The organism is Streptomyces sp. NPDC111802 (assembly GCF_055634335.1).
In genome coordinates, this window is sequence record NZ_JBVKCZ010000009.1 from 1 (window position 1) to 115,343 (window position 115,343).

Annotated in this window: 92 protein-coding genes, 1 pseudogene and 1 riboswitch (1 of these 94 running past the window's edge); of the genes and pseudogenes, 61 read left to right on the plus strand and 32 right to left on the minus strand. The window is 71.4% G+C overall.

The window, feature by feature from the left end:
• The 5 genes and pseudogenes from ACZ7NC_RS11785 to ACZ7NC_RS11805 form a co-directional block, all read left to right on the plus strand.
• A pseudogene (locus ACZ7NC_RS11785) lies at window positions 1-213 on the plus strand (IS701 family transposase); the annotation flags it as partial.
• A gap of 231 nt (window positions 214-444) precedes the next feature.
• Complete coding sequence (gene alr, locus ACZ7NC_RS11790) at window positions 445-1,617, plus strand: alanine racemase (protein WP_471487184.1); 1,173 nt, start codon at window positions 445-447, stop codon at window positions 1,615-1,617.
• 273 nt (window positions 1,618-1,890) lie between these two features.
• Window positions 1,891-3,132 carry an alpha/beta fold hydrolase gene (locus ACZ7NC_RS11795; protein ID WP_471487186.1) on the plus strand — a complete coding sequence of 414 codons (1,242 nt, stop codon included), beginning with the start codon at window positions 1,891-1,893 and terminating at the stop codon, window positions 3,130-3,132.
• Window positions 3,098-3,610: a tRNA (adenosine(37)-N6)-threonylcarbamoyltransferase complex ATPase subunit type 1 TsaE gene (gene tsaE / locus ACZ7NC_RS11800; protein ID WP_471487188.1), complete on the plus strand. Its 513-nt coding sequence runs from the start codon at window positions 3,098-3,100 to the stop codon at window positions 3,608-3,610. The genes ACZ7NC_RS11795 and tsaE overlap by 35 nt, the downstream gene beginning before the upstream one ends.
• A gap of 158 nt (window positions 3,611-3,768) precedes the next feature.
• Window positions 3,769-3,942, plus strand: coding sequence for a hypothetical protein (locus ACZ7NC_RS11805; protein WP_471487190.1), 174 nt, complete (start codon window positions 3,769-3,771; stop codon window positions 3,940-3,942).
• Between the two features lie 71 nt (window positions 3,943-4,013).
• On the opposite strand, the gene ACZ7NC_RS11810 is transcribed toward ACZ7NC_RS11805, so the two are convergent.
• On the minus strand, window positions 4,014-4,574 hold the full coding sequence (locus ACZ7NC_RS11810) for a hypothetical protein (RefSeq protein ID WP_471487192.1): 561 nt from the start codon (window positions 4,572-4,574) through the stop codon (window positions 4,014-4,016).
• A 114-nt stretch (window positions 4,575-4,688) separates the two neighbouring features.
• Between ACZ7NC_RS11810 and tsaB the strand changes: the two genes are divergently transcribed.
• From tsaB to ACZ7NC_RS11830, 4 genes are read left to right on the plus strand one after another with little or no spacing between them, the layout of a single operon-like run.
• A complete protein-coding gene (gene tsaB, locus ACZ7NC_RS11815) occupies window positions 4,689-5,345 on the plus strand; it encodes a tRNA (adenosine(37)-N6)-threonylcarbamoyltransferase complex dimerization subunit type 1 TsaB (RefSeq protein WP_471487194.1) in 657 nt (218 codons plus the stop codon).
• Between the two features lie 50 nt (window positions 5,346-5,395).
• On the plus strand, window positions 5,396-5,869 hold the full coding sequence (gene rimI / locus ACZ7NC_RS11820; protein ID WP_471487521.1) for a ribosomal protein S18-alanine N-acetyltransferase: 474 nt from the start codon (window positions 5,396-5,398) through the stop codon (window positions 5,867-5,869).
• Window positions 5,862-6,968: a tRNA (adenosine(37)-N6)-threonylcarbamoyltransferase complex transferase subunit TsaD gene (gene tsaD / locus ACZ7NC_RS11825; protein WP_471487196.1), complete on the plus strand. Its 1,107-nt coding sequence runs from the start codon at window positions 5,862-5,864 to the stop codon at window positions 6,966-6,968. The genes rimI and tsaD overlap by 8 nt, the downstream gene beginning before the upstream one ends.
• Window positions 6,965-7,225, plus strand: coding sequence for a hypothetical protein (locus ACZ7NC_RS11830; RefSeq protein ID WP_471487198.1), 261 nt, complete (start codon window positions 6,965-6,967; stop codon window positions 7,223-7,225). Before tsaD ends, ACZ7NC_RS11830 begins: the two co-directional genes overlap by 4 nt.
• A gap of 45 nt (window positions 7,226-7,270) precedes the next feature.
• Here the strand turns inward: ACZ7NC_RS11830 and ACZ7NC_RS11835 are convergent, their stop codons facing one another.
• Window positions 7,271-9,592: a beta-xylosidase/alpha-l-arabinosidase gene (locus ACZ7NC_RS11835; protein WP_471487200.1), complete on the minus strand. Its 2,322-nt coding sequence runs from the start codon at window positions 9,590-9,592 to the stop codon at window positions 7,271-7,273.
• A 122-nt stretch (window positions 9,593-9,714) separates the two neighbouring features.
• Here ACZ7NC_RS11835 and ACZ7NC_RS11840 point away from each other — a divergent pair, with 122 nt between their 5' ends.
• From ACZ7NC_RS11840 to ACZ7NC_RS11855, 4 genes are all read left to right on the plus strand, one after another.
• Window positions 9,715-10,830, plus strand: coding sequence for a LacI family DNA-binding transcriptional regulator (locus tag ACZ7NC_RS11840; RefSeq protein ID WP_471487202.1), 1,116 nt, complete (start codon window positions 9,715-9,717; stop codon window positions 10,828-10,830).
• 189 nt (window positions 10,831-11,019) lie between these two features.
• The gene (locus tag ACZ7NC_RS11845) at window positions 11,020-12,078 is read left to right on the plus strand and encodes an LCP family protein (protein ID WP_471487204.1); all 1,059 of its coding nucleotides are present in this window, start codon (window positions 11,020-11,022) and stop codon (window positions 12,076-12,078) included.
• Window positions 12,079-12,226: 148 nt separating this feature from the next.
• Window positions 12,227-12,583 (plus strand): YciI family protein, encoded by a 357-nt coding sequence (locus tag ACZ7NC_RS11850; protein ID WP_471487206.1) that lies wholly within the window; start codon window positions 12,227-12,229, stop codon window positions 12,581-12,583.
• Between the two features lie 46 nt (window positions 12,584-12,629).
• The gene (locus ACZ7NC_RS11855) at window positions 12,630-13,934 is read left to right on the plus strand and encodes an RNA polymerase sigma factor (protein ID WP_471487208.1); all 1,305 of its coding nucleotides are present in this window, start codon (window positions 12,630-12,632) and stop codon (window positions 13,932-13,934) included.
• Here the strand turns inward: ACZ7NC_RS11855 and ACZ7NC_RS11860 are convergent, their stop codons facing one another.
• Window positions 13,935-15,107, minus strand: coding sequence for a THUMP-like domain-containing protein (locus ACZ7NC_RS11860; RefSeq protein ID WP_471487210.1), 1,173 nt, complete (start codon window positions 15,105-15,107; stop codon window positions 13,935-13,937).
• Between the two features lie 188 nt (window positions 15,108-15,295).
• On the opposite strand from ACZ7NC_RS11860, the gene ACZ7NC_RS11865 reads away from it, so the two are divergent.
• The 4 genes from ACZ7NC_RS11865 (at window position 15,296) to groL (ending at window position 19,429) form a co-directional block, all read left to right on the plus strand.
• Window positions 15,296-16,312, plus strand: a complete 1,017-nt coding sequence (locus tag ACZ7NC_RS11865) for a polysaccharide deacetylase family protein (RefSeq protein WP_471487212.1) — start codon at window positions 15,296-15,298, stop codon at window positions 16,310-16,312.
• A gap of 32 nt (window positions 16,313-16,344) precedes the next feature.
• Window positions 16,345-17,136, plus strand: a complete 792-nt coding sequence (locus ACZ7NC_RS11870) for a polysaccharide deacetylase family protein (protein WP_471487522.1) — start codon at window positions 16,345-16,347, stop codon at window positions 17,134-17,136.
• Between the two features lie 242 nt (window positions 17,137-17,378).
• Window positions 17,379-17,687, plus strand: coding sequence for a co-chaperone GroES (gene groES / locus ACZ7NC_RS11875; protein ID WP_003998759.1), 309 nt, complete (start codon window positions 17,379-17,381; stop codon window positions 17,685-17,687).
• 116 nt (window positions 17,688-17,803) lie between these two features.
• Window positions 17,804-19,429, plus strand: a complete 1,626-nt coding sequence (gene groL, locus ACZ7NC_RS11880; protein ID WP_471487214.1) for a chaperonin GroEL — start codon at window positions 17,804-17,806, stop codon at window positions 19,427-19,429.
• A 72-nt stretch (window positions 19,430-19,501) separates the two neighbouring features.
• On the opposite strand, the gene ACZ7NC_RS11885 is transcribed toward groL, so the two are convergent.
• From ACZ7NC_RS11885 to ACZ7NC_RS11895, 3 genes are all read right to left on the minus strand, one after another.
• Window positions 19,502-20,194 (minus strand): ester cyclase, encoded by a 693-nt coding sequence (locus ACZ7NC_RS11885; protein ID WP_471487216.1) that lies wholly within the window; start codon window positions 20,192-20,194, stop codon window positions 19,502-19,504.
• A 217-nt stretch (window positions 20,195-20,411) separates the two neighbouring features.
• The gene (locus ACZ7NC_RS11890) at window positions 20,412-21,185 is read right to left on the minus strand and encodes an SDR family NAD(P)-dependent oxidoreductase (RefSeq protein ID WP_471487218.1); all 774 of its coding nucleotides are present in this window, start codon (window positions 21,183-21,185) and stop codon (window positions 20,412-20,414) included.
• Between the two features lie 122 nt (window positions 21,186-21,307).
• Window positions 21,308-21,976 (minus strand): MOSC domain-containing protein, encoded by a 669-nt coding sequence (locus tag ACZ7NC_RS11895; RefSeq protein WP_471487220.1) that lies wholly within the window; start codon window positions 21,974-21,976, stop codon window positions 21,308-21,310.
• Window positions 21,977-22,056: 80 nt separating this feature from the next.
• Between ACZ7NC_RS11895 and ACZ7NC_RS11900 the strand changes: the two genes are divergently transcribed.
• Entirely contained in the window at window positions 22,057-22,953 is an 897-nt protein-coding gene (locus tag ACZ7NC_RS11900; RefSeq protein ID WP_471487222.1) for a LysR family transcriptional regulator, read from the plus strand.
• A gap of 57 nt (window positions 22,954-23,010) precedes the next feature.
• On the opposite strand, the gene ACZ7NC_RS11905 is transcribed toward ACZ7NC_RS11900, so the two are convergent.
• Window positions 23,011-23,340 carry a WhiB family transcriptional regulator gene (locus ACZ7NC_RS11905; protein WP_471487224.1) on the minus strand — a complete coding sequence of 110 codons (330 nt, stop codon included), beginning with the start codon at window positions 23,338-23,340 and terminating at the stop codon, window positions 23,011-23,013.
• Between the two features lie 381 nt (window positions 23,341-23,721).
• Between ACZ7NC_RS11905 and ACZ7NC_RS11910 the strand changes: the two genes are divergently transcribed.
• The 4 genes from ACZ7NC_RS11910 to ACZ7NC_RS11925 all read left to right on the plus strand — a co-directional run bounded on the left by ACZ7NC_RS11910 (window position 23,722) and on the right by ACZ7NC_RS11925 (window position 28,124).
• Complete coding sequence (locus tag ACZ7NC_RS11910; protein ID WP_003948568.1) at window positions 23,722-24,333, plus strand: response regulator transcription factor; 612 nt, start codon at window positions 23,722-23,724, stop codon at window positions 24,331-24,333.
• A gap of 305 nt (window positions 24,334-24,638) precedes the next feature.
• On the plus strand, window positions 24,639-25,226 hold the full coding sequence (locus ACZ7NC_RS11915) for a sigma-70 family RNA polymerase sigma factor (RefSeq protein ID WP_471487226.1): 588 nt from the start codon (window positions 24,639-24,641) through the stop codon (window positions 25,224-25,226).
• 154 nt (window positions 25,227-25,380) lie between these two features.
• Window positions 25,381-26,883 (plus strand): IMP dehydrogenase, encoded by a 1,503-nt coding sequence (gene guaB, locus ACZ7NC_RS11920; protein WP_471487228.1) that lies wholly within the window; start codon window positions 25,381-25,383, stop codon window positions 26,881-26,883.
• Between the two features lie 116 nt (window positions 26,884-26,999).
• Window positions 27,000-28,124, plus strand: coding sequence for a GuaB3 family IMP dehydrogenase-related protein (locus ACZ7NC_RS11925; RefSeq protein ID WP_471487230.1), 1,125 nt, complete (start codon window positions 27,000-27,002; stop codon window positions 28,122-28,124).
• Between the two features lie 148 nt (window positions 28,125-28,272).
• Here ACZ7NC_RS11925 and ACZ7NC_RS11930 read toward each other — a convergent pair whose 3' ends face one another.
• A complete protein-coding gene (locus tag ACZ7NC_RS11930; protein WP_471487232.1) occupies window positions 28,273-29,481 on the minus strand; it encodes a nucleotide sugar dehydrogenase in 1,209 nt (402 codons plus the stop codon).
• A 263-nt stretch (window positions 29,482-29,744) separates the two neighbouring features.
• Here ACZ7NC_RS11930 and ACZ7NC_RS11935 point away from each other — a divergent pair, with 263 nt between their 5' ends.
• Window positions 29,745-31,451, plus strand: a complete 1,707-nt coding sequence (locus ACZ7NC_RS11935) for a glycerol-3-phosphate dehydrogenase/oxidase (RefSeq protein ID WP_471487234.1) — start codon at window positions 29,745-29,747, stop codon at window positions 31,449-31,451.
• 157 nt (window positions 31,452-31,608) lie between these two features.
• Here ACZ7NC_RS11935 and ACZ7NC_RS11940 read toward each other — a convergent pair whose 3' ends face one another.
• Entirely contained in the window at window positions 31,609-32,718 is a 1,110-nt protein-coding gene (locus ACZ7NC_RS11940; RefSeq protein WP_471487236.1) for a serine hydrolase domain-containing protein, read from the minus strand.
• A 195-nt stretch (window positions 32,719-32,913) separates the two neighbouring features.
• Here ACZ7NC_RS11940 and ACZ7NC_RS11945 point away from each other — a divergent pair, with 195 nt between their 5' ends.
• From ACZ7NC_RS11945 to ACZ7NC_RS11980, 8 genes are all read left to right on the plus strand, one after another.
• Window positions 32,914-35,031 carry a serine/threonine-protein kinase gene (locus ACZ7NC_RS11945; RefSeq protein ID WP_471487238.1) on the plus strand — a complete coding sequence of 706 codons (2,118 nt, stop codon included), beginning with the start codon at window positions 32,914-32,916 and terminating at the stop codon, window positions 35,029-35,031.
• Between the two features lie 185 nt (window positions 35,032-35,216).
• Window positions 35,217-37,973: a protein kinase gene (locus tag ACZ7NC_RS11950; RefSeq protein WP_471487240.1), complete on the plus strand. Its 2,757-nt coding sequence runs from the start codon at window positions 35,217-35,219 to the stop codon at window positions 37,971-37,973.
• Between the two features lie 152 nt (window positions 37,974-38,125).
• Window positions 38,126-39,811 (plus strand): serine/threonine-protein kinase, encoded by a 1,686-nt coding sequence (locus ACZ7NC_RS11955; RefSeq protein WP_471487242.1) that lies wholly within the window; start codon window positions 38,126-38,128, stop codon window positions 39,809-39,811.
• A gap of 130 nt (window positions 39,812-39,941) precedes the next feature.
• Window positions 39,942-41,117, plus strand: coding sequence for a serine/threonine-protein kinase (locus ACZ7NC_RS11960; RefSeq protein ID WP_471487244.1), 1,176 nt, complete (start codon window positions 39,942-39,944; stop codon window positions 41,115-41,117).
• Between the two features lie 91 nt (window positions 41,118-41,208).
• Complete coding sequence (locus ACZ7NC_RS11965) at window positions 41,209-42,876, plus strand: serine/threonine-protein kinase (RefSeq protein WP_471487246.1); 1,668 nt, start codon at window positions 41,209-41,211, stop codon at window positions 42,874-42,876.
• A gap of 38 nt (window positions 42,877-42,914) precedes the next feature.
• Entirely contained in the window at window positions 42,915-44,693 is a 1,779-nt protein-coding gene (locus ACZ7NC_RS11970) for a serine/threonine-protein kinase (RefSeq protein WP_471487248.1), read from the plus strand.
• Window positions 44,694-44,829: 136 nt separating this feature from the next.
• Entirely contained in the window at window positions 44,830-46,443 is a 1,614-nt protein-coding gene (locus ACZ7NC_RS11975) for a succinic semialdehyde dehydrogenase (RefSeq protein ID WP_471487250.1), read from the plus strand.
• A 43-nt stretch (window positions 46,444-46,486) separates the two neighbouring features.
• A complete protein-coding gene (locus ACZ7NC_RS11980) occupies window positions 46,487-48,262 on the plus strand; it encodes a GMC family oxidoreductase N-terminal domain-containing protein (protein ID WP_471487252.1) in 1,776 nt (591 codons plus the stop codon).
• Between the two features lie 88 nt (window positions 48,263-48,350).
• Here the strand turns inward: ACZ7NC_RS11980 and ACZ7NC_RS11985 are convergent, their stop codons facing one another.
• Window positions 48,351-49,385, minus strand: a complete 1,035-nt coding sequence (locus ACZ7NC_RS11985; RefSeq protein WP_471487254.1) for an LAETG motif-containing sortase-dependent surface protein — start codon at window positions 49,383-49,385, stop codon at window positions 48,351-48,353.
• A gap of 244 nt (window positions 49,386-49,629) precedes the next feature.
• Between ACZ7NC_RS11985 and ACZ7NC_RS11990 the strand changes: the two genes are divergently transcribed.
• Complete coding sequence (locus ACZ7NC_RS11990; protein ID WP_471487256.1) at window positions 49,630-50,772, plus strand: hypothetical protein; 1,143 nt, start codon at window positions 49,630-49,632, stop codon at window positions 50,770-50,772.
• Window positions 50,773-51,245: 473 nt separating this feature from the next.
• On the opposite strand, the gene ACZ7NC_RS11995 is transcribed toward ACZ7NC_RS11990, so the two are convergent.
• On the minus strand, window positions 51,246-51,761 hold the full coding sequence (locus ACZ7NC_RS11995; RefSeq protein ID WP_471487258.1) for a chorismate mutase: 516 nt from the start codon (window positions 51,759-51,761) through the stop codon (window positions 51,246-51,248).
• Between the two features lie 89 nt (window positions 51,762-51,850).
• Here ACZ7NC_RS11995 and guaA point away from each other — a divergent pair, with 89 nt between their 5' ends.
• Window positions 51,851-53,428: a glutamine-hydrolyzing GMP synthase gene (guaA, locus tag ACZ7NC_RS12000; protein WP_471487260.1), complete on the plus strand. Its 1,578-nt coding sequence runs from the start codon at window positions 51,851-51,853 to the stop codon at window positions 53,426-53,428.
• 21 nt (window positions 53,429-53,449) lie between these two features.
• Here guaA and ACZ7NC_RS12005 read toward each other — a convergent pair whose 3' ends face one another.
• Window positions 53,450-53,923 carry a pyridoxamine 5'-phosphate oxidase family protein gene (locus ACZ7NC_RS12005; RefSeq protein ID WP_471487262.1) on the minus strand — a complete coding sequence of 158 codons (474 nt, stop codon included), beginning with the start codon at window positions 53,921-53,923 and terminating at the stop codon, window positions 53,450-53,452.
• Between the two features lie 153 nt (window positions 53,924-54,076).
• On the opposite strand from ACZ7NC_RS12005, the gene ACZ7NC_RS12010 reads away from it, so the two are divergent.
• Entirely contained in the window at window positions 54,077-54,883 is an 807-nt protein-coding gene (locus ACZ7NC_RS12010) for a class II aldolase/adducin family protein (protein WP_471487264.1), read from the plus strand.
• Between the two features lie 73 nt (window positions 54,884-54,956).
• Here the strand turns inward: ACZ7NC_RS12010 and ACZ7NC_RS12015 are convergent, their stop codons facing one another.
• The gene (locus ACZ7NC_RS12015; protein WP_471487266.1) at window positions 54,957-55,841 is read right to left on the minus strand and encodes a DUF4429 domain-containing protein; all 885 of its coding nucleotides are present in this window, start codon (window positions 55,839-55,841) and stop codon (window positions 54,957-54,959) included.
• A 252-nt stretch (window positions 55,842-56,093) separates the two neighbouring features.
• Here ACZ7NC_RS12015 and ACZ7NC_RS12020 point away from each other — a divergent pair, with 252 nt between their 5' ends.
• Both ACZ7NC_RS12020 and ACZ7NC_RS12025 read left to right on the plus strand, forming a co-directional pair.
• Window positions 56,094-57,374, plus strand: coding sequence for a hypothetical protein (locus tag ACZ7NC_RS12020; protein ID WP_471487268.1), 1,281 nt, complete (start codon window positions 56,094-56,096; stop codon window positions 57,372-57,374).
• Window positions 57,375-57,809: 435 nt separating this feature from the next.
• Window positions 57,810-58,340, plus strand: coding sequence for a DoxX family protein (locus ACZ7NC_RS12025; protein WP_471487270.1), 531 nt, complete (start codon window positions 57,810-57,812; stop codon window positions 58,338-58,340).
• A 12-nt stretch (window positions 58,341-58,352) separates the two neighbouring features.
• Here ACZ7NC_RS12025 and ACZ7NC_RS12030 read toward each other — a convergent pair whose 3' ends face one another.
• Window positions 58,353-58,595, minus strand: coding sequence for a hypothetical protein (locus tag ACZ7NC_RS12030; RefSeq protein ID WP_471487272.1), 243 nt, complete (start codon window positions 58,593-58,595; stop codon window positions 58,353-58,355).
• Window positions 58,582-60,015, minus strand: coding sequence for a PspC domain-containing protein (locus tag ACZ7NC_RS12035; RefSeq protein ID WP_471487274.1), 1,434 nt, complete (start codon window positions 60,013-60,015; stop codon window positions 58,582-58,584). The genes ACZ7NC_RS12030 and ACZ7NC_RS12035 overlap by 14 nt, the downstream gene beginning before the upstream one ends.
• Window positions 60,016-60,194: 179 nt before the next feature.
• Here ACZ7NC_RS12035 and ACZ7NC_RS12040 point away from each other — a divergent pair, with 179 nt between their 5' ends.
• Both ACZ7NC_RS12040 and ACZ7NC_RS12045 read left to right on the plus strand, forming a co-directional pair.
• Entirely contained in the window at window positions 60,195-61,484 is a 1,290-nt protein-coding gene (locus ACZ7NC_RS12040; RefSeq protein WP_471487276.1) for an ATP-binding protein, read from the plus strand.
• Window positions 61,481-62,200, plus strand: a complete 720-nt coding sequence (locus ACZ7NC_RS12045; RefSeq protein WP_383237463.1) for a LuxR C-terminal-related transcriptional regulator — start codon at window positions 61,481-61,483, stop codon at window positions 62,198-62,200. Before ACZ7NC_RS12040 ends, ACZ7NC_RS12045 begins: the two co-directional genes overlap by 4 nt.
• A 3-nt stretch (window positions 62,201-62,203) precedes the next feature.
• Here the strand turns inward: ACZ7NC_RS12045 and ACZ7NC_RS12050 are convergent, their stop codons facing one another.
• Window positions 62,204-63,277 carry a C40 family peptidase gene (locus tag ACZ7NC_RS12050; RefSeq protein ID WP_471487278.1) on the minus strand — a complete coding sequence of 358 codons (1,074 nt, stop codon included), beginning with the start codon at window positions 63,275-63,277 and terminating at the stop codon, window positions 62,204-62,206.
• A 503-nt stretch (window positions 63,278-63,780) separates the two neighbouring features.
• Between ACZ7NC_RS12050 and ACZ7NC_RS12055 the strand changes: the two genes are divergently transcribed.
• Window positions 63,781-64,134 (plus strand): hypothetical protein, encoded by a 354-nt coding sequence (locus ACZ7NC_RS12055; RefSeq protein WP_471487280.1) that lies wholly within the window; start codon window positions 63,781-63,783, stop codon window positions 64,132-64,134.
• On the opposite strand, the gene ACZ7NC_RS12060 is transcribed toward ACZ7NC_RS12055, so the two are convergent.
• Window positions 64,112-65,134 carry a tellurite resistance/C4-dicarboxylate transporter family protein gene (locus ACZ7NC_RS12060; protein ID WP_471487282.1) on the minus strand — a complete coding sequence of 341 codons (1,023 nt, stop codon included), beginning with the start codon at window positions 65,132-65,134 and terminating at the stop codon, window positions 64,112-64,114. The genes ACZ7NC_RS12055 and ACZ7NC_RS12060 overlap by 23 nt on opposite strands.
• A 216-nt stretch (window positions 65,135-65,350) precedes the next feature.
• Window positions 65,351-66,550: a C40 family peptidase gene (locus ACZ7NC_RS12065; protein WP_471487284.1), complete on the minus strand. Its 1,200-nt coding sequence runs from the start codon at window positions 66,548-66,550 to the stop codon at window positions 65,351-65,353.
• Between the two features lie 8 nt (window positions 66,551-66,558).
• A riboswitch (cyclic di-AMP (ydaO/yuaA leader) is annotated at window positions 66,559-66,729 on the minus strand.
• Between the two features lie 371 nt (window positions 66,730-67,100).
• Between ACZ7NC_RS12065 and pcrA the strand changes: the two genes are divergently transcribed.
• The gene (gene pcrA / locus ACZ7NC_RS12070; protein WP_471487286.1) at window positions 67,101-69,587 is read left to right on the plus strand and encodes a DNA helicase PcrA; all 2,487 of its coding nucleotides are present in this window, start codon (window positions 67,101-67,103) and stop codon (window positions 69,585-69,587) included.
• An 86-nt stretch (window positions 69,588-69,673) separates the two neighbouring features.
• Here pcrA and ACZ7NC_RS12075 read toward each other — a convergent pair whose 3' ends face one another.
• The 3 genes from ACZ7NC_RS12075 to ACZ7NC_RS12085 form a co-directional block, all read right to left on the minus strand.
• Complete coding sequence (locus ACZ7NC_RS12075) at window positions 69,674-71,245, minus strand: M23 family metallopeptidase (RefSeq protein WP_471487288.1); 1,572 nt, start codon at window positions 71,243-71,245, stop codon at window positions 69,674-69,676.
• A gap of 217 nt (window positions 71,246-71,462) precedes the next feature.
• Window positions 71,463-72,323 (minus strand): lipase family alpha/beta hydrolase, encoded by an 861-nt coding sequence (locus ACZ7NC_RS12080; protein ID WP_471487290.1) that lies wholly within the window; start codon window positions 72,321-72,323, stop codon window positions 71,463-71,465.
• A 220-nt stretch (window positions 72,324-72,543) separates the two neighbouring features.
• Window positions 72,544-72,798, minus strand: coding sequence for a hypothetical protein (locus tag ACZ7NC_RS12085; RefSeq protein ID WP_471487292.1), 255 nt, complete (start codon window positions 72,796-72,798; stop codon window positions 72,544-72,546).
• A gap of 175 nt (window positions 72,799-72,973) precedes the next feature.
• Here ACZ7NC_RS12085 and ACZ7NC_RS12090 point away from each other — a divergent pair, with 175 nt between their 5' ends.
• Entirely contained in the window at window positions 72,974-73,390 is a 417-nt protein-coding gene (locus tag ACZ7NC_RS12090) for a cobalamin B12-binding domain-containing protein (protein WP_471487294.1), read from the plus strand.
• Between the two features lie 148 nt (window positions 73,391-73,538).
• On the opposite strand, the gene ACZ7NC_RS12095 is transcribed toward ACZ7NC_RS12090, so the two are convergent.
• Together ACZ7NC_RS12095 and ACZ7NC_RS12100 are read right to left on the minus strand one after the other, a co-directional pair.
• Window positions 73,539-75,173, minus strand: coding sequence for a DUF5691 domain-containing protein (locus ACZ7NC_RS12095; protein ID WP_471487296.1), 1,635 nt, complete (start codon window positions 75,171-75,173; stop codon window positions 73,539-73,541).
• 86 nt (window positions 75,174-75,259) lie between these two features.
• Window positions 75,260-76,615 carry an SWIM zinc finger family protein gene (locus ACZ7NC_RS12100; protein WP_471487298.1) on the minus strand — a complete coding sequence of 452 codons (1,356 nt, stop codon included), beginning with the start codon at window positions 76,613-76,615 and terminating at the stop codon, window positions 75,260-75,262.
• A gap of 154 nt (window positions 76,616-76,769) precedes the next feature.
• On the opposite strand from ACZ7NC_RS12100, the gene ACZ7NC_RS12105 reads away from it, so the two are divergent.
• The 7 genes from ACZ7NC_RS12105 to sucD all read left to right on the plus strand — a co-directional run bounded on the left by ACZ7NC_RS12105 (window position 76,770) and on the right by sucD (window position 88,745).
• Entirely contained in the window at window positions 76,770-77,900 is a 1,131-nt protein-coding gene (locus ACZ7NC_RS12105) for an ATP-binding protein (protein ID WP_471487300.1), read from the plus strand.
• Window positions 77,901-78,241: 341 nt separating this feature from the next.
• Window positions 78,242-81,103, plus strand: a complete 2,862-nt coding sequence (locus tag ACZ7NC_RS12110) for a DUF5682 family protein (protein ID WP_471487523.1) — start codon at window positions 78,242-78,244, stop codon at window positions 81,101-81,103.
• Between the two features lie 148 nt (window positions 81,104-81,251).
• Window positions 81,252-82,415 carry a VWA domain-containing protein gene (locus ACZ7NC_RS12115; RefSeq protein ID WP_471487302.1) on the plus strand — a complete coding sequence of 388 codons (1,164 nt, stop codon included), beginning with the start codon at window positions 81,252-81,254 and terminating at the stop codon, window positions 82,413-82,415.
• Between the two features lie 234 nt (window positions 82,416-82,649).
• Window positions 82,650-83,708, plus strand: a complete 1,059-nt coding sequence (locus ACZ7NC_RS12120; protein ID WP_471487304.1) for a hypothetical protein — start codon at window positions 82,650-82,652, stop codon at window positions 83,706-83,708.
• A gap of 240 nt (window positions 83,709-83,948) precedes the next feature.
• A complete protein-coding gene (locus ACZ7NC_RS12125) occupies window positions 83,949-86,138 on the plus strand; it encodes a hypothetical protein (protein ID WP_471487306.1) in 2,190 nt (729 codons plus the stop codon).
• 513 nt (window positions 86,139-86,651) lie between these two features.
• Window positions 86,652-87,833, plus strand: coding sequence for an ADP-forming succinate--CoA ligase subunit beta (gene sucC / locus ACZ7NC_RS12130; protein WP_471487308.1), 1,182 nt, complete (start codon window positions 86,652-86,654; stop codon window positions 87,831-87,833).
• A 27-nt stretch (window positions 87,834-87,860) separates the two neighbouring features.
• Window positions 87,861-88,745, plus strand: coding sequence for a succinate--CoA ligase subunit alpha (gene sucD / locus ACZ7NC_RS12135; protein WP_471487310.1), 885 nt, complete (start codon window positions 87,861-87,863; stop codon window positions 88,743-88,745).
• A gap of 88 nt (window positions 88,746-88,833) precedes the next feature.
• On the opposite strand, the gene ACZ7NC_RS12140 is transcribed toward sucD, so the two are convergent.
• A complete protein-coding gene (locus ACZ7NC_RS12140; RefSeq protein WP_471487312.1) occupies window positions 88,834-89,967 on the minus strand; it encodes a sigma factor-like helix-turn-helix DNA-binding protein in 1,134 nt (377 codons plus the stop codon).
• A 96-nt stretch (window positions 89,968-90,063) separates the two neighbouring features.
• Here ACZ7NC_RS12140 and ACZ7NC_RS12145 point away from each other — a divergent pair, with 96 nt between their 5' ends.
• Complete coding sequence (locus ACZ7NC_RS12145) at window positions 90,064-92,181, plus strand: cell division protein PerM (protein WP_471487314.1); 2,118 nt, start codon at window positions 90,064-90,066, stop codon at window positions 92,179-92,181.
• Window positions 92,182-92,206: 25 nt separating this feature from the next.
• Here the strand turns inward: ACZ7NC_RS12145 and ACZ7NC_RS12150 are convergent, their stop codons facing one another.
• Window positions 92,207-92,995 (minus strand): hypothetical protein, encoded by a 789-nt coding sequence (locus tag ACZ7NC_RS12150; protein ID WP_471487316.1) that lies wholly within the window; start codon window positions 92,993-92,995, stop codon window positions 92,207-92,209.
• A gap of 328 nt (window positions 92,996-93,323) precedes the next feature.
• Between ACZ7NC_RS12150 and purN the strand changes: the two genes are divergently transcribed.
• Together purN and purH are read left to right on the plus strand one after the other, a co-directional pair.
• Window positions 93,324-93,953, plus strand: coding sequence for a phosphoribosylglycinamide formyltransferase (gene purN, locus ACZ7NC_RS12155; protein WP_471487318.1), 630 nt, complete (start codon window positions 93,324-93,326; stop codon window positions 93,951-93,953).
• Window positions 93,950-95,515 carry a bifunctional phosphoribosylaminoimidazolecarboxamide formyltransferase/IMP cyclohydrolase gene (purH, locus tag ACZ7NC_RS12160; RefSeq protein WP_471487320.1) on the plus strand — a complete coding sequence of 522 codons (1,566 nt, stop codon included), beginning with the start codon at window positions 93,950-93,952 and terminating at the stop codon, window positions 95,513-95,515. Before purN ends, purH begins: the two co-directional genes overlap by 4 nt.
• Window positions 95,516-95,563: 48 nt before the next feature.
• Here the strand turns inward: purH and ACZ7NC_RS12165 are convergent, their stop codons facing one another.
• Window positions 95,564-97,402: a protein kinase domain-containing protein gene (locus tag ACZ7NC_RS12165; RefSeq protein ID WP_471487322.1), complete on the minus strand. Its 1,839-nt coding sequence runs from the start codon at window positions 97,400-97,402 to the stop codon at window positions 95,564-95,566.
• A 133-nt stretch (window positions 97,403-97,535) separates the two neighbouring features.
• Entirely contained in the window at window positions 97,536-97,754 is a 219-nt protein-coding gene (locus tag ACZ7NC_RS12170; RefSeq protein WP_471487324.1) for a hypothetical protein, read from the minus strand.
• A 182-nt stretch (window positions 97,755-97,936) separates the two neighbouring features.
• Between ACZ7NC_RS12170 and ACZ7NC_RS12175 the strand changes: the two genes are divergently transcribed.
• Entirely contained in the window at window positions 97,937-100,357 is a 2,421-nt protein-coding gene (locus ACZ7NC_RS12175; RefSeq protein WP_471487326.1) for a WD40 repeat domain-containing protein, read from the plus strand.
• On the opposite strand, the gene ACZ7NC_RS12180 is transcribed toward ACZ7NC_RS12175, so the two are convergent.
• The 5 genes from ACZ7NC_RS12180 to ACZ7NC_RS12200 all read right to left on the minus strand — a co-directional run bounded on the left by ACZ7NC_RS12180 (window position 100,354) and on the right by ACZ7NC_RS12200 (window position 104,061).
• Window positions 100,354-100,521 (minus strand): ATP-binding protein, encoded by a 168-nt coding sequence (locus ACZ7NC_RS12180; RefSeq protein WP_471487328.1) that lies wholly within the window; start codon window positions 100,519-100,521, stop codon window positions 100,354-100,356. The genes ACZ7NC_RS12175 and ACZ7NC_RS12180 overlap by 4 nt on opposite strands.
• Before the next feature lie 114 nt (window positions 100,522-100,635).
• Window positions 100,636-100,881 carry a hypothetical protein gene (locus ACZ7NC_RS12185; protein WP_471487330.1) on the minus strand — a complete coding sequence of 82 codons (246 nt, stop codon included), beginning with the start codon at window positions 100,879-100,881 and terminating at the stop codon, window positions 100,636-100,638.
• Window positions 100,882-100,972: 91 nt separating this feature from the next.
• Window positions 100,973-102,544, minus strand: coding sequence for a protein kinase domain-containing protein (locus ACZ7NC_RS12190; RefSeq protein ID WP_471487332.1), 1,572 nt, complete (start codon window positions 102,542-102,544; stop codon window positions 100,973-100,975).
• Complete coding sequence (locus ACZ7NC_RS12195) at window positions 102,541-103,290, minus strand: FHA domain-containing protein (protein ID WP_471487334.1); 750 nt, start codon at window positions 103,288-103,290, stop codon at window positions 102,541-102,543. Before ACZ7NC_RS12195 ends, ACZ7NC_RS12190 begins: the two co-directional genes overlap by 4 nt.
• A 153-nt stretch (window positions 103,291-103,443) precedes the next feature.
• Window positions 103,444-104,061 carry a hypothetical protein gene (locus ACZ7NC_RS12200; RefSeq protein WP_471487336.1) on the minus strand — a complete coding sequence of 206 codons (618 nt, stop codon included), beginning with the start codon at window positions 104,059-104,061 and terminating at the stop codon, window positions 103,444-103,446.
• A 267-nt stretch (window positions 104,062-104,328) separates the two neighbouring features.
• On the opposite strand from ACZ7NC_RS12200, the gene ACZ7NC_RS12205 reads away from it, so the two are divergent.
• The 9 genes from ACZ7NC_RS12205 to ACZ7NC_RS12245 all read left to right on the plus strand — a co-directional run.
• Window positions 104,329-105,183, plus strand: a complete 855-nt coding sequence (locus tag ACZ7NC_RS12205) for a bifunctional methylenetetrahydrofolate dehydrogenase/methenyltetrahydrofolate cyclohydrolase (protein WP_471487338.1) — start codon at window positions 104,329-104,331, stop codon at window positions 105,181-105,183.
• A complete protein-coding gene (locus ACZ7NC_RS12210) occupies window positions 105,173-105,649 on the plus strand; it encodes a DUF3017 domain-containing protein (RefSeq protein WP_471487340.1) in 477 nt (158 codons plus the stop codon). Before ACZ7NC_RS12205 ends, ACZ7NC_RS12210 begins: the two co-directional genes overlap by 11 nt.
• A 413-nt stretch (window positions 105,650-106,062) precedes the next feature.
• On the plus strand, window positions 106,063-106,593 hold the full coding sequence (locus tag ACZ7NC_RS12215; RefSeq protein WP_471487342.1) for a helix-turn-helix domain-containing protein: 531 nt from the start codon (window positions 106,063-106,065) through the stop codon (window positions 106,591-106,593).
• 438 nt (window positions 106,594-107,031) lie between these two features.
• Window positions 107,032-108,309 (plus strand): helix-turn-helix domain-containing protein, encoded by a 1,278-nt coding sequence (locus tag ACZ7NC_RS12220; RefSeq protein WP_471487344.1) that lies wholly within the window; start codon window positions 107,032-107,034, stop codon window positions 108,307-108,309.
• A gap of 373 nt (window positions 108,310-108,682) precedes the next feature.
• The gene (locus ACZ7NC_RS12225) at window positions 108,683-109,672 is read left to right on the plus strand and encodes a malate dehydrogenase (protein ID WP_471487346.1); all 990 of its coding nucleotides are present in this window, start codon (window positions 108,683-108,685) and stop codon (window positions 109,670-109,672) included.
• 499 nt (window positions 109,673-110,171) lie between these two features.
• Window positions 110,172-110,894, plus strand: a complete 723-nt coding sequence (locus tag ACZ7NC_RS12230; RefSeq protein ID WP_471487348.1) for a Crp/Fnr family transcriptional regulator — start codon at window positions 110,172-110,174, stop codon at window positions 110,892-110,894.
• A 237-nt stretch (window positions 110,895-111,131) separates the two neighbouring features.
• Window positions 111,132-111,980 (plus strand): nucleotidyl cyclase domain-containing protein, encoded by an 849-nt coding sequence (locus tag ACZ7NC_RS12235; RefSeq protein ID WP_471487350.1) that lies wholly within the window; start codon window positions 111,132-111,134, stop codon window positions 111,978-111,980.
• A gap of 5 nt (window positions 111,981-111,985) precedes the next feature.
• Window positions 111,986-114,610, plus strand: coding sequence for a hypothetical protein (locus ACZ7NC_RS12240; RefSeq protein ID WP_471487352.1), 2,625 nt, complete (start codon window positions 111,986-111,988; stop codon window positions 114,608-114,610).
• A protein-coding gene (locus ACZ7NC_RS12245) for a hypothetical protein (protein ID WP_471487354.1) crosses the window boundary here: on the plus strand, window positions 114,603-115,343 show its 5' end (the start). 969 nt of this gene lie beyond the right edge of the window; 741 of the gene's 1,710 nt are visible here — the first part of the coding sequence; its start codon is at window positions 114,603-114,605; its stop codon lies beyond the right edge, outside the window. The genes ACZ7NC_RS12240 and ACZ7NC_RS12245 overlap by 8 nt, the downstream gene beginning before the upstream one ends.

A 115,343-nucleotide genomic window follows, 5' to 3' on the forward strand; every position in this document is an offset into this window, starting at 1 on the left:
GCTGTCGAGGAATGCTTCCAGACCGCGAAGCAGGAATGCGGCCTGGACGACTACCAGGTCCGCCGCTATCCCGGCTGGCACCGCCACATGACCCTCGCCATGGCCGCTCATGCCTGCCTGACCGTCCTGCGGGCACGGGAGCTGGACACGGACAAAGCAGAAACGGATCCTCCCAGCTCATTCACCTCAGCCTCGCCGAGATTCGACGCCTGATCACCCGCCTCACCGACCGCCGCCTCACACCCATCGACCACATCCTGCACTGGTCGCACTGGCGACGACGACGCCAGCACCAAGCCCGCATCAGCCACTACAAACGACGCGGACACAGTCCCTGAAACTGCCCAGCAATCAGAACAAGCACCGTTGCAGTACTAGCCCCGTCGGCCGAGGGGGGCCCGGCTCGGCCGCGTTGTCGGAGCGCTCTGAGACACTGGGGGCGCGATGACAGAGACAACAGCCCTGCGGACCGCGCCCCTGCGAGCCCGCGCCGAGATCGATCTGGCCGCCCTGCGGGCCAATGTGCGGACCCTGCGCGCCCTCGCGCCGGGCGCGGCCCTGATGGCCGTCGTGAAGTCGGACGCGTACGGCCATGGGGCGGTGCCCTGTGCCCGCGCGGCCGTCGAGGCGGGTGCCGAGTGGCTGGGTACGGCCACGCCGGAGGAGGCCCTCGTGCTGCGGGCCGCCGGGCTGCGCGGCATGCGGATCATGTGCTGGCTGTGGACGCCGGGCGGGCCCTGGCGGGAGGCCATCGAGGCCGACGTCGACGTCTCCGTGAGCGGGATGTGGGCCCTGCGGGAGGTCACCGAGGCCGCCCGGCAGGCCGGCGCCCCCGCGCGCGTGCAGCTCAAGGCCGACACCGGGCTCGGGCGCAACGGCTGCCAGCCGGGTGAGGACTGGGCCGAGCTGGTCCGGGAAGCCCTGCGGGCGGAGGCCGACGGGCTGATCCGTGTCACCGGGCTCTGGTCGCACTTCGCCTGCGCCGACGAGCCCGGCCATCCCTCCATCGCCGCCCAGCTCGACGTCTTCCGCGAGATGGTGTCGTACGCCGAGGGGCAGGGCGTGCGGCCCGAGGTGCGGCACATCGCCAACTCGCCCGCCACGCTCACCCTCCCGGAGAGCCACTTCGACCTGGTGCGCACGGGCATCGCGACCTACGGCATCTCGCCCAGCCCCGAGCTCGGCAGCGCGGCCGACTTCGGGCTGCGGCCGGTGATGACGCTCTCGGCGTCCCTCGCGCTGGTCAAGCACGTGCCGGCGGGCCACGGCGTCAGCTACGGCCACACCTACCTCACCCCGGGCAAGACAACCCTCGGCCTGGTCCCCCTCGGCTACGCGGACGGCATCCCGCGGCACGCCTCCGGCTCGGGGCCCGTGCTGGTCGGCGGTAAATGGCGGACGGTCGCGGGACGGATCGCGATGGACCAGTTCGTCGTCGACCTGGGCGGGGACGAGCCCGAGCCGGGTGCCGAGGCCGTGCTGTTCGGGCCCGGCGACCGCGGTGAGCCCACCGCCGAGGACTGGGCGCAGGCGGCCGGGACCATCGCGTACGAAATCGTCACGCGGATCGGAACGCGCGTTCCACGCGTCTACGTCTCTAGGAATGCGTCCGAGTGATGTGGCCGTGTGCCCGTACGTGTGATGGGTCGGTTTGGTGCGTCCGCGTGGTGCGTTCGTGTGGTGCGTACGTGTGACGCGCCCATGTGATGCGTCTTCGTGATGCGGCTATGTGACGCGGGCAATGTGATGCGTCCGTCCGAATGCGGTTATGTGAATGAGGAACGAGACGGGTAACCCGTTCTGGGCATCAGAACGAGACCCCGGGCATCAAACCAACGGACCCGGCATCACACCGACAGACCGGCACAACCCAGCGAAGAGGAGCGGTACGTGAGCGAGAGCAGCGCGGAGGCCGTCGCGGCCGTCGCCTCCGCCACGGGGGCGGCCGCGAACTGGCGCAGGGCGACCGGCATCGCCGGCGCGGCGATAGGCGTGATCGCGGCGGGCGCGGCGGCCGGCGTCGCCATAGAGCGGATGACGGTGGGCCGCGGCATGCGGCAGAAGGCCCGGCTCGCCCTCGACTCGGCGGGACCGTACGGCTCGCTGCGCGGCACGCCCGGCAAGGCGCAGGCCGACGACGGCACCGAGCTGTACTACGAGGTCGACGACGTCGACCCCGAGGCCGCCCCCACCCTCACCCCGCGCCGGCGACGGCTCTTCGGGCGCAAGGCGCCCGCCCCGGTCACCGTCGTCTTCAGCCACGGCTACTGCCTCAGCCAGGACTCCTGGCACTTCCAGCGGGCCGCGCTCCGCGGCGTCGTGCGCACCGTGCACTGGGACCAGCGCAGCCACGGCCGCTCCGGGCGCGGGGTCGCCCAGACGCAGGAGGGCAAGCACGTCGACATCGAGCAGCTCGGGCGCGACCTGAAGGCCGTCATCGACGCGGCCGCGCCGGAGGGGCCGCTCGTGCTGGTCGGGCACTCCATGGGCGGGATGACGATCATGGCACTGGCCGACCAGTACCCCGAGCTGATCCGTGAGCGGGTGGTCGCCACCGCCTTCGTCGGTACGTCGTCCGGGAAGCTCGGCGAGGTCAACTTCGGGCTGCCCGTCGCCGGGGTGAACGCGGTACGGCGCGTGCTGCCGGGCGTGCTCAGGGCGCTGGGCCAGCGGGCCGAGCTGGTGGAGAAGGGGCGCCGGGCCACCGCCGACCTGTTCGCCGGGATCATCAAGCGGTACTCCTTCTCGTCCCGGGACGTCGACCCGGCCGTCGCCCGGTTCGCCGAGCGGATGATCGAGGGGACGCCGATCGACGTGGTCGCGGAGTTCTACCCGGCCTTCACCGACCACGACAAGACCGAGGCGCTCGCCCTGTTCACGGACATGCCGGTGCTCGTGCTGGCCGGCGTGGGCGACCTCGTCACCCCCAGTGAGCACAGCGAGGCCATCGCCGATCTGCTCCCGGAGGCCGAGCTGGTCCTCGTGCCGGACGCCGGCCACCTGGTGATGCTGGAGCACCCAGAGGTGGTCACGGACCGTATGGCCGACCTGCTCACCCGGGCGGGCGCCGTGCCCGCAGGGGCTACGGTTAGTGGCTATGGAAGCACCAGCAGCCCCGCACAACGCGGGTGACCTCGAGCTGACCGTCACCTCTCCCGAACAGATGCGGGAGCTGGGCCGCCGACTCGCCAAGCTGCTGCGCGCCGGCGACCTTCTGATGCTGAGCGGGGAGCTCGGCGCGGGCAAGACGACGCTGACGCGTGGGCTCGGCGAGGGGATGGGGGTCAGAGGAGCGGTCACCTCCCCGACCTTTGTGATCGCCCGGGTGCACCCGTCCCTCGGCGACGGTCCGCCGCTCGTCCACGTCGACGCCTACCGGCTGTCCGGCGGCCTGGACGAGATGGAGGACCTCGACCTGGATGTCTCGCTGCCCGAGTCGGTGATCGTCGTGGAGTGGGGCGAGGGCAAGGTCGAGGACCTGACCGAGGAACGGCTCCAGGTCGTCATCCACCGGACCGTCGGTGACACGACGGACGAGGTACGGCATGTGACGGTGACCGGCCTCGGAGAGCGCTGGGCCGCGGTGGATCTGAGCGTGCTGTCGGCGTGATGAGCGGGGTGGGCCGGTGAGCCTCCCCGCCCCTCATGAACATTCCGACAAGACGTCGGCAAGATATTGCGTTCCTGGTCTTGTGCGTGGTCACATGGTACCCAGCTCGTAGTTAGGTGTACCTAACTACGTCCGCCCCCGGCCCCCAGGAGGCGTCCATGCCGGCATCGGAGAACAAGGTCCAGCAGCGGCCCCAGGTGGTTGCCGGGGTGTCCATGCGCGACCTGCTGGCCGCCGGCGCCGCCGCGAACGTGATCTCCACTCCGCCCCGCGTCCCCGACACGGAGACGCCCCGGTCGTCCGCCGATCAAGGGCAGCGCGAAGCCGCGTAGCGCTCCGCCGGCGGTGCGGTGATGGGCGGTTGCTGTCCCCGCGCCCCTTGGGGCGTTGCCGAACCGTCTGTTCAGTGGATCACGACCACTGGCCGTCCGATCGTCGCGAAGTCCCACATCGCGTCGCCGTCCGCCCGCGATTCCCGGATGCCGCCCGTCCGCAAGGTCGGGTTGGGGTTGGGAAGGGGTGACGCGCTCTGGACGGCCGTGCTGAAGCCGATGGTCACCCCGTCCACGGTCGCGAAGCGGACGACGTGCTCGACGGGGGTGCCCTCGGTGCCGGTGGCCATGTTGGAGCGGGAGGTCACCGTGTAGACGCCCGTGAGCGGGTCGACCGATCCGGGGGTGACGCGGAACGTCCGCTTGACCTTGCCGGCCCCGTCGACCAGCCACACCCGGTCGTCGTCCACCGAGTACACGACCCGCTGTCCCGTACCGGACCCGGTCGGCAGCGAGTCCGGCTCCTTCTTGTCGCGGGGCACTTTGGAGGTACTCACCTCGAGTGAGCCGGCGGCGCGCGGCCTGCTCAGGTCGGCCGGGACGGTCGCCGAGGCCTGGAAGGCGAGGAAGCCGACGGTCCCGAGGGCGACAGCGGTGAGCCCCGCGACAAGTCCGGAGCTGCTTGTTGCCACCGTCGCCCACCTCAGCATTCGCGTCGTATGTCGTGATCCAGCCCGACCGTAGCAGCCAGTGACCGACGCACCGGGGCGGCGCTTCCCGAGCCGTGAGCGCCGTAGGCTGTTTGCGTGCTCTTGCTCGCTCTGGATACCGCCACCCCCGCCGTCACCGTCGCGCTGCACGACGGTACGGACGTCATCGCCTCGTCGAGCCAGGTGGACGCGCGCCGGCACGGCGAGCTGCTGCTGCCGGCCGTCGACCGCGTCCTCGCCGAGGCCGGTGTGAAGCTCGACGCCGTCACCGGCATCGTCGTAGGCATCGGACCCGGCCCGTACACCGGACTGCGCGTCGGACTGATGACCGCCGACACCTTCGGGCTCGTCCTCGGCGTCCCCGTGCACGGCCTGTGCACACTGGACGCCCTCGCCTACGCCGCCGACATCGAGAAGGGCCCCTTCGTCGTCGCGACCGACGCCCGGCGCAAGGAGGTCTACTGGGCGCGGTACGCCGACTCCCGCACCCGCCTGACCGACCCGGCCGTCGACCGGCCCGCCGACATCGCCGACCAGGTCGCCGGACTGCCCGCCGTCGGCGCGGGCGCGCTGCTGTACCCCGACACCTTCCCCAGCGCCCACGAACCCGAGCATGTGTCGGCGGCGGCGCTCGCGGGTCTGGCCGCCGAGAAGCTGGCGGCGGGCGAGGAACTCCCCGCGCCCCGGCCGCTGTATCTGCGCCGGCCCGACGCCCAGGTCCCCAAGAACTACAAGGTGGTCACCCCCAAGTGACCGGACCCGTAACCTCTTCCGCCGCTCCCTCCGGCCCCGTGCTGCGCGAGATGCGCTGGTGGGACATCGACCGCGTGCTGGAGCTGGAGAAGGACCTGTTTCCCGAGGACGCCTGGTCCCGGGGCATGTTCTGGTCCGAGCTGGCCCATGCGCGCGGCCCCGAGGCGACCCGGCGCTATGTCGTCGCCGAGGGGCCCGACCGGGTCGTGGGCTACGCCGGCCTCACCTCCGCCGGGGACCTCGCCGACATCCAGACCATCGCCGTCGCCCGCGACCACTGGGGCACGGGTCTCGGCGGCCGTCTCCTCACCGAACTCCTCCGCGCCGCCACCGACTTCGAGTGCGCCGAAGTGATGCTGGAGTGCCGCGTGGACAACGTCCGCGCGCAGAAGCTCTACGAGCGCTTCGGCTTCGAGGCCATCGGCTTTAGACGCGGCTACTACCAGCCGGGGAACGTGGACGCCCTGGTGATGCGACTGACCGCCCCCGAAAACTCCGTACAAGGAACCGAGATCAATGGCTGACTCGCGGGACGTTCCCCTCGTCCTCGGCATCGAGACCTCCTGTGACGAGACCGGTGTCGGCATCGTCCGCGGTACCACCCTGCTCGCCGACGCCATCGCCTCCAGCGTCGACGACCACGCCCGCTTCGGCGGTGTCGTGCCCGAGGTCGCCTCACGGGCGCACCTGGAGGCGATGGTCCCGACCATCGACCGCGCGCTGAAGGAGGCCGGGGTGAGCGCCCGCGACCTGGACGGCATCGCGGTGACCGCCGGTCCGGGCCTCGCGGGCGCGCTGCTGGTCGGCGTGTCGGCGGCGAAGGCGTACGCCTACGCGCTGGGCAAGCCGCTCTACGGCGTCAACCACCTGGCCTCCCACATCTGCGTGGACCAGCTGGAGCACGGCGCGCTGCCGGAGCCGACGATGGCGCTGCTGGTGAGCGGCGGCCACTCGTCGCTGCTGCTGTCGACCGACATCACCTCGGACGTACGGCCGCTCGGCGCGACCATCGACGACGCCGCGGGCGAGGCCTTCGACAAGATCGCCCGGGTGCTGAACCTGGGCTTCCCCGGCGGTCCGGTCATCGACCGGTACGCCCGCGAGGGCGACCCGGACGCGATCGCCTTCCCGCGCGGACTGACCGGGCCGCGCGACCCGGCGTACGACTTCTCCTTCTCGGGGTTGAAGACGGCTGTCGCCCGCTGGATCGAGGCGAAGCGGGCGGCGGGGGAGGAGGTGCCGGTGCGTGATGTGGCGGCCTCCTTCCAGGAGGCGGTCGTCGATGTGCTCACCCGCAAGGCCGTACGGGCCTGCAGGGACGAGGGCGTCGACCATCTGATGATCGGCGGCGGTGTGGCCGCCAACTCCCGGCTGCGGGCGATGGCGCAGGAGCGGTGCGAGGCGGCCGGTATCCGGCTCCGGGTGCCGCGGCCGAAGCTGTGCACGGACAACGGCGCGATGGTGGCGGCGCTCGGGGCGGAGATGGTGGCGCGCAATCGGGCCGCGTCGAGCTGGGACCTGTCGGCGGACTCGTCGCTGCCGGTGACGGATCCTCACGTGCCGGGCACCGACCACTCTCACGACCATGTGCACGAGGTCAGCAAGGAGAACCTGTACTCGTGACGGTCGCGTTGATGTGGGAGGCGCGGGCGGCTGTGGGGCGGGGTGAGGAGCTGCTCGCGTGGGCCGGGGCGCGGGCGCGGGAGTTGGGCGTACGGCCGCTGCGGTGGGAGACGTTTCGGGCGCCGGAGGACCGGGTTCTCGTCATCACCTGGTGGGACGCGGAGTACGACGCGGAGTTGCCTGAACTTCCTGAGCCCAAGGGGGAGTTGGTGACTCGGGCGGTGCATCGGTGGCGGTTCGAGTCGGTGGATGCCTGACCCGGCCGGTCCGCCGTCGGCCACAGGGGACGAGGCTCGGCCGGGTCAGGAAAGAGCCCGTGTCTCCGACTCGCATCGGAGCCACCGATCCGGTCCCGGCCTCCGGATCGGCCCGGTGAGGTTCAGCCGTTCCGTATGCCGCACATCCCCGCTGGACGCCCCCACCCGCAGCTCCAGCACCCCCGGTTCGACCACCCTCCGCCCCGACCGGTCGCTGAACGACGACAGATCCGCATGGAAGCGGAACGTCACCCGCCGCGCCTCGCCCACCCCCAACTCCACCCGCTGATACCCGATCAGCCGCACATCCGGCCGAGTGACCGACGCCACCGGGTCGTGCAGATACAGCTGGACGACCTCGGCCCCCGCGCGCTCCCCCGCGTTGCGGACGGTGAGCGAGAGGTCGTACGTGCCGTCCGTGGTGATCTCCGACGCCGTCCCCTGGAAGTCCTCCCACGCGAACGACGTGTACGACCTGCCGTGCCCGAACGCGTACAACGGCGTCGGATCCAGATTGCTCACCTCCCCCGCCAGCCCCAACGGCGGCTGAAGATACGTCCAGGGCTGCCCCCCGGGCTCCCGAGGCACACTCACCGGCAGCCGCCCCGAGGGATTCACCCGCCCCGACAGCACTCCCGCCACCGCCGGCCCGCCCTCCTCCCCGGGGAAGAACGCCTGGACGACCGCCGCCAGCCGCCCCTGCCAGCGCCCCAGCGCATACGGTCGGCCGGTCAGCAGCACCAGCACCACCGGGACGCCCGTCGCCACCAACGCGTCCAGCAGCTCGCCCTGCGCCCCCGGCAGCCGCAGGTCCGTCACATCGCAGCCCTCGCCCGACGTGCCCCGCCCGAACAACCCCGCCCGGTCGCCCAGCACCGCCAGGCACACATCTGCCTCCGACGCCCGCGCAACCGCCTCCTCGAAGCCCGCCGTGTCCGGGTCCGAGACCCCGCACCCTTCCGCGAACGTCACCTTGGCGTCGGGGAGTTCGGCGCGCAGGGCCTCCAGGACCGTCGGGATCTCGATGCCCATCGGCACCTCGGGGTGGTGCGTGAGGACGTGGGAGGGGAAGGAGTAGCAGCCCAGCATCGCCAGGGCGTCGGCCGCGCGCGGGCCCACCACCGCGATACGAGCGTCGGGGGGCAGCGGCAGGACGCCGTCCGGGTTGTCCAGCAACACCACCGACTCCTCCGCCACCCGCCGCGCCAGCGCCCGGTTCGCGGGGGAGTCCAGGTCGATCCGCGAGCCCGTCGGCTCGGGGGCCCAGTCCTCGTCCAGGAGGCCGAGCTCGCACTTCTGGAGCAGCACCCGGCGCGCGGCCCGGTCCACCAGTTCCTCCGGGATCCCGCCCGCCCGGACCGCCTCCAGCAGCGGCTTCCCGTAGCACTTCAGGGTCGGGAGTTCCACATCGATACCCGCCGCCAGCGCCACCTGCGCCGCTTCCGCCGGGCTGCCCGCCACCCGGTGCAGCGTCTCCAGGAAGCCGATGCCGAAGTAGTCGGCGACCACCGTGCCCGTGAAGCCCCAGCCCTCCCGGAGGAGTTCCGTCAGCAGTCCCGGGTCCGCCGACGCCGGCACCCCGTCCGTCTCGTTGTACGCCGCCATCACCGACCGCGCCCCGCCCTCGCGCAGCGCCATCTCGAAGGGAGGGAACGTCACGTCCGCGAGCTCCCGCACACCCGCCCGCACCGGCGCCAGATTGCGCGCGCCCGCCGAGGACGCGTACCCGGCGAAGTGCTTGAGCGTCGCGATGACGCCGGCCGACTCCAGGCCCCGGACGTACGCCGCGCCGATGGTGCCGGTCAGATACGGGTCCTCGCCGATCGTCTCCTCGACCCTGCCCCAGCGGGGATCGCGTACGACGTCCAGGACCGGCGCGAGACCCTGGTGGACGCCGACCGAGCGCAGGTCCTGGCCGATGCGCCGGGCCATCTCCTCGATGAGCGGGGGGTCGAAGGACGCTCCCCAGGCCAGCGGTATGGGGTACGCGGTGGCCTGCCAGGCCGTGAAGCCGGCGAGGCACTCCTCGTGGGCCACCGCCGGGATGCCGAACCGACCCGCCTCGGCGATACGGCGCTGGGCGCGGGCCAATGCCTGCGCGCCCAGCGCCGGGTCCACGGGGGCGGTGCCGAAGGAGCGGGTGAGCTGGCCCAGGCCGTGGGTGATCAGCTCGGTCCAGTCGTAGTCGGCGGTCATGTCGTGCTGGTGCGGGGCGACTCCCTCGGCCCGTGCCTCGCCGTCCGTGGCGGCGCCCACCCACACGCCGTACAACTGGGCGGTCTTCTCCTCCAGGGTCATCCGGGAGAGGAGGTCGTCTACGCGGGCGGCGGCGGGCAGGGCGGGGTCGCGCCAGGGGTCGGTGGTCATGAAACTCCTGTCGGGGCGAGGGCCCACTCACGAATGTTTCGTTATTCACCTCGAATGTTCCGGGAACCTAGGGCCGGTAAGAAGGGTTCGTCAAGAGGTCGCGCAGGGATACGATCGCCGCCATGACTGCCCGTGAGCCCGCAGCAAGCCGGACGACAGTGTCGAAAAGCCGGTCGACAACGTCGGAAACCCGGACGACCGCGACGACGGCGGCGACCACCGGCCGGTCGACGCAGACCGCGACCCTCGCCGAGATCGCCCGCGAGGCCGGAGTGTCCGCGCCGACTGTTTCGAAGGTCCTCAACGGACGTGCCGACGTCGCCCCGGCCACCCGCACCCGCGTCGAGGAACTCCTGCGCGCCCACGGCTACCGCCGACGGCGGGCCGAGGCGAGCCGTTCCCCCCTCATCGACCTGGTCTTCCACGAGTTGGAGAGCGCGTGGGCGATGGAGGTCATCCGGGGCGTGGAGAACGTGGCCCGCGACGCGGGGTTGAGTGTGGTGCTGAGCGAGAGCGCGGGGCGGCTGACCCCCGGGCGCACCTGGGCCGACCAGGTCGCCGCCCGTCGCCCGCACGGTGTGATCCTCGTGCTGTCCGGCCTCGACGAGTCCCAGCGCGCGCTGCTGACCAGCCGTTCGATCCCGTTCGTGGTGATGGACCCGGCGGGCGACCCGGGCGCCGACGTGCCGTCGATCGGGGCGACCAACTGGCAGGGCGGGCTGGCCGCCACCCGGCATCTGGTCGAGCTGGGGCACCGCAGGATCGGCGCGATCACCGGGCCGTCCCGCATGATGTGCAGCCGCGCCCGCGTCGACGGCTACCGCGCCGCCCTGGAGACGGCCGGACTCCCGGTCGACCCCGACCTGGTCAGGCCCGGCGACTTCCATCACGAGACCGGCTACCGGCAGGGCCTGGAACTGCTGCGCCGCCCGGACCGGCCGACCGCCGTCTTCGCCGGCAACGACCTCCAGGCGCTCGGGCTGTACGAGGCCGCGCGCGAGCTGGGGCTGCGGATCCCGGAGGACCTGAGCGTCGTCGGCTTCGACGATCTGCCCATCGCCCGCTGGGTGGGGCCGCCGCTGACGACCGTACGGCAGCCGCTGACGGAGATGGCCGAGGCCGCGGCGAAGCTGGTGCTCGACCTCGCGCGGGAGGAGGGGGCGCCGGTGGCGACGCGGGTGGAGCTGGCGACCAGCCTGGTGGTGCGCAGCAGTACGGGGGAGCCGTCGGCGGTTTAGCGGGAGAGGCCTGTTGCCGTATTGGCGGGTTGTTGCGGGGCACTCCACGCCGCACCGAAGTCAGTCGGTTACATCGCCGAAACTTTCGCTGTCCCTAGTGAGGGCGGTTTCGTCGGGAAGTCTGAGAATTTCCGAAGAAAGGCGGTCTGGCGGCGCTGCCCGTAATAAATCGGACGTACGTTCCTGCGTATGACGGGACTCGGCGCGAACGGGCGGGAAACGGACGGGGACGACGCCAGACACCTCGGCCGGCGGTCCACAGCGCTCAGGACCGTCGGCCTCCTCCTCGCGGGCACGCTGGTCCTGGCCGTCGCCGCGGCGGGCTGGGTCTACTGGCACCTCAACGACAACATCAAGAGCGTCGACATCGACAGCGCCCTCGGCGACAACCGTCCGCCGAGGCCGATGACGGCCCCGTCCCCCTCGGCGTCCCCGCTGCCCACCGGGGCCCTGAACATCCTGGTCCTGGGCTCGGATTCGCGCAGCGGCGCGGAGAACCGGGAACTGGGCGGCGGCAGCAGCACCGGCGCCCGCTCCGACACGGCGATGGTGGTCCACCTCTACGCCGGCCGTACACGGGCCACGGTCGTCAGCGTCCCGCGCGACACCCTGGTCACCCGCCCGTCCTGCCCGCTGCCGTCGGGGGGTTCGACCGAGGTGTCGTACAACTCCATGTTCAACAGCGCGTACGCGATCGGCGGCCCGGTATGCGCGGTCAAGACCGTCGAGTCGATCACGAACATACGCATGGACCACTACATCGAGATCGACTTCTCGGGCTTCGCGAATCTGGTCGACGCGCTGGGCGGCGTCACGGTCACCACGGACGAGGACATCGACGACGAGGACAGCCACCTGACCCTGAACGCCGGCACCCATCACCTCGACGGCAAGACGGCCCTCGCCCTGGCCCGCACCCGGCACGGCATCGGCGACGGCAGCGATCTCGGTCGTATCGGCCTCCAGCAGCAACTGGTGAAGGCCCTCCTGGACCAGATATCCGCCACGTCCCTCCTCACCGACCCCGCCAAGCTGTACCGGGCCGCCGACGCGGTGACGGCCGGCCTGACGACCGACACCGGCCTGGACTCGCTGGGCGAGCTGGTCAGCCTGGGTCAGAGCCTTCGGGGTCTGTCGTCGGACGCGGTACGGACGGTGACCATGCCGGTGGTGCCGGCGGCGTCGGACCGCAACCGGGTGGTGGCACGGGAGCCGGCGGCGGGGGAGCTGTGGGAGTCGCTGCGGTGAGAGAGACCGGCGCGAAAGATTGGTGAGAGAGGCCGCTGGAAAAGATCTTCGGAGAAATCCGGGGGAGCGTGTCGATCCGGTGGTCCGCCGATCGACGCAGGGGTGAGAGGCCGGGAAGGACCCGGCCCCGCACCACCGAGGAGCCACCATGCCCCGCTACCTGTCGCTCGTGAAGATCGACGAGTCCACCGCCCCCGCCGAGGGCCCGAGCCCCGAGCTGATGCAGCGGATGGGCGAGCTGCTGGAGGAGATCACCAAGGCCGGCGTCATGCTCGACACGGCCGGACTGACGCCGCCCGCGCAGGGCAGCCGCGTGCACTGGGAGGGCGGAAAGATCTCCGTCACCGACGGTCCCTTCACCGAGTCCAAGGAGGTCATCGGCGGCTACGCGCTCATGCAGTGCAAGGACATGGCCGAGGCCCTGGAGTGGACCAAGCGGTTCGTCAAGGTGCACGGCGAGGAGTGGACGGTGACCTGCGAGGTGCGGGAGATCGCCGAGGGCTGAGCCGGTTCCTTGGCTCTGTAGCCGTACGGGTGTCTGATGGTGGGTTGTGGAACCGCAGCCCCAGCCCACCGCAGACACCCGCGGCACCACGGGTGCCCTCGACACGGCCGCGACCGTCGAGACCGTCTTCCGTATCGAGTCCCCGCGTGTCATCGCCACCGTCACCCGCATAGTCCGCGATGTCGGCATCGCCGAGGAGCTGGCGCAGGACGCGCTGGTCGCCGCGCTGGAGCAGTGGCCCCGGGACGGCGTCCCGGACAACCCCGGCGCCTGGCTCATGGCCGCCGCCAAGCACCGCGCCGTGGACCTGATCCGGCGCCGCGAGAACTACGCCCGCAAGCTCGCGGAGATCGGCCGCGACCTGGAGACGACCGCACCGCCGGAAGAGCCCTCTGCCCTGCATGACCCCGACGACATCGACGACGACCTGCTCCGCCTGGTCTTCACCGCCTGTCACCCGGTGCTGTCGCCGCAGGCCCGTATCGCCCTCACCCTGCGTCTGCTCGGCGGCCTGACGACACCGGAGATCGCCCGCGCGTTCCTGGTGCCGGAGGCGACGGTCGCCCAGCGCATCGTCCGCGCCAAGCGCACGCTCGCGACGAAGAACATCGCCTTCGAGGTCCCGTACGGCCCCGACCGCGAGGCCCGCGTCGGCTCGGTGCTCGACGTCATCTACCTGATCTTCAACGAGGGGTACGCGGCCACGGCCGGCGACGACTGGCTGCGCCCGGCGCTGTGCGAGGACGCGCTGCGGCTGGCCCGGCTGCTGTCCGGGCTGATGCCGAAGGAGCCGGAGGTGCACGCCCTGACCGCCCTCCTGGAGTTCCAGGCGTCCCGCGCGGCGGCCCGCACCGGCCCGTCCGGCGAACCGATCCTCCTCAAGGACCAGAACCGCAGCCGCTGGAACCGCATGCTCATCGCCCGCGGCATCACGGCCCTGTCCCGCGCGGAGGCCGCAGCCACGGGCGCCCCCGGCCCGTACGTCCTCCAGGCCGCCATCGCCGCCTGCCACGCGCACGCGTACACGTACGAGGAGACCGACTGGCGGACCATCGCGACGCTGTACGCCCTCCTGGCCGCCCGCTCCCCCTCCCCGGTGGTGGAGTTGAACCGTGCCGTCGCCGTCTCGATGGCCGAGGGTCCGGGGCCCGCCCTGGAGATCGTCGACACCATCGCCACCGAACCGGCCCTGCGGGACTACCACTTGCTGCCCAGCGTCCGCGGCGACCTGCTGCTGCGTCTCGGCCGTACGGCGGAGGCACGGGCGGAACTCGAGCGCGCGGCGACGCTGACGCGGAACGAGCCGGAGCGGGAGATGCTGCTGAGGCGGGCGGCGGACGCCGGGGCGTGACTACGCCGGGCGCCCGACCAGCATCGTCGGCGCCCCCGCCACCCGGGTCAGGAACACGGTCGCCGAGTTGGGTCCCTGCGGCTTGACCTTCTTCCGCAGTTCCTCCGGCTCGACCGCCGACCCCCGCTTCTTCACGGTCAGGATCCCGACCTCACGCTCCCGCAGCAGCGCCTTCAGCTTCTTGACGTTGAAGGGGAGCTGATCGGTGATCTCGTACGCCGTCGCATACGGCGTCGGCCGCGGTTCGTCCGCCGTGACGTACGCGATGGTCGCGTCGATCAGCCCGCCGTCCAGCGCGTCGGCGACCTCGGCGACCAGGTGGGCGCGGATGACGGCGCCGTCGGGCTCGTACAAGTACCGTCCGACGGGGCGGACTTCGGGGTCGGGGAGGCCGCGGGAGAGCAGTGAGCGCGGGCCCGGCAGCAGGGTGGCCCGCACCGCCCCGGGGTCGGTGCCGAACCACAGCACCGCCTCCTTCACGTCCCCGCCGTCCGAGATCCACTCGGCCTCGGCGTCGTCGGGAATCGCCTCGTGGGGGATGCCGGGCGCGATCTTCAGCGCGGCGCGAGGGGCCTTGCGCGCCGCTTCCACGGCCCACGACAGCGGCGGTGAGTACGCCTCGGGATCGAAGACCCGCCCGCGGCCGCCGCGCCGGGCGGGGTCGACGAACACGGCGTCGTAGCCGCTCGTGTCCACCTCGGTGACGTCCGCCTCCCGCACCTCGACCAGTTCCCCGAGCCCCAGCGCCGCCATGTTCGCCCGGGCCACCGCCGCCGTCACCGGATCCCGGTCCACCGCCAGCACCCGGATCCCGGCCCGCGCCAGCGCGATCGCGTCGCCTCCGATGCCGCAGCACAGGTCGGCGACGGACCGTACCCCGGTCGCCTGGAAGCGCTCGGTCCGATACGTCGCCACGCTCGCCCGCGTCGACTGCTCCACCCCGTTCGGCGTGAAGAACATCCGCCCCGCGTCCGCCGCGCCGAACTTCGCCACCGCCCGCTGCCGCAGCCGCGCCTGTCCGAGGGCCGCCGACACCAGTTCGGCGGGATGCTCGCGGCGCAGCCTGGTGGCGACGGCGAGTTCGTCGGCGGGGTCGGTGTCGCGGACGGCGTCGAGGAGGGCGCGGCCCTCGGGGGTGAGGAGGGAGGCGAAGGCGGCGAGGTGGTCATTCACCGGGTCATTGTCGGCCAGACGGCCTGCTGCCCGCTCAAGGGGCCAGGCGGCCAATGGGCCGATGGGTCGATCAATGGGAATGGGCCACGCGGTGCGCCGCCCGCTCTGTGGGCCAGTCGGTGGATGGTCCGGCGACTGCCGCGGTGTCGGCCCGGGTTCGGGGCGGGAGCCTGCCAAGATCCGGCTCCATGCAACTAGTAGTACAAAATGACAAAAGTCCCCGAAATGGGGCAGCGGTGGTGCGGCGCGGTCAGTGGACGACCCGGCGTTCACGCGTCCACGGTGTCATCGCCGGGCTCGCCGCGGCCGCCGTGGCCTCCGGCTGTGCGCAGCCCGGCGGAGTGGGGGTCCCAGGGGAATCGGGGGCCGGCGGCGGATCCGAGGCCGCGGGTCCCACCGCGAGCCGGCGGCCCCTCAAGGCGCCTCCCCCGGTGGTCACTGAGGACCCGCAGGCCAAGGAGGTCCAGTCCGCCCGGGAGGCACACGCCGCCCGGGTCGCCGCCGCCCGGCGCTGGCGCCTGGAAAGGGTCCCGCTCGCGCCCCCGCCGCCCCCTGCCAAGAAGGCGAGGATCACCACGCGTGACGGCTTCGAGGTCGACGGGCACGAGGAACTCGGCCTCCCGCCCGTCTTCACGACCGTCCCGACCCGACAGCGGGTCGTCTTCCTCACCATCGACGACGGCGCCGAGAAGGACCCGACGTTCCTGCGGATGATGAGCGATCTGCGGGTGCCGTACACCGCCTTCCTCAGCAACTACCTGATCAAGGACGACTACGGCTACTTCAAGCGGATGCAGCGCCGTGGCGTGGTCCTGAACAACCACACCCTCCATCACCCCTACCTCCCGGCCCTCTCCTACCGCGGTCAACAGTTTGAGATCTGCGGCATGCAGGAGGTCATCGCGGAGCGCTACGGCAAGCGCCCGTTGCTCTTCCGCCCGCCCTACGGCAACTACGACCGGGACACCCTGCGCGCCGCGAAGTCCTGCGGTGTCGAGTACGTCCCGCTGTGGAACGCGGAGGTGTTCGTCGACCACTGGGAGTACCGCGAGCCGGACCGGAAGGTCCGACCGGGTGACATCGTGCTCAGTCACTTCCGGGGCAGGGAGGACTGGAAGGGCACAATGCCCGACATGATCCGCCGGTTCCTGAACAAGGTGACGGCCGAGGGGTACGCGGTGGCCCGGCTGGAGGACTACCTGTGAGGTCGGCGCCGGGGGCGCGGGCGCTCGCCGCCATGGTCCTGGCGTCCGCTCTGCTCGCCGGTTGCGGCGGCGCCGGGGATACGGCCGACCCCCGTGGAGGGCGATCCGAGCGCGCGGCACGGTCGGCGAAGAACTCGACGCACACGGCAGCGCAGCCGTACCGCCACTGGGGTCTGAGCGCCCCGCTGCCCGCGCCCCCGTCGCCGCCCGCGCGGAGACCGCCGTGGCCGTCCGGCGACCCGCTGCCCGTGGTCCACCGCGTCCGCACGCCCCACAAGGTCGTCTTCCTCACCTACGACGACGGCGCCGAGAAGGACCCGCGCTTCGTCGACATGGTCCGTGAACTACGGCTGCCGGTCAGCATGTTCCTCACGGACAGCGTGGTCGGACCGGGCTACGGCCACTTCGCGCGACTGCGCGCGGTCGGCGCGTCGATCCAGAACCACACCCTCGACCACGCAGCCCTGCGCGGTCTTCCGTACGCCGGACAGCGCGTCGAGATCTGCGGCCAGCAGAACAAACTCCGCGCCCGCTTCGGCATCCGCCCCCGCTTCTTTCGCCCGCCCTACGGCGCGTACGACACCACCACGCTCCGCGCGGCGGCCGACTGCGGTGTGACGGCGGTCGTGCTGTGGCGGGCGGCGATGGAGGGCGACGGCGAACTGACGTACGCGAAGGGACCCGTCCGGCTGAGCGCCGGCGACATCGTGTCCGTCCCTTCGGGGGAGCCGGCCGGACTGAGTCTGAGGGAGCGGACGACGAGGCTGCTGCGGGAGATCCAGGAGCGTGGGCTGACGGTGGGGCGCCTGGAGGACTACCTGTAGTGCGGGCTGCCGGTCTGCGCCAGTGGGGGCTGCCGGTTGGCGCCAACCCGGTGCGCCGCGCCGCAGGGAATTAGCAGTCCGCTTGACCGAGTGCTAATCGCGGTCATAGTCTCGGCTCTGGCACTCCCCACTGGAGAGTGCCAATACGCGACGGGCAGGTCCGGCACCCGCGACGACGGATCCACCTGGTCGCCACCTCAGACAGTTAACCCCGTGAGATCTCCGAAGGGGGAGGTCGGATCGTGACGACCACCAGCTCCAAGGTTGCCATCAAGCCGCTTGAGGACCGCATTGTGGTCCAGCCGCTCGACGCCGAGCAGACCACCGCCTCTGGCCTGGTCATCCCGGACACTGCCAAGGAGAAGCCCCAGGAGGGCGTCGTCCTGGCCGTGGGCCCGGGCCGCTTCGAGAACGGCGAGCGTCTTCCGCTCGACGTCAAGACCGGCGACATCGTGCTGTACAGCAAGTACGGCGGCACCGAGGTGAAGTACAACGGCGAGGAGTACCTCGTCCTCTCGGCTCGCGACGTGCTCGCGATCATCGAGAAGTAGAACCACCTCAGTTTTTCCAGCTGCGCCCCTGGCCCCCCGCGACCACTTAAAGAAGCCGGGCGCCCGGGGCGCAGTGTCTTTTTGAACCCACAGAATTCGAGAGGGCTCACGCTGTCATGGCGAAGATCCTGAAGTTCGACGAGGACGCCCGTCGCGCCCTCGAGCGCGGCGTCAACAAGCTGGCCGACACGGTCAAGGTGACGATCGGCCCCAAGGGCCGCAACGTCGTCATCGACAAGAAGTTCGGCGCGCCCACCATCACCAACGACGGCGTCACCATCGCCCGTGAGGTCGAGGTCGAGGACCCGTACGAGAACCTCGGCGCCCAGCTGGTGAAGGAGGTGGCGACCAAGACCAACGACATCGCGGGTGACGGCACCACCACCGCCACCGTGCTCGCCCAGGCGCTGGTGCGCGAGGGCCTGAAGAACGTCGCCGCGGGTGCCTCCCCGGCCGCCCTGAAGAAGGGCATCGACGCCGCCGTCGCCGCGGTCTCCGAGGAGCTGCTGGCCTCGGCCCGCCCCATCGACGAGAAGTCGGACATCGCCGCCGTCGCCGGGCTCTCCGCCCAGGACAGCCAGGTCGGCGAGCTCATCGCCGAGGCGATGGACAAGGTCGGCAAGGACGGTGTCATCACCGTCGAGGAGTCCAACACCTTCGGCCTGGAGCTGGACTTCACCGAGGGTATGGCCTTCGACAAGGGCTACCTGTCGCCGTACTTCGTGACGGACCAGGAGCGCATGGAGGCCGTCCTCGAGGACCCCTACATCCTCATCAACCAGGGCAAGATCGCCTCCATCGCCGATCTGCTGCCGCTGCTGGAGAAGGTCATCCAGGCCGGTGCCTCCAAGCCGCTGCTGATCATCGCCGAGGACGTCGAGGGCGAGGCCCTGTCGACCCTGGTCGTGAACAAGATCCGCGGCACCTTCAACGCGGTCGCGGTCAAGGCCCCCGGCTTCGGTGACCGCCGCAAGGCGATGCTGCAGGACATGGCGACCCTCACCGGCGCCACGGTCATCTCCGAGGAGGTCGGCCTCAAGCTCGACCAGGTCGGCCTGGAGGTGCTCGGTTCCGCTCGCCGGATCACCGTCACCAAGGACGACACCACGATCGTCGACGGTGCCGGCAAGTCCGAGGACGTGCAGGGCCGCGTCGCCCAGATCAAGGCCGAGATCGAGAACACCGACTCCGACTGGGACCGCGAGAAGCTCCAGGAGCGCCTCGCGAAGCTGGCCGGCGGCGTGTGCGTGATCAAGGTCGGCGCCGCCACCGAGGTGGAGCTGAAGGAGAAGAAGCACCGCCTGGAGGACGCCATCTCCGCGACCCGCGCCGCGGTCGAGGAGGGCATCGTCTCCGGTGGTGGCTCCGCTCTGGTCCACGCCGTGAAGGTCCTCGAGGGCAACCTCGGCAAGACCGGCGACGAGGCAACCGGTGTCGCGGTCGTCCGCAAGGCCGCCGTCGAGCCGCTGCGCTGGATCGCCGAGAACGCCGGCCTGGAGGGCTACGTCATCACCTCCAAGGTCGCCGAGCTCGACAAGGGCCAAGGCTTCAACGCCGCGACCGGTGAGTACGGCGACCTGGTCAAGGCCGGCGTCATCGACCCGGTCAAGGTCACCCGTTCCGCCCTGGAGAACGCCGCCTCCATCGCCTCCCTGCTCCTCACGACCGAGACCCTGGTCGTCGAGAAGAAGGAAGAGGAGGAGTCGGCCGCCGGTGGCCACGGGCACGGCCACGCCCACTGAGCCAAGCCGCTCGTAGAAGGCCCCGGCCCCCGCACATATGCGCGGAGGCCGGGGCCTTCCCCTTCGCGGGCTTCACTGAGCGAGTACCCCCAGCTGCTCCAGCAGACCCGCCCGGTCGTAGAGCCAGTGGCTCTCGCAGATCCTGCCGTTCCGGAACCGTTGCCAGGTCATGCCCTGCATGGTCACGTCCTGCCCGGTCGCGGGAATCCCGAGAAACTCGCCCTTGTGCCGCGCGGCCCATGTCCAGCGCGTGCACACCTGGTCGCCCTGGGCCAGCTGATCGTCGATCCGGAACATGAAGTCGAAGGCGGCCCGCCAGCCCGCGTACTGCTCCTGCAGCCCTGCGACGCCCTGCAGCGGCTCCGGATACGACGGATCGTGATCCACGTAGTCGTCGGTGAGATGGTCCCCGATCTGCTCCGGCGCCATCCGCCCCATGTTCCCGAAGAAGGACCGCGCGGCCAGCACGTTCAACTGCTCGTCCCGCACGACGTCGAGATCGGTGAAGGTGGGCGCCTCGTCGCAGAGCGCGACCATCTCCTGGAAGATCCGATCGGTCTCGGGCAGATTCGAATTCTGCATCGCGTCTTCGTAGGACGGGAACTCCACGATCTCGACGAAGTGCGCCGAGTCGGACCGATCCTTCCCGATCATGTCGTGCGTCGCCGTCCGCTTCCCCTTGGTCTGGTCGACCCACCTGTCCATCAGCCGGTTCATCTCGTCGAACCGACTGGTCCTGCAATCGATGAGCTGCACGAAGGTCATGACGCCGGTGCCTCCCGGTGGGGCTGGGTGGGACTGGACAGAACCATTGTCCCCACCGAGGCATCCCGGCGCCTCTTGGCCGCTCGGCATGATGACGGCATGCGGGTGTGGGGGGAGACGGTCCGTCTCGGCGGGTGGTGACATCGGCGTGGCCGTGAGCCGACCGCGAGGGAGCAGGCGACAGCGGCCCGCACGGACCCATTGCGCCCCAACGCCCCTACTGCGGCCCGTACTTCCGTCCGGTCCGCGAACTGATCCCGCCCAGCATCCCGCGAGGCACCAACTTCGCCGCCCCCAACAGCACCTTGTACCGAGGATCCGGAATCGACAGCGACTTCCCCCGCGCCAGATCCCCGAGCGCCGCCGCCACCAGCTTGTCCGCGTCCAGCCACATCCACCCCGGAATGTTGTCCGTGCCCATCCCGGCCCGTTCATGGAACTCGGTCCGCACGAACCCGGGGCACAGCGCCATCAACCGTACCCCGCTCCCGGCCAGATCCCGCGCCGCCCCCTGCGTGAACTGCACGACCCACGCCTTGGAGGCGCCGTACGTCCCGCGCGGTACGAAGGCCGCCACGGACGCGACGTTCACTACGCCGCCGCGGCCCCGCTCCCGCATCGCCTCGGTCGCCGCGGACGTCAGGCGCAGTACGGCCTCGCAGTGCACCTTGAGCATCTTGAGCTCGTCGGCCATGGGGACGTCGAGGTAGCGGCCCTTGTTGCCGAAGCCGGCGTTGTTGACCAGCAGGTCGACGGGGTTCCTGCGGTCGGCGAGGCGGGTGGCGACCGTCTCGATGCCGGTGTCCTCGGCGAGGTCGGCGGTGAGCACCTCGGCCTCGATGCCGTGCCGGTCGTGCAGTTCGGTCGCCTGTTCGCGCAGCCGCTTGGTGTCCCGGGCCACCAGGACGAGGTCATGCCCGTCGGCGGCCAGCCGCCGCGCGAAGGCGGCGCCGATGCCCGCGGTCGATCCCGTAATCAATGCCGTTGTCATGGAGCAAGGTTAGTGACCTGGACTGTGTGCATCCGTTTACTGCACAGCCCCTCCCGATCGGTGAAGCTCGGGCGAAGACCGGGGCGGTGAGCGCTCGTCGGACGCCGTGAAGTGAGGCTTCGTCAGGCCCCGTGCTGGGCCACGTACTTGTGCGCCGCCTCCAGCGACTCCGGGTGCAGGGCCGCACCCGCCGCCAACAGCCGCGGCAGCAGCGCCCGGTCCGTCGTGACCGCCCGGAACTGAAGCGCCACCGTCACGTCGTGGTCCGGCCGGTGAATGATCTCCAGCGGGTCGCCCGCCCGGATCTCGCCCGGCTCGATCACCCGCAGATACGCACCCGGCGCGGCCTTGGCCGTGAACCGCTTCACCCACTGCTTCTCACCCACATGGCCCTGGAAGGTGCGACAGGGAATCCGGCCGCACGTCACCTCCAGCACCACCCCGGACCCGATCCGCCAGCGCTCGCCTATCAGCGCCCCGGACACGTCGAGGCCGGAAGTCGTGAGGTTCTCGCCGAAGCCGCCGTTCGCCAGCGGCCGCCCCAGCTCGCGCTCCCAGTCGTCGAGGTCCTCACGCGCCACCGCGTACACGGCCTGGTCGTCGCCGCCGTGATGGCGCAGGCTGCACACCTCGTCCCCGGCCACGCCGCTGCCCGCGGTCCCCTTGGGCCCGGGCGCCGCCACCCGCACCGGCCCGTCGACCGGCTGCTTGTCTATCCCGGTCACGCCTTCGGGATGGTCGGTGTACGGCACGGACTGCCGACGGCCCAGGTTCACGGACAGAAGCTTCATGACGGCACGGTAGGCGACCAGCAGTCAAAGCGTCCATGCATTATCCGGCGCCATATCCAAGGTTCGCTTATGCTCGACATGTGATCGAGGCTCGTCATCTCCGTGTGCTGCGCGCCGTCGCCGCCAGCGGCTCCTTCTCCGCGGCGGGGCGCGAACTGGGCTGCACCCAGCCTGCCGTCAGCCAGCAGATGAAGGCCCTGGAGGCATCGGTCGGCACCCCCCTGCTGGTCCGCAGCGGGCGCGAGATGCGGCTGACCCAGGCCGGTGAGGCGCTGGTGCGGCACGCGGCCGGGATCCTGTCCGGGCTCACCGCCGCCGAGGAGGAGGTCGCCGCCATCGCGGGGCTGCGGGCCGGCCGCGTACGGCTCGTCTCCTTCCCCAGCGGCAGCTCCACCCTCGTCCCGACCGCCCTCGCCGCCCTGCGCGCCGCGCACCCGGGCACCCGTGTCTCCCTGGAGGAGGCCGAGCCGCCGAAATCCGTCGAGCTGCTGCGCGAGGGCGACTGCGATGTTGCGCTCGCCTTCCGTTACGAGGGTGCGGCGCAGGAGGGGGAGTGGGACGACCTTGTCGCACGCCCCCTGCTGACGGACCGTCTCGTCGGCCTCGTACCGGAACGGCACCGGCTCGCCCGCGCCGGTTCCGTCGCCATCGGGGAACTCGCGGCCGAGCCCTGGATCGCCGGATGCCCGCGCTGCCGGGGACAGCTGGTCGAGGTGTGCGAGAGCGCCGGCTTCACGCCCCGCATCGACTTCGCCACCGACGACTACCCGGCGGTCGTCGGCCTGGTGGGCGCCGGCCTCGGCGTGGCCGTCCTGCCGCAGCTGGCCGTCGAGTCCGTACGGCCACGAGGGGCGCGCATGCTGACGCTGGAACCGGCCGTCCGCCGGGAGATCGTCGCGCTCACCCTGCCCGACCTGGCGCAGGTGCCGGCCGTCGCGGCGACGCTGGAGCAACTGGCGCGGGCCGCCGCCCGCTAGCCGACAGCGCAGAAGGAAGGGCACGCGCGTGCGTGCCCTGATTGCAGAAACGTTCCTTCAGGAGTTTGGGGCAGCCTCGCCGCTGGTTGTCGACGCCGACACCAGCCGGTTGCGCGCCCGCCCCATGAGTTCCTCGCGCTCGTCCTCGGTCAAGCCGCCCCAGACGCCGTACGGTTCGCGTACCGCCAGCGCGTGCGCCGCGCACTGCGCGCGCACCGGGCACCTCATGCAGACCTCCTTGGCCGAGTTCTCTCGAGCGCTCCGAGCCGCCCCGCGCTCGCCCTCCGGATGAAAGAAGAGCGAGCTGTCCACCCCGCGGCATGCAGCCAGCAGCTGCCAGTCCCACAGGTCCGCGTTCGGTCCGGGAAGGCGGGAGAAATCTGCCATTGCGTGACCCCTTGTAGCCGTTCTAGGCGGATACGGTGTCTACGACCGTACATCTACGATCTAAGGAGATGAAAATATGACTCATTGCGAATCTAGCCCCAAACGCCATGAAACGGGAAGAAAAAGGGCTGAATGGGGCATGGGTTGTGATGAAACATTGTGGGTCCGTCGTGCATGTCTGCCCCGTGTCCGTCCCCTCACGTAGAGTGCCGAAGACGGCACATGGCCCCGTAACTCTTTCGAGTGACCGTCGTTGAGAGGGCGGAGGCGGTTGAAGGAACAAGCGCTCGGGCAGGCGTCCGAGACGGTCGACCGCACAGGTGACGATTTCGTACCAGCCTGGAGGCTCAAGGTGACGTGCATCAGCTGCGGAGGGCGGCCATGACATCCGTCCTCGTCTGCGACGACTCCCCGCTTGCCCGAGAGGCGCTCCGCCGCGCGGTCGCGACCGTGCCCGGCGTCGAGCGTGTGACGACGGCGGCCAACGGCGAGGAAGTCCTCCGCCGCTGGGGCGCCGACCGCTCGGACCTGATTCTGATGGACGTACGCATGCCCGGCCTGGGCGGCGTCGAGACCGTGCGGCGGCTGCTGTCCGCCGACCCCGGTGCGCGCATCATCATGCTCACCGTCGCCGAGGACCTGGACGGGGTGGCCCTCGCGGTCGCCGCCGGTGCCCGCGGCTATCTGCACAAGGACGCCTCGCGCGCGGAGCTGCGCGCCACCGTCACCCAGGCCCTCGCCGACCCCACCTGGCGGCTCGCCCCGCGGCGGCTGCGCTCCGCCGAGATGGGTGCGGCGCCGACGCTCACCGCGCGTGAGATCCAGGTCCTGGAGGGCATGAGCCACGGCCGCTCGAACGCCGAGATCGGCCGCGAGCTGTTCCTCTCCGAGGACACGGTCAAGACGCACGCCCGGCGGCTGTTCAAGAAGCTCGGCGCCTCGGACCGCGCGCACGCGGTGGCGCTCGGCTTCCGGTGGGGCCTGGTTCGTTAAGCGCCCCACCGAGGATGCCGCGTGGTGTCGTCCGCCGGCCGCGGGTTCGTCGTGGCTGGTCGCGTAGTTCCCCGCGCCCCTTCGGGGGCGCGGCTGCGGGGTCGGTCGATCGGTCCTGTCGGTGCCCGATGCTCGTTTCGCCGCGGATGCCGCATCCTTGAGATGTGGAGTCTCTCGGGGACGAGTCGGTCGAGCGGAAGAGGAGGGCGCAAGGGATGAGTTCCGGCGCACCTGCTCATAACGCTTCGGTGCACAACATCGGGCGCGATGCCACGGACCCTACGGCCGCAAGGCACCATGGACCGATGCGCGACGACGAGGCGGCCAACGCCGCAGGGGCGATCGGTGCGCTCGTCCGTCGCGCGGTGGACGGGGACGAGCAGGCCACGCACGATCTGCTCGCGCATGTCCACCCCCTGGCCCTGCGCTACTGCCGCACCAGGCTGTCCCGCCTCCCGGGCGACGCCCGGCACTTCGTCGAGGACCTCGCCCAGGAGGTCTGCGTCGCCGTCCTGCTCGCGCTGCCGCGCTACAAGGACACCGGCCGCCCCTTCGAGGCGTTCGTCTTCGCCATCGCCGCGCACAAGGTCGCCGACCTGCAGCGGGCGGCGATGCGGCACCCGGGTTCCACGGCGGTCCCGTCCGACGAGATGCCCGAGCGGCCGGATGACTCGCTCGGCCCGGAGGAGCGGGCGCTGCTCAGCAGCGACGCCGAATGGGCCAAGAAACTGCTGGCCAACCTGCCGGAGAACCAGCGGGAGCTGTTGCTGCTGAGGATCGCGGTGGGCCTCACGGCCGAGGAGACCGGCCAGATGTTGGGAATGTCACCCGGTGCGGTTCGGGTGGCCCAGCACCGGGCGCTGAGCAGGCTCAGGGCGCTCGCAGAGCAGTAACCCCTTTGGCGTAAGCGCCTTCCTTGAACAGGCCTCTCGACAATTCCGTACGAACATACGAAGCCCGGGGTGACGCGGAACCGTGGAATTCGAGAGCCATGCTTCCCGTTAGCATGGACATCCGCACCGATCAAGGCCATTTGGGGAAGGTGTCATGACTGCCAACGTCGACGGAGTGCCCGAGAAATTCGCGACACTCGGGCTGACCTACGACGACGTGCTGCTGCTGCCGGGCGCATCCGAGGTGCTCCCCAACGCGGTCGACACCTCGTCCCGCATCTCCCGTAACGTCCGGGTCAACATTCCCCTTCTGTCCGCCGCCATGGACAAGGTCACCGAGTCGCGCATGGCGATTGCGATGGCCCGTCTGGGCGGCGTCGGCGTACTGCACCGCAACCTCTCCGTCGAGGACCAGGTCAACCAGGTCGACCTGGTGAAGCGGTCCGAGTCCGGCATGGTCACCGACCCGATCACGGTGCACCCCGAGGCGACCCTCGGCGAGGCCGACGCCCTGTGCGCCAAGTTCCGCATCAGCGGCGTCCCGGTCACGGACCCGGCCGGCAAGCTGCTCGGCATCGTCACCAACCGGGACATGGCCTTCGAGTCGGACCGCAGCCGTCAGGTGCGCGAGGTCATGACGCCGATGCCGCTGGTCACCGGCCAGGTCGGCATCTCCGGCAGCGATGCGATGGAGCTGCTGCGCCGCCACAAGATCGAGAAGCTTCCCCTGGTCGACGAGGCGGGCGTCCTCAAGGGCCTCATCACGGTCAAGGACTTCGTCAAGGCGGAGAAGTACCCCAACGCCGCCAAGGACGCCGAGGGCCGTCTTCTCGTCGGTGCCGCGGTCGGCGCCAGCCCCGAGGCCCTGGAGCGCGCCCAGGCGCTCGCCGAGGCCGGCGTGGACTTCCTGGTCGTCGACACCTCGCACGGCCACAACAGCAACGCCCTCAGCTGGATGTCGAAGATCAAGTCGAGCGTCGGCGTCGACGTGATCGGCGGCAACGTCGCCACCCGCGACGGCGCCCAGGCGCTGATCGACGCCGGTGTCGACGGCATCAAGGTCGGTGTCGGACCGGGCTCCATCTGCACCACCCGCGTGGTCGCCGGCATCGGCGTCCCGCAGGTCACCGCCATCTACGAGGCCTCCCTCGCCGCCCGCCCCGCGGGCATCCCGCTGATCGGCGACGGCGGCCTGCAGTACTCCGGCGACATCGGCAAGGCGCTCGCCGCCGGCGCCGACACCGTGATGCTGGGCTCGCTGCTCGCGGGCTGCGAGGAGTCGCCCGGCGAGCTGCAGTTCATCAACGGCAAGCAGTTCAAGTCGTACCGCGGCATGGGCTCGCTCGGTGCCATGCAGTCCCGGGGCCAGGGCAAGTCGTACTCGAAGGACCGCTACTTCCAGGCCGAGGTCGCCGCCGACGACAAGCTCGTGCCCGAGGGCATCGAGGGCCAGGTGCCCTACCGCGGCCCGCTGTCCAGCGTCCTGCACCAGCTCGTCGGCGGGCTGCGCCAGACCATGGGCTACGTGGGCGCGGCCACCATCGACGAGATGGAGTCCAAGGGCCGCTTCGTGCGGATCACCTCGGCAGGCCTCAAGGAGAGCCACCCGCACGACATCCAGATGACGGTCGAGGCGCCGAACTACAGCCGCAAGTGACGCGCACGCGCGCGTGAGGCTCGAGCGAGGGCGGCCCCGGACGAACCGGGGCCGCCCTTGTCGTACCCGTCGGCGATACTGGAAGACGCTGAAACGCATCACGAAAGGCCACAGACGTGACTGAGATCGAGATCGGGCGCGGCAAGCGCGGCCGCCGGGCGTACGCCTTCGACGACATCGCCGTCGTCCCCAGCCGCCGTACGCGGGACCCGAAGGAGGTCTCGATCGCCTGGCAGATCGACGCCTACCGCTTCGAGCTGCCCTTCCTGGCCGCCCCCATGGACTCGGTCGTCTCCCCGGCCACCGCGATCCGCATCGGCGAGCTCGGCGGCCTCGGCGTGCTGAACCTCGAGGGCCTGTGGACGCGGTACGAGGACCCGCAGCCGCTGCTCGACGAGATCGCCGAGCTGCCCACGGAGGCCGCCACGCGACGCCTCCAGGAGATCTACGCCGCCCCGATCAAGGAGGAGCTGATCGGGCAGCGCATCAAGGAGGTGCGCGACTCGGGCGTGGTCACGGCCGCCGCGCTCTCCCCGCAGCGCACGGCCCAGTTCTCCAAGGCGGTCGTCGACGCGGGCGTGGATATCTTCGTCATCCGCGGCACGACGGTCTCGGCGGAGCACGTCTCGTCCTCGCACGAACCGCTGAACCTGAAGCAGTTCATCTACGAGCTCGACGTCCCGGTGATCGTCGGCGGCTGCGCCACCTACACCGCGGCTCTGCACCTGATGCGTACCGGCGCGGCGGGCGTCCTGGTCGGCTTCGGCGGCGGCGCGGCGCACACCACGCGCAACGTCCTGGGCATCCGGGTGCCGATGGCGACGGCGGTCGCGGACGTGGCGGCGGCCCGCCGTGACTACATGGACGAGTCCGGCGGCCGGTATGTGCATGTGATCGCGGACGGTGGTGTGGGCTGGTCCGGCGACCTGCCGAAGGCGATCGCCTGCGGCGCGGACGCGGTGATGATGGGTTCGCCGCTCGCGCGCGCGTCTGACGCGCCGGGCAAGGGCCACCACTGGGGCATGGAGGCCGTGAACGAGGAACTGCCCCGCGGCAAGAAGGTCGATCTGGGCACGGTCGGCACGATCGAGGAGGTGCTGACGGGGCCGTCGCACACTCCCGACGGCTCGATGAACTTCTTCGGTGCGCTGCGGCGGGCGATGGCCACGACCGGGTACAGCGAGCTGAAGGAGTTCCAGCGGGTCGAGGTCGCGGTGGCGGACTCGCAGCACCAGCGGTAGCCGGTTACGCCGTAACGCCGTATGCGGTTACGTCTACGTCAGGGAAGGGCCGATCACTCCGGGTGGGGTGACCGGCCCTTTTGTGTGCCCAAGTGGGCTTATCGCGCGCCACCAGCCTCACAAGCGCAACCACTCCCACGTGCCCCCGTCACAACCGATGCGCCGCCCCCGTGGGCGCCGCGCCCCGCGTGTCCAGCAACAGCTGCGCCTTCACCGACAGCCCCTGAAGGTCATACGTCCGATGCTGCTGAAGCAGAATCGTCAGGTCGGCGTCCGCGACGGCCTCGTACAGGGCGTCCGCGCGCGGCACCGGGCGGTCCAGGACGCTCCAGGAGGCGACGTAGGGGTCGTGGTAGCTGATGGACCCGCCCAGCTCCAGCAGGCGGATCGCGACCTCCTGGGCGGGCGTGGACTGCTGGTCGGCGAGGTCGGGCTTGTAGGTGACGCCCAGCAGGAGGATGCGGGCGCCGCGCGCTGACTTGCCGTGCTCGTTGAGAAGGGTGGCGGCGCGCTGGACGACGTAGCGGGGCATTTGGCTGTTGACCTGCTGGGCCAGTTCGACCATGCGCAGGGTGCGGCCGGCGGGGCCGGTGAGGTCCTGGGGGACGGCGTGGCCGCCGACGCCGGGGCCGGGGCGGAAGGCCTGGAAGCCGAACGGCTTGGTCTCCGCGCAGCGGATGACGTCCCACAGGTCGACACCCATGTCGTGGCAGAGGACGGCCATTTCGTTGACCAGGGCGATGTTGACGTGCCGGAAGTTGGTCTCGAGGACCTGCACGGTCTCGGCCTCGCGCGGGCCACGCGCGCGTACCACCTTGTCGGTGAGACGGCTGTAGAAGGCGGCCGCCGACTCGGTGCACGCGGGTGTGAGGCCGCCGATCACCTTGGGGGTGTTGGCGGGCGTGAAGTGGCGGTTGCCGGGGTCGGCGCGGCTGGGGGAGTAGGCGAGGTGGAAGTCGCGGCCGGCGCGCATTCCGGAGCCCTCTTCGAGGAGCGGGCGCAGGATGTTCTCGGTGGTGCCCGGGGGTACGGGCGACTCCAGGATGACGGTGGTGTGCTGGCGCAGCTGTCCGGCCAGGATGCGGGCGGCTGCCTCCAGCTGGCTCAGGTCGAGCCCGCCGTCCGCGCCGCGCGGCGTGGGCGGGCAGATGACTGCGGTGCGTACACGGCCGAGGTCGGCGGGGTTGGTGGCGTGCCGGAAACCCCCCGAGAGCATCCGGCGCAGTTCGGCGGGACTGAGGGAACCGGCCTCCGGCCCGGTCCGGTAGCCGAGCGTGGGGATGCCGGCGGCGACGGCGGCCTTGGCCAGGGGCAGGCCGTACGGGCCTAGTCCGATGACGGCGAGATCTGCGGGCATGGCGTGGGCCGTCCTTCCCAGTAACCGAAGCGGGGCTGGTGCGCAACCCCTGTGGACAGGACGAGGGAGCGCAATGTCAGACTAGGAGTAAATATGACCGATTTGCTGCATTGAATGATCGCGTTTCCGCGAGTGTTGTCCACAGGCTGGGGGCGCGTGGTGGCTGAAGTCGGGCAACCCGGTCAGAATCTTGGGCATGGGGGGTACGAAGCGGGCTTCGCCCGACGGGTGCGGCCGACGCGACCGATGAGCGGGAGGCAGCGGTGAGGACAGCGACACTGGGGCCGGCGGAGCGCGCCGAGTCACTGGCGGCAATGGCCGAGCGCGAGCTGGACCTACTGGTCGTGGGCGGTGGCGTCGTGGGTGCGGGCACCGCACTCGACGCGGTGACCCGCGGACTGTCCACCGGCCTGGTCGAGGCCCGCGACTGGGCGTCGGGTACCTCCAGCAGGTCCAGCAAGCTGGTCCATGGCGGTCTGCGCTATCTGGAGATGCTCGACTTCGTGCTGGTGAGGGAGGCCCTCAAAGAGCGCGGGCTGCTGCTGGAGCGGCTCGCACCGCATCTGGTGAAGCCGGTGCCGTTCCTGTACCCGCTTCAGCACAAGGGCTGGGAGCGTCTGTACGCCGGTGCGGGCGTCGCGCTCTACGACGCGATGTCGATGGCCCGCGGCCATGGGCGGGGCCTGCCCCTGCACCGCCATCTGACCCGCCGTCACGCCCTGCGCGTCGCGCCCGCCCTGAGGAAGGACGCGCTGGTCGGCGCGCTCCAGTACTACGACGCCCAGATGGACGACGCCCGCTATGTGGCCACCCTCGTGCGCACCGCGGCGGCCTACGGCGCGAAGGTCGCCAACCGTGCGCGCGTGATCTCGTTCCTGCGCGAGGGCGAGCGTGTCGTCGGGGCCCGGGTGCAGGACGTCGAGGCGGGCGGGGAGTACGAGGTCCGCGCCAAGCAGATCGTCAACGCGACCGGTGTGTGGACCGACGACACCCAGTCGATGGTGGGGGAGCGCGGGCAGTTCCACGTGCGCGCCTCCAAGGGCATCCACCTGGTCGTACCCAAGGACCGCATCCACTCCACGACGGGGCTGATCCTGCGCACCGAGAAGTCGGTGCTGTTCGTCATCCCCTGGGGCCGGCACTGGATCGTCGGCACCACCGACACCGACTGGGACCTCGACAAGGCCCACCCGGCCGCCTCCAGTGCGGACATCGACTACCTGCTGGAACATGTGAACTCGGTGCTCGCGGTGCCGCTCACCAGGGACGATGTGGAGGGCGTGTACGCGGGACTGCGGCCCCTGCTCGCCGGTGAGTCGGACGCCACCAGCAAGCTCTCCCGCGAGCACACCGTGGCGCACCCCGTGCCCGGACTCGTCGTCGTGGCGGGCGGCAAGTACACGACGTACCGGGTGATGGCCAAGGACGCCGTGGACGCGGCGGTGCACGGGCTCGACATGCGGGTCGCCGAGTGCGTGACGGAGGACATCCCGCTGCTGGGCGCGGAGGGGTACCGGGCGCTGTGGAACGCGCGGGCGCGGATCGCGGCGCGGACGGGCATTCATGTGGTGCGCGTGGAACACCTGCTGAACCGGTACGGGTCACTCGCGGAGGAACTGCTCGAACTCATCGCCGCGAACCCCTCGCTGGGCCGGCCCCTGCAGTCCGCCGACGACTATCTGCGCGCCGAGATCGTGTACGCCGCCTCGCACGAGGGGGCACGCCATCTGGACGACGTGCTGACGCGGCGCACACGCATCTCCATCGAGACCTTCGACCGTGGCCAGCGGTGCGCGCGCGAGGCGGCCGAGCTGATGGCGCCGGTGCTGGGCTGGGACAAGGACCACATCGAGCGCGAGATCGAGCACTACCAGAAGCGGGTGGAGGCCGAGCGGGAGTCGCAGCGGCAGCCGGACGACCTGACGGCGGACGCGGCACGGTTGGGGGCGCCGGACATCGTGCCGCTGTAGTCCCGCCGCGACTCGACTGCGACTTGACTGCGACTCGACTGTGTGGCGACTGCGTGGCGCCTTGGCCCGGGGTGGTGGTCGCCGATCGCGCCGACCTGGGAGAACGTCACCCGAACGGGTGAGCGGAGTCGGGATATCTGCTCGAACCTCGGGCGTTCTACCTGGTGCGAGGGCAGAACTCGGCGGCGAGCAGCCGGGGTTCGAGGCCGGGATCTGCGATCGCCGTCGTGTTCACCCGGAAGGTCAGGACGCGACGACCGCCGACGGTGGCCGCGGAGCGCACGTAGCTGCCGGAAATGCGCCCGTTGTGCCCCCACACGACGGTGCCGCAGCGCAGTTTCACGGGGAAGAGTCCCATGCCGTACGAGCCATGTGCGGCACGGGTGTCGAGCATCTCGCGCAGCCCGCGCGGGGGCAGCAGACGACCGCCCAGCAGCGCGGCGTAGAAGCGGTCGAGGTCGGCGAGCGTGGTCACCAGCTCGCCGGCCGCGCCGGCCACCCGCGGATCGAGTTCGGTGACATCGCTCCCGTCGGCGGCGTAGGCGCGACCGTGCGGGTCGGGAAGAGAGGTGCGGGATCCAGGGAAGGAGGTGTTCGTCAGACGCAGCGGAGCGATGATGCGCCGCTCGGACTCGGCGGCGTACGAGCGGCCGGTGACCCGCTCGATCACCAGGCCGAGCAGCACGTAGTTGGTGTTGGAGTAGGAGAAGTTGCCGGGGTCGGCAGAAGGGTGGGTGAACGCGATACGGACGGCCCGAAGCGGAGTGACAGGGACGGTGCCCTCTGTCGCGGCGGTGAAGTCGTACAGGCCGCTGGTGTGGGTCAGCAGGGAACGAAGGGTCAGCGCGCGCCCGTCGTTGCCCGCCCCGCGCACCAGGCCGGGCAGGTGCTGCTCCACCGTGTCGGACAGCGACAGCCGTCGCTCGGCGGCCAGTTGCAGTACGACCGTCGCGATGAACGACTTCGTCATGCTGCCGGCGCGGAAGTGGTCGGTGCGGCCGATGCCCTGGCCGGCCCGGACGTAACGCAGGCCGCTGTTCTCGCGGGCGAGCAGGGCCGCGGCGGGGGCCCTGCCCCGGGTGACGAGCCGTGCGAGGAGGGCGTCCGTCGCCGGGGGTCCGGACGTCGGCGAGGCCGTGAGCACCGACGATGCGGTCGGGGGCAGGCCGAGGAGCGCCGGTGACAGCAGGCCGAGGAGGGTGAGGAGGATCAGGAGCACAGGGACGGCCGACAGTGTCCGCAGTGCTGGTTTCGCCGGTCGCGCCATGCGGGTGCCTCCCCTCGTCCGGGCTCATCATGCCGGGCGGCGGCACACGCGGTTCATCGGCCCCCGGACGGATCGGGACCCGGGCGTTCGGGCCGTGCGGCCGGGTGGCGGCGCGAGGGGCCACCCTGGGCGCTGGGCACTTGTCGGGTGAGAGACAATGGAGGCTCTGTCAGGGCGGGTTGTATGAGGGGACGCATGTCGGAGGCGGAGCGGGCGGGGACATCTCGTCAGGAGACTCGTCAGGACGACCGTGAGCGTCTCCTCGCGGGGCGGTACCGGCTGGGCGGAGTCCTCGGCCGAGGCGGAATGGGCACGGTGTGGCGTGCCGTCGACGAGACGCTGGGGCGGACCGTCGCCGTCAAGGAGCTGAGGTTCCCGTCGAACATCGACGAGGAGGAGAAGCGGCGGCTGATCACGCGAACCCTGCGTGAGGCCAAGGCGATCGCGCGGATCCGCAACAACAGCGCGGTGACGGTGTTCGACGTGGTCGACGAGGACGACCGGCCGTGGATCGTGATGGAGCTCGTCGAGGGCAAGTCGCTCGCCGAGGTCATCCGGGAGGACGGCCTGCTCGAGCCCAAGCGGGCGGCCGAGGTGGGCCTGGCCGTGCTCGACGTGCTGCGGTCCGCGCACCGCGAGGGCATCCTGCACCGCGATGTGAAGCCGTCGAACGTCCTGCTGGAGTCCGACACCGAGCGGGTCGTGCTCACCGACTTCGGCATCGCCCAGGTCGAGGGCGACCCGTCCATCACCTCGACCGGCATGCTCGTCGGCGCGCCCTCCTACATCTCCCCGGAGCGGGCCCGCGGGCACAAGCCGGGTCCCGCGGCCGACCTGTGGTCGCTGGGCGGGCTGTTGTACGCGTCGGTGGAGGGCGTGCCGCCGTACGACAAGGGTTCCGCCATCGCCACGCTCACGGCGGTGATGACCGAGCCGCTGGAGGAGCCGAAGAACGCGGGGCCGCTGAAGGACGTCATCTACGGCCTGCTCACCAAGGACCCCGAGAAGCGGCTCGACGACGCCGGTGCCCGGGCGATGCTCAACGCCGTCATCCACGCGCCCGAGCCGAGGTCCGAGCCGGAGCCGTTGGACGCGACGAAGGTCGTGCCGCTGCCGCCGCAGCCCGGGGAGAAGAGACGTTCGGGTGCCGGGTCCGGGGCCAAGCGGGGTGAGGAGGCCGGGGAGCGGTTGCGCGGGGCGTTGCGTTCCGTGCGGAAGGCCGCTGTCGGCGCGGGGGCGGCCGGGGCGGTCGCCGGTCGTACCAAGTCCGGGAGTGAGAAGGACGATTCCAGGTCCGGCGGTGCCGCGGCCCAGTCGTCCACGGCAGTGGGCGGGGCCGGGGCCGCGTCGGGGTCCGGGAGTTCGGGGCAGGGCTCCGGTGCCGAAGGCGGCGCTGTGACCACCGGTTCCGCGGCGGGTGCCGGCGACAAGGCCGGTGCCGGTGAGCGGGACACGACGAGTGGGAACGGGCAGAGCGCGGGGCGGAGTTCGGGCTGGCCCGTGGTGCCGCCGCCGGATCTGCCGCCCCGGCCGGTGCCGAGGGCGCCGCTGACCGATGTGGTGCCGAAGCGAACGCTGGTGATCATCGCGGTGGTCGTGGCGCTCGCCGTGATCGGCGTCGTGCTGGCCATCGCGCTGCGCGACGGCGGCGACTCGACGGCTGCGGCCGGCGGAGGCGGGGCCAAGGCCTCGGCCAAGGCCAGCGCGAGTGCTGACACCAAGAAGGGCGGGAGCGGCGGTACCCGTACCGAGGGTGAGACGTCCGCGACGGGCGGCTCCGGGGCGGGGGCCGGTTCCGGCGCGGAGGGCGGGAAGACGCCGAGCGCCGAGGCGAGCGCGACCGGAGGCAGCGGCGCGGAGGTGGGGTCCGGCGGCGACAGCGGGGCCGCCTCGACCCACAAGGGCAGCCAGGGGTACTCGATCGGGTTGCCCGACGGGTGGAAGTTCCAGTCCACGGGGTCGGCGGGGGACCGGTTCACCGGGCCCGACGGGCAGAAGCTGCTCGTCGCCTGGACGTCCACGCCGCAGGACGACCCGGTCGCGGACTGGAAGAACCAGGAGCAGTACATGCAGCGCTCGCAGTACGAGCGGATCCGCATAGAGCAGGTGGACTACCGGGACTGGAACGCGGCCGACTGGGAGTTCACCTATGTCGAAGGCGGCACGAAGTACCGGACGATCGACCGTGGGTTCGTCGTGGACGACAGCCGCGGGTACGCGCTGATGTACACCGCGAAGGCGTCCGGTTGGGACAGCGATCTCCGCAAGGACACCTGGAAGACACTGACCGGTTCGTTCAAGCCGAAGTCGTGAACTGAGCGGCTGCGGGTTTGGGCCCGTGAAGGCGGGGTTTGAGCCGTGAGATACGGCAACCCCTCTTTGCGGGTTGCCTCCGGCACGTATCGTGAAAGCTCGCGGACCGTGCGCATCCAGTCGTGCGTCCGGAACGCGACGCAAGGCGAACGGAATTGACCAACCGGGCGGCCGGGGGAGGCAACGTGGACGACTATGCGGGTCGGGTGCTCGCCGACCGCTACCGCCTGCCGCTGCCGCCCTCCGACGAGTACGAACTCACCGAGACCCGCGCCTTCGACACCTACAGCGGCCAGGAAGTCCTGGTCCGGCAGGTGCCGTTGCCGGAGGTCGTCGAGGCGGAGGTGCTCGACGCCGAGGGGCTGCCCGACGGCTTCACCGCGCGGGACGCCAGGGAGCGCGGGCCGGGACGCGGGCCTTCGGTGCGGACGAGTACGCGCCGGCCCAGTGACCCCGCCGTACGGCGGGCGGTCGAGGCGGCGCAGGCCGCTGCTCGGATCCCCGACCATCCACGGCTGGACCAGGTCTTCGACGTGTTCGCCGAGGGCGGCTCGTTGTGGATAGTGAGCGAGTTGGTGGCGGCGCGCCCGCTGGCCGCGCTGCTCGCCGAGCAGCCGTTGACGCCGTATCGGGCGGCCGAGGTCGCCTCCGACGTCCTCATGGCGCTGCGGGTGCTGCACGCGCATGGCTGGGTCCACCGGAACATCACCGCCCGCACGGTCCTCGTCTGCGACGACGGCCGGGTCATGCTGACCGGGCTCGCGGTCGGGGCCGCGGAGGAGGCGCTGTGCGGGTATGACCCGGTGCCGGTCGAGGACGGTGACGGGGGCGACGCGGCGGCGACCTTCAGCGCCGGGCCTCCGGTTCCGGGTGGTGGCCTCGGCGGCGGTCCGGCTCCGGATGGTGGCTTCGGGGGCGTGGGCGGGGCTGGGGCTTCCGGCCGGGCCGTGGGGGCGCCCGGGGTCGGTGGGCCCGGTGTCGGTGATCCGGATCCCGAGGCTGCCCGACGTGCGGCGATCGAGGCACGCGCGGCCGGTGGGCTGCCGGTGCCGGCAGCAGACGCGGGCAACGGCGCGGGGGCCTCGGGGGCGGCATCGCCCGGTGCCGTGGAGACCGGCGGGGACATCAGGGCGGCGCGGGCGGGAGCCATCGCCGCGTACCGGGCAGGTGCGCGTGCCGCGGCGCGGGTGCAGGAGGGCCGGCAGAACGGACCCGTCGCGCTGCCGGGTTCCCGTCCGGCGCCCGAAGGCGGCCCCGTGCCCCAGGCCAACGGTGCCGCGCAACAGCCGTACGCCTCCGGTGACGGCCCTATGACGTCCCCCGGGCAGATCGCCGACCCGTACGGCGTGCAGCCCGCGCCCTGGCACGGCGCCGCGCCTCGTAGCGGGGTCGGTGGCATGCCGGTGGAGGAGGGGCGCGATCGCGCGGCTCTGCCCCCCGCTGACCCGGGCGGGCCCGCTGCCGGCACTGTCGGCGGCATCCCGGCGCTCGGACGCGGGGCGCCCCCGGCGGCCGGTGCCCCCGCTCCAGGCCTCGCCGGTTTCTCCGGGCGTGGCGTCCCTGCTCCCGGCGCCGGGGGCTTCCCCACGTCCGACGCCACAGGCTCCCCGGCCACCGGCACCTCGTCGAACCCGACCCGTTGGAACGACCTCGTCACCAGCGCCCCGGCCCGCCGAGGCCCCACCACCGCGCTCGCCGCCGAGCGGGCCCGGCAGGCGCGGATGGCCGTCGTCGGGCCCGTCACCGAGCGGTGGGCGCCGGAGCAGGCCGGGCCCATGCATGAGAACTGGCAGTTGGCCGCGCCCATCGGACCGGCCACCGACCTGTGGGCGTTGGGGGCGCTGCTCTTCCGGGCCGTGCAGGGGCACGCGCCGTATCCCGAGGAGTCGACCGCCGAGCTGGTGCAGATGGTGTGCGCGGAGCCGCCCGCCTACGCCGAGGAGTGCGGGCCGCTCAGGCCGGTCGTGGAGTCGTTGCTGCGTCAGGACCCCACCGAGCGCCTCGACTTCGAGGAGCTCAGGGGTTGGCTGCGCTCGCTCGTGCGGTCCGCGCCGGAGCCGGAGGCCGGTGCGCATGTCGTCGCCGCCCCGCCCGTCGACCCGAACCGGCTGCCGATCGTCCGGCGCCGGGGCGAGCTGGTGCGCCGGCGGCGGGCCGGGCTGCCCGCGCACCACGGGCGCCACAAGCGGGCCAAGCAGGAGGTGGGTTCGCCGAGACGACTCGGCCGTACGTTGCTGCTGCTGGTGCTGCTCGGCCTGGCCACGGCGATCGCGTACGCCGTGCTGTTCATGCCGAAGGCCGACCAGGGCGACGGCGCCACGGCCGACGCCGATCGCACCGGCGCCGCCGGCCAGGCTGATCAGACGGAGCCCGAGCAGTCTGCCGAGGCGAGCAGTGAACCGCGGCCCGACCAGACCTCCCCGGAGTCCGGCGACGGCCCCACGGAGTCCGCCGGTTCCACCGAGACGCAGACCAACGGCCCCGAGGCGCCCGACGGTTTCACCCTGCGCAAGGACACGGCCGGCTTCCAGGTGGCGGTGGCCAACGGATGGAACCGCACCGCGGAGAACGGACGAGGCCAGGTCGTCTACTCGCACGGCGACTTCGACCTCATCCTCGTACCGGGCCGGGACACCGCCGAGCAGTACGGCAGCGACCCGATGGTCTACCAGCGGGAGCACGAGCGGGAGTTGCAGCCGTACCGCGACTCCAGCTGGGCCTCCTCCGGCGGGCTGAAGACCATTCAGGTCGGCGAGCGGGTCATGGCCGAGGGGCAGTTCACCTGGACCGACGACCAGGGCCGCGACCTGTTCGTGCGCAATCTCGCGATCCTGGTCGACGGGCGGTACCACGTGGTGCAGATGCGCGGTCCGGATGCCGAGCGTGACGAAGTGACGCGGCTGTTCGAGCAGGCGTCGGCGACGTATCAGGTCACCGGATGATTCCGTCCGCGGACACAGGGTGATGGTTGCTTCCGGACGCCGAAAGCGACAACCATCACAGTGCGGTCTCCTTGGCACCCCCGTGGTTCCGGTCGGGTCGGCCGGTCCTTAACCTGACCCTGTCAAGAGCATTGCGGGGCAACGTGAATCAGATGCAGGGCCAGCTCGTTTCGGGGCGCTACCGGCTCGCCGACTCGATCGGCAGCGGCGGTATGGGCCGTGTGTGGCGTGCGCACGACGAGGTGCTGCATCGCGCCGTCGCGATCAAGGAGCTGACCGCCGCGCTCTACGTCTCCGAGAGCGATCAGGAGCGGCTGCTCATCCGCACCCGCGCCGAGGCGCGCGCCGCGGCGCGCATCAACCACTCCGCCGTCGTCACCGTGCACGACGTGCTGGAGCACGACGGCCGGCCGTGGATCGTGATGGAGCTGGTCGAGGGGTACTCGCTGGCGGACGCGGTCAAGGAGCGTGGACGCGTCGAGCCGACCGAGGCCGCCCGCATCGGTCTGTGGGTGCTGCGGGCGTTGCGCGCCGCGCACTCCGCCGGCGTCCTGCACCGTGACGTGAAGCCCGGAAACGTCCTCCTCTCCGCCGACGACGGCCGCGTTCTGCTCACCGACTTCGGCATCGCCCAGATCGAGGGCGACACCACCATCACCCGCACCGGAGAGGTCGTCGGCTCGGTCGACTACCTCGCCCCCGAGCGCGTCCGCGGCCACGACCCGGGCCCCGCCTCCGACCTGTGGGCGCTCGGCGCGACGCTGTACACGGCGGTGGAGGGCCGCTCGCCGTTCCGCCGTACGTCGCCACTGGGCACGATGCAGGCGGTCGTCGAGGAAGAGGCCACCGAGCCGCAGCACGCCGGCCCGCTCGCGCCCGTGATCACCGCCCTGCTGCGCAAGGATCCGGAGAGCCGGCCCGGCGCGGCGGAGGCCGAGCAGATGCTGGCCGAGGCGGCCGAGGGACGGCGCTCCAACGCGGCGCAGGTGTACGTCCCGACGCAGCACAACCGGTACGAGCCGGAGGCGCACACCGGGCCCTCGTACGGCGGGGCTCCCGCGCCCACCGGGGCTCCGACGGCGGCTACCGGCACGCCGTATCCCCCGATGACCGGGCCGACGACGACCGGCCGACCGTACGGCACGGCAGGGACGGGCACCGGCGGCATGTCCGCCCCACCGCCCCGCAGGCGCCGCCGGTTGCGCACGCTCGCCCTTGTCGTCGCGCTCGCCGCGATCGTCGGCGGGGGCACCGCGGTGGTGCTGCAGAAGTGGGGGCCGCAGGACAACGACGGCGGCACCTCGGTCTCGTCCTCGCCCGATCCCACGGAGAACGAATCGCCGCGCCCCGAGGGCGGAGTTCCGGCGTCCTGGGTCCGCTACAAGGACCCGTTCGGCTTCAGTGTCTATCTGCCCGAGGGCTGGCAGCGGGAGGTGGTCGGCAAGGAGATCGAGGGCCTCCAGCAGGTCGACTACAGTCCCGACGGCGGCGAGCACTTCGTCCGGATCGCCGTCGACCCCACGCCCGACTTCGCGAAGGCCTACGACCACCTGCGCGACCTGGAGGACCAGGTGGGGCGGAAGCTGGTCGACTACCGGACCGTGTACCTGAAGGAGAACCTCTACCGCGACCGCGAGGGCTCCCTGTGGGAGTACACGTGGACCGCGCTGGCGAAGGACACCCCGTTCCCCGGGCCGCGCCGGGCCATCGACCAGGCGTACATCGACCGGGACGGCACGGAGTACGCGATCTACATGTCCACGCCGGAAGAGGACTGGGCAGCGACGCGCAAGCAGTTCAAGGCGGTTCTGCAGGGCTGGCAGGCGGGCGGCTCCTGAGGTTCCCCGTCGGAGGGTGAATCCCCGGGGTTTCCGACCGCCAGGCGGCTTTTGGAGTCGTTTGCTCCTTTGCATAGTTGGCTGATCGGCACCCCGGAGTCGGTCCGTCCGGTGCGGCATGATGGGGCGCATGGGGACCGAGGGCGCCAACTTGCGTGTGATCGCGGGGCGTTACCGCCTCGAGGCGAGGCTCGGTCGCGGCGGCATGGGCGTCGTGTGGCGGGCGACCGACCAGTTGCTCGGGCGCGGGGTGGCCGTCAAGGAGCTCCCCATCGACGAAACGCTCTCCGCGGCCGAGGCCCGGCGGCAGCGCGAACGCACGCTGCACGAGGCCCAGGCGGTCGCGCAGCTCAGCCACCCGAACGTCATGGTCGTCCATGACATCGTCGAGGACGACGAACGCCCGTACATCGTCATGGAGTTGATCGACGGTGACTCCCTCGCCGACCTGATCGCGACATATGGTCCGGTGGATGCGCGGGAGGCCGCCCGGATCGGCGCCGACCTGTTGAACGCGTTGCGCACGGCTCACGCGGCCGGGGTGCTGCACCGGGACATCAAACCGGCCAACGTCCTCATCGAGAACGGCACCGACCGCGTCGTCCTCACCGACTTCGGCATCGCCCAGGTGCCCGGCACGCCCACGCTCACCGAGTCCGGTGCCTTCGTCGGCTCACCCGAGTACACCGCTCCCGAGCGGATGTCCGGATCCGAGACCGGCCCCGCCTCCGACCTGTGGTCGGTGGGGGCGCTGCTGTGCGCGGCGCTGAGCGGTGAGTCGCCGTTCCGGCGGGACTCGCTCAGCGGCGTCGTGCTCGCCGTGGTGTCCGACGAGATACGTCCGCCCGCGCAGGCGGTGCCGATCCTGCCGGTCGTCCAGGGGCTGCTGGAGCGGGATCCGGGGCTGCGGCTGGATGCGATGGACGCGGAGCGGATGCTGCGGGAGTACCTGGAGACGGGGATCGACCTCGTGCCGAAACGGTTCAGCAGAGCGGAGCGCCGATACTCGCCCCGCACTGTGCTGGCCACCGTCGTGCTGGTCGCCGCGATGGCGGTGGCGGGGGTGTCGGCGGCGGCGCTGCTGGTGAAGGGGGGCGGGGACGGGGGTGTGGTGCCGACGAGTTCGGCGCCGGAGAGTTCGGTGAGCTCTTCCGGTACTCCTGGCCGGTCTTCCTCCCCCGGCCGGTTTCCCTCCCCCGACAGGTCTCCCTCCCCTGGCCAGTCTCCCTCCCCCAGCAGGTCTTCCTCTCTCAGCCCTTCACCCTCATCGAGCACTTCGGCCCCCGAACCCACCAACCCCGAATAAAGGGGAGATAAGCGGCGACCTGAGTCACGGGTCTGTGACCGGAAAGCGTTCCCGCTGGATGCGGAGCCCTCGCCGCGATATGGATGGAGCCATGAGCAGCAACGGGGGAGCCCCTTATCGGTCCGACGAGCCGACGAGTTTCGAACTGCAACCGCCGCAGCCGAACCCGTCCGCGCCCGTCCCGCACCCGGACAATCCGTACGCGGTGCCCGCTCAGGCCGTACCGCGACACAGCGCGCCTGCCGCGTCCGTCCAGCCCTCGGCTCCCACCCCCGACCCCGGCACCGGACGTCTGATAGCCGACCGTTACCGGCTGCTCGCCAAGCTCGGACACGGCGGTATGGGCACCGTCTGGCGGGCCAAGGACGAGACGGTGGACCGTGAGGTCGCCGTCAAGGAGCCCCGCGTCCCGGATCACCTTCCCGAACGCGAACGCGCCAACGCCTACGAGCGGATGCGCCGCGAGGCGCGCGCCGCGGCCAGACTCGATCACCCGGCGGTCGTGAACGTGCATGACGTCGCAGTCGTGGACGGCCGGCCGTGGATCGTGATGGAGCTGGTGCGGGGCCGTTCGCTGGGCGACGCGCTCCAGGAGGGCACGCTCGGCGCCCGTGACGCGGCGAGAATCGGCCTCGAGGTGCTGGGCGCGCTGGAGGCCGCCCACGCGGCCGGCATCCTGCACCGTGACGTGAAGCCGGACAACGTCCTCCTCGGCCGCCATGACCGTGTCGTCCTCACCGACTTCGGCATCGCCCAGATCGAGGGCGAGACCAATCTGACCGACACCGGCGGCTTCGTCGGCTCGCCCGAGTACATCGCGCCCGAGCGGGTGCTGGGCCAGCGCCCGGGACCGGCGAGCGACCTGTGGTCCCTGGGCGTCGTGCTGTACGCGGCGACGGAGGGCGTCTCCCCGTTCCGCCGCAGCAACACCCCCGCGACCCTCCAGTCGGTCCTCAACGCCGTGCCCGCACCGCCCGCCTCCGCGCAGGGCCCGCTCGCCGAGGCCATCAACGGCCTGCTCCAGAAGGACCCGGCGCGTCGCCCGAACGCCGCGCAGACGCGTGCGCTGCTGGAACAGGCGGCCAACCCGCCGACGCCGGCGACCACACAGGTCGTACGGATGTCCGAGGGCGTCAAGGGCGGCATCCGGCTGGGGCGCAAGGCGCTGCTGGGCATCGGCGCGGCCGTCGTCGCGGGTGCGGTGGCGGCGTATCTGGTGATCGCCGACCCGTTCGCGGGACCGCTGCCCGACCACTGGAAGATCCGCCAGGAGAAGGCCCTCGCCGCCTCGCTGGCGGTGCCCGACGGCTACAAGCGGGGCGTTCCCGAGAAAGGGGACGAGGACCACTGGGTCACGTACACCGACCGGAGCGGTGCCATCTGGATCGGGCTGAGACTGGACAAGAAGGCCGAGGACACCGGCAACACCATCGCGGGCTCCGCTGCCGCCGAGATGTACGACGACGACGGCACCTACAAGGAGAGCGGCGACTACACCGCGAGCATGCCGGCGAACCCGAACACGTCGCCGAAGGAGACCACGTACCAGGGCCGCAAGTCCGCCGAGAACACGGTCGTCTACACCACCACCGACACCCAGAACCCGCGCCCGCGCGAGATGAGGATCTTCTACTACAAGACCTCGGCCGGCGACATGTACAAGCTCACCGTCAGCTACCCCGGCAGGGGCGACTTCACGGACCGCGGACGTGAGGTGGCGCGCACGGCCATCGCAAACCTGGACATCGGCAAGCTCTGAACTGGCGAAGTGCCCACCTCGCAGGGTAGGCATGGGACATGAGCGATGGCGGTGGCGGCACCGGACCCAACGGGCGTGTGATCGGCGGGCGTTACCGCCTGGTCGAGCGCATCGGCTCCGGTGGCATGGGCACCGTCTGGCGGGCGCTCGACGAACTGGTGGACCGTGAAGTCGCCGTCAAGCAGCCGAGGTTGCCCGGCGACCCGGAGGACGCCGCCCATCAGCGGGCCGCCCACCGGCTCTACCGTGAGGCCCGCGCCGCCGCCCGCGTCGACCATCCCGCCGCCGTCTCCATCCATGACGTCGTCGTGGAGGACGGACTGCCCTGGATCGTCATGGAACTGGTCCGCGGCGAGTCCCTGCACGAACTCCTCCAGCGCGGCCCGGTGGAGGCGTCCGAGGCCGCCCGCATCGGCGTCGCCGTCCTCGGTGCCCTGCGCGCCGCGCACGCGGTCGGCATCGTCCACCGCGACGTCAAGCCCGCCAACGTGCTGCTCGGCCCCCATCGCCGCGTCGTCCTCACCGACTTCGGCATCGCCCACATCCAGGGCGAGGAATCCCTCACCGTCAGCGGCGAGTTCATCGGCTCCCTGGAGTTCATCGCCCCCGAGCGGATGTCCGGCCGGGGCGCCGGCCCCGCCTCCGACCTGTGGTCGCTGGGCGTGCTCCTGTACGCCGCCGTGGAGGGCTGGTCGCCCTTTCGCCGTACGACCCTGGAGTCCACGCTCGCCGCGATCCTCGCCGCCGATCCGCCCGAGCCGAAGCAGGCGGGACCGCTGGGGTCGCTGATCGTGCGGCTGCTCGGGAAGGACCCCGACCTGCGGCCCGATGCCGAGGAGGTCGGCGCGGCGCTGGAGGCGGTGGCGGCGGGGTGGCCGGTGCCGGCGCCCTCCGGGGGGCCGGCGATGGCGGGGCCGCAGGACGCCTCGGGGCTGCGGGAGTTCGCGGAGGATTCGGGGACGGTACGGCTGGCGCATGGGGCGGCGTCGGAAGCGGTGGGCGAGCCGGAGCCGGAGCCGGAGCCGGAGTCGGAGCATGAGCACGAGCACGAGTCCGAACCGGAAGCCGGGCCCGCCACGGGAGCGGCTCCCGAGCCGCCGACCGCCTCGACGACCCCCTCGAACCCGGGAAATCCCCCCGAACGGTCAACCGCCTCGACGCCCCCTACGAGGCCCCCACGCCGCCCCCGCCTGCTCCGCCCCGCCCCCGTCGCCGCCCTCGCCGCCCTCCTCGTGGCCGGTACCTGGTTCACCACCTCCCGCGTCCTCGCCGACAAGGGCGCCGACGTCAAGGAGATGAACCCCGTCCACACCTCGGCCCCCACGACCCCCGGGTCCACGCCGGCCCCGGCCCCCACCGCCCCCACGTGGATCGCACACCGCGAGAAGGACATGGACGCCGTCCTCTCCCTACCGCCCGAGTACAAGGAGGCCGCGCGGGAGGGCAGCGCCGCCGACCCGCCCCGGCTCGTCGTCTACGACATCGGCCTCGTCCAGGTCCGCCTCACCCAGTGGGACAAGGCACCCCGCCCGCTGCTGGACCAGGCGCAGGACGCGCACGACACCTGGGACAGCTACAACCACGACGCGAGCACCCAGGCCACCCGCACCACCTTCAAGGGCTATGACGCGGTCCTCTCCGACACCACCTACGACATGGAGGAGTCGCCGAGCCGTGTCATGCAGCTGATCGTGGTCACCGGTGACGAGCGTATGTACGAGCTGCGCGTCGACATGCCCAAGGGCACGCCCACGGAGAAGAAGGGCACCGCGGTCTTCAAGGGTGCCCGTGACCGACTTGAGATCGGACCGGACTGACCGCCACCCGATCCTCGTCGGCAACGCCCTGATCAGTGCGTTTGTTGCCAGCGAACACTGGCGTCATGTGAGCAGTCGGTGAATCCCCGTTACCGACGGGTACACAAAGCCCCCGCTCCGGCATACTCTGCGGCTCATGACGGACGCGCAGGCCCCGGCCAAGACCGGCACCAACCCCCTCGCCCCCGCCCCGCAGGGCGCCCGTACCGCCGCCGACGTGGTCACCCCCGAGCTGGTGGCGCAGCTGACCAAGGGCGTGGTCGGCTCCGGCCGTACCGCCAACCACACGCCGTTCACCGGCGAGAAGCTGGCCGACCTGCCGGAATCGACGCCCGAGGACGTGGCGAAGGCCTTCGATGCGGCCCGCAAGGCGCAGGCCGTCTGGGCGCAGGTCCCGGTGCGGCAGCGCGCCGCGGTCCTGCTCCGCTTCCACGACCTGGTGCTCGAACGTCAGGCCGAGGTCCTCGACCTCATCCAGCTGGAGACCGGCAAGGCCCGGCTGCACGCCCACGAGGAGGTGCAGGCCGTAGCCGTCGCGGCCCGCCATTACGGCCGTAAGGCACCCGCCTACCTCAAGCCGAAGCGGCACGCGGGCGCCGTGCCCACGCTCACGCGCGTCACCGAACTGCGCCACCCGCGCGGCGTCGTAGGCCAGATCGCGCCCTGGAACTACCCTCTGGAGCTGTCCGTCGGTGACGCGCTCCCGGCGTTCGTCGCGGGCAACGCGGTCGTGATGAAGCCGGACACGGAGACCTGCCTCACGGCACTGTGGGCGCGCGACCTCCTGATCGAGGCCGGACTGCCCGCCGACGTCTTCCAGGTCGTCCTCGGCGAGGGCCCGGTCGTCGGCCCCGAGCTGGTCAGGCACGGCGACTACGTCTCCTTCACCGGCTCCACCCGCACCGGCCGCGAGGTCGCCCAGGGCGCCGCGGCCCGCCTGGTCGGCGTCTCCCTCGAACTCGGCGGCAAGAACGCGATGCTGGTCCTTCAGGACGCCGACATCGAGAAGGCCGCCGCGGGCGCCGTCCGCGCCTGCTTCTCCTCCGCCGGCCAACTGTGCATCTCCATCGAGCGGTTGTACGTCCACGAGTCGATCGCCGACGCCTTCGTCGAGCGCTTCGCCGCGCGCACCAAGGCGATGCGGCTCGGCAAGTCCCTGGCGTACGGCGCCGACATGGGCTCCCTGGTCGGCGAGCGGCAGCTGGAGACGGTGACCCGGCATGTGGAGGAGGCCGTCGGGAAGGGCGCCAAGCTGGTCGCGGGTGGCGTGGCCCGCCCCGACATCGGCCCGTACTTCTTCGAGCCGACGATCCTCGACGGTGTCGAGCCGGAGATGACCGTCTGCTCCGAGGAGACCTTCGGCCCGGTCGTGTCCATCTACCGCTTCAAGACCGAGGACGAGGCGATCGAGCACGCCAACTCCACGCCGTACGGCCTGAACTCCTCGGTCTGGACGAAGGACGGCAGCCGCGGCCGCGCGGTCGCCGCCCGCCTGCGCACCGGCACGGTCAACGTCAACGAGGGCTACGCGCCCGCCTACGGCAGCGTCCAGTCCCCCATGGGCGGCATGAAGGACTCCGGCCTCGGCCGCCGGCACGGCTCCGAGGGCATCCTCAAGTACACGGAGGCCCAGACGGTCGCCCAGCAGCGGCTGCTGCCGATGGCGCCGTCGCTGGGCATGGACGACGAGAAGTACGCGCAGTTCATGAGCCGGAGCCTGCGGGTGATGAAGGCCTTCCGGTTCAAGTAGGAACAGCCGTTCAGCAACACCCCGTTCTCAACGAGGAGAGCATGTGCCACAGGACACCTATGACTACGACGTGATCGTCGTCGGATCGGGCTTCGGCGGCTCCGTCACAGCCCTTCGTCTCACCGAGAAGGGCTACCGCGTAGGTGTCCTGGAAGCCGGCCGCCGCTGGACCCGCGAAACCCTCCCCAAGAACTCCTGGGACCTGAAGAACTACCTCTGGGCCCCCAAGTTCGGCATGTACGGCATCCAGCGCATCCATCTGCTGGGCAACGTCATGGTGCTGGCGGGCGCCGGCGTGGGCGGCGGCTCCCTCAACTACGCCAACACCCTCTACGTACCGCCGAAGGCCTTCTTCGACGATCCGCAGTGGCGTGACATCACCGACTGGCAGGAAGAGCTGAAGCCGTACTACGACCAGGCCCAGCGCATGCTCGGGGTACGGCTCAACCCGACGATGACCCCGTCCGACGTCCATCTGAAGGCGGCGGCCGAGCGGATGGGCGTCGGCGACAGCTTCCACATGGCGCCGGTCGGCGTGTTCTTCGGGGACGGCAAGGACGCCGAGGGCGAGTCGCGGGTCGAGCCGGGCCAGGAGGTCGCCGATCCCTACTTCGGTGGGGCGGGCCCGGCGCGCAAGGCGTGCACGGAGTGCGGTGAGTGCATGACGGGCTGCCGGCACGGCGCGAAGAACACGCTGAACGAGAACTACCTCTATCTGGCCGAGAAGGCGGGCGCGGTCGTCCACCCCCTGACCACGGTCGTCTCGATCACCGACGACTCACAGGGCGGCTACGCGGTGGCGACCCTGCCGACGGACCGCAAGAAGGGCGGGGACAGGCTGTTCAAGGCCCGCCGGGTGGTGATCGCGGCCGGTACCTACGGCACCCAGACCCTGCTGCACCGGATGAAGGCCGGCGGCCAACTGCCGTACCTCTCCCCGAAGCTGGGCGAGCTGACCCGCACCAACTCCGAGGCCCTGGTCGGCGCGCAGACCGACAACCGGCGCTACCGCCGGGCCACGGGCGAGCCGAAGGTCGACTTCACGCGCGGAGTCGCCATCACGTCCTCGATCCACCCGGACGAGAACACCCACATCGAGCCGGTCCGCTACGGCAAGGGCTCCAACTCGATGGGCGGACTGTCGATCCTGCAAGTGCCGTACGCCGAGGGCCGCTCGCGCGTCGGCGCCTGGCTGGCGAACGCGGCCCGCCACCCGCTCCTCGTCGCCCGCTCCCTGTCCAACCGGCGCTGGTCGGAGCGGACGATCATCGGCCTGGTCATGCAGTCGCTGGACAACTCGCTGACGACGTATCTGAAGCCGAACGGCGTCGGCAAGGGGCTGCTGACGGCACGTCAGGGTCACGGCGCGCCCAACCCCAAGCAGATCAAGGCCGCTTCGCAGGCCGCGTCGGTCATCGCCGCCGACATCAACGGCTTCGCGGGCTCCAACGTCGGCGAGCTGATGGGCACCCCGCTCACCGCCCACTTCCTCGGCGGCTGCCCGATCGGCGACTCGCCCGAGACCGGCGTCATCGACCCCTACCACCGCCTGTACGGCCACCCGGGCATCTCGGTCGTCGACGGAGCGGCGGTGTCCGCCAACCTCGGCGTCAACCCCTCCCTGACGATCACCGCGCAGACCGAGCGGGCGATGTCGTACTGGCCCAACAAGGGCGAGGCCGACCCGCGTCCGGCGCCGGGAGCGGCGTACGAACGCCTGAAGCCGGTCGAGCCGAAGTCGCCGGTGGTGCCGGCGGAGGCGTTCGGGGCCTTGAAGCTGCCGTTCCTGGGAATGCCGGCGATGCCGCCGAAGAAGTAGCAGGCGGCGACAGACGGAAACAGAGAAGGACCTGCACCCCCCTCCGAGCGCAGGTCCTTCTCTGTCTTGCGTGCTGCTCTGCTGAGGCTTACGCCTCGGCACCGACCCTGCGGCGCTTCATCGCGAACACGACACCGGCGCCGGCGACGATGGCGATACCACCGACGGTGGCGAGAACCGGCAGGTTGGAGCTGGAGCCGGTCTCGGCGAGGCTGCCGGTGACGTCGACCTCGTTGACGTCGGAGATGGGCTTCTGGCCGCCGGTCTGCGGCTTGGCGTCCTCCGGGTCACCCGGGTCGGAGCCCGCGGCGAGGATGTCGAAGAAGTAGATCCAGCCGTTCGGGTCGTCGGCGAGCCAGCAACCGTCAGCGTCCGAGTACTGCGCGAAGCCGCCGGTGATACCGATGGCGTCGGGCACCTTGCCGCTGACGCTCAGCCGCAGCTTGAACGACGTCGACTGACCGGCGTCGAGCCCGAACGCGGTGAAGGTCGCGCCCTCACCGGCGGCGTCGGCGAGGGTCTGCCAGGCGCCGGCCTGCTTGTTGAAGACCTGGACCTTGATGTCGCCGGAGTAGTCCTCGGCGTCCCAGCCGACCGCGGCGACGCCGATCAGCGGCTTGATGTTCTTGATGGCCTCGTCGCCGGAGTTGGAGACGTCGAAGGAGAAGTTGGTCCAGCCGCTGCCGGCGACGATCGTCTCGGGCAGGCCCGACAGACCGCTGTGCAGGTCAGCGCTGAGGCCGACCTCCTCCTCGTCCGCGTCCTCGCAGAAGTCGACCTCCTCCGGGGCGCTCTCGCTCGCGCTCGGCGACGGGGTGGCGGCGGGGCTGCTGTCCTCGGCGGCCGGGGTCGACTCGTCGGCGGCCGGCGTGCTCTCGTCAGCGGCGGGGGTGCTCTCGTCCGCGGCCGGCGTGCTGTCCTCGGCGGCGGGGGTCGAGTCCTCGGCGGCCGGGGTGCTCTCCTCGGCCGCGGGGGTGCTGTCCTCGGCGACCGGCGTGCTCTCCGACACCGTCGGCGTCGCGGTCTCGTCGTCCGTGGCGAACGCGGCCGGCGCGGACAGCAACGCGATCGGCGCGATGACAGCCGTCGTGGCCGCGGCGGCCAGTGCACGGCGAAGCTTCATGAAGACCTCGAAAGTCCGGAGTGCCGCGAAAACGCAGCACGCGCTGAAGGGAGGCCTCCCCGTGTGGGGCCCGGGTGCGGCCGTTGTTTCGCAGGGTTGGATCGGTGACGGCAGTGAATGGTTGTGCCTTCACTAACAGATTCTTTATGTGTGCTGCGTCACATGACAGGGTGATCCGTTCGGCGGCTCCGAACTGACGTACGCTCAGCGGCCGACAGCCCGCTGAGAGGAAGCGCACACCGCCGTGACCAACAAGCCGTCCGAAGGGTTCAGACCGGAGCCCGAGGGCTCGTCCATTCCGGACGAGGCATGGGAGAAGTTCGTCCAGGACGCCGAGCGCGACCACGACTCCGTACCGAAGGAACCGTCCGCGCGGGCCCGGATGGTCACCGAGCGGCTTCGGCAGCAGGACGCCCGGGGTGAGCTGCCCGAAGGCTGGCGTACCGGCCCCGCCTGGCAGGAGACGCACGGGCGGACCGCCCGGCGCCGTCGCCGGTGGGCGATCGTCGGAGTGCCTCTCGCCGTCGCCGTCGTGGCGGTACGGCCCTCGCTGATACCCGGCGATCCGTTCGGCACGGCCGCCCCGTCGACGGGCGCGGCCGCGTCGCCGCTCCCGGCGGAGACCGCCGCGCCGACGGCCGCGCCCGGCTCGGCCGGTCCCGCGATCCCCACCAAGGCCAGGCCGTTCGCCGGTTCGCCGGCCGAACGCTGGGCCGACGGCGAGGCCGGCATCGCACTGCCCAAGGCCACCCCGGTCGGCACGCTGTCCAAGGCGCAGGTGGAGCATGCGCTGCAACAGACCAGAAAGCTCCTGGTCGACGCCAACCTCGACCCGGCCACCCTGCGCGGCGAACGCCCGGAAACCGCCCTCGGCGTCATCGAGCCCCGCCAGACGGAGCTGCTCGACCTGCTCACCACCGCGTTGCGCAAGCCGGACAAGGACCACGATCCCCTAGGGATGTTCAGCCGCTTCGACCCCGCCGAGGTGCGGCTCGCCGGTGACGTCGTCAAGACGCGCGGGCGCACGACGTTCAAGGCGGGTGAGCAGGCCTCCGTCGTCGTGCACGCCGACTACACCTTCGTCTACCCGCTCGTCCGCGAGGGCTCGACCGAGGTGGCCCGCACGATCGTCCGCCGGGTTCTCGACGTGGAGCTCTCCGACCCGGCCAAGTACCAGGTCACTCCGGGGAAGGTCGCCGTGCGGCGCTACGACCAGGAGATCGGCAACTCGGCCTGCTCCGTGTACGACGGATATCTGCACCCCCAGTTCGACTCGTCGGCGCCCACCGGCGCACCCGCCACCGGCCCGACGACCGACCCGTACGACCGCAGCCAGGACATCGACGCGGACCGAGTGGAGGAGTGCGGCACCGTCTCCCGCACCTGACGAAGCCGTAGCCCGCGAGGCATGAGAAGGGCCCCGCAGGGCGGAGCCGCGGGGCCCTTCTTTCGTCAGCACCGACGTCAGGGCAGCGTCGGTGCCTGGGAGCGGCGCCGGGGGGTTGCGCCGCTGGTCAACGTATGGTCTCGATCTCCGGCAGTGCGGCAACGCACGACCGGACCGAGGCAATCGGCGGCGGCGATGCGGGTGTTCGGGGCGGGACTTCACCCGTTCCGCCGGTCGGCCCCGGGCGTCCCCGGAGCCGACCGTTCTCTTGGGTGACCGGGCTGCTGTCCCCTGCCGTCCGGTCACTTTCCTGGAGCGAGGTCCCACGGCGTACGGCGTGATCCGTCCACCTCATCGCTCCAAGCGAGCCACGCGTGGTTCTTTCGGGCCCGCCCCTGGCTGGCACGGACACCGGTACCAACGAAGCGGTGCGGGAGGCGTCACGCGCCGTACGGGTGAGAGGGGTGCCGAACTCAGATACGACCGCGGCACAGTTCGAGCAGCGTCATGGCGAGGGACGTGCCCGGCTTGCCCAGTGCCTCGCTGTAGTGGTTGAGGATCTCCATCTCGCGGGAGAGGTTCACCCGCCGGCCGCCCGAGGTGATCCGCGCCTCCTGGATCACCGCCGAGACGGCCATCCGTTCCTGGATCAGACCGATGATCCGGTCGTCGAGTGCGTCGATGCGTTCACGGGCGCCGGTGATCACATCGGCGGCCTCGGGGGTGCGGGCGCCGGTCTGCTCGGCGGCGGTGGCAGTCATTCGGGGCTCCTGTAAGGGGTGCGGCCGCCCCGGAGCGACAGGACCCGGAAACGCAAGACGCCCCGGGCCTTGTCGGCCCGGGGCGCCTGGGAAGTCGCTTGTCAGTTGCTCAAGCAGCACGACCATGGCAGCCGGCGGGCCGGGTGCCATAGGTAAAGAGGAAGGTCGGGTGCGTGAGCATGGGGTCAGTATGCCGCGCCTTCCCGGGGTGTCCAAGCCGGTTCGCATCCTGAGACGGGGCTTGCCCCGGAGGGGGGCCCGCGGATCCCGGTAGACTCGGCCCCACACACACCTCGCTCACCGCCGGAAGGCAACCCGTGTCATCAGCGAACCCCGCAGCCGCCCCCGACACCGTTCTGGTCGTCGACTTCGGTGCGCAGTACGCCCAGCTCATCGCCCGTCGCGTCCGCGAGGCGCGGGTCTACAGCGAGATCGTGCCGAGCACCATGCCGGTCCAGGAGATGCTCGCCAAGAACCCGGCGGCGATCATCCTCTCCGGCGGCCCCTCGTCCGTGTACGAGGAGGGCGCCCCCCGCCTCGACCGCGCGCTCTTCGAGGCCGGCGTCCCCGTCTTCGGCATGTGCTACGGCTTCCAGCTCATGGCGCAGAGCCTGGGCGGCACGGTCGACAACACCGGCTCCCGTGAGTACGGCCGTACCGATCTCCATGTCTCGAAGTCGTCCTCCACCCTCTTCGAGGGCACCCCGGCCGAGCAGCACGTGTGGATGTCGCACGGCGACGCCTGCTCCGCCGCCCCCGCGGGCTTCACGGTGACGGCCTCCACGGACGTCGTCCCGGTCGCCGCCTTCGAGAACGACGAGCAGAAGCTCTACGGCGTCCAGTACCACCCCGAGGTCATGCACTCCACGCACGGCCAGCAGGTGCTGGAGCACTTCCTGTACCGGGGCGCGGGCCTGAAGCCGGACTGGACCACGGGCAACGTCATCGAGGAGCAGGTCGCGGCCATCCGCGAGCAGGTCGGCGACAAGCGCGCCATCTGCGGGCTGTCCGGCGGCGTGGACTCCGCCGTGGCCGCCGCTCTCGTCCAGAAGGCCATCGGCGCCCAGCTGACCTGTGTGTATGTCGACCACGGCCTGATGCGCAAGGGCGAGACCTTGCAGGTCGAGAAGGACTTCGTGGCCGCGACCGGCGTACAGCTGAAGGTCGTGGACGCGGAGGAGCGGTTCCTGACCGCCCTGAAGGGCGTCTCGGATCCCGAGGAGAAGCGGAAGATCATCGGCCGCGAGTTCATCCGGGTCTTCGAGCAGGCCCAGGCCGAGATCATCGCGGACGAGGGCCCGGCGGTCGAGTTCCTGGTGCAGGGCACGCTGTACCCGGACGTGGTCGAGTCCGGTGGCGGCACCGGCACGGCGAACATCAAGTCCCACCACAATGTGGGCGGCCTGCCGGAGGACCTCGAGTTCAAGCTGATCGAGCCGCTGCGCAAGCTGTTCAAGGACGAGGTGCGGATGGTCGGCCAGGAGCTGGGGCTCCCGGACGAGATCGTCCAGCGCCAGCCCTTCCCGGGTCCCGGCCTCGGCATCCGGATCGTCGGCGAGGTGACGAAGGAGCGGCTCGACCTGCTCCGTGAGGCCGACGCCATCGCCCGCGAGGAGCTCACCGCGGCCGGCCTCGACCGGGACATCTGGCAGTGCCCGGTGGTCCTGCTCGCGGACGTCCGCAGCGTGGGTGTGCAGGGCGACGGCCGGACCTACGGCCACCCGATCGTCCTGCGCCCGGTCTCCTCCGAGGACGCGATGACCGCCGACTGGTCGCGGCTGCCGTACGACGTCCTGGCGAAGATCTCGACCCGGATCACCAACGAGGTGCGGGACGTCAACCGCGTCGTCCTCGACGTTACCTCGAAGCCGCCGGGCACCATCGAGTGGGAGTAGGCCCCATGGGCTTCACGGGCCCTAGGTGCGCTTGATCGTGCGCAGGGGTCGGCCAGGCTGCCAGATCTGGACGACGAGGTACTTGTCGTCCTCGATGGAGGTCCTCACGACCTCCGTGAGCTCGGTGCGGAAGAGGTGGAACGGCTCCGGAGGTTCCACCTCTTCCGTGTACGCGGCCTTCAGCTCCTGGTCCTCGACCTCGATCGCCCGTCCGGAGATCCGCACATCACCGCCGCCCATGGACTGGCCCTCCCCGGGGTTCGCCTGGATAGCGAAGCGCGGGTCGCGGCGCAGGTCGAGGGCCTTGAGCGAGTTCGGCATCATGCCCAGCCACAGCTCGCCGTTCAGGAAACGGACCTCCAGCCCGGTGGTGCGGGGGGAGCCGTCCTTGCGGAGAGTGGCGAGGATGTGGTGGGTGAAGGCGCCGAAACGTTCCTCGGCGGTGCGGGCGAGGTCCGGTTCCGCCTCGGCGAAGGTTGCCCAGTTCACTGTCATACGGTGAGTGTGGCGCCCATACTCGACATCCGCTGTCCGGTTTCCGCCGCCGGGCGAACGCCGTTCGAGCGGGATCTTTACAGAACAACTCTGTTCTCCTGCGCTGACCGACGGTAACTTCCGCCCCGTAAGCAACCCAGTGCTGGAGGACATATGCACGGGACACCCTCCGGGCCCACTCCGCCGTCGCCGCTGCCGACCGACCAGCTGCGGTTCGCGATGCCGCCGATGCACGAATCCCTCGACGACGAGCGCCGGCATCGCAAGGAACGGCTCGCGGGCGCGCTGCGGATCTTCGGACGGCTCGGGTTCGAGGACGGGGTCTCCGGGCACATCACCGCACGCGATCCCGAGTTCAGCGACTGCTTCTGGGTCAATCCGTTCGGGATGCCGTTCAAGCACGTCACCGTCAGCGACCTGGTCCTCGCCAACTCCGAGGGGCAGGTGATCGAGGGCCGCTACCACGTCAACCAGGCCGCCTTCACCGTCCACTCCCAGGTCCACGCCGCCCGCCCCGACGTCGTCGCGGTCGCCCACTGCCACTCGGTGCACGGGCGCGCGCTCGCGGCGCTCGGGGAGCTGCTCGACCCGATCACCCAGGAGAGCTGCGCCTTCTACGAGGACCACGCGCTCTACGACGCCTACTCGGGGGTCGCCGTGGACGCCCTGGAGGGCCGCCGGATCGCGTCCGCGCTCGGCTCCCGCAAGGCCCTCGTACTGCGCAACCACGGGCTGCTGACCGTCGGTGACTCGGTGGACGCCGCGGCCTGGTGGTTCCTGTCGATGGAACGCTCCTGCCAGGTGCAGCTGACCGCCAAAGCGGCGGGGCGTCCGGTGCTGATCGAGCATCGGCAGGCGGTGGCCACCTGGGAGCAGCTGGGTGGGGACCTGGTGGCGTGGATCAATTACCAGCCGATGTGGCAGGACGTGAGCCGGAGTGAGCCGGATCTGTTGAGCTGACGGCTGTGGGCTGGGGGGTGCGGGGGGTGTGGGGGCTGAGAGGGTTGGGCGGCTTGGCTTGGAGGGCTGAGGCTCAGAAGCCCCGCAGGACCACCGCCTTCGTGATCGCGAACTCCTCGTCCGTGAGTACGCCGTCCCGGTGCAGCTCGCCCAACTCCCGCAGTCTGCGCAGCAGCACGTCGTGGTGGTCGGCCGGGGGCGGGACGGATGCCGCCAACTGGGGGCGGTCGGCGTAGTCGACGCCGGTGCGGGTGGAGGGGTGCGGCAGGCGGGCGGTGACGGCCGTGGCCACCAGGGCCGTGAGCAGGTCGCGGCGGGCGCTGCCCCACAGGTCCAGGGCGTACGGGTCCTTCTCCGGCGGCAGCTTGGAGAACACCGTCTCGCGGGTCACGAAGCGCAGGAAGCCGTCCTCGTAGCCGGAGTTCGGCAGCCACTCGACCTGGACGAGGTCGCCCACGTTGATGATCCGCGGGCCGGTCGCCCGCTTGACCCGGTCGGAGGTGTCGGACCAGTCGATCCGCACCTGGGTGCCGTCGAAGGAGACCATGCCGTCCGAGGAGCGGACCGAGACCGGGACCGGTGGGCCGGGGAGGAGGTAGGTCTTGGTCGCCTCCCTGGGGATCTGGTCCAGGAGCAGTGCCTGGCGGATCTCCTCGGCGACGTACTCGGCGACTCCCGCACGGTCGATGTCCACCGCCAGCCGGTACGGGTCCGCCGTCTCGGGCAGCCGGCCACCCGTCGCCTGGAGCAGCGGGTCGGCGCCCTCGCGCAGCCGCATGCGCAGCCGTCCGCGTCTGCGTTCGGGCTCGAAGACGATGCTCGCCACGGCTTCGAGGGGTACGGCGATCTCTCCGTACGTCTGCCGGAACAGTGGCACGGAGCGGTGGAGTCCCGGCGTGATCCGGACCGTTGTGCCGTCGAAGGCCCAGGTCCCGTCGCGCTGGATGATCTCGGCCATAGGGAAATTCTCGCAGCCGGGTCAACACGGCTGCTCCTTGATCACCCGCGCCGCACGGCCCTGCCGACCGTTGAGCGGGTGGTGTACGGCACAATTCGCTGTCGTCGTACGGGAGTTGCGGATGGCTCGGACGGTGGCCGAAAACGGCGGTGGCCGGTATGTGAGACCCGGCTGCCGGAGGTGGGGCTGTGGGCTATAAGGCGATGTGGCCGTGTGGTCGGTCGTGAGGTTCGAGGAAGGCGGGCGTCGGTCGTGGCGGTGCACGAGGCTGGACAGGGCGGCACGGTCGTGGGCGCTCATGGGGGTGGCTGCACCTGCGGGGACTGTCCGCACGGGGCGCGTGCGGGGCATCGGCGCGCGGTTGCCGAATTCCTGCTGAAGCGGGACGAGTTCGCGGCCGGGCAGGGCCTCCCGGCGGCGGTGGCCCACTCGGCGTCGGCCTCCCGGCAGTGGGTCTCCGAGGAGTTGACGCAGTCGGCGGAACTCGTCGCCGAGCGGGGGCGGGCCGAGGGGGAGGCGTGGCTCGCGCGGCTGTGGTGGCGTACGGCGTGTGTGGTCTGGGGACTCGTCGTGGCGCTGCTGCTGGTTCAGGCGCTCACGGCCATCGGCGCGGGGTGGACCGCCGCGCGTACGGCCGGGCTGCTGGCGGCGGTCGTCACGGCCGGGGCGCTCACCGCGGCGTCGTGGTTCCATCGGGCGCGGGGTGGCGTGCTGGCGCCGGTCATCGGGGAGGACAACCGGCTGTCCACCTCGCGTGCGGTGGCCGGGGCGTGGGTGCTGTTCGTGGCGTACGCGGTGCTTGTGCTGGTGGGGCGGTTGGCTGCGGCGTCCGGACACAGGGAGCGCGATGCGCTGATCGCCGGGCTTGAACTGGGGCGGGGGGCCGGTGTGGTGACCGTGCTCGCCGTGGTGTGTGCGATCGCCGTGCTGGTGCGGCGGGTGGTCGGGGTGCGAGTGCTCGGGCAGCGGCTGCAGAAGGTTCGGGCGCATCGGCCGCGGGCGGCGGATCTGCTGACCGATGACGCGGGGCGGGGGACGTTCGCCGACATTCAGTACATCGTGATCGGTGGCGTCGCGCTGCTGTTCGCGGCGGTGCGGTTGGCGCGGCGGCCGGATCAGTTGCCGGATCTGCCGTGGGGGTTGGCGGTGGTGGTGCTGGTGTCTTCGGCGACGTATCTGGCGGGGAAGTACGCGGAGGGGGGTCGGCCGGTGATTCTCTCGGTGGTGCGGGCGCGGGAGGCCGGGGATCTGGACGCGCCGATCCGTACGGGCGACGACATCGAGATCCGGGGGGCCGGGTTTGTGCCGCCCGGGGCGCAGGGGGCGGACGGGTTGTCGCGGATGGTGGTGCGGGTGGGGGCGGTGCATGTGCATGTGCCGTTGGTGCCGGTGGCCGGGGGGTTCAGCAATCCGACGGATGCGGTGCTGACGGTGCCGGTTCCGGTGGAGGTGGAGCCGGGGCGGGTGGAGGTGCAGGTGGTTACTGCGGCGGGGGTGGAGACCAATCGGTACGTCATTGATGTGACTGAGTGACGGGTGCCTCCGGCGGTTGGGTGGGGGATGCCTGCGGCGGCCTGTGCGGGGTCGGTGGGGGCTTGTGTAGCGCCAACGGTTGGTGGGTGGGTCGGGGCCGTGCCGGGGGGTGTCCGTCCTCGGTCGGGCGGTTGCTGTTGGGCAGGGTGGTTGGCGTTTGTTGACGCCCGCCGCTGCGGGCGGACACCCCCCGGCACGTCCCCTTGCCGCCGTGCGCGGCTGGCGGGCGGTGGGGGTACGCCGCCTGGGCATCTTTAGGCCGTCCGTTTGCGGGTGAAGTCCCGTTTCAGGCCGTGGGGTCTGAGGGCGCGTGGGGGTTTCCCGGGGGTTGGCCGGGGCGGAGAATGCGGGGCGGGACGGTTGAGCGGCGCAGCCAATGCGTACGTATGGTCTTTGAGGGGTCACGGCACGGCGGGCGAGAGGCGGCTACTGGCGATGACTCACGGTATGCACACGGATACCCACAGCCCTTATCTTGACGGCGGACGGAGCTGGCGGGACACCGCTGCCCATTACGCGCTGCTCCCGCTGCGCGTCTTCCTCGGCGTCACCTTCATCTATGCCGGCCTGGACAAGATCACCGACAGCGCCTTCATGAAGGACTCCGGTGCGGGATCGATCGGCGACATGATGCGTGCCGTTCGGGACTCGGCGGCCATTCCGGCCATGGTGGACATGGCCTTGGACAATCCGGTGGCCTTCGGTTATGCCATCGCCTTCGGTGAGCTGGCCGTCGGCATCGGGACGCTGATCGGGTTGTTCGCCCGTCTGGCGGCGCTCGGTGGGGCGCTTATCTCGCTGAGTCTGTGGTTGACAGTGAGCTGGGCGTCCGATCCCTACTACTACGGCAACGACCTGGCCTATCTGATGGCCTGGCTGCCGCTGGTGCTGGCCGGTGCTCCCTTCTTGTCGGTGGATGCGGCTCTTCGTGCCCGGCGACGGCATCGGACTGGTGGGTATCGGTAGCTCTGCCGCCGGTCAGTTGGGTGTGTCCTGTCGGGGGGTGGCAGGCGTGCGTGTCGAGGCGCGGTGTCTGCGGCGTATCGCTCGGGTCAGGAGGGCCGTCGTGCCTGCCAGGAACAGGCCGAAGATGACCAGGGGGATCACCGTGAACCACGGTGTCTCCCACGCGCCGCCCGCGTCACCGGCGTAGATGATGCCCGCGAGGGTCAGGAAGGTGCCGGCGACCAGCCTTCCGGGCTGGAACTCATGACGTAGCACGGCTCACCTCCGCCTGTCCGACGCCGACGCTCAGGTCGAGTTCCAACGTGCCCGCGCTCTTGGTGCCCGTGGTCGGTTTCAGGGTCAGCTCCTTTTGCTTGCCCGGTGCGACGTCCACGTCCCGCTCGTCGTCGCCCGGCAGCTGGATGTCTCCGACGCCCACGTCGATGCTCACCTTCACGGTCGCGTCCTTGGGGACGATCACTTTCAGCCGGCCGACGCCCACGTCGGCCCTCGTCGTCACCGTCTGGCCCTCGGTGAACCGCAGTCGGGTCAGGTCCAGGGTGCCGACGCCCGTGCCGAGCTCGTATTCGTCCTGTACTTGTGTCGTGGCCGCCGGTCGCCAGTCCTTTTCGGTCCAGTGGGTGCTGATGTCCTTGGGCAGGGCGGCCGAGGCAGCGAGTAGGCCCGCGGTGATGATCGCCAGGAAGACGGAGCCCGCTCCCGTGCGGCCCAGGAACGCGCTGATGGCTATGCCCAGGCCTATGACCAGCAGCGCGCAGGCCAGGCCGGTCTGGAGGCTGGTGCCGAGCGTGTCGTCCTCCCAGGTCGCGCCCGTGCCCAGGGCGCCCGCGAGGAGGGCCAGCAGGAACACCCAGCCGCCGATCCAGCGGGGGCCGCGGGGCTTGGGCTGCTGGGAGCGTCGGGTCCGTATGTCCTGGCGGCTGCTCCAGGTGTTGCCCAGGCCGATGTTGACGGCGGCCGCGATGTCGCGGTCGCGGGCCTCGCGTGGGCCCCAGAGATAGCCCGTGCCGCCATCGTGGGTGCCGTCCTTGACGATGGGGTCGCGCCACCAGGAGGGGTAGGCGGTGGGGACCGGTGGGGCCTGGGCCTCCGGTGGGGCGTCGGCGACGGCCTGGGCCGAGAGGGGGTCCGGGTCGGGGGTGCCACGGTGCCGTGACCAGTAGCCGGCGCCCGCGAGGAGGAGGGAGAGGACGACGGCGAAGGCGAGCACGCCGCCGTTTTTCAGCAGCGTCAGGAACACGCCGCAGCCGACCAGCGCGAACAGCACGGCCGTCAGCGCCTGGCCGTCGACTCGGCCGGTCAGCAGCTTGCGCACCTCGTTCTCGTCCTCGTCGGCGTATGGGACGCAGAGCCAGGCGAAGCCGTAGAAGATCAGGCCTATGCCGCCGGTCGCGGAGAGCACGGCGAGGGTGATCCGGAAGATCACCGGGTCCATGTCGCACTGCCGGCCGAGCCCGGCGCACACGCCGGCCAGCATCTTGTTCCCCCGGTCGCGCCGGAACCTGTGCGGCGGGTCGAGGACGCCCGCTTCCTCGGACGCCCCTGTTTCTGCGCCCGCGTGCGCGCGAGGCTCCTCACCCGCGGCGCTCGCGGGTGCCGGGCCGGACGGGGTGCCCGTGGTGGGCACGGCTTCCGGCTCGGGCACGGAGTCCGCGGCGTGCTGGTGATCAGTCATGGGTCCATGGTGACGGGCGAGTCGGCGGGATGGGAGTCGGAATGACCCTGGTCGGACCCTGATATCGGCCCTGAGGCGGGGGCGGGGGATGTGTGCGAGCCGGCGGCCTCCGAAGATCAGGGGAGTCTAGGGGGTCGACCCTGATGCCCTGGTCGGCCGGGCGTGTGAACATCGATGGCATGCCGGAAGCCGCAGCAGCGCCACTCGTCGAACCGCGGCCGCCGCGCAAGCTCTACCGCAGCAGTGACGGACGCTGGCTCGGGGGCGTGGCGCGGGGGCTGGCCGGACATCTCGGCCTGCCCGTCATCTGGGTGCGGCTCGTCTTTGTCGGCCTGTTCATGGCGGACGGCCTCGGCGCGCTGTTGTATGCCGCGTTCTGGTTCTTCGTGCCGCTCGGCGTCGGCGGTGTCGACGCGCAGCGGCCGCCCCCCTTCACCACCGAGACCGCGGCCGACGGCCGCCGCAGACTGGTCGCCCGCAAGCCCGACAAGGGGCAGATCGTCGCGCTGCTCCTCATGGTCGTGGTGGCCATGGTCTTCGTCGGCAGTGTGGACCTGGGCAATGGCGCGAAGGCCTACCTTTTGCCCGCCGTCCTCGTCGGTGCGGGCGTCGCCCTGGTCTGGCGCCAGGCGGACAACGCCCGGAGGGCCCGCTGGATGGAGGTCGGGCGGCGTCGGCGCACCCTCAGTCTGCTGCGGGCCGCGGGCGGCGTCGTCCTGGTCACGGCAGGCGTCTCCGGCATCTTCGTCCTACAGGGCTCCGCAGCCCACCTCGGTTCCGTCCTGCAGGCCGCCCTGGCGGTCCTCGTCGGTATAACGCTCCTCGCGGGGCCGTATCTGGTCCGGATGACCCAGGACCTCTCCGAGGAACGTCTGATGCGCATCCGCGCCCAGGAGCGCGCCGAGGTCGCCGCGCACGTCCACGACTCGGTGCTGCACACCCTGACCCTGATCCAGCGCAACGCGGAGAACGCGAACGAGGTCCGTCGCCTCGCCCGCGCCCAGGAGCGCGACCTGCGCACGTGGCTCTACAAGCCCGAGGGCACCGGCAAGGACGAGGAGGACGAACCCGCCAACCTCGCCGACGCGGTGCGGCGCAATGCCGCCGAGGTGGAGGACATGCACGGCGTCCCCATAGAGGTCGTGGTCGTCGGCGACTGCCCGCTCGACGAGAGGATCGGCGCACAGATGCAGGCCGCGCGCGAGGCGATGGTGAACGCCGCCAAGTACGGTGGCGAGGGCGGCGCCGTGCAGGTCTACGCCGAGGTGGAGGGAAAGACCGTCTTCGTGTCCGTCCGGGACCGCGGTCCGGGCTTCGACCTCGACTCGATACCCGCCGACCGCATGGGCGTCAGAGAATCGATCATCGGCCGCATGGAGCGCAACGGCGGTACGGCCCGGCTCCGGGCGGTACCCGGCGGCGGCACCGAGGTCGAGCTGGAGATGGAGAGGGCGGAGAAGACGTCATGAGCGACCCGACCGAGGCCAACGAGCCCGTGGAGTCGACCGGCGGGAGCGCGGGCGAGCGACATGTGCGCGTGGTCCTCGTCGACGACCACCGCATGTTCCGTACGGGAGTGCAGGCCGAGATCGGCCGCACCGAGCAGACCGGCGTCGAGGTTGTCGGCGAGGCCGCGGATGTCGACCAGGCGGTCACGGTCATCACCGCGACCCGGCCCGAGGTCGTCCTCCTCGATGTGCACCTCCCGGGTGGCGGCGGGGTCGAAGTCCTGCGCCGCTGCGCCCCGTTGATGGCGGACGCAGAGCAGCCCGTCCGCTTCCTCGCGCTGTCCGTCTCGGACGCGGCGGAGGACGTGATCGGGGTGATCCGGGGCGGCGCGCGCGGTTATGTGACGAAGACGATCACCGGCACGGACCTGGTCGACTCCATCTTCCGGGTCCAGGACGGCGACGCGGTGTTCTCGCCGCGGCTCGCCGGGTTCGTACTGGACGCGTTCGCGTCGACGGACGCGCCGCCGGTCGACGAGGACCTCGACCGGCTCACCCAGCGCGAGCGGGAGGTGCTGCGGCTGATCGCGCGGGGATATGCGTACAAGGAGATCGCCAAGCAGCTGTTCATCTCCGTGAAGACGGTCGAGTCGCATGTGTCGGCGGTGCTGCGCAAGCTCCAGCTCTCCAACCGGCATGAGCTGACACGGTGGGCCACGGCACGGCGTCTGGTGTGAGGCTCACGCCACCCGAGTGGCCCCTGCGAACGGCATCTCGTCGAGCGGGGCCACCCGGACCGGGGCCGACGGGTTCGGGGCGTGGATCATCTGGCCGTTGCCGATGTAGAGGCCCACGTGGCTGATGCCGGAGTAGAAGAACACCAGGTCGCCCGGGAGGAGTTCGGAGCGGGAGACACGGCGGCCCGCGTCGATCTGGGCGTAGGTCGTTCGGGGCAGTGAGATACCGGCCGAGCGGTACGCGGCCTGGGTGAGGCCTGAGCAGTCGAAGGCGTCCGGGCCGGTCGCGCCCCAGACGTAGGGGCTGCCGAGTTTGGCGTAGGCGTAGGAAATGGCGGACGCCGCACGCGAGTTGGGGGCTCCTGCGGTGGCGGTGCCGGGGGTGGTGAGGTCGTCGCGGGTGCCGGTGGCGGAGCGGGTGGCGCGGTCCGTGTCGCCCGGCTGGAGCCGGGCCCGCTCCTCGGCGGTCAGCCGGGCGAGCAGTTCTTTGGCCTCGTCCAGCTTGCCGGTCAGCGTCTCCTTGTGGCGTTTCAGCTCGGCCTGGCGGGACTTCAGCGAGGCCAGTTCGATATGGGCGGCGCCGCGCAGCTGCTCGATCTCGCGCAGCTGGCCGCGGACGTCGGCGACGGACGCCGCCTGGCGGTTGCCTGCGCGTTCGACGAACTCCGCGCCGGCGAGATAGCGGTCGGGGTCGTCGGAGAGCGCGAGCTGGAGCGCCGGGTCGACGCCGCCGTCTCGGTACTGCGCCGCGGCCATCGAACCGAGCGCGTCACGCGCCGAGTTGAGCTGGTCCGTCTTGCGAGCGGCCTCGTCCTGGAGCGTCCTGATCCGCTGCTCGGCCGCGTCCGCCTTCTCCTTCGCCCCGTTGTACTTCTCGGTGGCGACCTCCGCCTCCTGGTACAGCCTGTCCACCTTCGCCTTCACCTGCGCCGGTGTCAGCTGCGGCTCGGCGTGCCCGGTCCCGTCGAAACCCGTCGCCGTCGCCGCGCCCGCCAGTGCGATGGTCCATGCCGTGCGGGCCGTATTGCCGCCGATGCCGCCGACCGTGCGTCGGCGGGGCTTTCGGTGCGCTGCCACGTGGACTGCACGTCCTTTCGTACGACCGCCTCGTCCCGGGCGTCCGCCTGGGGCGGCGGACGGTGGCGTACTCCCGCCCCGGAGGAGCGGCGGGTGTACGGGCGCCTGGGGGGAGCGACGTACGACCGCCCGGGGCGGGTTACGCGTCCGGCGGCGGCTCGCACAGGGGGAGCGGGCCGCCGCCGGACTTTTTCGGCGGTGGTGGCCGACTGCCGCCCCTGGCCCGGGCGGCGGTGGGGAGCCGGTCACCTGGTGGAGGACGCTAAACCTCGCCGTGGCGGGCCGGTGACGCGTTGTGCGGAAGTGCCGGGAGCGGACCGTCGGTGACCGTAAGTGAGCGTGATCCCGGGATGGGGTCGTCTGGTTCACGCTGGGTGCTGACCGATGTGGCGGTTTGGGATTGCGCAGGGGTGGCGGGGTGCTATGGCGCGCATATATGCGAGATCGGGGAGGGCGCGGGGCGGTGTCGGGTGGGTTTTTCGTGGTGGTTAGGCTCCGGCTCCATGGGCGTACTCATCCATCTCTTCGTCGGTCTGCACATCATCGGTATCGCCGCGCTGCTCGGTGGTTTCTTCACCCAGATGAAGGCGATGGGTCAGGGCACCGCCCGGTTCGTCCCCGCGATGCTGCACGGCGCGCTGACCATGCTGGTCACCGGTGTGATCCTCGTCGGCCTCAATCAGGCGGACGACCAGTCCGTCGACAACATCAAGATCGGCGTGAAGCTGGCGCTGCTGATAGTGATCCTCGGGCTCGTCTATGTGAAGCGGGACGAGGAGAAGGTGGACAAGAGTCTGTTCGGTGTGGTCGGGCTGCTGACCACGGCGAACGTCTTCATCGCCGTGTTGTGGACGTGACGCCGGTGCCGGGGGGCCCGGGGGTCTGCGGGGTTCTTGGGCCGGTATAGGTCCGTACGGCGCCTGTGGCGACCGCCAGCCACGCCGCCACCGAGATCCAGAGGAGCACCTCGCCGGGGGTTTCGAGCCAGGGGACGTCCACGGCGGAGGCGACGAAGAGGGTTGCCGCCGCCGTCATTCCCATCGGGAAGACGGTTGCCCAGCGGCGTACGTCGTAGCGCTGCCTCGGCCATGCGAACTCGGCGATGAGCAGGACGGCGTACCAGGCCAGGCCGAGTACGAGCAGGGCGACGGTCACCGTGCGCAGGACGTCGGTGTCGTCCTCGTTCCAGAGGTGAATGCCGGGGGTGTCGGCGGCGAGAAGCTGCGCGCCGGCCATTGCGGAGATGGCCATGGCGCCGCCTGCCACCCAGTGGTCGCCGGCGCCGTGGGCGATCTGGCGTGGGTCGAAGCAGGTGAGGGCGACGGCGTAGAGGACCAGGCCCAGCCAGAACAGGACGAGTGCGGTGTGGGCGAGCCACGCCTTTGTCTCTGATGCGGCGAGTGTCGCGCCCAGGACGGCTACGCCCTCCGTGGCCACGCAGCCGAGGAAGACCCCGCCGGGCATCTGGCGGTGCCAGTCGCGTACGACGGCGATGAGGATGCCTGGCCAGAGCAGGGCCGCTAGGGCCAGGAGCGCCTGGGCGAGGGGTTGCCAGCCGAGGGTGCTGAAACGGGTGCCGAGGACTGTTGTCGCCGCGACGGCGGTGAGGGCGGCCGGGGTGGCTGCCTCCTTGAGCCATCTGGGGCGGTCCCGGAGGAGGCGGGCGGTGAAATCCCCCGCCAGGGCGAGCCAGGCTGCGCTTGCGAGGGCCAGGGCGATGCGGGACAGGGTCTCGTAGCCCGTCTGGTGCAGGGCTACCGAGATGATGCCGGTTGCCATGACGGCGGCGCCGGCTGCGGGGGGTCGCCGCGACCACCAGGTGTGGAGGGGGGAGGTGCGGGTGGTGGTGGCGCGCATGGGGCGATGCTAGGGAGTGGGGTGGGGGATGGGGGTGGGGCGCGCGGGGGGTGGGTGCGCGTTGATGCCTGCGGTGGTCTGTGTGTGTGGGGGCGGTGGGGTACGGGTGCTTTTCGGCTCGCCTTAGCGTTTCGCGGCATGGCCGCTGTGTCTGTGCGTGCCACGCGCGCGTGGCCTTACGAGCGGCCCGCGCGCGTGGTCGGGAGAGGACGGGTGTCAGGCGGGGCGGACCACGCTGTGGATCGACGACTCCCCGTCGTAGTAGATCGACTCCTCGCGGACGTAGGCGCCGGGCTTCGGGGCGTGGATCATCATGCCGTTGCCTATGTAGATGCCCACATGGGTGACGTCGTCGTAGAAGAAGACCAGGTCGCCGGGCTGGGCGCTGGAGAGGGAGACCGTGGTGCCGGCGTTGACCTGGTCGTAGGTGACGCGCGGGATGTCGACGCCGGCGGCCTTCCAGGCGGCCTGGGTGAGGCCCGAGCAGTCGTAGGAGTCGGGGCCGGTGGCGCCCCAGACGTACGGCTTGCCGATCTGGGAGCGGGCGAAGGCCAGGGCCTTCTCGGCCTTGGTGGCGTACGAGGAGTCCGAGGAGGACGGGTCCGAGGAGGACGGGTCCGAGGAGGACGAGTCCGAGGTGCCGGAGTCGGACGGGGGCGCCGTGCTCTCCTGCTGCTGTTGCGCGGCTTCCTGGCGCTGGCGCTCGGCCTCCGCCTGCTGGCGGGCCAGTTCGGCTGCCTTGCGCGCGGCTTCCTCCTGCTTGCGCTTCTCGATCGCGGCGAGGCGGGCCTTCTCCTCCGCCGTCAGCTTCGAGAGGAGCTCGCGTGCGTCGGAGAGCTTCTGCTGGACGGTGGTCTTGGCGGTCTGGAGGTCGTTCTGCGATTCGGTGAGCGTCTCGAGGCTCTGGGTGGCCTCCCTGCGCTTCTTCATGGTCGCTGACTGCTGCGTGAAGTACTCGTCGACCGATTCCTTCTGACGGTCCGTCATACGGCCCATCAGCTGGCTCTGGTCGAAGTAGTCCTGCGGGGTGTCCGCGAGGAGGAAGGTCGCCGTGTCGGGGGCGGTGGCGCCGGTGCGGTACTGGGCGGCGGCGGAGCGGCCCAGTTCCTCGCGTGCCTCGTTGAGCTTCTGGGTGCGCTGGGCGACGTCGTCGAGGAGGGTGTCGACGCGCTGGCGCTGCTTCGCGGTCTTCTCCTTGGCCGCGTTGTACTTCTCGGTCGCCGACTCCGCCTGGCGGTAGAGGTCGTCGACCTTCTTCTCGACCTCTTCGAGGCTGGGGTTGTCGTCCGTCGAGGGGCTCGCGTTGGCCGTCTGGGACAGCAGGGCGACGGACGTGAGGGCCGCCGTGGCGAGGGCGGGGGTCCGTATGCCTGCTACGCGCGTACCGGCGGGACGCGACTTGCGGTGCGACGCCAAGGGAGGCGACTCCTTCCATGCTCCGCCTACCGAGTTAGCTGTCGGGTTCGGGCGGGTGGTTCGGAAGGGTTGCCCTACGGCCGTTCCCGGATGGGAAGTCGGGCCGATTCACCCCAAGTTCGGTGGGTCCCCGGCTCCGGTTCGCCGTGCGGGCGCGCCGGACTCGGCGGAGGCCGTGCGGCCCGGCGTCGATCGCCGGTGGGGGTCGTACGGCCTGTCCGGCACGGTAGCCAACTCGTGTGGCCCCTGTGAAGGTTGATGTTCGATATGCCCGATACATTTTCGTGACCTTGAGGCGAGGCGGTATCAGGAGCAGCTGATTCGGGGGAGTGCGGGACTGTTTGAGTACTTATGTGGTGGGTGGGTTGTTTCGCATTATTTGTTGCGGTATTTGATCGCTCGGCCTGGTCGATCGCTTGCTGTAAGGGGCTGGTCGCGGGGGGTGAGGGGCTCTCGGGCGGGTGTCCCGGAAGATCGTCGGGATTCGGAACGTGTGATGTTCTCGGGGTGGCGGCGGGCTGTCAGTGGGGCCGCCTAGACTCGGAGAGCGATGAGCAGCCTCTTTGACGACAGCTTCCTGGCGGACCTCCAGGCCCCACGGGCCCATGAGGAAGAGCCGCCACCACCGCCCGAGGGCGATCACGCTCCGGAGCCGGTTCCGGACGATCTGTTCGGTGGGAAGTTCGACGTGCCGCCGGACCGGGACGCCTACTACCGCGACGGCGCCCCGCGGCCGGCCATCGACGCCGCGGCGCTGCTGGAGGGGTTGAACGAGAACCAGCGCGCCGCCGTCGTCCACTCCGGCACCCCCCTGCTCATCGTGGCCGGGGCCGGATCCGGCAAGACGCGTGTGCTCACCCATCGCATCGCCCATCTCCTGGCCGAGCGGAACGTGCATCCGGGGCAGATCCTCGCGATCACCTTCACCAACAAGGCCGCCGGTGAGATGAAGGAGCGCGTCGAGCAGCTCGTCGGCCCGCGTGCGAACGCGATGTGGGTGATGACCTTCCACAGCGCGTGCGTGCGCATCCTGCGCAGGGAGAGCAAGAAGCTCGGGTTCACGTCGTCGTTCTCGATCTACGACGCCGCCGACAGCAAGCGGTTGATGGCGCTGGTGTGCCGTGATCTGGACCTCGATCCCAAGCGCTTCCCGCCCAAGTCCTTCAGCGCCAAGATCAGCAACCTGAAGAACGAGCTGATCGACGAGGAGGACTTCGCCGCCCAGGCGACGGACGGCTTCGAGAAGACCCTCGCGCAGGCCTATGCCATGTACCAGTCGCGATTGCGGGAGGCCAACGCCCTCGACTTCGACGACCTGATCATGACGACGGTCAATCTGCTGCGGGCCTTCCCGGACGTCGCCGAGCACTACCGCCGTCGTTTCCGGCACGTCCTCGTGGACGAGTACCAGGACACCAACCACGCCCAGTACGCGCTGGTGCGCGAGCTCGTCGGGACCAGCGAGCACCCCGTCGACGTGCCGCCCAGCGAGTACGACCTCGCGCCCGCCGAGCTGTGCGTGGTGGGCGACGCCGACCAGTCCATCTATGCGTTCCGGGGCGCCACCATCCGCAACATCCTCCAGTTCGAGGAGGACTACCCGGACGCGACGACGATCCTGCTGGAACAGAACTACCGCTCCACGCAGACGATCCTGACCGTCGCCAACGCGGTCATCGAGCGCAATGAGTCCCGCCGCCCGAAGAACCTGTGGACCAACGCGGGCGCGGGCGCGCGCATCACCGGCTATGTCGCGGACACCGAGCACGACGAGGCGCAGTTCGTCGCCGACGAGATAGACCGACTGACCGACGCGGGGGACGCGAAGGCCGGCGACGTCGCCGTCTTCTACCGTACGAACGCCCAGTCCCGTGTCTTCGAGGAAGTCTTCATCCGCGTCGGGCTGCCCTACAAGGTCGTCGGCGGGGTCCGGTTCTACGAGCGCAAGGAGGTCCGGGACGTACTCGCCTATCTGCGGGTGCTGGCCAACCCCGAGGACTCCGTGCCGCTGCGACGGATCCTCAACGTCCCCAAGCGTGGCATCGGTGACCGCGCCGAGGCGATGATCGACGCCCTTTCACAGCGGGAGAAGATCAGCTTCCCGCAGGCGCTGCGGCGTGTCGACGAGGCGTACGGCATGGCCGCGCGGTCGACCAACGCGGTCAAGCGGTTCAACGCGCTGATGGAGGAGCTCCGTACGATCGTCGAGTCCGGCGCGGGACCGGCGACCGTCCTGGAAGCGGTCCTCGAACGGACCGGCTATCTCGCCGAGTTGCAGGCCTCCACGGACCCTCAGGACGAGACCCGCATCGAGAACCTTCAGGAACTCGCGGCCGTCGCCCTGGAGTTCGAGCAGGAATCGGGTGAGGGCGAGGCGCCCGGCGGGCTCTCGGACTTCCTGGAGCGGGTCGCGCTGGTCGCCGACTCCGACCAGATCCCGGACGAGGAGGAGGACGGCTCGGGCGTCATCACCCTGATGACCCTGCACACCGCCAAGGGCCTGGAGTTCCCGGTCGTCTTCCTCACCGGCATGGAGGACGGCGTCTTCCCGCACATGCGCGCCCTCGGCCAGACCAAGGAGCTGGAGGAGGAGCGGCGGCTCGCGTACGTCGGCATCACGCGCGCGCGTGAGCGGCTGTATCTGACCCGCTCGTCGATGCGGAGCGCGTGGGGGCAGCCGTCGTACAACCCGCCGTCCCGCTTCCTGGAGGAGATCCCGGCGGCGCATGTCGACTGGAAGCGCACGGGGGCGACCTCGCCGGTCTCCTCCGGGCCCGCGTCCGGGGTCGCCGCCTCGCTGTCGTCGTCCCGCTCGCGCTCCTCGGCCTCGGGCGCGTCCGGTTTCGCCACGCGCCGCACCTCCGAGAAGCCGGTCGTCCAGCTGGCCGTCGGTGACCGTGTCACACACGACCAGTTCGGGCTCGGCACGGTGACGGGTGTGAAGGGCACCGGCGCGAACGCCGAGGCGACGATCGACTTCGGGGACACCAAGCCGAAGCGGTTGCTGCTGCGGTACGCGCCCGTGGAGAAGCTCTAGCGCGAAGCTCTGGTACCGGTGGCGAAGCGCCAGTACCGACAAGTGCGCCCCCGCTGAAGGGCGGGGGCGCGAGGCGGTGGCGTCGTTTACGTCGGGTCGACCCCGTGGCTGCGCAGCCAGGGCAGCGGGTCTATGGCCGAGCCGCCGCCGGGGCGTACCTCGAAGTGCAGGTGCGGGCCGGTCGAGTTGCCGGAGTTGCCGGAGTACGCGATCGGGTCGCCGGCCTTGACCGTGGTACCGGAGGCCACGCGGTAGGTGGAGAGGTGGCAGTACCACGTCTCCGTGCCGTCCTTCGCGGTCACGATCATCATGTTGCCGTAGGCGCTGTTCCACTGCGTGCGGACGGTGCCGTCGGTCGCGGCCATCACCGTCGTGCCGTAGGAGACGGGGAAGTCGATACCGGTGTGCACGGACATCCAGTTGATGCCGGACTGGCCGAAGTAGGCGCTGAGGCCGTGCTGTGCGACCGGGACCGCGAACTTCGGGCGCAGCCGCTCCTTGCGCGCGGCCTCCTCGGCGGCCTTCCGCTTCTCGGCCGCCTGCTGGGCCTTGAGGTCGATGCGCTCCTGGGTACGGCTGGCCCGGTCGGCGAAGTCGTCGACGCCGGCGGAGAGGCTCTCCAGCTGGGTGTCCAGCTTGTTGTTCGCGGTGGACGGCTTCACGGCCTCGCCCTCCGCGGCCAGCGTGGACGCGTCCTTGTCGTCGGTCAGCGTGCCGACGGAGGCGGCGGCGATGCCCGCGACGCCCATCACACACGCCGAGGGCACGGCGATCGTCAGCAGCGCGGAGCGCTTGGGGGGCGTACGGCGACGGGAGCGCGACCCGCTGCGGGAGGCGGCGCGCGAGGAGGGGGCCGGGGTGGACTCCTCCTGGTCGTCGAGGAGCGGGGCCACGGCGGGGAGTTCGCCCGTGGCGCTCAACTCGGCTTCCTGCTGGGCCGGGTCGTCGTACTGGGTGTGCTCGTACGGCGTGTGCTCGTCGTAGGCCGCCGGGTCTTCGTACGCCGAGTGTTCTTCGTACGCCGAGTGGTCCTCGTAGGCAGAGTGTTCTTCGTAGGCCGTGGGGGAGCCGTGCTCGATCTGCTCGAAGTGCGCCGTCGCCTGCTGGTCGAAGGATTCTGCTGACTGCTCGTAGTCGTCGGTCGTCCGCGCCGCGGTGCCGTCGGAGTTCCACTGGGTGGCGTCGTACGCCCCCGTGTCGAAGGCCGTCGTGCCCCATTCCCAGTGCTGGGTCTGGTCGGCCGGGGTGCCGGACTGGTCGGGCTGGAGCCAGGCGTTCGCGTCCCACTGACCGGAGACGTCATGGCCGTTGGCCTGCTGCGGGACGAAGGCGAGCCGCTCGTGTTCGGTCGTCCAGGCCGCGCTGTCGTACGCGCCGGTGTCATAGGCGGCCTGGTGCTGGCCCGCATAGGCGTCGTAGTGCGCGGTGTGGTGGCTGCCCGTGGACCACTGCGTGGCGTCGTACGCGCCCGTGCCCTCGCCGGGAAGGCTGCCGAACAGCGGGTCGGCGTCGAAGGTCGGGGCGGTGTGGCCGGCGGTGGCATATCCGTTGGCGTCGTAGGCGCCGTACGTGGTGGAGTCACCGTAGTGGGCTTCCTGCGTGCCGTACGACGCGTAGTGCGCCGAGGCGGCGTCGGAAGCCGAAGCCGGAGACGTCATGGTCCCCGACGGGTGACGATCGTTCACCAACTTCTCTCTCGCCTCGACAACAGGGGCTGCCAGAGCAGTGCGGCGACTGTACCCGGCAGTACGCGGGCACGACAATCTTCCGCAGGTTTCGCTCGCGCAGGAAACGGGCATTCGGCCGTGTTTTGGCGGACTGTGGGCGCGAGTTTGGCCTTGTGTTCGAAGATTGTTCGATGCTGGACGACTGTCGTTACGCCACCGTGAGGCCGTCGGGGTGGGCTGCGACCTCGGTTGTCGTCTGTGCGGAGTCGAGGGCCTGCCGTATTCCGGTCGCCACGGCCGGGTGCACCGGCAGGGCGAGGTGACCGACACCGCTCACGCGGACGTTCTGCGCCATCAGGTCCGGGTGGTCGATGCAGGCCGTCTCCAGCGGGTCCATCAGATGGTCGAGGTCGCTCCAGAAGCTCACGAAGTGCGTACGGCAGCCGGATGCGGGGCGGGTCAGTTCCTCGAGGATCGGTGAGCCGGGGCGCATCTGGCGCACGATGGGGTGCGCGTTGGCCAGCGGGACGACACGGGTGCCGGAGTGCGGCGTGCCGAGCGTGACGAGCGTACGGACCCGGTGGTCGCCGCCGAGGCGCTGAACGTAGTAACGCGCTATCAGCCCGCCGAGGCTGTGCCCGACGATGTCGACCTGCTTGCTGCCGGTGCGCTCGCAGATCCCCTCTATGTGTCGGCCGAGCAGCTCGGCGGCGGTGCGGATGTCGCAGGTCAGGGGTGAGTAGTTGAGCGACTCGACCTGGTGCCTGCCGTCCTGGGCGAGGCTGCGCCGCAGCAGGACGAAGACGGAGCGGTTGTCTATGAAGCCGTGCAGCAGGACGACGGGGGGCCTCGCCCCCGTGGGCAGCTGGGCGGTGTCGGGTGTGGGGAGGTCGGGGGTGGTCCGGCGCTCCTGTGTGATGCCGGATGGGTAGAGCAGCAGGTGCCCGGCGAGGATCGCGATCTCCAGGGCGGTCGCCTTCAGCAGGGCCAGGGAGAGGCCGGCGAGCCTGCTCGGAAGCAGATGCCGGTAGAGCGGGAGAAACGGGAGTACTGCCCCGGTGACCTTCATGGCCGACCTCCTTGCGGCACGTTGGAGGACGGCTCCGGCCCCCGTGTGCCCTCGTGGGAAGTCGCGACGGAGGTGGCCGACGAGGCATGAGGAGGGCGCGTGGGGCAAGCGAGGCGCGCGCTGCGCGTAGCGGCCTCGGTGGCCGTGCTGCGCCGATGACCTGACGGGGCTCCCTGCCGGTGTGGCGACGAGGCTTCCCCGCTGTCGTGCCTTACCTGCCCTACGTGCCCTTCGTGCCACCGTCGATGCGCCGCACCACCACGTCGCGCGGCCTGCGGCGCGGTGGTGCGGCGACCTCGTTGCGGCTCCCGTTGCGCTTGGTCCCGCTGCGACGCGTGTACCGCAGGCTGCTGCGGCCCGTGTGCCGCAGAGATGTGGAACGTTGCGCGGCGAACGTGTCCCACCGTGTGATTTCCCCCTCGGTCTGCACCGTGAAACTGCCGGTTGCGGGATGCTGGCGATAACGTTCGTTCACTTCTTCGGGCAGTGTGGCCCGGGGCGTCCGTGCCGTGGGGGCACGTCCGGTGCGGTAAGCAGCGGAAAAGTGCGATACGCGCACCATGTATGACATGTGCGGGCTGTGCGGCATAACTCATATATGAGCGATGCTTGTCGGTACGGATGGATGTAGTCGCTTCATGGAGGCAGTGATGGGTGTGGCAGCCGGTCCGATCCGCGTGGTGGTGGCCAAGCCGGGACTCGACGGCCACGATCGCGGGGCCAAGGTGATCGCGCGGGCGCTGCGCGACGCCGGTATGGAGGTCATTTACACCGGGCTTCACCAGACCCCTGAGCAGATCGTCGACACCGCGATCCAGGAGGACGCCGACGCGATCGGCCTGTCCATTCTCTCCGGGGCCCACAACACCCTCTTCGCCGCCGTGATCGATCTGCTCAAGGAGCGTGACGCGGAGGACATCCTCGTCTTCGGCGGCGGGATCATTCCCGAGGACGACATTGCCCCGCTCAAGGAGAAGGGCGTCGCGGAGATCTTCACGCCCGGGGCGACGACACAGTCGATCGTGGACTGGGTCCGGGCGAACGTGCGGCAGCCGGCGGGGGCGTAGGCCGTCGCGTGGTGCGGGTCGGCCCGGGACGCTGTCGCGTGATGCGGGTCGCTCCGCCGGGCTGTCTGCTGGTGGTTGCGGCCCCGGCCCCCCCGGCTCGGCGCGAACGGGCTCGTCCTGAACTGCCTCGGCCTGAACGGGCTCGTCCTCAACTGCCGGACGGGCTCGGCGGTTCCAGTTCCTTGATCATGGCCGCCCGCAACCGCAATGTCGTGACCAGTCGCTGGAACGCCTCCGCCCAATACCCCCCGGCCCCCGGCGACGCGTCCTCCGGCTCGTCCGGTACCGCCAGCAGGCCGTCCAGGCGGCCCGCCTCGGCCGGGTCGAGGCAGCGCTCGGCCAGGCCCATCACTCCACTGAAGCTCCATGGATAACTCCCCGCGTCCCGCGCGATGTTGAGCGCGTCGACCACTGCCCGCCCGAGCGCCGCGGACCACGGCACCGCACACACCCCGAGCAGCTGAAACGCCTCCGACAGACCGTGTGTCGCGATGAACCCGGCGACCCACTCCGCCCGCTCGGCCGAGCCCAGCGTGCCGAGGAGCTTCGCGCGCTCGGCCAGGGACACCGCCCCCGGACCGCCGGCCTCCGCAGCCGAGGGCGACCCGAGCAGCGCCCTCGCCCACTCGGCGTCCCGCTGCCGTACCGCCGCGCGGCACCAGGCCGCGTGCAGCTCGGCCTGCCAGTCGTCCGTCACCGGCAGTGCCACGATCTCCTGAGGGGTACGGCGTCCCAGCCGCCCCGGCCAGGTACTCAGCGGCGCGGCCTCCACCAACTGGCCGAACCACCAGGACCGTTCACCCCGCCCCGCCGGGGCCTTGGCCAGCACGCCGTCGCGCTCCATGCCCGCGTCGCACTCGTGCGGCGCCTCGACGGTGATCGCCGGCGCCTCCCCCGTGTGATCCAGCGCCACGCAGGCCCCGGCCCGCACGGCCATCCGCGCGGCGAGCGCCGAGCCCGGCAGCGCCGACAGCAGCTCCGCGGCCGTCGACCGGACATTGCGGCTCCGGTCGGACAGCGCCTGCTCGAGGAACGGCTCGTCCCGCGGGCCGAGTCCCGTCCGCAGCGAGTCGAGGAACATCAACCGGTCCTCGGCCCGCTCGGTCGCCCACGTCGTGGTCAGCAGCTCACGCGCGGCATCGGGCTCACGCGCGCGTATCGCGGAGAGCAGGGCGACCCGCTCCGCGAACAGCCCCTCCTGCCAGAGCTGTCGGACCTGCGCCGCGTCCTCGAGATGAGGCAGCGACGCGCCCCCGCCCGGGGTCGCGCGCAGGGCGAACCGCCAGTCCGGGTTGAGCCGGGCGAGCCACACCGCGCGCGGGCCCGCGAACGTCAGCGCCGCAGGGCGTAGATCCGTACGCCCTCGCGCGGCGTCCAGCAGGGCGGGCATCACCTCGGGGCGTGGCCCGAAACCCCGGTTGTTCGCGGTCGCGAGCCACTCGGGCAGCAGTTCCACGAGGTCGGGTGCCGTGCCCCTGCGGCCGCCGCCGGACACGCCCGGACGGTCGGACAGCAGCATCGCCAGCCTGCGGGCCGCCGCCGGGGGCAGCGCCGGTCGCGGGTCCTCCGGGGCCGGCTGGGGACGTTGCGCGGCCCGCGCCGGCCGCAGCCCGGCCCGTCGCCGTACGGTCTCCACGGCCGCCGCGTCCAGCAGCGCCACCGGTGCCTCCCGGCCCGGTGTGCCGCCCGGGGCCGTACGCCGGTCCGTCCCGAGCAGCGCCGCCGTGACGAGCTCCTCCCAGGCGCTGGGCGCCGAATCCACGGGAACGGAGGGACTGTTCATGGGGTCATTCCTCTCTGCCTTCGTGCGGGGTGCCGTGGAGTTCGCGGTGGGTGTCGTGGTGGAGTCCGGGCGGTGGAGCCTGCCGCTCAGCACAGCTGTACGGCCTCTCCCGTCCCCTCCGGCCAGGCCGTCAGCGGGGTGAAGCCGCGGTGGCCGCACTCGCCGAACACCGTGACCGGCGCACCGCCCGACAGCGCGACGAGGCGCCACAGGCCGGGACGGGCGCGGGCGGCCGGGGTGAGCGGCAGAGCTGTGTCCGCGTCGGCGTCCGCGAGCTGCCATGAGTCGCCGTCCGGAGTCGGTGTGACCCTGTCCAGGGTCACCGGGACGGACTCCAGCCATGGATCGGCGCGGAGCGCCTCGCCGTAACGGGCGGTCGCCTCGGCCGTCGTCACGCCCGGCGGCCGTATCGCCGCTGGTGCGGGCGGTGCGAACTGCTCACCCAGTGCGGCTCGTAGCTGCCCGGCGCCCGGGTACGACGCCACCTCCGCCTCCAGCGCCAGCCCCACCGGCAGCGTCAGCTCCGGGGCACGGCCGGCGGCGCCATAAGAGAGGAGCAGCGCGGTGCGGCCCGAGTCGGCGCCGTGCAGCCATATCCGGCGCGTCGTCAGTTTCACGTCGGCCGTGTCGTACTGGGCGAGAACCAGCCAGCGGTCCCGCACCGGCGGACCGTCCGCCGAGGCGGGCAGGCCGATGCGGGAGCGGACCGTGTCCGCCAGGCCGTCGGGCAGCCCTTCGCGGCGCAGCCAGCCCTGGTCGAGGAGGTGGATCAGGGCGCACTCCTCCAGCAGACGCACCGGCCAGCCGGGGCCGGATGCCGGGATCGCCCCCAACTCCCGCACCCGTGCGGCCAGCCCAGGGGCCTGGGCGTCGACCATGCGGGCGGCCGTCTCCTCCCACAGCCCGTACCCCGCCTGTTCCGCCCCGGCCAGGCCGCCGCGCAGCAGGTCAGCCAGACGCTGCTCCAGCTCCGTCGCCCCCGCGGTGACCCGTACGGCCCGGCGCTCCGCCCTGCGTCGTGCCGCCTCCGGGTCGGCGGACGCCGTAGCGGAACCGGGGTCGCCCGCCGACCGCTTCTCCTCGGCGCGCTGCCTTCTCCCCTTTATCCACTGCTCAGCCCAGTCCGGCGGCTGCCCCTGCGGCACCGCACCGTCTCCGCCGGCCCAGAGCAGCAGCAGCCCGAGCGCGTGCTTGCACGGGAACTTCCGGCTCGGGCAACTGCACTTGTACGCGGGCCCCGATGCGTCCGCGATGTCGATGACCGTCTGATACGGCTTGCTGCCACTGCCCTTGCACAGCCCCCACACCGTCCCTTCGTCGGCACTCCCCGCCTCGGACCACGGCCCCGCCGCGCCGAGTTTGCTTCCGGCTTTGCGTGACGCGGCGTCAGGCGCCAGCGCCAGCACCTGGTCCGCGGTCCAGCGCACCCCCTGCTGAGTCATGCCATCGAAGGTAGATCCCAGCACTGACAATCGGTCCGCCGTGCCCTGCCGCGAGCACGTTTTCGCAGGTCGGAACGCATTGTCAGTGGCGTGGTGCAACGTGGGTGCCAGATCCGAAGCGGCTGAACCGGCCGAGCTGGAGGGGGACTTTGCCATGCCTGTGTCCGTAGAACCGACATCCGTCGAAGCGGGGGAGACAGAACCGGCCGAGGCGTTGCGACCGCATGCCGAGGACGCCTTCGCCCATGAACTCGCCGCACTGGCCGTGCAGGACGACCGGCCGCGCCCGGCCCGCTGGAAGCTGTCGCCGTGGGCCGTCGCCACATATCTGCTCGGCGGCACCCTGCCGGACGGCACGGTGATCACACCGAAGTACGTGGGCCCGCGCCGCATCGTCGAGGTCGCCGTCACCACGCTGGCCACCGATCGCGCCCTGCTCCTGCTGGGCGTGCCCGGCACTGCGAAGACCTGGGTCTCCGAGCACCTGGCCGCGGCGGTCAGCGGCGATTCGACACTGCTGGTGCAGGGCACGGCCGGCACGCCGGAGGAGGCGATCCGGTACGGCTGGAACTACGCGCAGCTGCTCGCGCACGGGCCGAGCCGTGACGCCCTTGTGCCCAGCCCCGTGATGCGTGCCATGGCGGACGGGATGACCGCACGCGTCGAGGAACTGACCCGTATTCCGGCCGATGTGCAGGACACGCTGATCACGATCCTGTCGGAGAAGACGCTGCCGATACCGGAGTTGGGGCAGGAGGTGCAGGCGGTCCGCGGCTTCAACCTGATCGCCACGGCCAACGATCGCGACCGTGGCGTCAACGACCTCTCCAGCGCCCTGCGCCGCCGCTTCAACACGGTCGTGCTGCCGCTGCCGGAGAGCGTCGAGGCCGAGGTGGACATCGTCTCCCGCCGCGTCGACCAGATCGGCCGTTCGCTCGACCTGCCGGCCGTGCCGGAGGGTGTCGACGAGATCCTCCGGGTCGTCACCGTCTTCCGTGAGCTGCGCGACGGGGTGACGTCCGACGGCCGCACGAAGCTGAAGTCGCCGAGCGGCACGCTGTCGACGGCGGAGGCGATCTCCGTCGTCACCAGCGGCCTCGCCCTGGCCGCCCACTTCGGCGACGGGGTGCTGCGCCCCGCCGATGTCGCCGCGGGCATCCTCGGCGCCGTCGTCCGCGACCCGGCGGCCGACCGGGTCGTCTGGCAGGAGTACCTGGAGGCGGTCGTGCGCGAACGGGACGGCTGGACGGACTTCTACCGGGCGTGCCGGGAGGTGAGCGCGTGAACGACGAGGACGACCTGGGTTGGGGCCGCCCGAGCGGTGGATCGAAGTCCGGCGGCTCCGTGGCCGAGGCGCCATGACGCCGGAGTGAGGGCTGACGAGGCCCGGTTGCGGCCCGTGACGGACGGATGAGGCCGTGACGGTGATGGGTGGTGTGGCCCCTCCTGGTCGCGGAAGCGGCCAGGAGGGCGGCGCCGGCGGCGTCGTGAGGTGGCCGCGGAGGAGAGGGGGAGTGCGCGGTGAGCGGTGACGTGGTGCGTGGGCAGCGGGGCGAGGGCGACGGCGTGATCGGCGGCGGCATCGGACAGTCGGGATCGAGGGGGACGGTGGACGGTGTGACGGGCATGGACGGGACGGGGAGCGGGAGCCTGGAGGCGGGCGCCCACCGGGTGGGCGATGTGCCTGCGGAGGGCCCGGACACCGTGGCCGCACCCGCTCCGACGGTGAGGCCTTCGGGACCGCTGCTGCTCGGCGTACGGCACCACGGGCCCGGGTCGGCGCGGGCGGTGCGGGCGGCGTTGGACGCGGCTCGCCCTCGGACCGTACTGATCGAGGGGCCGCCGGAGGCCGATGTCCTGATCCCGCTCGCCGGCGACGAGGCCATGCGACCGCCGGTCGCCCTCCTCGCCCACGCCGTGGACGAACCCGGCCGCTCGGCCTTCTGGCCGCTGGCCGAGTTCTCCCCCGAGTGGGTCGCGATCCGCTGGGCCGTGGAGCACCAGGTCCCGGCCCGCTTCATCGACCTCCCGGCCACGCACACCTTGGCATGGGGGAAGCAGGACGAGGCCGCGCTCGATGCGGGCGAGGGCGGGGCGAACGAGCCGGGCGCGGACGCCCTGCCCGGGACCGAGGACGGCGACGGTCCGGGCCCCGCGAGCGACCGCACGCCCGGCACCGACGAGGCCGATCCGGGCGACACTCGCGCCGATGTCCGGCTGGACCCGCTCGCCGTGCTCGCCGATGTCGCCGGATACGACGATCCGGAGCGGTGGTGGGAGGACGTGGTCGAGCACCGGGGAGCGGGGGACGGGGACGCGTTCGCGCCGTTCCTCGGGCTCGAAGAGGCCATGGGGGCGTTGCGGGAGGCGTATGGGAGCGGGGGGCACGAGCGGGACCTCGTGCGCGAGGCCTATATGCGGCTCCAACTACGGGCCGCGCAGGGGGAGTTCGGGGACGACGTGGCCGTCGTGTGCGGGGCGTGGCATGTGCCCGCGCTGCGGCAGAAGAGCACCGTGGGCGCGGACAAGGCACTGCTGAAGGGGCTGCCCAAGGCCAAGGCCGACATGACCTGGGTGCCGTGGACGTATCGCCGGTTGGCTCGGGTCAGCGGGTACGGAGCGGGGATCGACTCACCGGGGTGGTACGGGCACCTCTTCAGCGCGCCGGACCGGCCCGTCGAGCGCTGGCTGACCAAGGTGGCCGGGCTCCTGCGGGACGAGGACCGGATCGTGTCCTCTGCGCATGTCATCGAGGCGGTCCGGCTGGCGGAGACGCTCGCGGCGATGCGCGGGCGCCCCCTGCCGGGGCTGAGCGAGACGACCGACGCGGTGCGGGCGGTGATGTGCGACGGCTCGGACGTGCCGCTGGCGTTGGTACAGGACCGGCTCGTCGTGGGCGACGTGCTGGGGGAGGTGCCGCCGTCGGCGCCGGCGGTGCCGTTGCAGCGGGACCTCGACCGGAGCCAGCGGCGGTTGCGGCTCAAGCCGGAGGCGCTGGAGCGGGAGTTGGAGCTCGACCTGCGCAAGGAGAACGACGCCGAGCGCAGCAGGCTGCTGCATCGGCTGCGGCTGCTCCGCGTGGAGTGGGGCGAGCCGGTCGCTTCGCGGGGGAGTACGGGGACCTTCCGGGAGACGTGGCGGCTGCGGTGGGAGCCCGAGCTGTCCGTGCGGGTCGCGGAGGCCGGGGTGTGGGGGACCACCGTGTATGCGGCGGCGACCGCCAAGGCGGAGGCGGACGCCGTCACCGCGCAGGGCCTCGCCGACGTCACCGCCCTGGCCGAGCGCTGCCTCCTGGCCGAACTGCCGGACGCCCTGCCCACGGTGATGCGGATCCTCGCCGACCGGGCCGCCCTCGACGCCGACGTCGGCCACCTCGCCCAGGCCCTGCCCGCGCTGGTCCGCTCCCTGCGGTACGGCGATGTGCGCGGCACGGACACCGAGGCGCTCGCGGAGGTCGCCGCGGGGCTCGCCGAGCGCATCTTCGTCGGCCTGCCCCCGGCCTGCGCCGCGCTGGACGCCGACGCGGCCGAGGAGATGCGGCGCCATGTGGACGCGGTGCATGGAGCGGTGGGGTTGCTGGGCGATGCGGTGGGGTCGGGGCGAGGTGCTCGGGGCGGTGGCGGGCGCGGTGGCGGTGGCGAGGCTGCGGGGGGCGATGTCCAGGGTGGGGACACCCCTCAAGGGCGCGGGGCGTCGGACGAGGGCAGCCCTTATGGGGGCCGGGTCCCGGGTGCGGGGATGCCGACAGAGCGGGGCACCCCGGGCGCGGGCACCCCGGGCGCGGGCACCCCGGGAGAGCACGCAATCCCGGGCGCAGGCACGCCGGCAGAGCACGCGATCCCGGGCCCGGGCGTGCCCGCAGGCCATGTCAGCCCGGGCAACGCACCCGCCCTCGGGCACGGAGATCTGCGCAGGCGCTGGCACTTGGTGCTTCGGGTGCTGTCCGGGCGGGACACCGTGCCCGGTGTCATCAGGGGGCGGGCCGTGCGGTTGTTGCTGGACGACGGGGAGTTGGCGCAGGACGCGGCGGCGCGGTTGATGGGGCTCGCGTTGTCGCCGGGGACGCCGCCGGCGGATGCGGCCGCGTGGATCGAGGGGTTCGTCGGTGGTGGTTCGGGCGGCGGGATGCTGCTTGTGCACGACGAGCGGCTGCTCGGCCTGGTCGACGCATGGCTCACCGGGGTGTCGGCGGAGGCGTTCACGGATGTGCTGCCGCTGCTGCGGCGGACGTTCTCGGCGTATGAGGCGGGGGTGCGGCGGACCCTCGGGGAGCTGGTTCGGCGCGGGCCGGGGGAGCGGGCGAGTGCGGGGGGCGGGGGTGCCGGGATACCCGGTTTCGCGGCCGAACTCGATGTCGAGCGGGCGGATGCCGTGTTGCCGGTGGTGCGGCTGCTGTTGGGGCTGGACGAAAGGCTGGGCGGGGTGGGAGTGGAAAGGGCCGCTCAGAACGGCCTCGCGGACAACGACTTTGTGGGGGCGACGGGATGACGACTGACGGAGTGCGGCGGACGGGGGAGCGGCCCGGAGAGGTGGGCGTCGTGCTGCGACCGCGTGGGGGTACGGCGCAGGGCCGGCCGATGACGACGACCGTGCCGGTGATCCCGCTCTGGGAGCGGCCTCGTGAGGGAGTGTGCCGATGACGACCGAGACGACTGAGCCGGCCCGGGAGCGGTTGCGGCGGTGGCGGATGGTGCTCGGCGGGGACGACGCCGACGGCACCGGGTGCGCGCTGTCCGGGAAGGATGCCGCGATGGACGGGGCGTTGACCGCGCTCTACGGGAAGGGGGACAAGGCGCAGTCGGGGAAGGGCCGTTCGGCGGGGCTCGGGGCGTCGGCGCCGTCCGTGGCGCGCTGGCTCGGGGACATCCGGACGTACTTCCCGTCCTCCGTCGTACAGGTCATGCAGCGGGACGCCATCGACCGGCTCGGGCTGTCCGCGCTGCTGCTGGAGCCGGAGATGCTGGAGGCGGTGGAGGCCGACGTGCATCTGGTCGGCACGCTGCTCTCGCTCAACCGGGCGATGCCGGAGACCACCAAGGAGACGGCACGGGCCGTGGTGCGCAAGGTCGTCGAGGACCTGGAGAAGCGGCTCGCCACCCGTACCCGGGCCACCCTCACCGGTGCTCTCGACCGCAGTGCCCGTATCAACCGGCCCCGCCATCACGACATCGACTGGAACCGCACGATCGCGGCCAACCTCAAGCACTACCTGCCGGAGTACCGGACCATCGTGCCGGAGCGGCTCATCGGGTACGGGCGGGCGTCGCAGTCCGTGAAGAAGGAGGTCATCCTCTGCATCGACCAGTCGGGGTCGATGGCGGCATCCGTGGTGTACGCGTCGGTGTTCGGGGCCGTGCTGGCGTCCATGCGGTCCATCAGCACCCGGCTCGTCGTCTTCGACACCTCCGTCGTCGACCTCACCGACCAGCTCGACGACCCGGTCGACGTGCTGTTCGGCACGCAACTCGGTGGCGGCACGGACATCAACCGGGCGCTCGCATACTGCCAGTCGCAGATCACCCGGCCCGCGGAGACGGTGGTCGTGCTGATCAGCGACCTGTACGAGGGAGGGATACGGAACGAGATGCTCAAGCGGGTGGCGGCGATGAAGGCGTCGGGGGTGCAGTTCGTGGCGTTGCTGGCGCTGTCGGACGAAGGGGCACCGGCGTACGACCGGGACCACGCGGCCGCGCTCGGTGCGCTGGGGGCACCGGCCTTCGCGTGTACGCCCGATCTGTTCCCCGAGGTGATGGCGGCGGCCATCGAGAAGCGGCCGATTCCGGTGCCGGACACCGTATGAGGAGGAGTCGGCGGGAATTACCGGTGATTTGTCGACCTGTTGACGACCGACTTCGGCCAGCAAAACGGACATGAGTACCCATCGGTAGTGGGGGGCTTGCGCGACCGCAGCAGGGGCGTGCAAGGATCGGCGTCTCGTGAGCGGTGCGCCGTTGCGCCGCCCGTCCGTACCGCGTCCAGCCGACTCGTCGCGTCACGTGTACTTCGTTCCGCCGCACGGGAGGACCACCCCGCCTTGACCTGGCCAGCCACCTTGCCCGGTGCCGCTGTGCGCGTTCCGCGCATCGCGGCTGGGCGGCGTGTGCTGCAAATGGTGCTGGTGGTGGGCGGTTTGTTCGTGCTCGGCTTCCTTTGCGGGGAGCGGGCGTACGCGGCGGACGGAGTGTCGGTGGGGGCTTCGTCCACGTCGGCCGTTTCGTCCACGTCGGACACCACGGTGTCGGCCGAACTCCGGTCGTCCACCGAGGGCACGGTCGAGCGGCACCTGAACGCGCCCGCGCCCGCCGAGCCCGTGGCCGACGACGAGTCGACGGCTGCGCCGGCCCAGCCGGCTCAGGACCCGGCTCCGCAGGTGCGGGAACCCGAGGCCCAGGAACCCCCGGCCCAAGAATCCCCGGCCTACGCACCCCAGGACCAGGCACCCCAGGCCGCCACCGGCACCCAACTCGTGCAGCCGGTCGGCGATGTCGTGCGGACCGTGACCGAGGATGTCGTCTCGGGGCTGGCCGAGGTGCAGGCAAAGGTGCCGCCGCTCACGGCGTTGCCCTCGCTGCCGACGGCTCCCGAGGCGCCGACGTGGCCGAGCTGGCCGGGGTTGGAGTTCCCCGCGGTTCCCGGGCTCCCGGGCCTGCCGGGCGCCGAGCTGCCCGCGCTGCCCGGCCAGACGCTGCCGGCTCCCGTCACCGGGACGCCGCAGCCGGGGTCGGACGCCCCCGCGCCGGTTGACGGTGGCGGCGACAAGGGGCGTACCGGAAAGGGACGTAGCGGCAAGGAAGCGACCGCCGCCTACGGGCCCCGTTTCGTCGCCGCCGCGGCCCACGCCCCGGCAGCCAGTGACGCGCACCGCACCTCGCCCTCCGGTTACGCCCCCGCCCACCAGGCGCCGGTCGGCCATCCGGGCGTGGTGCTGGGCAGCCACCCGGCGGGCGACAGCGGTACGCCGAGGCACGGGGACGCGCATGCGGTCTCGTTGAGCAGGCGGGTGTCGTTGGGGCTGGTGCCCGGCGCCGCCGCTCTTGTGGAAGCGGACGAAGTCAAGGACAGGCACCGGGACATTCCGGTTTCCCCCGCGTAGCCGCGTAGGCCGCCCCTCCCCGCCGTAGACCTGCCGCGCGGGGGCGGAAACAGGTCTGCCCCTCCGTCCCTCAGGACGGAAGCCGCCGGAGCCGAACCTGGTCCAGCCGGTCCCCGACTTCCCGGACCGCGACCGGAAACGGCGCCGGAATGTCCCCAACCGTCCGAAGTCCCGGAGCTCATCGCTTCCGCGATCTCCGGGGGCCTTCGGAGCCCCAAGATCTAGGGATCCGACGCACGCATGAACAAGAACATCCGCCGTTCGATCGTGATAGCCGCCGGTGTCACCGGCGCGTGGGCGCTCGGTTCGACCGCCGCCAGCGCGGACGAGCTGCCCGCCTCCACCCTCTCCGTACCGGACAAGGCCACCGACGTGACTGACGCGGCCGACAGCACCGACACCTCCGGCCTCCTCGGTGGTGTCACCGACACCGTCAACGGAGTCGTCTCCGGTGTGACGGACACCGTCTCCGGCGTCACCGAAGGTGTCACCGACGGCGTCACCAACGAGGTGACCGACGTCGCCGGTACGGCCAGGACGACACCCTCGAACACCGCCGACCAGGCCCGTCGTTACGTCGACGCCAGGGTCACCGTCCCCTCCGCCGCCAAGGCAAAGGGCGCGGCCCAGGCCATCCAGGGCGCCAAGGCCGCCCGCGCGGACAAGGCCACGGCGCAGGTCGCCGCGCAGGCCGTCGCCGATGTCCACGACGCGTCCCACCACACCCCGCACACCCTGCACACCCCTCACACGCCGCAGACCCCGCACACCCCCGACCTCCCCGGCACCATCGACTACCTCTTCGGCCCCCTCGCCGCCTTCGCGCCCGAGCTGGAGCAGGCGCTCGCCGCCACGCAGACGAAGTTGCAGGGCACCCAGGCGGCGGCTCGTGCGCAGGCGCAGGGCATCGAGGGTGTCGTACGGACGAAGGCGCAGTACGCCGTCGCCGGCGCGGGGCGTACCGCGGCGGGTGCGGGCCATGTCGCACAGGCCGCCGCCGTCCACGCCGACGGCGAGGTCAAGGACACGGCGACGTCCGCCGCGTCCACCGCCATGGGCCGGGTCAGCACCGTCACGGCGGCCGCCGAGGCCTCCGTCTCCGCGGTCCCGAGCCACGTCACCGGCACGGTCGGCGGCGTCGAGCAGCACGTCGTCGGCACCGTCGCCACCGTCCCCGGCACGGTCACCCCGGTCGTCGCGCAGACCGCCGACGCGGTCGTCCCGCCGGTCGCCACCGAGGCCGTGCACGGCGTCGTCACGGTCGCCCACGGCGCCGTGCAGGGTGTCGTCCCGGTCGCCGGGCACGCGGTCGCCGGTGTCGTCCCCGCCGCCACCGACACAGCGGCCGGGGTGACCCCCGTCGCCGGGTACGCGGTGGACAGTGTCCAGTCGGTGGCCGTCGACGCGGTCACCGGCGTCCAGCCCGTCGTCGGCCGGACGGTGGACGGCGTCGTCCCGGTCGCCCACGGTGCGGTGTCCGGTGTCGTACCGGTCGCCCATAGTGCGGTGGCCGGTGTCACCCGGACAGCCGGGCACACGGTCGGCGCCGCGACCGCGCTGGCGTACGGCGTCGTCGCCGACGTCCAGCCCGTGGCCGGCGAGGCCGTCGCGGGTATCCGACCGGTCGCCGCCGGCGCCGTCCAGGACGTACAGCCCGTGGCCCACGGCGCGGTCGGCGACGTACGGCACTTCGCCCACGGCACCGTCGCCGAAGTCCGCCCCCTCGCCTCCGGCGTCGTCGCCGACGTCCGGCCCATCGCTTCCGGCGCCGTCTCCGACGTGCGCCCGGTCGTGCACGGGGTCGCCGCCGACGTATCGCCGTACGCCACCGGTCTGGTCGGTCAGATGACCGCGGATGTCACCGGCAGCGTCCTGCCGCCCGTCGCGGACACCGCCGTGCACGGGGTCGTGCCGGTCGCCGGGCAGGCCGTCGCGGACGCGGGCGCGCTGGCGTACGGCGTGGCCGGAGACGTCCAGCCGTTCACGGGCGGTGTGGTCGGCGAGGTCGACCCGTTCGCGCACGGGGTGGCCGGCCAGGCCGTTCCCTTCGCCGAGGGCGTCACCGAGCAGGTACCGCCGTTCGCGTACGGGGTCACCGGTGCGGTGCGGCCCGTCGTGGACGAGGTCGTGGACACGGTCCGGCCGGTCGTGGACGGGGTCGCAGACAGCGCCACCAACCTGGCGTACGGCGCCACGGACGACGTCCGGCCCTTCGCGGGCGGTGTGGTCGGCGAGGTCGACCCCTTCGCGTACGGGGTGGCCGGGCAGGTCGCGCCCTTCACCGAGGGCCTGACCGGCACGGTCCGGGACTCGGCCGGTCCGCTGGCCGGCAACGCCGTCACCGGTGTGCAGGACGTCGCGCAGTCGATCACTCCGGGCTACGCGCAGGACCTGCACCAGAACCTCCGGGGCGGCGCGTACGGCATCTGACCCCTCCACCCCCGCGTCGCCGAGCGAACCACTCGCAGGGCGACCGACGACTCCGCGGGGCAGACGGCCCCGGACGGCCGAAAGCCGTCGGCCCATCCCGCCGGAACCCCGCGGACGGGCCGGGTGATCCCCATTGGGGTGGGGATCACCCGGCCCATGGCCCACAGGGGCGGCCCATTCGTGCCCCTTCGGGCTGTTCAAGGGACCTCACCGGGTCAACCCCAGCCCGGTGAGGTCCCGCCCGGGTCTGTCCCCGTCACCCTCCCGACACCTCACATTCGGCACGCCGTGCCAGTGATCTCCGCTGATCGCGGCATCATGTGACAGGTATCACCGCTCAGGTGTGACCCGCGATTTAGGGGCCCCCCGCAAGCAGAGATAACCTGCGAGACGGACATGCCGCGCGCTCGGACACCGTGTGCGCCTCCCTTGTGACAGCGGACGTCACGTTGCCCTTCGCGGCACGCCCACGCATCCAACGAACCGCGAGATCACTGATAGGGACGGAAGCGCGTGGACCTGTTCGAGTACCAGGCGAGGGACCTCTTCGCCAAGCACGATGTACCGGTGCTGGCCGGTGAAGTCATCGACACGCCTGAGGCGGCCCGCGCAGCCACTGAGCGCCTCGGTGGCAAGTCCGTCGTCAAGGCCCAGGTGAAGGTCGGCGGCCGTGGCAAGGCCGGTGGCGTGAAGCTCGCCGCCACCGCGGACGAGGCCGTCGCCCGCGCGACGGACATCCTCGGCATGGACATCAAGGGCCACACGGTCCACAAGGTGATGATCGCCGAGACGGCCCCGGAGATCCTGGAGGAGTACTACGTCTCCTTCCTCCTCGACCGTGCCAACCGCACCTTCCTCTCCATCGCGTCCGTCGAGGGCGGCATGGAGATCGAGGAGGTGGCGGCCACCCGCCCGGAGGCCGTCGCCAAGATCGCGATCGACGCCATCGACGGCGTGGACGAGGCCAAGGCCCGCGAGATCGTCGAGGCCGCCAACTTCCCGGCCGAGGTCGCCGACAAGGTCGCGAACGTCCTCATCACGCTGTGGGACACCTTCATCAAGTCGGACGCCCTCCTCGTCGAGGTCAACCCGCTCGCGAAGGTCGCCTCCGGTGACGTCATCGCCCTCGACGGCAAGGTGTCGCTCGACGAGAACGCCGAGTTCCGCCACCCCGAGTACGAGGAGCTGCACGACAAGGACGCGGCCAACCCGCTCGAGGCCGCCGCCAAGGAGAAGAACCTCAACTACGTCAAGCTCGACGGTGAGGTCGGCATCATCGGCAACGGCGCGGGTCTCGTCATGAGCACCCTGGACGTCGTCGCGTACGCCGGTGAGAAGCACGGCAACGTCAAGCCGGCCAACTTCCTGGACATCGGCGGTGGCGCCTCCGCCCAGGTCATGGCCAACGGCCTTGAGATCATCCTCGGCGACCCGGACGTCAAGTCCGTCTTCGTCAACGTCTTCGGTGGCATCACCGCGTGTGACGAGGTCGCCAACGGCATCGTCCAGGCCCTCAAGCTCCTCGAGGACCGCGGCGAGAACGTCACCAAGCCGCTCGTCGTCCGCCTCGACGGCAACAACGCCGAGCTCGGCCGACAGATCCTCACCGACGCCAACCACCCGCTGGTGCAGCGCGTCGACACCATGGACGGCGCGGCCGACAAGGCCGCCGAGCTGGCCCACGCCGCCAAGTAAGCACTCAGGACGAGGACACAACACACCATGGCTATCTGGCTCAACAAGGACAGCAAGGTCATCGTCCAGGGCATGACCGGCGCCACGGGCATGAAGCACACCAAGCTCATGCTCGGCGACGGCACCAGCGTCGTGGGCGGCGTGAACCCGCGCAAGGCGGGGCAGACCGTGGACTTCGACGGCACCGAGGTACCCGTCTTCGGGACCGTCAAGGAGGCCATCGAGGCCACCGGTGCCAACGTCTCCGTCATCTTCGTGCCGGAGAAGTTCACCAAGGACGCGGTCGTCGAGGCCATCGACGCCGAGATCCCGCTGGCCGTCGTGATCACCGAGGGCATCGCCGTGCACGACACGGCGTCCTTCTGGGCGTACGCCGGCAAGAAGGGCAACAAGACCCGCATCATCGGCCCGAACTGCCCCGGCATCATCACCCCGGGCCAGTCGAACGTCGGCATCATCCCGGGCGACATCACCAAGCCGGGCCGCATCGGCCTGGTCTCGAAGTCCGGCACGCTGACGTACCAGATGATGTACGAGCTGCGTGACATCGGCTTCTCGACCGCCGTCGGCATCGGTGGCGACCCGATCATCGGCACCACGCACATCGACGCGCTCGCCGCGTTCGAGGCCGACCCCGACACCGACCTGATCGTCATGATCGGCGAGATCGGTGGCGACGCCGAGGAGCGGGCCGCGGACTTCATCGCGAAGAACGTGACCAAGCCGGTCGTCGGCTATGTCGCGGGCTTCACCGCGCCCGAGGGCAAGACCATGGGCCACGCCGGCGCCATCGTCTCCGGTTCGTCCGGTACGGCCCAGGCGAAGAAGGAGGCCCTGGAGGCCGCGGGCGTCAAGGTCGGCAAGACGCCGACCGAGACCGCGAAGCTCGCCCGCGAGGTCCTCGGCGGCTGAAGACGCTAACGGCACTCGGCCGATCGTTGGTGGGCCCGTTCCCCGTATGGGGGCGGGCCTGCCGGCGTTTTCGCCCGCCACGCGCGCGTCAGAGCGGCTGCGGCGCCAACCGCTGAGGCCCGTGCCCCAGCGCCTTCCGCAGCTTCCTCCGCAGCTCCAGCTCCTTCTCCGACAGCGGCCCCGGCGCCATCCTGGGCGGCACCCCCCGCACCGTGGACCCCGGTGGCACCGGTGGCTCGTACTGCGTCGGGGCCGTGCGCAGGGTCAGCGCCGTCGTTCCGATGAGGGCCACCGTGAAGGCGATCGCCGCTCGCGTCCAGAAGCGTGCCCGGCGTTCGCTGCCGTAGCGCACCGTCGTCGGCCTGGCCGCGCGCAAGCGCTCGACGGCGGCCAGTTCGGCGAGACGGTGGTGCAGTGCCGTGGGGTCGGACAGGTCCGGGAGACGGGCGGCGACCGCGGTGCGGGCGTGCAGGAGGCGATTGGCGGTGGCCCGTGTGGACGCCTCCGTCTCGGCCGCCGTCTCGGGCAGGTCCAGGCCCACACCGTCGTAGAGGACGAGTGTGCGGCGCTGCGGTGGCGGGAGTTGGAGGAGTACGTCCAGCAGGGCGCGGTCGAAGGCGTCGGAGGGCGGCGGTTCGGGGTGCCGGTAGCGGGGGCGGAACCGGTGCCAGGGGGAGAGGGCGAAGTCGTACGCCGTCGCCCGCACCCAGCCCGCCGGATCCGGGTCACGGGCCACCTCCGGCCAGCGCTGCCAGGCGGATTGGAAGGCCCGCTCGACCGATTCACGGGCGAGTTCGCGGCGACCGGTGAGCAGATAGGTCTGCCGTACGAGGGCGGGGGCGCAGAAGGCGTAGAGCGCGTCGAAGGCCTGGGCCGGGGTGAGCCGGCCCTCGGCCGGATGCCCGGGCGGCGGTCCGGAGGCAGGGACGGACTCGAGTACGGCGGCGCCGCCGACGCCTTCAAGCACGGGCTGATCTGCCATCACCTCGGGCTCCTCCGCGTGTTTCTGAACCTCCGTCTCCTCGGCCAGCGACCTGAGCAGTTGCGCGTACACCTCCCGCCGCCGGCCGCTCGGTGTCGTGCGGCCGTTCTCCCACGCGCGTACCGTCTCGCGGCTGACCCCCACTCGTTCCGCTACCTGAGCCCGCGTCAATGAACCGGCCTCGCGCAGGCGTCGGCGTTCCTTCGGCGGGGGGAGCGGGGGTGCGGGGGCCTGTGTCACAAGACACCCCTTTGTCCGAAAAAGTACATAAACATATATTGAGCGACACATCGGGGGTTCGCCCGTTACGACGGAAAAGCGCGTGTCGTTGGGAGCATGGCGGGCGTGATCGAGATGACCGCTCGCCGAACGCCCCTGCTCACGCGCATGCGCCGTCGAACGCCCGGCCTGGGCGCCAGTCTCTTCAGCGGCGCGGTGGCGGCGGGGCTGGGGCTCGGCGTGTTCGCCGTGCTGGTGATCGTGCTGTGGATCAGTTCGCCGTATCCGGACAGCGGGCCGGGCGGCGCGCTGCGGATCGCCGCCGTGCTGTGGCTGCTGGCGCACGGCGCCGAACTGGTCCGGGTGGACACGCTCTCCGGCGTCCCCGCGCCGGTCGGTGTCACCCCGCTGCTGCTGCTCGCGCTGCCGGTGTGGCTGGTGCACCGGGCCGCACGGGACGCCGCGGCGGACGGGGGCGAGGGGGTGCCGCTGGTGTCGGTGCGTACGGCGTGGGCGGGCGTCGTGCTCGGGTACCTCGGGGTCGGCTTCGCGGCCGCGGTGTATGCGGCGGGGGGTGAGCTGCGGCCGGCGTGGATGTGGACGGCGGTGCGGGTGCCGCTGGTCGCGATGGCCGCGGCGGGGGCGGGGGTGTGGACGGCGTGCGAGCGGCGGCCCGAGGTGGTGGACGGACTGCTGGTCGTGCTGCCAGCGCGGGTACGGCGGCTGGTGCCCGGGGCGGAGGGCCGCGCCCGGGTCCGTGCCGCGGCTCGGGCGGCGGGGGCCGGTGCCGCGGCGCTCGCCGGGGGTGGGGCGGTGCTGGTGTGCGGGGCGCTGGTGTGGCACGGCGCGGCGGTCCGGGGGTCGTTCCTCGATCTCACGGACGGCTGGTCGGGGCGGCTCGCGGTGCTGATGCTGTGCGCGTCGCTGGTGCCGAACGCGGCGGTGTGGGCGGCGGCTTATGCCCTCGGCCCGGGGTTCGTGCTCGGGACGGGGCATGTGGTGGGACCGCTGACCTCTTCATCGACGCCGTCCCTGCCGCCGTTCCCGCTGCTGGAGGCCGTGCCGCAGACGGGGGTCGGCGGGCCGCTGTGGTGGGGGGTCGGGGTGGTGCCGGTCCTGGCCGGGGTGGCGGTGGGGTGGTTCGCGGCGAGGTGGGGGGAGGAGGACGAGGCGCGGTACGGGAGCGGGCAGGGGGTGGCGACGGGTCGGTCCCGGGTCGGGCGGGAGGCTGCGGCCGCCTCCTCCGGGGGCGGGCCGGTGCCCGTGCTGACCTGGTCGCCCGGGCTCACTGCCGGGACCGCTGCGCTGGCCGCCGTGTTCTGCGCGGTCGTCGTCGCCGTGCTGGCCATGCTGTCGGGTGGACCGCTGGGGGTGGGGGCGTTCGCCCGGTTCGGGCCGGTGTGGTGGCAGACGGGTGCGGCGACGCTGGGGTGGGTCGCGGGGGTGGCGGTGCCTGTTGCTGTGGTGGTGCGGGGCTGTCGGTGCTGGGTGGGACAGCGGCGCCGGGCGGACTCGGGGAGCAGCGGGACGAAGGGGGGCCGGGCGGAGCTGGTGAGCGACGCGCAGGGTCGCCGGGCAGAGTCGGGCCGCGCGGCGTCGGTCGGCGAATCGCAGGGAACGCGGATCGGCAGGCCTCGGGTCGCGGAACCGGGGGTGATGGAGGCGGAGGGGTCCGAGGAACCGGTGGAGGATGAGGCCGATCCGAACAGGGCCGACGAGCCGGGCGATGCGGCCGTGGGGCGCGACGGCAGGGACGGGCCGCCCGCGGTGTACGGCGAGGACGCTCCGTACGCGGTCGACGACCAGGACTTCCCGTACGGGACGTACGACCACGACACGACGTTCGAGCCGGACGGCTTCTCGCCCGACGACCCGCCGCCGGGGCCCCCGCCGACGTCCTGGTACGCCGACGATGCCTCGCGCGCGGAGCATTGGGCTGCGATGAAGGAGGCGTCGGCGCTGCCGCAGTCACCGGAGACTCAGGAGCGGCTGGACGCCCAGGAGGAACCGGACGTACCGACTCCACGGGACACGCAGGAGCCGAGGGCTGCACACGAGCCGCCGGACACCCCGCAGGAGCCGTCAGCCGGGCATGAGCCACCGGACGCCCCGCAGGAGCCGTCAACCGAGCACGAGCCCCTCAACACCCACGAGCCGTCAGCCGAGCACGAGCCCGAGAGCGCCCAGGCGCCCCCCGACCCTGAGCGGGCCCCCGACTCACCGAAGGCGCCCTGAAGGCGCCCGGCGAACCCGCCCCGCCTCAGCTGCCCGCGCCCAGAACCCCCCGCAGCTCCTTCGGCAGATGCTCACTGCACGCCTGCTTCGCCTCGCTGGTCAGCGCGTCGCTTCGGCAGGTGTAGTACTCGCTGTACACCACCTGCGCCGCGAACCCGGCCGCGACCACCGCGATGGCGAGGGACGCCGTGACCAGGCCGCTCACCGCCGCCGTCGTCTGGGGGCGGCCGGAGGTCTGTGGGGCCGGGGTGTCGGGGTCGGGGGTGCGGGGCTTGGCGCGGAGGGCGCTGATGCCCCAGTAGAGGGAGAGCGCGCCGAGCAGCAGGGCGAGGTACGGCCAGCTGAACAGGGCGAAGAAGAAGGCCCACATACCGGACAGCAGGGCGTAGCGAGCCCGGCGCTGGGTGGGGTCGGTCGGGTCCCAGCGCATGCTCGTACCGGGGCCGCCGGATCCGGGGCCGTCCTGGCCGCTCCGGGGGGTGTCGCCGAAGCCGCCGTTGGAGCGGCCCGGCTGGCGGTCGCTCCACTGGTTGCCCCAGGGCGAGCGGTCGTCGCCCTGGTCGGAGCCCTGTGAGTCGTCCTCGCCCGACGGGCGCCGGGGCTGCCACGGGCGGTCCGGGGTGCCCTCCGGCGGCGGTGCGAAGGGGTTGTCGTCCTGCCCTTGGCCGCCGCTGCCCTGCTGATCGCCGTTCTGCCCGCCCGAAGGGGCGTCCGGCGACGAGGTGGGGCGCTCCCGCAGCAGCACGCCGCTGTGCTCCCCTCCCTGCAGGGACTGCGGGCGGAGCGTGAGGAGTCGCAAGCTGCGGTCCGGCATCAAGTGAGCGTCTTCCCCTTGGTGAATACGCGCGAGGGCGAATACGAACGATGGCGATCAGGAACGAACTGCGTGAGCTGTCACTTCGTGAACGCACCGCACACCGACCGCGTTCCCGAGCCCGCTCCCAGCAGACGCTACCTTCCGGCCATGCCCCCGTCCCATGGGGGCCGCCCGGTGTGCCGGTATCGTTGCTGACGGTCGGCTGCTTCGTAGACTTCCCCGTATCCCGGGGCGCGACGCATTCGTATGAACGTACAAGCGGTGAACCGTGCGCGCGCATACCGCCGGCCGCACGAAGAACGCACCCCCGAGAAAGGGCCCCACCGTGGCCGCCAAGCCCGTGGCCAAGCGCCTCGTCGTGCTGGTCTCCGGATCCGGCACCAACCTTCAGGCGCTCCTCGACGAGATCGCCGCCGTCGGTCCCGAGGGGTACGGCGCCCGGATCGTGGCCGTCGGCGCCGACCGCGAGAACATCGAGGGGCTGGCGCGGGCAGAGCGCGCCGGGCTGCCGACCTTCGTGTGCAAGGTCAAGGACCACGGCAGCCGGGAGGAGTGGGACATGGCCCTCGCCGAGGCCGTCTCCGCCCACGAACCCGACCTCGTCGTGTCCGCGGGGTTCATGAAGATCGTGGGCAAGGAGTTCCTCGCGCGCTTCGGCGGCCGGTTCGTGAACACCCACCCCGCCCTGCTCCCCAGTTTTCCCGGCGCCCACGGCGTCCGTGACGCCCTCGCGTACGGCGCCAGGGTCACCGGCTGCACCGTCCACTTCGTCGACGACGGCGTCGACACCGGGCCGATCATCGCTCAGGGCGTGGTCGAGGTCCGGGACGAGGACGACGAGAGCGCTCTGCACGAGCGCATCAAGGAAGTCGAGCGAAGGCTGCTCGTCGAGGTCGTGGGGCGGCTCGCCCGCAACGGCTATCGCATTGAGGGACGAAAGGTAGTTATCCAGTGACCGCCGAGAGCAACAAGCGGGCCATTCGACGGGCGCTCGTCAGCGTCTACGACAAGACCGGTCTCGAAGACCTCGCGCGCGGCCTGCACGAGGGGGGCGTCGAACTCGTCTCCACCGGCTCCACGGCCGCGAAGATCGCCGCGGCCGGTGTCCCCGTCACCAAGGTCGAGGAGCTCACCGGCTTCCCCGAGTGCCTGGACGGCCGCGTCAAGACGCTGCACCCGCGCGTGCACGCGGGCATCCTCGCCGACCTGCGCTTGGACAGCCACCGCGAGCAGCTCGCCGAGCTGGGCGTCGAGCCGTTCGACCTGGTCGTGGTCAACCTCTACCCGTTCCGCGAGACCGTCGCCTCCGGTGCCACGGCCGACGAGTGCGTCGAGCAGATCGACATCGGCGGTCCGTCGATGGTGCGCGCCGCCGCCAAGAACCACCCGTCCGTGGCGGTCGTCACCAGCCCGGACCGTTACGCCGACGTCCTCGCGGCCGTCCGCGACGGCGGCTTCGACCTCACCACCCGCAAGCGGCTCGCGGCGGAGGCCTTCCAGCACACGGCGGCGTACGACGTGGCGGTGGCGAGCTGGTTCGCGAGCGAGTACGCCCCCGTGGACGACTCTCAGTTCCCCGACTTCCTCGGCGCCACCTGGGAGCGCGAGAACACCCTCCGCTACGGCGAGAACCCGCACCAGCCGGCCGCCCTCTACGTCGACGGCGGCGGGAGCGGGCTCGCGCGGGCCGAGCAGCTGCACGGCAAGGAGATGTCGTACAACAACTACACGGACACGGACGCCGCCCGCCGTGCCGCGTACGACCACGCCGAGCCCTGCGTCGCGATCATCAAGCACGCCAACCCCTGCGGCATCGCGATCGGCGCGGACGTCGCCGAGGCGCACCGCAAGGCGCACGCCTGTGACCCGCTGTCGGCGTTCGGCGGTGTGATCGCCGTCAACCGCCCGGTCAGCAAGGAGATGGCGGAGCAGGTCGCCGAGATCTTCACCGAGGTCATCGTCGCGCCCGGCTACGAGGACGGTGCCCTCGAAGCCCTCGCCAAGAAGAAGAACATCCGCGTGCTGCGCTGCCCCGAGGGCCCCGGCAACCCCGTCGAGGTCAAGCCCATCGACGGCGGCGCCCTCCTCCAGGTCACCGACCGCCTCCAGGCCGACGGCGACGACCCCGCCAACTGGACCCTCGCGACCGGTGAGGCGCTGGGCGCCGAGCAGCTGGCGGAGCTCGCCTTCGCGTGGAAGGCGTGCCGGGCCGTGAAGTCCAACGCCATCCTCCTCGCCAAGGACGGCGCCTCGGTCGGCGTCGGCATGGGCCAGGTCAACCGCGTCGACTCCGCGAAGCTGGCGGTGGAGCGGGCCGGCGCCGAGCGCGCGCGGGGTTCGTACGCGGCGTCCGACGCGTTCTTCCCGTTCCCCGACGGTCTGGAGATCCTGACCGAGGCCGGCGTCAAGGCCGTGGTCCAGCCGGGCGGTTCGGTCCGCGACGAACTGGTGGTCGAGGCCGCGAAGAAGGCGGGCGTCACGATGTACTTCACCGGGACGCGGCACTTCTTCCACTGAGCAGTACCGGTTCCGGGGGCCCGTCGTTCGGTGAACGACGGGCCCGCCTCATGTCGAACTGCGCAACGCCGCCCAGGTGTTGGGGCCGACCTCGCCGTCCACCTCGAGGCCCTTGGCGCCCTGGAACTGCTTCACGGCGGCCAGCGTGGCGTCGCCGAACTCGCCGTCGACACCCGACGAACCGACGCTGTAGCCGCGCTTGGTGAGCATGCACTGCACCTGGACCACGCGCTGGCCCCGGTTGCCGCGGACGGTCAGCTCGGTGCCGGAGTAGTACGTGCACTGGGAGATCCAGGGCGGGGTGGCGGGCGTGGTGGGGGCCGTCGGGGTGGGGGTGTCGGCCGGGGTGCTGCCGCCGCCTCCGCCGTTGCCGGACGTTGCCGAGGGCTTGTCGCCGGGTGTCGGCCGGGTACCGCCCTCGCCCGCGGCGGCTGTCGCGCTCGCGCTCTCGGAGGCGCCGGCGTCCGATTCCCGCGGCTCGGCCTTCTCCGACTCCTTCTTCTTACCGGAGGGCGAGGCGGACACGCCGGGCGACGCCAACGCCTGCGCGCCGCCGGGGGCCGCGCTGTCGGTTGCCGTGGGCGCCGCCGAGGCCGTCTCGTCCATGGGCGGCCGGGTGAGCAGGAAGGCGCCGGCGGCGACGGCGCACACGGCGAGGCTCGCGGCGACGGCGAGAAGGACCTTGCGCTTGCGGCGCGGACCGCCGCCTTCGGGGGCCGGGGTCTGGTCGGGCGTGGGGTGCTGCCAGGCCGGCGTGGGCGCCGTGGGCGGGGTGGGCGATGTGTGTGGCGTGGGCGATATGGGTGACGTGGCTTGCCCAAATACCGGCCCCGCCCCGGAGGCGGAGCCGGGGAACGTCGGCGGCGCCACCGGCGTGCGCAACTGCACGGTCTCCTCGACGGCGACCCGCTCCAGCACCTCGCAGGCCTGCTGCCGGGCGAGCAGCCGGGCCCGCAGCGGTTCGTGCCAGGCGGGCGGGGTGCCGTGCGTGTGCCCGGCGGATGTGGCGGCCTCGATGAGCTGCCGCGGAAGGGGACGAGCGGCGGGATCCTTGGCGAGGCAGGCGGCCATCAGGGCGGCCAACGCGGGGTCCACGGCCGAGAGTTCGGCCATGATGTCCTGCTTGGGCTCCTCGAACGCCACCCGGTGCATCACGTCGACGCCGGTGCCGTCGCCGAACGGGGCGTGCCCGGTGGCGGCGTAGATCAGGCTCCCGGCCAGCGAGAAGACGTCCGAGGCGGTGTCGCAGTGGCCCTCGCGCAGATACTCCGGCGCCATGAAGGCGGGCGTGCCGACCCGGCTCCCGGTCGAGGTGATGGCGCTGCCGTCGGCGGCCTGGGCGATGCCGAAGTCGATGACGTACACGCCCTGGAGGGACAGGACCACGTTGGACGGCTTGAGGTCGCGGTGCACGACGTCGGCGGCGGCCAGCGCCGCCAGGGCCTGCCCGAGCTCCGCGATCAGCCGCCACACCCCGGCACGCTCCAGCCGGCCGCACTCGCGGACCGCCTCGGCGAGGTTCAGGCCGGGCAGGTACTGCGTCCCCATCCACAGCAGCGAGTCGTCGAACCCGGTACCGAGCAACTGCGGTGTACGCGGGGTGTGCACCCGGGAGTGCACGGCAGCCTCCCGCTCGAAGCGCCGCCTGAACCGGGCGTCCTCGGCGTACTCGGGACGGATCACCTTCACGGCGGCGAGACCGGGGGAGCCGTCGGAGGGGCGGGCGAGGTAGACGTGACCCATACCGCCGCTGCCGAGGAGGCCGAGGGGGATGTAGGGGCCGATCCGCCCCGGGTCCCTGGACCCCAGCGGACTCGCCCCGGCCTGCTGCAATGCGGCGCCCTCGGACGCCGGAGGGCGCGGCGGCGTCGGCCGTTCGTCTGACATGGGTTCCCCCGATGTGCTGCCTTCTCGCAACGTGCGCTCGCGTCACGCAAGTTGACGAAAGGCTACCGCTCACGACGTCCGCCCGTACGTGGTGCACTCACGTACGGGCGGTGGCATCCCGCCGCTATGACGGTCAACGGATGAGGGAGCGCAGGACGGGGATGCTCGCGCCGGTCGTGGTCATTCCGGCGATGACTGCGGCCGCACCGGGCACGCCGGTGAACGCTGTCAGGACGCCGATGGCGAGACCGATCGCCAGCGCGGCGAGCAGGACGACGGCGGTATGAAGGGACAGGAACGGCGGTTCGGATGCGTGTCCGTTGGCGGACTGCTGGTTCTGGGTGTTCGTCATGCATCGACTGTGGACCCGCACGGTGCCATGGCTTGAGCTGGTCGAACGAAGTCATTCGAGATCAGCGTTCGGCCGAACCGCCGCCGTCCGAGGCCCGGTTCAGGTCTGTTCGCTGAAGTTCGGTGCCGTTCGGCCGCGGTCCCTCTACCCTGCCCAGCACAGTATGAGGGGGGCCCGACACCATGGATGAGCGCCAGAGCGGACAGCACGACGAGAACGCGTACGACAAGGCATTGCAGGCGCAGGGGCGGGCGCTTCGAGAGCTGCGCGCGGACCGGGGGGAGAAGTCCTACCGCCTCATCGATGAACGTGCCCTGGCCCTGTTCGGCAAATCGCTGCCCAAGGCGACGCTGAGCGACGCGTTCAGAGGCAGACACATCAGCATCGACCGGTTGATGCTGCTCGTGCGGACTCTGATGTCCTGGGACCAGTACGGGCAGGAGTGTCCCGCGCCACGTCACACTTCCGACGCTCTGGAGCCATGGCGTTCGAACGGCAAGCGGCTGATCGCGCTACGGCCCAGACGCGCCCGACCCGAACCGGCCCGGCAGACCCGGGAACCGTTGCCGCCGGTCGAACCGCCGCAGCTGGATCACGAGAGCAGTCCGGCCCCCGAGATCGAGCCCGAGCCCGAATCCGCTCCGCCGCCTGTGAACACCGAGCGGCTCTTCATCGTCCAGCCCCGCGAAACCGCCGAAGATCCGTACTGTGACGCGCCCATCGGGGACGTTCGGTACGTGCCGATGGGCATGCCCTTCGCCACGCACGGCCGGGTCTGTTCCGTGGCGTTCTCCCCGGTCAGCGGCCTGATCGCAGTGGGAGGGAACGGTGGCCTTTCCGGGAGCGTACGGCTGTGGGATTCGGCCAAGCTCCTCCCCGTCGGTGAACCCCTCCCCGCGCCCGGCTCCTACACCTCGGTCCTCTCGCTGGCCTTCTCGCCGGACGGAAGCCTGCTTGCCGTCGGTGACAACAACCCTTCCGTGCACCAGTGGGACCCGGCCACTCGCACCCTGGTCGGTGAACCCCTCATGCATGCGAGCAGGGTCCGCTGCGTGGCGTTCTCGCCCGACGGGCGCCATCTCCTCACCGGGGGAGCCGACGGCACCATGCGCCAGTGGGACGCGGCCACCCGAGAACCCGTCGGTGAAGCCTTCGACGCGCATAACGACGCGGTGTCCTCGATCGAGTTCAACCCGGGCGGTCGCCTACTCGCCACCGGCGGTGACGATGGCATTGTGAGGCTGTGGGACGCATCGACCTTCGCCATGGTCGGAGAACCCCTCGTCGGACGCGAAGGCACGGTCTCCTCGGTCGCCTTCTCCCCGGACGGACGTCTCCTCGCCGTCGGCGGCAGTGACCACACCGTATGGCTGTGGGACGTGGCGACCGGTGAGACGGTCGGCGAGCCCCTGGAGCACAAGAGCCCGGTCTTCTCGGTGGCGTTCTCTCCACACGGACACCTCGCGGTCGGTGTCGACGACGGCACCGTGCGGCTGTGGGACCCGGGAACCCACACTCCGATCGGCGACCCTCTCATCGCGGACTACTCCGCTGACGACTCCGCAGTCGTCTCGGTGACGTTCTCCGCGGACGGCCGTCGACTCGCCGCCGGCAGCAAGAACGGCAGGGTTCGGCTCTGGCGGCGGGCGACCGGCAGCCGACCGGCACGCCCCGCGGCGGCGCCCTCCTCGCTCGCCGCGCGGATGGTGGTGGGCGCGATGCACCGTGGATCCGCGGCGAGTATCGGGTTGCTCGACGACACGTACTTCTTGGTGCGAGCCGTGGCGTTCGCTCCGGACGGTGCCTTGTTCGCGACCGGCGGTGCCGAAGGCGTGCTGCTGTGGGACCTGGCCACCCGTCGCCCGGTCGCAGACCCGATGACCGGACACAGCGGCACCGTCTCGTCGTTGGCGTTCTCTCCGGACGGTCGGCTCCTGGCAAGCGGCGCCGACGGCATGGTCCAGCTGTGGGACGCCTGCACCCGCACGCCGGTCGGCGACCCAATCCCCCACAACGGCACCGTCCATGCCCTGGCCTTCTCGCCGGACGGCGCCCTGCTGGCCAGCGGCGACAGACACGGTGTGCGGCTGGCGGACCAGGCCACGCACACCCCGGTCGGCGAACGTCTCAGTCACTACGACGCGGTCAATTCGGTGGCGTTCTCGCCGGACGGTCGCCTCCTTGCGATGGGCGGCCCCGGCGCGGTGCGGCTGTGGGACGCGGCAACCCGACCGGCGAGCAGTGAGCTCCTGACCCGCAATGGGGACGGAACCTACTGGGTGGCGTTCTCTCCCGACGGCGGTCTGCTCGCCACCGGTGGACCGGACGCCTTGCGGCTGTGGGATCCACACAGCGGCAAGCCGGTGGGCGATCCCCTCCCACGCACCGGCCCGGTCTTCGCCGTGGCGTTCTCCCCGGACGGTCGTCTCCTCGCTGTCGCCGGCGGCGACGACGGCTTCGTCCAGTTGTGGGACCGGGACACCCTGGCACCCGTGGGCGAGCCGCTCACCGGATGCAACGGCTCGGTCTTCGCCGTGGCGTTCTCTCCGGACTCTTCGGTCCTGGCGGTGAGCGGCGAGCGGGGAACCGTCTTCTGGACCTAGGGTCCCGGAACCGGAGGCTCGCACCAGACGGTCTTGCCGTGAGCGTTCTGCTTGACGCCCCAGCGGAGGGCGATCGCTTCGAGGAGCAGCAGACCGCGTCCGGACTCCTCGTCGAGGGCCGGGTTGCGCAGGACGAGCCATGAGTAGGGCAGGGGGTCGGTCACGCTTACACGGAGCTGGACTTCGGGGCAGGGCGCGCCGAGGTCCTCTTCGTCGCAGCGCTGTGGCACGCCTCCGACCCTCCCCCGAGGGAGCCGGAGGCCGCTGTACGAGGCGCGTCAGCAGTTCTGGAGGCCCGGAATGGACTCCCAGTTGTTGCCGCCCGACACCTTTGTCGCCGGGAACCGGCCCCAACCGTTGTCGGCGTACGCCACGTCGCCCTGCGTCCACAGCCACCAGTTGTTGCGCGCGCTGCCGACCGGCGGGTTCTCCAGGTCGAACTTCTGCTGGCAGACGAACCACAGAGCGACCGCCCCCGGGGCGAGTACGGCCGCCGCGCCCAATGAGGCGAGAATGCGCTTCATGGTCGGTGTCCTTCCGGTCCTGCCCCCCTTTGGTGGACACGAACACCCTGGCCGACGAAGGTACGCGCGCGGTACCTCGGACCTCTCAGGGTCACGTCTTGCCAGGCGGCGTGTACTCCTTGAGGTAGTGGGCGACGCGGGTGGCGTAGTCGCGGTACTTCGGGGGAACCCCACCCGCGTTGTTCACGACCTTGGTCGACGTGCGGTAGGCGGCCGCCAGCAGCACCTGGCGGTCGCCGGACAGGCCGGTCCTGTGCAGCAGCGGTTCCATGTAGCAGAGGTAGCGGCCCACGGCCGGGATGGACTCGGCCGGCGTGAGCGGCGGCCTGGGGGTCTCCTCCGCGGGGACGCCGTCCGCGCGGATCCACCAGCGCAGCAGACTCGGCGTCCAGCGGGCGATGCCGTACTCGCCCTCCTTGCCCACGGACGGGTCGGACAGGTCCGGGTCGAAGTTGCTCTCCGCCTTCAGCAGCGCGGCGATCAGCGCGGGCGTGACCTCCGGCTGGACGCAGTCGTGGGCGGAGTCGACGATGAGGCGGCGGTAGGCCACCGGGATGCCCTTGTCCGTACGGAGTTCGGCGGAACCGTAGTCGGCGGCCGTGACCTTGGTGGGACCGCCGCCCGGCGTCCCGCCGCCACCGGGGCCGTCACCGGCCCAGGTGCTGATGCCGTACCCGAGGGCGGACACCGCCACCACCGCGGACACGGCGGCCAGCATCGTCGTACGACGGGAGCGGTGGGGGAGGAGCGCCCGCGGCAGGCGCGGTGAGCGGCCCGTGCCGGCCGCGGCCTCCACCCGGCTCAGCAGGTCCTGGGTGCCGACGCGGTCCTCGTGCGTACGGGTCAGACAGTCACGGACGATCTCCCGCCAGACGTCCGGCAGTTCGGGGGACAGTCGCAGGTCGTCGTTGCCGCGCGCGTAGGCGGCGGCCGCGTCGCGGCGGGCCGTCGGGGTGGCGCCGGGCAGGGGGAAGGAGTCGGTGAGGACCAGATGGGCCAGGACGCCGAACGCCCAGACGTCCGCCGACGGGCGGATCCGGCGGCCCCGTTCACCGATCTCCGACCACAGCAGCTCGGGCGGCGTGTAGTCGGGTGTCGAGAAGGCGGGCGTGTACGCGTGCGTGCCCTCCAGCTCCGCCGCCATGTTGAAGTCCGCGAGCCGGGCCGAACCGTCCGCCATCAGCAGCACGTTGGCCGGTTTGAGGTCACCGTGCACCCAGCCCGCGTGATGCAGCTGCGCCAGCCCCTCGCAGATCTGCGCGAGCAGGGCCGGACCGGCTGCGGGGCGCGGGTCCGCCGCGAGCAGGGTGGACAGGGAGCCCTCCGCCTTCTCCAGTACGAGGACGGTGGCGCCGTCGAGGACGGGGCTCGCCGGGTCGTCGACGGTGAGGGTGTCGTACATCCGGATCAGCCGCGGCTGTTTCAGCCGGCGGTGCAACTCGACCTCGCGCTCGACGAGTTCGCGCAGATGGGTGAGCTGGCGGGGGGTTCCGGTGCCGGTGGGCAGGAACTTCAGGGCCGCCGTCCTCGGCCGTGCCTCGTCGTCCCCGACGCGTCTGGCCGCGTACACACTCCCGAACGCCCCCGTGGCGATCGGGTCCCGCACCTCCCACCCGCCCACCCGGTACCCCCTGGGCACCGGCACGGCGTAGGGCTCGGTCACCGCGCCACCCGGCCGGGCGCGGGCTCTTTGAGCACGACGAGGTCGTCCTCCCGCACCAGGTCGAACCGGAGCGCCAACGACACCAGTGACTCCTTCTTGCCGTTGAGCCGCGGGCCGGTGTCCGCGGTCTCCGGGCCGGGCTTGAGGCGCAGTTTCACGGCGAGGTAGTCGATGTTCCACTGCACCGAGGTGCGCGAAGCCGCCGGCCAGCCGGGGCGCAACCGGTCCACGACCTGGTCGACGGTGGGCAGCGCGGCGTGCGGTTCACCGCGCAGGCGGGGTTCGCACAGGGCGGCGAGGACCGCGAAGTACCGCTTCGTACGGTCCACCGAGAAGGCCGGGGCGGTGGTCGCCCCGTCGAGACTGCCCTCGGAGCTGAGGTAGTCGTGGCGTGGCGCCCACACCTCGATCGCCAGCAGATCACCGGCCGCGGGCAGCACGATCCGGGAGAACTCGAACGGGATCGGCGCGTCCAACCGCCCCGGCCCCACCTTGATGTGCTCGCCCGCGCCTTCCGGGTTCTCGACGACGTACGTCTGCTCCCGGCTGAGGTTGCTCAGTATCCAGAAGGCGCCCTGCGCGGTGATCTCACCGGCTCTGCGGGACACCCCGTCGTGCACGATCGCGAGGTCGTTGTCGGAAACGGATCGCCCGAAGCCGAGTCGTTCGCCGGGCGCCAGCCTGTGCTGGATGGGACGGTTCTCGTCCTCCGTGGTCGGCGGAGGTACCACGATGATGCTGTACAAGGTGCGTCTCCCCGTGCCTGACGGCTACCCACGTCAGAGTAGGACGACGCAGCTGGGCCGTGTCCCCCCGAAACAGGTGAGACACGGCCCTGGGCTGTTATTGGCGTGAACCGATCCCTGGCTACCGCTCTTTCCGTGAAGGTCCGGTGTGCGTCAGTAGCGCGGGCGGCTGAACCAGGCGGACGCCGCGCCGTTGACCATCGAGGCGAGGATGATGCCGGCGATGGCGAGGGAGATCAGACCGCCGAAGGTGGAGGAGCCGCCCCCGCCGTTCACGGTGTTGACGAGGCCGCCGAGGATCATCAGCGAGGCGTACACGATCGTGGTGACGCGGATGCCGCTGCCGCCGTTCTTGAACTTCACGCCCAAGAAGATGGAGAGCGCCCCCAGGCCGATGAAGAGAGCCGCGAGCAGGAAGCCGAGGCCGGCCAGGGCATCGGTGTCGTCACCCGAGCCAACACCGTTGGAGACGTCCTGGAGGGCACCGACGGCGACACCTGCGAAGAGGCCGCCGATGATCTGGAAGCCGGCGAGGATGAAGAGGAAGACGCGGGCCGTCTTCATCAGGCCCGGCATCTCCATCGGCATCATGGCGCCGCCCGGGTAGCCGGGGTAGGCGGGCTGGCCCTGCGGGTAGCCGTAGGCGGGCGGCTGCTGCGGAGCGCCCTGCGGGTAGCCGTAACCGGGCTGGCCCTGCGGGGGCTGCTGCGGATAACCGGGCTGGCCCTGGGGAGGCGGGCCGTAAGGGTTGTTCGGGTCGCCGAAACTCATGGCGCTGTTTCCTCCGTTGTCCGAGTGCGGGGACGCGCGGCACGGTTCGGAGGAAGGTCTTCGGATGCGGTTGTCCCCCCGGTACTGCCCGCGGCACTGCCGTCACATCGTTCTTTAATCGGCTCTTACTTGTCCAGCCGCATTCCCTATGTGTTGTGCAAGTGCAACATCGCTGATCATGGACGGATACGGGCGGAGATGGCGTGACCGAGGCCATGACGGACCCGGATTGGATCGGGGAGGGCGTCATCTAGGAGGATGGGAGGCATGACCGCCCAGATTCTCGATGGCAAGGCCACCGCAGCCGCGATCAAGTCCGATCTGACCGCCCGCGTGGCGGCGCTGAAGGAGAAGGGCGTCACGCCCGGACTCGGCACGATCCTGGTCGGGGACGACCCCGGCAGCCAGAAGTACGTCGCGGGCAAGCACCGCGACTGCGCCCAGGTGGGCATCGCCTCCATCCAGCGCGAGCTGCCCGCCACGGCGACCCAGGAGGAGATCGAGGCCGCAGTCCGCGAGCTGAACGAGGACCCGGCCTGCACGGGCTACATCGTCCAGCTCCCGCTGCCCAAGGGCATCGACGAGAACCGCATCCTCGAGCTGATGGACCCGGACAAGGACGCCGACGGCCTGCACCCGATGAACCTCGGCCGGCTGGTCCTCAACGAGCCGGCCCCGCTGCCTTGCACCCCCAACGGCGTCCTGACCCTGCTCCGTCAGTACGGCGTCGAGATCAAGGGTGCCGAGGTCGTGGTCGTCGGCCGTGGCGTGACCATCGGCCGTCCGATGCCGCTGCTGCTGACCCGGCGCAGCGAGAACGCGACCGTGACCCAGTGCCACACCGGCACCCGTGACCTGGCGTCCCACCTGCGCCGCGCGGACATCATCGTCGCGGCCGCCGGCTCCGCCCACCTGATCCGCCCCGAGGACGTGAAGCCGGGCGCCGCCGTCCTCGACGTCGGTGTCTCGCGCAGCGCCGAGGGCAAGATCGTCGGCGATGTCCACCCCGGTGTCGCCGAGGTGGCCGGCTTCATCTCCCCGAACCCCGGTGGCGTGGGCCCGATGACCCGGGCGCAGCTGCTGGTCAACGTGGTCGAGGCGGCGGAGCGCAGTGTCGGCTGAGGCGGGCTCCGACAAGGCGGAGGAGATCGAGGTCCGGGACCCGGTGAGCGCCCCGGACGCGGAGGGCGTGCCCCGGCGCACCACCCGCCGCTTCCCGCTGTTCACCAGGGACACGGCGCGCCCCGAGGGCGGCGGCCGCGCGGCGTCCGGTGATCTGCCGGCGCCTGCCCGGCAGTGGCCCGTCCTCCTGGTCCTCGGGCTGGTCGGCGTCGGTCTGCTGGTCACCGCGCTCGATGTGTTCCGGGTCGGCACCCTGCTGATCGGCGGCGCCCTGCTGGCCGGCGCGGTGATGCGGTGGCTGCTGCCGAGCGTCGGCATGCTCGCGGTGCGCTCGCGGTTCACCGACATAGTCACGTACGGCGTGCTGGGCCTCGTGATCGTGCTGCTGGCGCTGATGGCGCAGCCGGACCCCCTGCTGAGGCTCCCGTTCCTCAAGGACGCGCTGCACTTCACGGTGGAGAACTAGGGTCTGTCGTTTGGATCATGCCGGCGTCGCGGGGTCTGGCACGCACTCCCCCAGAGGGGGACCCCCAGCCGCGTGGTCGTCAGTCGCCGACTCCCCCACTCTCGACTTCGCTCGAGCGGGGGGACCCCATCGCGTCGACTCCCTCCTCCGCCTGCAGCTGCGCGCACCCTGCGGGTCATTACACCTAGGCCCTGCGCGCGACGGCGGCCCGTCCTCTCCCCCGAGGAAGGACGGACCGCCGACTGCGTCCACCCTCGGGCACGGCGAAGGGGCTGTTCAACGCCTGTCAGTGCGCTGTGGCACGGAGGTGACCGTTCCGCTACGTCGGGGCCCGTCGGGAACCAATTGACCTGTCGGGAACCAACGCGCCGTTTCGTGTCGTCACCCGATCGGGTCTGGTTCGGAGGTGAGCGATGGGTGCCTGGCAGCCGCTGCCCGACGATCTGCCGCCGGAGGTGCGGCACTTCGTGGAGCAGTTGCGGCAGCTCAAGGACCGCACGGGCCTGAGCCTGGTCGCGCTGGGCGCGCGCACCGCGTACAGCAAGTCCTCCTGGCAGCGTTACCTCAACGCCACCCAGCCCCCGCCCCGGCAGGCGGTCGCCGCGCTGTGCCGGGTCGCGGGGATCGGCAAGGAGGAGGCGGAACGCTTCGGGGTGCGGTGGGAGTTGGCGGTGCGGGCCTGGCCGAAGGCCGTCCCGGTGGCGGGGAAGCCGGAGGGCGCGGCGGGCTCCGGGGGTGGTGTGGGCGCCGAGGGCGGTGCGGGTGCCGGGGGCGAGGGGTTCACGGGCGACGAGTACGAGTACGAGGACGATCCCACGCTGCCGTGGTGGGACGCGCCGCCCAAGGAGACCGGGCCGCCCTCGCGCCGGCTGCTGATGGCGGCCGTCGTGCTCGTCCTGGCCCTGGTGCTGACGGCGGTGATCGGGGCCGTTGCGCTGGGATGAGCCCGGCGTGAGAGCCGCGTCCGACTTGCCCGAATGCGGTGCGTGTGGCGCGAGTGACCGTTTATGTGCTTTCTGTGTGTCGATGTGTTGACAAGTTCGCGGATTTGCAAGGAAGTCGTTCAGTAAGCGGGCTAGCGTGGTCGATCGGGGCGTCCGGGCGTCCCGCTGACTGCAAGGGCTTACTGCCATCCGCAAGGGCTTACTACCAGGGTTGCGTCGGCCGCATGGGGAAGCCGGTGGAACACTGGACGCGGTCCGACGGGCGTGCAACGGTGCATGCCCACGGTCCCAATGCTCCCGTGCGCCCCCACCCCGGGAACTGAGATCCTTACTGGGCGCATCCCTTTGGGTAGCCACATCGGGGACTCGGCAGAGGGCGCCACGCGCGGGGGAAACGCGAGAAACACCAGCACGAACCGGGGGGAAGAGGGGGACGCAATGCCTCGTTGGAGGGCCTTGCCGGATGAACTCGATCCGCAGGTCAGGGAGTTCGCGAGCCAGCTGCGGCGGCTCGTGGACCGCAGTGGTCTGAGCATCGCGGCGTTGGCCGACCGCACGGGATACAGCAAGACGTCCTGGGAGCGGTATCTGAACGGGCGGCTGCTCGCGCCCAAGGGTGCGATCGTGGCGCTTGCCGAGGTCACGGGTACGAATCCGGTCCACTTGACGACGATGTGGGAGCTCGCCGAACGGGCGTGGAGCCGTTCGGAGATGCGCCACGACATGACCATGGAAGCCATCCGGATCTCCCAGGCCCGCGCGGCCCTGAGCGAGTTCGGGGCGCCGTCGGCGAACGCAAAGGGGAGTGCGAAGGCCGGCAAGTCCGCGCGCCGGAGCGGGAGCGCGACGGCGGCTCCCACCTCCGGCGTGGCGGGTCCGGCCGGCGTGGCTCCGACCGTGCCGCCGTCAGTGCCCGCGCAGCCGACCGCGCCGGAAGTACGGGACGCGGTGGTCCGGGATGCTCCGGTACGGGGGTCCTCCGGGGGTGACGTCCGCGAGGACGGGGACTCCGGTGCCAACTCGTGGGGACTCGCGGGGTATCGGGGGCCGTCGTCGACGGGAGGCCGCGCGGCGGAGGCTTCCGGGGCTTCCGGTGGGTCCGCGGCGCCCGGTGTGTCCGGCCCGTCCGGGGCGGAGTCGGGTGCGGCGTGGACGCCGCAGACGCCGGGTCCCTACGGCCGGCCTCCGCAGGGTCCTCGTCCAGCGGGCGGAGATTCCGGTGGCGGGAAGCGGCGGCTGACGATGTTCCTCGCGGGGCTCGTCGGTGTGCTCGTCGTGATCGCGGCGGTGTTCTACCTCACCGACGGCGGCAGCGGGAAGAAGAACGAGGACGCCGCCAAGTCGCCCTCGCCGACCGCCTCGACCGACCCCGATCTGCCGGCCGGAGTGAAGTGCAGCGGTGACTCCTGCACCGGCAAGGACGCGGAGAGCATGGGGTGCAGTGGTGACCTCGTGACGACCGCGAAGACCGCGACCGTCGGCACCGCGGTGGTCGAGGTGCGCTACAGCGAGACGTGCGGGGCGGCGTGGGGACGGATCACGCAGGCCACGCAGGGGGACGAGGTGGTGGTGACGGTCGGCAGGACGAAGCAGACCGGCACGATCACCGTCGCCGGGGACACGATCGCGTACACCCCGATGGTGGCCGTGAAGGACGCGGGCGAGGCGATCGCCTGCGCGACGCTCGCGGTCGGGCAGGACGGCTGCACCCAGTAGGGGCGCCGTTCCAGGGGCTCTGCCCGCCGGTCCGGGGGGCCTCGCCCCCTGGACTTCCGTGCGCGGAAAAAAGAATGCCGGGGGACAGGAATGGGTGCCGGGAAAGTGGGCACGCGCACCGTACCCCCACGGGAGTCCGGCATCGGTACCCCCACCCGGCGGCCGCTCGTGTCCCCCTCTCCCGGACCGGGCGGCCGCCTCTTTTGCCCTGCTGTGGACGGTCTGTGAAACGGGCCACACGGACCCGGCCGTGCGAGATCCCGGATGCGCGATAGCCTGACCGGTGGATCTCTCGACGCCAAGAGATCGATCATCTCGTCCCGCACCCCGGGGGCAGAGACGCCCCACCGCCAGCTGTCATACGGAGAACGCCATGACCCGCACTCCCGTGAACGTCACCGTCACCGGCGCGGCCGGCCAGATCGGTTACGCCCTCCTCTTCCGCATCGCCTCCGGCCAGCTGCTCGGCGCGGACGTGCCGGTCAAGCTGCGGCTCCTGGAGATCACCCCCGCGCTGAAGGCCGCCGAGGGAACGGCGATGGAGCTGGACGACTGCGCGTTCCCGCTGCTCCAGGGCATTGAGATCACCGACGACCCGAACGTCGCCTTCGACGGCGCCAACGTCGCCCTCCTCGTCGGCGCCCGCCCCCGCACCAAGGGCATGGAGCGCGGTGACCTGCTGGAGGCCAACGGCGGCATCTTCAAGCCGCAGGGCAAGGCCATCAACGACCACGCCGCGGACGACATCAAGGTCCTCGTCGTCGGCAACCCGGCCAACACCAACGCGCTGATCGCGCAGGCCGCCGCCCCCGACGTACCGGCCGAGCGCTTCACCGCGATGACCCGCCTCGACCACAACCGCGCGCTGACCCAGCTCGCGAAGAAGACGGGCTCCACGGTCTCCGACATCAAGCGGCTCACCATCTGGGGCAACCACTCCGCCACCCAGTACCCGGACATCTTCCACGCCACCATCGCCGGCAAGAACGCCGCCGAGGTCGTGAGCGACGAGAAGTGGCTCGCCGAGGACTTCATCCCGACCGTCGCCAAGCGCGGCGCGGCGATCATCGAGGCCCGCGGCGCCTCCTCGGCGGCCTCCGCCGCCAACGCCGCCATCGACCACGTCCACACCTGGGTCAACGGCACCGCCGACGGCGACTGGGTCTCCATGGGCATCCCGTCCGACGGTTCGTACGGCGTGCCGGAGGGGCTCATCTCCTCCTTCCCCGTCACCACCAAGGACGGCCAGTACGAGATCGTCCAGGGCCTGGACATCAACGAGTTCTCCCGCACCCGTATCGACGCCTCCGTGCAGGAGCTCGCGGAGGAGCGCGACGCGGTTCGCTCCCTCGGCCTCATCTGAGCCCACCTCACAGCGCGTCGCCCGCGGGCCCCGCACCGGTTTCTTCCGGTGCGGGGCCCGCGGCCGTCTGCTCCTGTGCCGGCCGCGGTCGAGACCGCCCCCGAGCGCCGCCGCCGTCTCCACGGCGGAGCCCCGTGCGCCGCACCATCCCCTCACCTCACGACCACCAGGCCATCACCGCTCTTACGGCCCAAACCAGAGTTTTCGCCAACTCTCCACCCGCTGACCGAATCCCGTCGCTCATGCGACATTTTGTTCGAGCGCCCGGTCTGACCTCATGGTCGATCGTTCGGATGCCGGTGTGGCCCAGACCACTTGTGGTGGTTGCCCAGGGCTGCCATGGGGCAGGGGCGCGTGGCGACCGGCGACCAACCTGGCATTCCGCAACTACCGGCCAGTACCCCCGGTATGGCGCAATCCGCTCGGCCCGCACCTTCGCCCTGCCACCATCAACACCCATCGAAAATGCAGGCGTCCGGACTGCGGCGGGGGGCCGGCCATGGGGCTGCTCGGAACTGAGCTGGCGTTCGCGCACACGCTGACTCCCCAGGAGCGCGAGAGCGTCCTGGCTCTCGGCAGTCGGAAGCGCTATCCGGCCGACACGCATCTGCTCACGGAGGGTGACCGGTCCAGTCACGTCGTGATCATACTCAGGGGGTGGGTGACCGTATCCGTGGCGACCGACCGTGGGGCCACCCGGCTGATACTCGGCCTGCGCGGCCCGGGTGAACTGCTGGGCGAGATGGCCGCGTTGGACCAGCATCCGCGCAGCGCCACCGTGCGCGCGCTGGGTCCGATAGAGGCCCAGGTCATATCCGGGGACGCCTTCCGTCGCTTCCTCGCCCTGCACCCCCGGGTCAGCGGACTGGTGATACGCCAGCTCACCTTCCGGCTCCGCAGCGCCGACCAGGAGCGCTCCGCGCTCGCCTCGCTCACCGTGCTCCAGCGCCTGGCCGGCCGGCTCATCGAACTGTCGGGAGTCGACCCCGCCGGCCCCTACGCCCCGTCCGGCACGGGCCCGTCGAGCGCCCCCGCGGCCTCCGGCCCCGTCGTCCAACTGGCCCAGGACGAACTGGCCGCCACCATAGGGGCCACCCGAGAGGCCGTCGCCAAGGCGCTACGGCTGCTGCGCACCCAGAACATCGTGCGCACCGGCAACCGGATGGTGGAGATCCTCGACCCCGCGCTGCTCGCCCTTCTCGCGGACGGTCATCAGGAGTAGCCCCAGGAGTGAATCCACGCCCCGCCGTGTGTAAACGGCTACAGACGCCTCTCGTCCCGGGCCCCAACCTGATGGGGCGGGACCTCCCTCGGGACCTCTCCCCAGGGACGCAGGGATCCAGGGACCTCTCCTCGGGACCCCTCCCGGGAAACACCGTCCAGGCTTCCTCCGCGGACCACCTCCTCGGCAGGACGAACCATCTCTTCAGCAAGCGAGCAGACCATGCAGGGGGCACGGGTGAACCACGACGACGCTCTTGAACTCACCGAAGCGCACTACGAGTTGGTGATCAGCGTCGACGCCAGACGTTCCGGCCAGTACGACGACGTCGACAAGCCGCGCATGCGCGCCCGGATCTACCGGGTGCTGGAGACGGCTTTCACCCACGCCAAGGTCGCGCGGGACGCCGTACACCTGGAGGACCGCGGCGACGGTGTGCTGCTGTCCGTCGCGGGCCGGATCGCGGCGAGCCGGCTGCTCGGCCTGTGGCTGGTCGAGGTGCACGAGAAGCTGCGGGACGAGAACCGCGATCTGGCCACACCCCTCGGGCTGCGCATCGGCATGCACGTCGGCCCGGTACGGCACGACGCCCAGGGCATCAGCGGACGCGCCGTCGACCTGGCCTGCCGACTGGCCGACTCCTCCGTCGCCCGGGAGCTCCTCGACGCCGAGAAGGCGGATCTGGTGCTGGTGACCTCCCAGTCCCTGTACGAGGACGTGGTCGGCGGCGGCGGCAAGTTCATCGAGCCCGCGCACTACGCCCCGGCCCGGCTGGAGCTCAAGGAGGGCGAGGTCACCGCCTGGTTCCATCTGCCCGGTCGGCCCGCGCCGGCGATCCCCGGGGCCGTACCGGCGCCGGCGGCCGCCGCCGGCCCCCTGCCCGCCGGCGACGAGCTCGATGACGGCGACGGCGACGGCGACGAGGACGAGTTCGAGGCGGTCGACATGTCCGGCCATCTGCCCGGCCGCGTCGGCGTTCATCAGAACGTCAGGCGCGACGCCTTCCACAACGAGCACAACGTCTACCGCGGCAACGTGCAGATGGGCGGGTCCACGAACCAGGTCACCGAGCAGGGGAAGGGCTGAGCCGGGTGAGCGACGACGAGCAGTCCGGCGGCGCGGCCGACGAGGCCCCCGAGGAGCCCGGCGCAGGACGGTCCTCCGACGACGGCAAGAAGGGCGGGGACGACAAGAAGGACGGCCGCAAGGACGGCCGGAAGGACGGCAAGAACGCCCGGGACGACCGCAAGCGGGACCGGGACGACGAGGGCAGGTCCGACGACGAGAAGTCCGCCGAGGACGACGAGGCGGACGAGGAGAAGGAACGGGAGAGGGAGCGCGAGCGCGCCGCCGGGCGGTTCAAGGAGCGCACCCGTGACCCCCTCGCCGACGACCAGGGCGAGGACGGCCCCACGAACCTCGCCGCCGCCGCGCGCACCCGCCGGGCCACCCGGCAGCTGTTCGACGTCCATCGGGACCTGATCAGCTTCGCCCACTCCCGGCTGCAGAGCGCCCACATCGGCGACAACATCAACCTCCTGCTGGGCGCCCGCCCCGGCGCCGGCATGCGCAGCGGTCCCGTCCCCGAGGAGGAACTGCGCAGGCTGCGCAGGGCGCATGTGGCGCCGGAGGGGTACGTACGACTGCGCAACGCGCTGCGCGCCCGCCGGCTGCTGGTGCTCGGTGCCGCGCCCGGTACGGGACGTACCAGCACGGCGCTCTCCCTCCTGGACGAGGTCACCGCCTCGGCGGCGAGCGGCTCGGACGCGCAGCCCGCCGCGCGCGTCCGCCGGGTCGATTCGGACGGCGGGATCCGGCAGTTGGCCGAGACGCTCGACGGCGAGGGCGGCCAGGCCTGGCACGGCACCGGCCATCTGCTGTCCCTGTCCCTGTCCAGGCCGGACGCCCGGCCCCCGGACGAGATGGACCTCGACGAACTCGCCGCGGCCCTGGACCGCCGCGAGGCCTTCGCGGTGATCGTCGTCACCGTCGGATCGGCCGCGAACCCGCTCCTCGCCGGGCGGTACGGCATGCTCTGCCCGCCCGCGCCCACCGAGGAACTGCTCGCCACCCGGCTGCGCGAGCGGCTGGAGGAACGTACCTCCGAGGCACGCGAGGACGACACGTCCCTGGACGAACTGCTGGCCCGCGCCGAGGATCTCGCGGCCGGGGACGACATCACGGACGCGGTCGGGCTGGACGATCTGCGCCCCGCCGAGGCCGAGTTGCTGGCGTCGCTGCTGGCCGGGCACGTCCTGGGGGACGTCACCCACGACGAGCTGCTGTCCGGCTGCCGCAGCATCGCAGCCGAGCAGGCCCAGGAGTGGTTCGCCGGGGTGGACCGGGCCCTGACGGCCCTTCCGGCCGAGCCGGAGCGGGCGGACCGGGGCGCGGTGCGCTCGGGGACGGCGACGCTGTTCCACCCGGTGGCGTTCCGGATCGCGCTGGCCGTGCTCGGCGGGGCCTCGCACAGCGCCGTGGCCGCCGCCGCCCACCTGCTGACCTGGGAACTGTCGGTGCAGTCCGACCCGGACAACACACCGGCCCGCCCGCTGTTCTGCGACGACCCGGAAGCCGACGTGGCGCTCTCGCGCGCCGAACTGACCGACGGCAAGGTCGAGGTGGACGGCCACGACGTCCCCGCGCGGCTGATCTTCTACCGGGGTTCCGCCCTGCCGTCCGCGGTGCTGACCGAGCTGTGGGACCGGCACTTCCCGGCGCGGGCGCCGGTGGTGCGCTGGCTGCGGCTGCTGGCGGACGATCCGCGCTCCCAGGTGTGGATGCGCGCCGCGGTCGCCGCCGGGGAGCTGTGCGTACGGGACTTCGACCACGGCTACACCGAGCTGGTACGGCCGCTCGCCGAGGCCACCACCAACCGCCGGCTGATCTTCGCGGCCACCACGCTGGACCAGGCGGCCGGTCACGCCTCGCACCGAAAGACGGTGCACAAGCTGGTCGGCGACTGGAGCAGAAGGGGCACCCCGTCGCAGCGCTGGACCGCGGCGTGGGCCCTGGGCTACGGCAACGCCGCGGCCACGATGGACGACACCCTGGACGCGCTGGCCCGGATCGGGGTCCGGGACGAGGGGGAACTGGTCTCGGTCGCCTCCCACAACGTCGTACGGCTGCTGGTGCTGCCGGACGCTCCGGAAGTGCTGGCGCGGATGACCGAGTGGACCCACCACAAGCGCGAGCCGTACCAGGACCTGGGCCTCGCGGCCACCGTCCGGCTCGCCCTGACGACGGTGGACGAACTGCTGATGGACCCCGACGCGCTGCTGGACGAAAGCGGCTCCCCGTGGGGGGACCGCGGGGACTGGCCGGTGTCGCTCGCGCTCGCCGCGATCCGGCCGGAACTCGTCAAGCCGATGGCCGACTTGATGTGGACCGCGCTGAACACCGCGCGGTCGAAGGACGTGGCGATGGACGCCCTGGAGGAGCTGCTGCGCTCCGCCGAGCGCAAGGACGGCACCGACTGGACTCGCCCGGGACTGGCGGCCCTGCTGCCCGCGCTGACGACCGAGGAGCACGACCAGCGGCGGCTGGACTGGCTGCTGCGCCGAATGATGAACGACCCGGAGAAGCCGCTCTCCGAACCGAAGGCGCGCGACCTGTGGTGGCTCGCCGTCGAACCGGAGGAGAGGCCGCGCCGGCACGCGCCGCGCCCGGACAGGCCGCGTCGGGACAGGACGCGCGAGGAGGAGAGGTATGGCTGAGAACGAGGACGAGGCGGCCGGCGCGGAAGAGGCGGCGAGCACCGAATCGGCGGCGCCCACGGGCCCGTTCCTGCGGGACTTCAACACGCTGACGGACGGATTTCCGCGGGTCAGTCCCCGGTCGGCGCTGGTGCAGTTCTACCGGAACGGCGGCTACACGGTCAGGCGGGCCTCTGGTGTCCAGCACGTCGACAAACCGGTGCTGGCCCGGCCGCACAGCATCTGCGAGATCGCGCTCGGCACCTATGTGACACCGCTTCAGATGGAGCTGCCGGCCGCCGGTGCCACCACCTTCTTCAAGGCCGAGGTGGACATCGAGTGGTCGGTGACCGATCCGCATCTGGCCGCCCTCGAGGTCGTCACCGACGTCGCCAACCGGCTCACCTCCCCGATCCTGGAACGGCTGCGCGAGGTCACCACCACCTACCGGGTGACCGAGGCGGAGCAGGCGAACCGCGCCATCACCCGCGAGTGCGCGGGCGGTCGCTGGGCCGACCTGGGCTCCGAACTCGGGCTGCGGGTACGGCTGTACGTACGGCTGCGGGTGGACGACCGGACCATCGAGCACGCGGACGAGGAACGGGACGCGCACGCCCAGGCCAAGGTGATCCGGCTGCGGCAGGAGTCGTACCGGCGCATGCTGATGGGCGGGGAGCTGGAGCAGCTCAGCTTCATGCTGGCGGCCGACCCCGAGGGCGCCAAGGACTTCCTGGAGCAGATCCGCCAGGAGGGC

Bases quoted from the DNA above. Each gene is read 5' to 3' on its own strand.
- ACZ7NC_RS12095 (WP_471487296.1), bottom strand. From the start codon at position 75,173: ATGAACAGTCCCTCCGTTCCCGTGGATTCGGCGCCCAGCGCCTGGGAG.
- ACZ7NC_RS11945 (WP_471487238.1), top strand. From the start codon at position 32,914: ATGTCGGAGGCGGAGCGGGCGGGGACATCTCGTCAGGAGACTCGTCAG.
- ACZ7NC_RS11865 (WP_471487212.1), top strand. From the start codon at position 15,296: ATGCAACTAGTAGTACAAAATGACAAAAGTCCCCGAAATGGGGCAGCG.
- ACZ7NC_RS11885 (WP_471487216.1), bottom strand. From the start codon at position 20,194: ATGACCTTCGTGCAGCTCATCGATTGCAGGACCAGTCGGTTCGACGAG.
- ACZ7NC_RS11845 (WP_471487204.1), top strand. From the start codon at position 11,020: ATGACGGGACTCGGCGCGAACGGGCGGGAAACGGACGGGGACGACGCC.
- ACZ7NC_RS11895 (WP_471487220.1), bottom strand. From the start codon at position 21,976: ATGAAGCTTCTGTCCGTGAACCTGGGCCGTCGGCAGTCCGTGCCGTAC.
- pcrA (WP_471487286.1), top strand. From the start codon at position 67,101: ATGAGCAGCCTCTTTGACGACAGCTTCCTGGCGGACCTCCAGGCCCCA.
- ACZ7NC_RS12040 (WP_471487276.1), top strand. From the start codon at position 60,195: ATGCCGGAAGCCGCAGCAGCGCCACTCGTCGAACCGCGGCCGCCGCGC.
- ACZ7NC_RS12200 (WP_471487336.1), bottom strand. From the start codon at position 104,061: ATGAGTTTCGGCGACCCGAACAACCCTTACGGCCCGCCTCCCCAGGGC.
- ACZ7NC_RS12225 (WP_471487346.1), top strand. From the start codon at position 108,683: ATGACCCGCACTCCCGTGAACGTCACCGTCACCGGCGCGGCCGGCCAG.
- ACZ7NC_RS11910 (WP_003948568.1), top strand. From the start codon at position 23,722: ATGACATCCGTCCTCGTCTGCGACGACTCCCCGCTTGCCCGAGAGGCG.
- groL (WP_471487214.1), top strand. From the start codon at position 17,804: ATGGCGAAGATCCTGAAGTTCGACGAGGACGCCCGTCGCGCCCTCGAG.
- ACZ7NC_RS11905 (WP_471487224.1), bottom strand. From the start codon at position 23,340: ATGGCAGATTTCTCCCGCCTTCCCGGACCGAACGCGGACCTGTGGGAC.
- ACZ7NC_RS12110 (WP_471487523.1), top strand. From the start codon at position 78,242: ATGGACGGGACGGGGAGCGGGAGCCTGGAGGCGGGCGCCCACCGGGTG.
- ACZ7NC_RS12075 (WP_471487288.1), bottom strand. From the start codon at position 71,245: ATGACGTCTCCGGCTTCGGCTTCCGACGCCGCCTCGGCGCACTACGCG.
- ACZ7NC_RS12185 (WP_471487330.1), bottom strand. From the start codon at position 100,881: ATGAAGCGCATTCTCGCCTCATTGGGCGCGGCGGCCGTACTCGCCCCG.
- ACZ7NC_RS11955 (WP_471487242.1), top strand. From the start codon at position 38,126: ATGCAGGGCCAGCTCGTTTCGGGGCGCTACCGGCTCGCCGACTCGATC.
- ACZ7NC_RS12080 (WP_471487290.1), bottom strand. From the start codon at position 72,323: ATGAAGGTCACCGGGGCAGTACTCCCGTTTCTCCCGCTCTACCGGCAT.
- ACZ7NC_RS11890 (WP_471487218.1), bottom strand. From the start codon at position 21,185: ATGACAACGGCATTGATTACGGGATCGACCGCGGGCATCGGCGCCGCC.
- ACZ7NC_RS12010 (WP_471487264.1), top strand. From the start codon at position 54,077: ATGCACGGGACACCCTCCGGGCCCACTCCGCCGTCGCCGCTGCCGACC.
- ACZ7NC_RS12005 (WP_471487262.1), bottom strand. From the start codon at position 53,923: ATGACAGTGAACTGGGCAACCTTCGCCGAGGCGGAACCGGACCTCGCC.
- ACZ7NC_RS12090 (WP_471487294.1), top strand. From the start codon at position 72,974: ATGGGTGTGGCAGCCGGTCCGATCCGCGTGGTGGTGGCCAAGCCGGGA.
- ACZ7NC_RS12105 (WP_471487300.1), top strand. From the start codon at position 76,770: ATGCCTGTGTCCGTAGAACCGACATCCGTCGAAGCGGGGGAGACAGAA.
- alr (WP_471487184.1), top strand. From the start codon at position 445: ATGACAGAGACAACAGCCCTGCGGACCGCGCCCCTGCGAGCCCGCGCC.
- ACZ7NC_RS12015 (WP_471487266.1), bottom strand. From the start codon at position 55,841: ATGGCCGAGATCATCCAGCGCGACGGGACCTGGGCCTTCGACGGCACA.
- ACZ7NC_RS11930 (WP_471487232.1), bottom strand. From the start codon at position 29,481: ATGCCCGCAGATCTCGCCGTCATCGGACTAGGCCCGTACGGCCTGCCC.
- sucD (WP_471487310.1), top strand. From the start codon at position 87,861: ATGGCTATCTGGCTCAACAAGGACAGCAAGGTCATCGTCCAGGGCATG.
- ACZ7NC_RS12060 (WP_471487282.1), bottom strand. From the start codon at position 65,134: ATGCGCGCCACCACCACCCGCACCTCCCCCCTCCACACCTGGTGGTCG.
- ACZ7NC_RS12055 (WP_471487280.1), top strand. From the start codon at position 63,781: ATGGGCGTACTCATCCATCTCTTCGTCGGTCTGCACATCATCGGTATC.
- ACZ7NC_RS12215 (WP_471487342.1), top strand. From the start codon at position 106,063: ATGGGTGCCTGGCAGCCGCTGCCCGACGATCTGCCGCCGGAGGTGCGG.
- ACZ7NC_RS11870 (WP_471487522.1), top strand. From the start codon at position 16,345: ATGGTCCTGGCGTCCGCTCTGCTCGCCGGTTGCGGCGGCGCCGGGGAT.
- ACZ7NC_RS11970 (WP_471487248.1), top strand. From the start codon at position 42,915: ATGAGCGATGGCGGTGGCGGCACCGGACCCAACGGGCGTGTGATCGGC.
- ACZ7NC_RS12165 (WP_471487322.1), bottom strand. From the start codon at position 97,402: ATGTCAGACGAACGGCCGACGCCGCCGCGCCCTCCGGCGTCCGAGGGC.
- ACZ7NC_RS11995 (WP_471487258.1), bottom strand. From the start codon at position 51,761: ATGCGAACCGGCTTGGACACCCCGGGAAGGCGCGGCATACTGACCCCA.
- ACZ7NC_RS11850 (WP_471487206.1), top strand. From the start codon at position 12,227: ATGCCCCGCTACCTGTCGCTCGTGAAGATCGACGAGTCCACCGCCCCC.
- ACZ7NC_RS11835 (WP_471487200.1), bottom strand. From the start codon at position 9,592: ATGACCACCGACCCCTGGCGCGACCCCGCCCTGCCCGCCGCCGCCCGC.
- ACZ7NC_RS12035 (WP_471487274.1), bottom strand. From the start codon at position 60,015: ATGACTGATCACCAGCACGCCGCGGACTCCGTGCCCGAGCCGGAAGCC.
- ACZ7NC_RS11915 (WP_471487226.1), top strand. From the start codon at position 24,639: ATGCGCGACGACGAGGCGGCCAACGCCGCAGGGGCGATCGGTGCGCTC.
- ACZ7NC_RS12230 (WP_471487348.1), top strand. From the start codon at position 110,172: ATGGGGCTGCTCGGAACTGAGCTGGCGTTCGCGCACACGCTGACTCCC.
- ACZ7NC_RS11805 (WP_471487190.1), top strand. From the start codon at position 3,769: ATGCCGGCATCGGAGAACAAGGTCCAGCAGCGGCCCCAGGTGGTTGCC.
- tsaD (WP_471487196.1), top strand. From the start codon at position 5,862: ATGGCTGACTCGCGGGACGTTCCCCTCGTCCTCGGCATCGAGACCTCC.
- guaB (WP_471487228.1), top strand. From the start codon at position 25,381: ATGACTGCCAACGTCGACGGAGTGCCCGAGAAATTCGCGACACTCGGG.
- ACZ7NC_RS12145 (WP_471487314.1), top strand. From the start codon at position 90,064: ATGGCGGGCGTGATCGAGATGACCGCTCGCCGAACGCCCCTGCTCACG.
- ACZ7NC_RS12125 (WP_471487306.1), top strand. From the start codon at position 83,949: ATGAACAAGAACATCCGCCGTTCGATCGTGATAGCCGCCGGTGTCACC.
- ACZ7NC_RS11985 (WP_471487254.1), bottom strand. From the start codon at position 49,385: ATGAAGCTTCGCCGTGCACTGGCCGCCGCGGCCACGACGGCTGTCATC.
- ACZ7NC_RS12150 (WP_471487316.1), bottom strand. From the start codon at position 92,995: ATGCCGGACCGCAGCTTGCGACTCCTCACGCTCCGCCCGCAGTCCCTG.
- ACZ7NC_RS12220 (WP_471487344.1), top strand. From the start codon at position 107,032: ATGCCTCGTTGGAGGGCCTTGCCGGATGAACTCGATCCGCAGGTCAGG.
- tsaE (WP_471487188.1), top strand. From the start codon at position 3,098: ATGGAAGCACCAGCAGCCCCGCACAACGCGGGTGACCTCGAGCTGACC.
- ACZ7NC_RS12115 (WP_471487302.1), top strand. From the start codon at position 81,252: ATGACGACCGAGACGACTGAGCCGGCCCGGGAGCGGTTGCGGCGGTGG.
- ACZ7NC_RS11975 (WP_471487250.1), top strand. From the start codon at position 44,830: ATGACGGACGCGCAGGCCCCGGCCAAGACCGGCACCAACCCCCTCGCC.
- ACZ7NC_RS11960 (WP_471487244.1), top strand. From the start codon at position 39,942: ATGGGGACCGAGGGCGCCAACTTGCGTGTGATCGCGGGGCGTTACCGC.
- rimI (WP_471487521.1), top strand. From the start codon at position 5,396: ATGCGCTGGTGGGACATCGACCGCGTGCTGGAGCTGGAGAAGGACCTG.
- ACZ7NC_RS12100 (WP_471487298.1), bottom strand. From the start codon at position 76,615: ATGACTCAGCAGGGGGTGCGCTGGACCGCGGACCAGGTGCTGGCGCTG.
- ACZ7NC_RS12025 (WP_471487270.1), top strand. From the start codon at position 57,810: ATGACTCACGGTATGCACACGGATACCCACAGCCCTTATCTTGACGGC.
- ACZ7NC_RS12175 (WP_471487326.1), top strand. From the start codon at position 97,937: ATGGATGAGCGCCAGAGCGGACAGCACGACGAGAACGCGTACGACAAG.
- ACZ7NC_RS12205 (WP_471487338.1), top strand. From the start codon at position 104,329: ATGACCGCCCAGATTCTCGATGGCAAGGCCACCGCAGCCGCGATCAAG.
- ACZ7NC_RS11965 (WP_471487246.1), top strand. From the start codon at position 41,209: ATGAGCAGCAACGGGGGAGCCCCTTATCGGTCCGACGAGCCGACGAGT.
- ACZ7NC_RS12045 (WP_383237463.1), top strand. From the start codon at position 61,481: ATGAGCGACCCGACCGAGGCCAACGAGCCCGTGGAGTCGACCGGCGGG.
- ACZ7NC_RS12170 (WP_471487324.1), bottom strand. From the start codon at position 97,754: ATGACGAACACCCAGAACCAGCAGTCCGCCAACGGACACGCATCCGAA.
- ACZ7NC_RS11940 (WP_471487236.1), bottom strand. From the start codon at position 32,718: ATGGCGCGACCGGCGAAACCAGCACTGCGGACACTGTCGGCCGTCCCT.
- ACZ7NC_RS11840 (WP_471487202.1), top strand. From the start codon at position 9,715: ATGACTGCCCGTGAGCCCGCAGCAAGCCGGACGACAGTGTCGAAAAGC.